This is a genomic window from Sphingomonas sp. P3_C5, assembly GCF_056402635.1.
Genome location: NZ_JBFUHA010000013.1, coordinates 1 through 110,789 on the forward strand (window position 1 = coordinate 1; position 110,789 = coordinate 110,789).

General features: G+C 64.6%; 110 protein-coding genes and 1 tRNA gene (1 of these 111 running past the window's edge). 50 read left to right on the top strand and 61 right to left on the bottom strand.

Annotation, left to right across the window (positions count from 1 at the left end; translation table 11 throughout):
- Together AC1DVS_RS23455 and phaP are read right to left on the bottom strand one after the other, a co-directional pair.
- Positions 1-181, bottom strand: a 181-nt coding sequence (locus tag AC1DVS_RS23455) for a transposase (RefSeq protein ID WP_478026876.1), incomplete at its 3' end; no start/stop codon positions are given.
- Between the two features lie 111 nt (positions 182-292).
- Positions 293-643 (bottom strand): TIGR01841 family phasin, encoded by a 351-nt coding sequence (gene phaP / locus AC1DVS_RS23460; protein WP_478026878.1) that lies wholly within the window; start codon positions 641-643, stop codon positions 293-295.
- Positions 644-778: 135 nt separating this feature from the next.
- Between phaP and AC1DVS_RS23465 the strand changes: the two genes are divergently transcribed.
- Both AC1DVS_RS23465 and AC1DVS_RS23470 read left to right on the top strand, forming a co-directional pair.
- The gene (locus AC1DVS_RS23465; protein ID WP_478026879.1) at positions 779-1,747 is read left to right on the top strand and encodes a hypothetical protein; all 969 of its coding nucleotides are present in this window, start codon (positions 779-781) and stop codon (positions 1,745-1,747) included.
- A 61-nt stretch (positions 1,748-1,808) separates the two neighbouring features.
- Positions 1,809-2,300, top strand: coding sequence for a bactofilin family protein (locus AC1DVS_RS23470; RefSeq protein ID WP_478026881.1), 492 nt, complete (start codon positions 1,809-1,811; stop codon positions 2,298-2,300).
- Positions 2,301-2,375: 75 nt separating this feature from the next.
- On the opposite strand, the gene AC1DVS_RS23475 is transcribed toward AC1DVS_RS23470, so the two are convergent.
- The gene (locus AC1DVS_RS23475; RefSeq protein ID WP_478026883.1) at positions 2,376-2,843 is read right to left on the bottom strand and encodes an MAPEG family protein; all 468 of its coding nucleotides are present in this window, start codon (positions 2,841-2,843) and stop codon (positions 2,376-2,378) included.
- Positions 2,844-2,898: 55 nt separating this feature from the next.
- Between AC1DVS_RS23475 and AC1DVS_RS23480 the strand changes: the two genes are divergently transcribed.
- On the top strand, positions 2,899-3,372 hold the full coding sequence (locus AC1DVS_RS23480) for a GFA family protein (protein WP_478026885.1): 474 nt from the start codon (positions 2,899-2,901) through the stop codon (positions 3,370-3,372).
- Positions 3,373-3,375: 3 nt separating this feature from the next.
- On the opposite strand, the gene AC1DVS_RS23485 is transcribed toward AC1DVS_RS23480, so the two are convergent.
- A complete protein-coding gene (locus tag AC1DVS_RS23485; RefSeq protein WP_478026887.1) occupies positions 3,376-3,984 on the bottom strand; it encodes a hypothetical protein in 609 nt (202 codons plus the stop codon).
- 28 nt (positions 3,985-4,012) lie between these two features.
- On the opposite strand from AC1DVS_RS23485, the gene AC1DVS_RS23490 reads away from it, so the two are divergent.
- Positions 4,013-4,597: a TetR/AcrR family transcriptional regulator gene (locus AC1DVS_RS23490; RefSeq protein WP_478026889.1), complete on the top strand. Its 585-nt coding sequence runs from the start codon at positions 4,013-4,015 to the stop codon at positions 4,595-4,597.
- 4 nt (positions 4,598-4,601) lie between these two features.
- Here the strand turns inward: AC1DVS_RS23490 and AC1DVS_RS23495 are convergent, their stop codons facing one another.
- Positions 4,602-4,781, bottom strand: coding sequence for a hypothetical protein (locus AC1DVS_RS23495; protein ID WP_478026891.1), 180 nt, complete (start codon positions 4,779-4,781; stop codon positions 4,602-4,604).
- 144 nt (positions 4,782-4,925) lie between these two features.
- On the opposite strand from AC1DVS_RS23495, the gene AC1DVS_RS23500 reads away from it, so the two are divergent.
- Complete coding sequence (locus tag AC1DVS_RS23500) at positions 4,926-5,291, top strand: hypothetical protein (RefSeq protein ID WP_478026893.1); 366 nt, start codon at positions 4,926-4,928, stop codon at positions 5,289-5,291.
- Positions 5,292-5,434: 143 nt separating this feature from the next.
- Here the strand turns inward: AC1DVS_RS23500 and lpdA are convergent, their stop codons facing one another.
- The 3 genes from lpdA to AC1DVS_RS23515 form a co-directional block, all read right to left on the bottom strand.
- Positions 5,435-6,829 carry a dihydrolipoyl dehydrogenase gene (gene lpdA / locus AC1DVS_RS23505; protein ID WP_478026895.1) on the bottom strand — a complete coding sequence of 465 codons (1,395 nt, stop codon included), beginning with the start codon at positions 6,827-6,829 and terminating at the stop codon, positions 5,435-5,437.
- A 154-nt stretch (positions 6,830-6,983) separates the two neighbouring features.
- Positions 6,984-7,208: a hypothetical protein gene (locus AC1DVS_RS23510; RefSeq protein ID WP_478026897.1), complete on the bottom strand. Its 225-nt coding sequence runs from the start codon at positions 7,206-7,208 to the stop codon at positions 6,984-6,986.
- A gap of 7 nt (positions 7,209-7,215) precedes the next feature.
- Positions 7,216-8,511, bottom strand: a complete 1,296-nt coding sequence (locus tag AC1DVS_RS23515) for a pyruvate dehydrogenase complex dihydrolipoamide acetyltransferase (protein WP_478026898.1) — start codon at positions 8,509-8,511, stop codon at positions 7,216-7,218.
- 181 nt (positions 8,512-8,692) lie between these two features.
- Between AC1DVS_RS23515 and AC1DVS_RS23520 the strand changes: the two genes are divergently transcribed.
- The gene (locus AC1DVS_RS23520; RefSeq protein WP_478026900.1) at positions 8,693-9,148 is read left to right on the top strand and encodes a universal stress protein; all 456 of its coding nucleotides are present in this window, start codon (positions 8,693-8,695) and stop codon (positions 9,146-9,148) included.
- 151 nt (positions 9,149-9,299) lie between these two features.
- Entirely contained in the window at positions 9,300-10,586 is a 1,287-nt protein-coding gene (locus tag AC1DVS_RS23525; protein WP_478026902.1) for a M20/M25/M40 family metallo-hydrolase, read from the top strand.
- 105 nt (positions 10,587-10,691) lie between these two features.
- Here the strand turns inward: AC1DVS_RS23525 and AC1DVS_RS23530 are convergent, their stop codons facing one another.
- Complete coding sequence (locus AC1DVS_RS23530; protein WP_478026904.1) at positions 10,692-11,690, bottom strand: RcnB family protein; 999 nt, start codon at positions 11,688-11,690, stop codon at positions 10,692-10,694.
- Between the two features lie 100 nt (positions 11,691-11,790).
- The gene (locus AC1DVS_RS23535) at positions 11,791-12,297 is read right to left on the bottom strand and encodes a GAF domain-containing protein (protein ID WP_478026906.1); all 507 of its coding nucleotides are present in this window, start codon (positions 12,295-12,297) and stop codon (positions 11,791-11,793) included.
- Positions 12,298-12,471: 174 nt separating this feature from the next.
- Between AC1DVS_RS23535 and arfB the strand changes: the two genes are divergently transcribed.
- Complete coding sequence (gene arfB, locus AC1DVS_RS23540) at positions 12,472-12,894, top strand: alternative ribosome rescue aminoacyl-tRNA hydrolase ArfB (RefSeq protein WP_478026908.1); 423 nt, start codon at positions 12,472-12,474, stop codon at positions 12,892-12,894.
- Positions 12,895-12,980: 86 nt separating this feature from the next.
- The gene (locus tag AC1DVS_RS23545; protein ID WP_478026910.1) at positions 12,981-13,196 is read left to right on the top strand and encodes a hypothetical protein; all 216 of its coding nucleotides are present in this window, start codon (positions 12,981-12,983) and stop codon (positions 13,194-13,196) included.
- Positions 13,197-13,694: 498 nt separating this feature from the next.
- Here AC1DVS_RS23545 and AC1DVS_RS23550 read toward each other — a convergent pair whose 3' ends face one another.
- Positions 13,695-14,345, bottom strand: a complete 651-nt coding sequence (locus AC1DVS_RS23550) for an RluA family pseudouridine synthase (protein WP_478026912.1) — start codon at positions 14,343-14,345, stop codon at positions 13,695-13,697.
- 47 nt (positions 14,346-14,392) lie between these two features.
- On the opposite strand from AC1DVS_RS23550, the gene AC1DVS_RS23555 reads away from it, so the two are divergent.
- A complete protein-coding gene (locus AC1DVS_RS23555) occupies positions 14,393-15,196 on the top strand; it encodes a M15 family metallopeptidase (RefSeq protein WP_478026913.1) in 804 nt (267 codons plus the stop codon).
- Between the two features lie 6 nt (positions 15,197-15,202).
- Here the strand turns inward: AC1DVS_RS23555 and wrbA are convergent, their stop codons facing one another.
- Both wrbA and AC1DVS_RS23565 read right to left on the bottom strand, forming a co-directional pair.
- Positions 15,203-15,805 carry an NAD(P)H:quinone oxidoreductase gene (wrbA, locus tag AC1DVS_RS23560; RefSeq protein ID WP_478026915.1) on the bottom strand — a complete coding sequence of 201 codons (603 nt, stop codon included), beginning with the start codon at positions 15,803-15,805 and terminating at the stop codon, positions 15,203-15,205.
- Positions 15,806-15,868: 63 nt separating this feature from the next.
- Positions 15,869-16,567 carry a pirin family protein gene (locus AC1DVS_RS23565; RefSeq protein ID WP_478026916.1) on the bottom strand — a complete coding sequence of 233 codons (699 nt, stop codon included), beginning with the start codon at positions 16,565-16,567 and terminating at the stop codon, positions 15,869-15,871.
- A 131-nt stretch (positions 16,568-16,698) separates the two neighbouring features.
- Between AC1DVS_RS23565 and AC1DVS_RS23570 the strand changes: the two genes are divergently transcribed.
- Positions 16,699-17,637 (top strand): LysR family transcriptional regulator, encoded by a 939-nt coding sequence (locus tag AC1DVS_RS23570; protein WP_478026918.1) that lies wholly within the window; start codon positions 16,699-16,701, stop codon positions 17,635-17,637.
- Positions 17,638-17,803: 166 nt separating this feature from the next.
- Complete coding sequence (gene ctrA / locus AC1DVS_RS23575; protein WP_478026920.1) at positions 17,804-18,511, top strand: response regulator transcription factor CtrA; 708 nt, start codon at positions 17,804-17,806, stop codon at positions 18,509-18,511.
- Between the two features lie 78 nt (positions 18,512-18,589).
- Here ctrA and AC1DVS_RS23580 read toward each other — a convergent pair whose 3' ends face one another.
- Together AC1DVS_RS23580 and AC1DVS_RS23585 are read right to left on the bottom strand one after the other, a co-directional pair.
- A complete protein-coding gene (locus AC1DVS_RS23580; RefSeq protein WP_478026922.1) occupies positions 18,590-20,218 on the bottom strand; it encodes an amidohydrolase in 1,629 nt (542 codons plus the stop codon).
- A 116-nt stretch (positions 20,219-20,334) separates the two neighbouring features.
- Positions 20,335-21,201, bottom strand: a complete 867-nt coding sequence (locus AC1DVS_RS23585) for an NAD(P)-dependent oxidoreductase (protein ID WP_478026924.1) — start codon at positions 21,199-21,201, stop codon at positions 20,335-20,337.
- 56 nt (positions 21,202-21,257) lie between these two features.
- Here AC1DVS_RS23585 and AC1DVS_RS23590 point away from each other — a divergent pair, with 56 nt between their 5' ends.
- Both AC1DVS_RS23590 and AC1DVS_RS23595 read left to right on the top strand, forming a co-directional pair.
- Positions 21,258-22,496, top strand: coding sequence for a threonine ammonia-lyase (locus AC1DVS_RS23590; RefSeq protein ID WP_478026926.1), 1,239 nt, complete (start codon positions 21,258-21,260; stop codon positions 22,494-22,496).
- Between the two features lie 237 nt (positions 22,497-22,733).
- Positions 22,734-23,528: an arginyltransferase gene (locus tag AC1DVS_RS23595; protein ID WP_478026928.1), complete on the top strand. Its 795-nt coding sequence runs from the start codon at positions 22,734-22,736 to the stop codon at positions 23,526-23,528.
- A gap of 8 nt (positions 23,529-23,536) precedes the next feature.
- Here the strand turns inward: AC1DVS_RS23595 and AC1DVS_RS23600 are convergent, their stop codons facing one another.
- The 5 genes from AC1DVS_RS23600 to AC1DVS_RS23620 form a co-directional block, all read right to left on the bottom strand.
- Complete coding sequence (locus AC1DVS_RS23600) at positions 23,537-24,349, bottom strand: transglutaminase family protein (protein WP_478026930.1); 813 nt, start codon at positions 24,347-24,349, stop codon at positions 23,537-23,539.
- Positions 24,349-25,284, bottom strand: coding sequence for an alpha-E domain-containing protein (locus AC1DVS_RS23605; protein WP_478026932.1), 936 nt, complete (start codon positions 25,282-25,284; stop codon positions 24,349-24,351). The genes AC1DVS_RS23600 and AC1DVS_RS23605 overlap by 1 nt, the downstream gene beginning before the upstream one ends.
- Positions 25,285-25,540: 256 nt before the next feature.
- Positions 25,541-27,025: a circularly permuted type 2 ATP-grasp protein gene (locus AC1DVS_RS23610; RefSeq protein WP_478026934.1), complete on the bottom strand. Its 1,485-nt coding sequence runs from the start codon at positions 27,023-27,025 to the stop codon at positions 25,541-25,543.
- Positions 27,026-27,098: 73 nt separating this feature from the next.
- Positions 27,099-27,983 (bottom strand): subclass B3 metallo-beta-lactamase, encoded by an 885-nt coding sequence (gene bla / locus AC1DVS_RS23615; RefSeq protein ID WP_478026936.1) that lies wholly within the window; start codon positions 27,981-27,983, stop codon positions 27,099-27,101.
- A complete protein-coding gene (locus tag AC1DVS_RS23620) occupies positions 27,980-30,025 on the bottom strand; it encodes a protein-disulfide reductase DsbD family protein (RefSeq protein WP_478026938.1) in 2,046 nt (681 codons plus the stop codon). Before AC1DVS_RS23620 ends, bla begins: the two co-directional genes overlap by 4 nt.
- A gap of 78 nt (positions 30,026-30,103) precedes the next feature.
- Between AC1DVS_RS23620 and AC1DVS_RS23625 the strand changes: the two genes are divergently transcribed.
- Complete coding sequence (locus AC1DVS_RS23625) at positions 30,104-31,738, top strand: alkaline phosphatase family protein (RefSeq protein WP_478026940.1); 1,635 nt, start codon at positions 30,104-30,106, stop codon at positions 31,736-31,738.
- A gap of 402 nt (positions 31,739-32,140) precedes the next feature.
- On the opposite strand, the gene AC1DVS_RS23630 is transcribed toward AC1DVS_RS23625, so the two are convergent.
- Positions 32,141-33,463 (bottom strand): serpin family protein, encoded by a 1,323-nt coding sequence (locus AC1DVS_RS23630; RefSeq protein WP_478026942.1) that lies wholly within the window; start codon positions 33,461-33,463, stop codon positions 32,141-32,143.
- Positions 33,464-33,660: 197 nt separating this feature from the next.
- Here AC1DVS_RS23630 and AC1DVS_RS23635 point away from each other — a divergent pair, with 197 nt between their 5' ends.
- The 4 genes from AC1DVS_RS23635 (at position 33,661) to AC1DVS_RS23650 (ending at position 37,441) form a co-directional block, all read left to right on the top strand.
- Positions 33,661-34,203: a hypothetical protein gene (locus AC1DVS_RS23635; RefSeq protein WP_478026944.1), complete on the top strand. Its 543-nt coding sequence runs from the start codon at positions 33,661-33,663 to the stop codon at positions 34,201-34,203.
- Positions 34,204-34,302: 99 nt separating this feature from the next.
- Positions 34,303-35,310 carry a phytanoyl-CoA dioxygenase family protein gene (locus AC1DVS_RS23640; RefSeq protein ID WP_478026945.1) on the top strand — a complete coding sequence of 336 codons (1,008 nt, stop codon included), beginning with the start codon at positions 34,303-34,305 and terminating at the stop codon, positions 35,308-35,310.
- A 281-nt stretch (positions 35,311-35,591) separates the two neighbouring features.
- Positions 35,592-36,524, top strand: coding sequence for a tetratricopeptide repeat protein (locus tag AC1DVS_RS23645; RefSeq protein ID WP_478026946.1), 933 nt, complete (start codon positions 35,592-35,594; stop codon positions 36,522-36,524).
- On the top strand, positions 36,491-37,441 hold the full coding sequence (locus AC1DVS_RS23650; RefSeq protein WP_478026947.1) for a hypothetical protein: 951 nt from the start codon (positions 36,491-36,493) through the stop codon (positions 37,439-37,441). The genes AC1DVS_RS23645 and AC1DVS_RS23650 overlap by 34 nt, the downstream gene beginning before the upstream one ends.
- 209 nt (positions 37,442-37,650) lie before the next feature.
- Here the strand turns inward: AC1DVS_RS23650 and AC1DVS_RS23655 are convergent, their stop codons facing one another.
- From AC1DVS_RS23655 to AC1DVS_RS23685, 7 genes are all read right to left on the bottom strand, one after another.
- Entirely contained in the window at positions 37,651-38,586 is a 936-nt protein-coding gene (locus AC1DVS_RS23655) for a right-handed parallel beta-helix repeat-containing protein (RefSeq protein WP_478026948.1), read from the bottom strand.
- Positions 38,587-38,652: 66 nt separating this feature from the next.
- Entirely contained in the window at positions 38,653-39,042 is a 390-nt protein-coding gene (locus AC1DVS_RS23660; protein WP_478026949.1) for a nuclear transport factor 2 family protein, read from the bottom strand.
- A gap of 428 nt (positions 39,043-39,470) precedes the next feature.
- Entirely contained in the window at positions 39,471-39,905 is a 435-nt protein-coding gene (locus AC1DVS_RS23665; protein WP_478026950.1) for a hypothetical protein, read from the bottom strand.
- A gap of 47 nt (positions 39,906-39,952) precedes the next feature.
- A complete protein-coding gene (gene metH / locus AC1DVS_RS23670; RefSeq protein WP_478026951.1) occupies positions 39,953-42,559 on the bottom strand; it encodes a methionine synthase in 2,607 nt (868 codons plus the stop codon).
- Between the two features lie 130 nt (positions 42,560-42,689).
- Positions 42,690-43,736: a homocysteine S-methyltransferase family protein gene (locus AC1DVS_RS23675; protein ID WP_478026952.1), complete on the bottom strand. Its 1,047-nt coding sequence runs from the start codon at positions 43,734-43,736 to the stop codon at positions 42,690-42,692.
- A 116-nt stretch (positions 43,737-43,852) separates the two neighbouring features.
- On the bottom strand, positions 43,853-44,794 hold the full coding sequence (metF, locus tag AC1DVS_RS23680) for a methylenetetrahydrofolate reductase (RefSeq protein WP_478026953.1): 942 nt from the start codon (positions 44,792-44,794) through the stop codon (positions 43,853-43,855).
- Positions 44,791-45,750: an ArsR/SmtB family transcription factor gene (locus AC1DVS_RS23685; RefSeq protein ID WP_478026954.1), complete on the bottom strand. Its 960-nt coding sequence runs from the start codon at positions 45,748-45,750 to the stop codon at positions 44,791-44,793. The genes metF and AC1DVS_RS23685 overlap by 4 nt, the downstream gene beginning before the upstream one ends.
- Before the next feature lie 136 nt (positions 45,751-45,886).
- Here AC1DVS_RS23685 and AC1DVS_RS23690 point away from each other — a divergent pair, with 136 nt between their 5' ends.
- From AC1DVS_RS23690 to AC1DVS_RS23710, 5 genes are read left to right on the top strand one after another with little or no spacing between them, the layout of a single operon-like run.
- Entirely contained in the window at positions 45,887-46,153 is a 267-nt protein-coding gene (locus AC1DVS_RS23690; RefSeq protein WP_478026955.1) for a hypothetical protein, read from the top strand.
- A 23-nt stretch (positions 46,154-46,176) separates the two neighbouring features.
- Positions 46,177-46,365 (top strand): hypothetical protein, encoded by a 189-nt coding sequence (locus tag AC1DVS_RS23695; RefSeq protein WP_478026956.1) that lies wholly within the window; start codon positions 46,177-46,179, stop codon positions 46,363-46,365.
- A complete protein-coding gene (locus AC1DVS_RS23700) occupies positions 46,362-47,315 on the top strand; it encodes an aldo/keto reductase (protein WP_478026957.1) in 954 nt (317 codons plus the stop codon). Before AC1DVS_RS23695 ends, AC1DVS_RS23700 begins: the two co-directional genes overlap by 4 nt.
- Before the next feature lie 5 nt (positions 47,316-47,320).
- Complete coding sequence (locus AC1DVS_RS23705; protein ID WP_478026958.1) at positions 47,321-50,209, top strand: M16 family metallopeptidase; 2,889 nt, start codon at positions 47,321-47,323, stop codon at positions 50,207-50,209.
- A complete protein-coding gene (locus AC1DVS_RS23710) occupies positions 50,206-50,715 on the top strand; it encodes a GNAT family N-acetyltransferase (RefSeq protein WP_478026959.1) in 510 nt (169 codons plus the stop codon). The genes AC1DVS_RS23705 and AC1DVS_RS23710 overlap by 4 nt, the downstream gene beginning before the upstream one ends.
- 36 nt (positions 50,716-50,751) lie before the next feature.
- On the opposite strand, the gene AC1DVS_RS23715 is transcribed toward AC1DVS_RS23710, so the two are convergent.
- Entirely contained in the window at positions 50,752-52,038 is a 1,287-nt protein-coding gene (locus AC1DVS_RS23715; RefSeq protein WP_478026960.1) for a serpin family protein, read from the bottom strand.
- 2 nt (positions 52,039-52,040) lie between these two features.
- Entirely contained in the window at positions 52,041-52,658 is a 618-nt protein-coding gene (locus AC1DVS_RS23720; RefSeq protein WP_478026961.1) for a TetR/AcrR family transcriptional regulator, read from the bottom strand.
- A 116-nt stretch (positions 52,659-52,774) separates the two neighbouring features.
- Here AC1DVS_RS23720 and AC1DVS_RS23725 point away from each other — a divergent pair, with 116 nt between their 5' ends.
- From AC1DVS_RS23725 to AC1DVS_RS23740, 4 genes are read left to right on the top strand one after another with little or no spacing between them, the layout of a single operon-like run.
- Positions 52,775-53,917, top strand: coding sequence for a thiolase family protein (locus AC1DVS_RS23725; protein WP_478026962.1), 1,143 nt, complete (start codon positions 52,775-52,777; stop codon positions 53,915-53,917).
- Entirely contained in the window at positions 53,914-54,603 is a 690-nt protein-coding gene (locus tag AC1DVS_RS23730) for an iron-containing redox enzyme family protein (RefSeq protein WP_478026963.1), read from the top strand. The genes AC1DVS_RS23725 and AC1DVS_RS23730 overlap by 4 nt, the downstream gene beginning before the upstream one ends.
- Positions 54,596-55,471: a DUF6999 family protein gene (locus AC1DVS_RS23735; RefSeq protein ID WP_478026964.1), complete on the top strand. Its 876-nt coding sequence runs from the start codon at positions 54,596-54,598 to the stop codon at positions 55,469-55,471. Before AC1DVS_RS23730 ends, AC1DVS_RS23735 begins: the two co-directional genes overlap by 8 nt.
- A gap of 38 nt (positions 55,472-55,509) precedes the next feature.
- Positions 55,510-58,905: an acyl-[ACP]--phospholipid O-acyltransferase gene (locus AC1DVS_RS23740; protein WP_478026965.1), complete on the top strand. Its 3,396-nt coding sequence runs from the start codon at positions 55,510-55,512 to the stop codon at positions 58,903-58,905.
- A gap of 19 nt (positions 58,906-58,924) precedes the next feature.
- Here AC1DVS_RS23740 and AC1DVS_RS23745 read toward each other — a convergent pair whose 3' ends face one another.
- Positions 58,925-60,868: a S8 family serine peptidase gene (locus AC1DVS_RS23745; RefSeq protein ID WP_478026966.1), complete on the bottom strand. Its 1,944-nt coding sequence runs from the start codon at positions 60,866-60,868 to the stop codon at positions 58,925-58,927.
- Positions 60,869-61,038: 170 nt separating this feature from the next.
- On the opposite strand from AC1DVS_RS23745, the gene AC1DVS_RS23750 reads away from it, so the two are divergent.
- Positions 61,039-61,164: a hypothetical protein gene (locus AC1DVS_RS23750; protein WP_478026967.1), complete on the top strand. Its 126-nt coding sequence runs from the start codon at positions 61,039-61,041 to the stop codon at positions 61,162-61,164.
- A gap of 111 nt (positions 61,165-61,275) precedes the next feature.
- Here AC1DVS_RS23750 and AC1DVS_RS23755 read toward each other — a convergent pair whose 3' ends face one another.
- Together AC1DVS_RS23755 and AC1DVS_RS23760 are read right to left on the bottom strand one after the other, a co-directional pair.
- A complete protein-coding gene (locus tag AC1DVS_RS23755) occupies positions 61,276-61,836 on the bottom strand; it encodes a cytochrome P460 family protein (RefSeq protein ID WP_478026968.1) in 561 nt (186 codons plus the stop codon).
- Between the two features lie 180 nt (positions 61,837-62,016).
- The gene (locus tag AC1DVS_RS23760; protein WP_478026969.1) at positions 62,017-62,421 is read right to left on the bottom strand and encodes a GFA family protein; all 405 of its coding nucleotides are present in this window, start codon (positions 62,419-62,421) and stop codon (positions 62,017-62,019) included.
- Positions 62,422-62,999: 578 nt separating this feature from the next.
- Between AC1DVS_RS23760 and AC1DVS_RS23765 the strand changes: the two genes are divergently transcribed.
- Positions 63,000-63,155, top strand: a complete 156-nt coding sequence (locus AC1DVS_RS23765) for a hypothetical protein (RefSeq protein WP_478026970.1) — start codon at positions 63,000-63,002, stop codon at positions 63,153-63,155.
- 113 nt (positions 63,156-63,268) lie between these two features.
- On the opposite strand, the gene AC1DVS_RS23770 is transcribed toward AC1DVS_RS23765, so the two are convergent.
- Positions 63,269-63,643, bottom strand: a complete 375-nt coding sequence (locus AC1DVS_RS23770) for a winged helix-turn-helix transcriptional regulator (protein WP_478026971.1) — start codon at positions 63,641-63,643, stop codon at positions 63,269-63,271.
- A gap of 45 nt (positions 63,644-63,688) precedes the next feature.
- On the opposite strand from AC1DVS_RS23770, the gene AC1DVS_RS23775 reads away from it, so the two are divergent.
- Positions 63,689-65,104: a CDGSH iron-sulfur domain-containing protein gene (locus AC1DVS_RS23775; RefSeq protein ID WP_478026972.1), complete on the top strand. Its 1,416-nt coding sequence runs from the start codon at positions 63,689-63,691 to the stop codon at positions 65,102-65,104.
- A gap of 2 nt (positions 65,105-65,106) precedes the next feature.
- On the opposite strand, the gene AC1DVS_RS23780 is transcribed toward AC1DVS_RS23775, so the two are convergent.
- Positions 65,107-65,511, bottom strand: coding sequence for a polyketide cyclase (locus tag AC1DVS_RS23780; protein ID WP_478026973.1), 405 nt, complete (start codon positions 65,509-65,511; stop codon positions 65,107-65,109).
- A 289-nt stretch (positions 65,512-65,800) separates the two neighbouring features.
- Here AC1DVS_RS23780 and AC1DVS_RS23785 point away from each other — a divergent pair, with 289 nt between their 5' ends.
- A complete protein-coding gene (locus AC1DVS_RS23785) occupies positions 65,801-66,784 on the top strand; it encodes a hypothetical protein (RefSeq protein ID WP_478026974.1) in 984 nt (327 codons plus the stop codon).
- A gap of 61 nt (positions 66,785-66,845) precedes the next feature.
- On the opposite strand, the gene AC1DVS_RS23790 is transcribed toward AC1DVS_RS23785, so the two are convergent.
- Positions 66,846-68,441 (bottom strand): isocitrate lyase, encoded by a 1,596-nt coding sequence (locus tag AC1DVS_RS23790; protein ID WP_478026975.1) that lies wholly within the window; start codon positions 68,439-68,441, stop codon positions 66,846-66,848.
- A 195-nt stretch (positions 68,442-68,636) separates the two neighbouring features.
- The gene (locus tag AC1DVS_RS23795) at positions 68,637-69,401 is read right to left on the bottom strand and encodes a LytTR family DNA-binding domain-containing protein (RefSeq protein ID WP_478026976.1); all 765 of its coding nucleotides are present in this window, start codon (positions 69,399-69,401) and stop codon (positions 68,637-68,639) included.
- Between the two features lie 109 nt (positions 69,402-69,510).
- On the opposite strand from AC1DVS_RS23795, the gene AC1DVS_RS23800 reads away from it, so the two are divergent.
- Entirely contained in the window at positions 69,511-69,960 is a 450-nt protein-coding gene (locus tag AC1DVS_RS23800) for an ABA4-like family protein (RefSeq protein WP_478026977.1), read from the top strand.
- Between the two features lie 92 nt (positions 69,961-70,052).
- Complete coding sequence (locus AC1DVS_RS23805) at positions 70,053-70,787, top strand: hypothetical protein (RefSeq protein ID WP_478026978.1); 735 nt, start codon at positions 70,053-70,055, stop codon at positions 70,785-70,787.
- Between the two features lie 16 nt (positions 70,788-70,803).
- Here AC1DVS_RS23805 and AC1DVS_RS23810 read toward each other — a convergent pair whose 3' ends face one another.
- Positions 70,804-71,691: a phytanoyl-CoA dioxygenase family protein gene (locus tag AC1DVS_RS23810; protein WP_478026979.1), complete on the bottom strand. Its 888-nt coding sequence runs from the start codon at positions 71,689-71,691 to the stop codon at positions 70,804-70,806.
- A 77-nt stretch (positions 71,692-71,768) separates the two neighbouring features.
- Between AC1DVS_RS23810 and AC1DVS_RS23815 the strand changes: the two genes are divergently transcribed.
- A complete protein-coding gene (locus AC1DVS_RS23815; protein ID WP_478026980.1) occupies positions 71,769-72,251 on the top strand; it encodes an Lrp/AsnC family transcriptional regulator in 483 nt (160 codons plus the stop codon).
- Between the two features lie 312 nt (positions 72,252-72,563).
- Here AC1DVS_RS23815 and AC1DVS_RS23820 read toward each other — a convergent pair whose 3' ends face one another.
- Positions 72,564-73,949, bottom strand: coding sequence for a helix-turn-helix domain-containing protein (locus tag AC1DVS_RS23820; RefSeq protein WP_478026981.1), 1,386 nt, complete (start codon positions 73,947-73,949; stop codon positions 72,564-72,566).
- Between the two features lie 297 nt (positions 73,950-74,246).
- On the opposite strand from AC1DVS_RS23820, the gene AC1DVS_RS23825 reads away from it, so the two are divergent.
- Positions 74,247-75,194, top strand: coding sequence for a cation diffusion facilitator family transporter (locus AC1DVS_RS23825; protein WP_478026982.1), 948 nt, complete (start codon positions 74,247-74,249; stop codon positions 75,192-75,194).
- Here the strand turns inward: AC1DVS_RS23825 and AC1DVS_RS23830 are convergent.
- The 3 genes from AC1DVS_RS23830 to AC1DVS_RS23840 all read right to left on the bottom strand — a co-directional run bounded on the left by AC1DVS_RS23830 (position 75,187) and on the right by AC1DVS_RS23840 (position 77,932).
- Positions 75,187-75,903: a DUF4893 domain-containing protein gene (locus AC1DVS_RS23830; protein ID WP_478026983.1), complete on the bottom strand. Its 717-nt coding sequence runs from the start codon at positions 75,901-75,903 to the stop codon at positions 75,187-75,189. The genes AC1DVS_RS23825 and AC1DVS_RS23830 overlap by 8 nt on opposite strands.
- A 61-nt stretch (positions 75,904-75,964) precedes the next feature.
- A complete protein-coding gene (locus AC1DVS_RS23835; RefSeq protein ID WP_478026984.1) occupies positions 75,965-76,750 on the bottom strand; it encodes a 3-hydroxybutyrate dehydrogenase in 786 nt (261 codons plus the stop codon).
- Between the two features lie 27 nt (positions 76,751-76,777).
- Entirely contained in the window at positions 76,778-77,932 is a 1,155-nt protein-coding gene (locus tag AC1DVS_RS23840; protein ID WP_478026985.1) for a patatin-like phospholipase family protein, read from the bottom strand.
- A gap of 167 nt (positions 77,933-78,099) precedes the next feature.
- Between AC1DVS_RS23840 and ypfJ the strand changes: the two genes are divergently transcribed.
- Positions 78,100-79,023 carry a KPN_02809 family neutral zinc metallopeptidase gene (gene ypfJ / locus AC1DVS_RS23845; protein WP_478026986.1) on the top strand — a complete coding sequence of 308 codons (924 nt, stop codon included), beginning with the start codon at positions 78,100-78,102 and terminating at the stop codon, positions 79,021-79,023.
- Between the two features lie 63 nt (positions 79,024-79,086).
- Here ypfJ and AC1DVS_RS23850 read toward each other — a convergent pair whose 3' ends face one another.
- From AC1DVS_RS23850 to AC1DVS_RS23865, 4 genes are all read right to left on the bottom strand, one after another.
- Complete coding sequence (locus AC1DVS_RS23850) at positions 79,087-79,392, bottom strand: type II toxin-antitoxin system RelE/ParE family toxin (protein ID WP_478026987.1); 306 nt, start codon at positions 79,390-79,392, stop codon at positions 79,087-79,089.
- A complete protein-coding gene (locus AC1DVS_RS23855) occupies positions 79,392-79,643 on the bottom strand; it encodes a type II toxin-antitoxin system ParD family antitoxin (protein WP_478026988.1) in 252 nt (83 codons plus the stop codon). The genes AC1DVS_RS23850 and AC1DVS_RS23855 overlap by 1 nt, the downstream gene beginning before the upstream one ends.
- A gap of 102 nt (positions 79,644-79,745) precedes the next feature.
- The gene (locus AC1DVS_RS23860; protein ID WP_478026989.1) at positions 79,746-80,735 is read right to left on the bottom strand and encodes an NADP-dependent oxidoreductase; all 990 of its coding nucleotides are present in this window, start codon (positions 80,733-80,735) and stop codon (positions 79,746-79,748) included.
- Positions 80,736-80,916: 181 nt separating this feature from the next.
- Positions 80,917-82,005 (bottom strand): DUF2171 domain-containing protein, encoded by a 1,089-nt coding sequence (locus AC1DVS_RS23865; RefSeq protein ID WP_478026990.1) that lies wholly within the window; start codon positions 82,003-82,005, stop codon positions 80,917-80,919.
- Positions 82,006-82,254: 249 nt separating this feature from the next.
- Between AC1DVS_RS23865 and AC1DVS_RS23870 the strand changes: the two genes are divergently transcribed.
- The 3 genes from AC1DVS_RS23870 (at position 82,255) to AC1DVS_RS23880 (ending at position 83,883) form a co-directional block, all read left to right on the top strand.
- Positions 82,255-82,330 (top strand) — tRNA-Ala (locus AC1DVS_RS23870).
- Between the two features lie 69 nt (positions 82,331-82,399).
- The gene (locus tag AC1DVS_RS23875) at positions 82,400-83,161 is read left to right on the top strand and encodes an NUDIX hydrolase (protein ID WP_478026991.1); all 762 of its coding nucleotides are present in this window, start codon (positions 82,400-82,402) and stop codon (positions 83,159-83,161) included.
- Positions 83,161-83,883, top strand: coding sequence for an extensin-like domain-containing protein (locus tag AC1DVS_RS23880; RefSeq protein ID WP_478026992.1), 723 nt, complete (start codon positions 83,161-83,163; stop codon positions 83,881-83,883). The genes AC1DVS_RS23875 and AC1DVS_RS23880 overlap by 1 nt, the downstream gene beginning before the upstream one ends.
- 193 nt (positions 83,884-84,076) lie before the next feature.
- On the opposite strand, the gene AC1DVS_RS23885 is transcribed toward AC1DVS_RS23880, so the two are convergent.
- The 4 genes from AC1DVS_RS23885 to AC1DVS_RS23900 form a co-directional block, all read right to left on the bottom strand.
- On the bottom strand, positions 84,077-84,628 hold the full coding sequence (locus tag AC1DVS_RS23885) for a hypothetical protein (protein ID WP_478026993.1): 552 nt from the start codon (positions 84,626-84,628) through the stop codon (positions 84,077-84,079).
- A 323-nt stretch (positions 84,629-84,951) separates the two neighbouring features.
- Complete coding sequence (locus AC1DVS_RS23890; RefSeq protein ID WP_478026994.1) at positions 84,952-85,257, bottom strand: hypothetical protein; 306 nt, start codon at positions 85,255-85,257, stop codon at positions 84,952-84,954.
- Between the two features lie 108 nt (positions 85,258-85,365).
- Positions 85,366-86,148: a transglutaminase-like domain-containing protein gene (locus AC1DVS_RS23895; protein WP_478026995.1), complete on the bottom strand. Its 783-nt coding sequence runs from the start codon at positions 86,146-86,148 to the stop codon at positions 85,366-85,368.
- Between the two features lie 96 nt (positions 86,149-86,244).
- Positions 86,245-86,988, bottom strand: a complete 744-nt coding sequence (locus AC1DVS_RS23900; RefSeq protein WP_478026996.1) for a Bax inhibitor-1/YccA family protein — start codon at positions 86,986-86,988, stop codon at positions 86,245-86,247.
- Positions 86,989-87,176: 188 nt separating this feature from the next.
- On the opposite strand from AC1DVS_RS23900, the gene thpR reads away from it, so the two are divergent.
- Together thpR and AC1DVS_RS23910 are read left to right on the top strand one after the other, a co-directional pair.
- Positions 87,177-87,719, top strand: coding sequence for an RNA 2',3'-cyclic phosphodiesterase (gene thpR, locus AC1DVS_RS23905; RefSeq protein WP_478026997.1), 543 nt, complete (start codon positions 87,177-87,179; stop codon positions 87,717-87,719).
- An 84-nt stretch (positions 87,720-87,803) separates the two neighbouring features.
- Positions 87,804-89,375, top strand: coding sequence for a spinster family MFS transporter (locus AC1DVS_RS23910; RefSeq protein ID WP_478026998.1), 1,572 nt, complete (start codon positions 87,804-87,806; stop codon positions 89,373-89,375).
- A 193-nt stretch (positions 89,376-89,568) separates the two neighbouring features.
- Here the strand turns inward: AC1DVS_RS23910 and AC1DVS_RS23915 are convergent, their stop codons facing one another.
- From AC1DVS_RS23915 to AC1DVS_RS23940, 6 genes are all read right to left on the bottom strand, one after another.
- Positions 89,569-90,102, bottom strand: coding sequence for a superoxide dismutase family protein (locus AC1DVS_RS23915; protein ID WP_478026999.1), 534 nt, complete (start codon positions 90,100-90,102; stop codon positions 89,569-89,571).
- 19 nt (positions 90,103-90,121) lie between these two features.
- Positions 90,122-90,775: a peptidylprolyl isomerase gene (locus tag AC1DVS_RS23920; protein ID WP_478027000.1), complete on the bottom strand. Its 654-nt coding sequence runs from the start codon at positions 90,773-90,775 to the stop codon at positions 90,122-90,124.
- A gap of 99 nt (positions 90,776-90,874) precedes the next feature.
- Positions 90,875-92,272: a DUF1501 domain-containing protein gene (locus tag AC1DVS_RS23925; RefSeq protein WP_478027001.1), complete on the bottom strand. Its 1,398-nt coding sequence runs from the start codon at positions 92,270-92,272 to the stop codon at positions 90,875-90,877.
- Positions 92,269-93,846 carry a DUF1800 domain-containing protein gene (locus tag AC1DVS_RS23930; RefSeq protein WP_478027002.1) on the bottom strand — a complete coding sequence of 526 codons (1,578 nt, stop codon included), beginning with the start codon at positions 93,844-93,846 and terminating at the stop codon, positions 92,269-92,271. The genes AC1DVS_RS23925 and AC1DVS_RS23930 overlap by 4 nt, the downstream gene beginning before the upstream one ends.
- Positions 93,847-94,250: 404 nt before the next feature.
- A complete protein-coding gene (locus AC1DVS_RS23935; RefSeq protein WP_478027003.1) occupies positions 94,251-94,637 on the bottom strand; it encodes a type II toxin-antitoxin system VapC family toxin in 387 nt (128 codons plus the stop codon).
- Positions 94,634-94,879 carry a type II toxin-antitoxin system Phd/YefM family antitoxin gene (locus AC1DVS_RS23940; RefSeq protein ID WP_478027004.1) on the bottom strand — a complete coding sequence of 82 codons (246 nt, stop codon included), beginning with the start codon at positions 94,877-94,879 and terminating at the stop codon, positions 94,634-94,636. The genes AC1DVS_RS23935 and AC1DVS_RS23940 overlap by 4 nt, the downstream gene beginning before the upstream one ends.
- Before the next feature lie 151 nt (positions 94,880-95,030).
- On the opposite strand from AC1DVS_RS23940, the gene AC1DVS_RS23945 reads away from it, so the two are divergent.
- The 3 genes from AC1DVS_RS23945 to AC1DVS_RS23955 all read left to right on the top strand — a co-directional run bounded on the left by AC1DVS_RS23945 (position 95,031) and on the right by AC1DVS_RS23955 (position 98,682).
- On the top strand, positions 95,031-95,504 hold the full coding sequence (locus tag AC1DVS_RS23945) for a helix-turn-helix domain-containing protein (protein WP_478027005.1): 474 nt from the start codon (positions 95,031-95,033) through the stop codon (positions 95,502-95,504).
- A gap of 149 nt (positions 95,505-95,653) precedes the next feature.
- Positions 95,654-98,326, top strand: a complete 2,673-nt coding sequence (gene acnA, locus AC1DVS_RS23950) for an aconitate hydratase AcnA (RefSeq protein ID WP_478027006.1) — start codon at positions 95,654-95,656, stop codon at positions 98,324-98,326.
- Complete coding sequence (locus AC1DVS_RS23955; RefSeq protein WP_478027007.1) at positions 98,323-98,682, top strand: hypothetical protein; 360 nt, start codon at positions 98,323-98,325, stop codon at positions 98,680-98,682. The genes acnA and AC1DVS_RS23955 overlap by 4 nt, the downstream gene beginning before the upstream one ends.
- A 219-nt stretch (positions 98,683-98,901) precedes the next feature.
- Here AC1DVS_RS23955 and AC1DVS_RS23960 read toward each other — a convergent pair whose 3' ends face one another.
- Positions 98,902-100,359 carry an amino acid permease gene (locus AC1DVS_RS23960; RefSeq protein ID WP_478027008.1) on the bottom strand — a complete coding sequence of 486 codons (1,458 nt, stop codon included), beginning with the start codon at positions 100,357-100,359 and terminating at the stop codon, positions 98,902-98,904.
- Positions 100,360-100,472: 113 nt separating this feature from the next.
- Here AC1DVS_RS23960 and AC1DVS_RS23965 point away from each other — a divergent pair, with 113 nt between their 5' ends.
- Complete coding sequence (locus tag AC1DVS_RS23965; protein WP_478027009.1) at positions 100,473-101,621, top strand: isovaleryl-CoA dehydrogenase; 1,149 nt, start codon at positions 100,473-100,475, stop codon at positions 101,619-101,621.
- Positions 101,622-101,675: 54 nt separating this feature from the next.
- On the opposite strand, the gene AC1DVS_RS23970 is transcribed toward AC1DVS_RS23965, so the two are convergent.
- From AC1DVS_RS23970 to AC1DVS_RS23980, 3 genes are read right to left on the bottom strand one after another with little or no spacing between them, the layout of a single operon-like run.
- Positions 101,676-102,788 (bottom strand): HlyD family secretion protein, encoded by a 1,113-nt coding sequence (locus AC1DVS_RS23970; RefSeq protein WP_478027010.1) that lies wholly within the window; start codon positions 102,786-102,788, stop codon positions 101,676-101,678.
- Positions 102,785-103,231, bottom strand: coding sequence for a PaaI family thioesterase (locus AC1DVS_RS23975; RefSeq protein ID WP_478027011.1), 447 nt, complete (start codon positions 103,229-103,231; stop codon positions 102,785-102,787). The genes AC1DVS_RS23970 and AC1DVS_RS23975 overlap by 4 nt, the downstream gene beginning before the upstream one ends.
- Positions 103,228-103,851, bottom strand: coding sequence for a TetR/AcrR family transcriptional regulator (locus AC1DVS_RS23980; RefSeq protein ID WP_478027012.1), 624 nt, complete (start codon positions 103,849-103,851; stop codon positions 103,228-103,230). Before AC1DVS_RS23980 ends, AC1DVS_RS23975 begins: the two co-directional genes overlap by 4 nt.
- Positions 103,852-103,884: 33 nt before the next feature.
- On the opposite strand from AC1DVS_RS23980, the gene AC1DVS_RS23985 reads away from it, so the two are divergent.
- The 4 genes from AC1DVS_RS23985 (at position 103,885) to AC1DVS_RS24000 (ending at position 109,932) form a co-directional block, all read left to right on the top strand.
- Positions 103,885-105,474, top strand: coding sequence for a DHA2 family efflux MFS transporter permease subunit (locus tag AC1DVS_RS23985; protein ID WP_478027013.1), 1,590 nt, complete (start codon positions 103,885-103,887; stop codon positions 105,472-105,474).
- 62 nt (positions 105,475-105,536) lie between these two features.
- Positions 105,537-105,977: a hypothetical protein gene (locus AC1DVS_RS23990; RefSeq protein ID WP_478027014.1), complete on the top strand. Its 441-nt coding sequence runs from the start codon at positions 105,537-105,539 to the stop codon at positions 105,975-105,977.
- Positions 105,978-106,097: 120 nt separating this feature from the next.
- A complete protein-coding gene (locus AC1DVS_RS23995) occupies positions 106,098-108,260 on the top strand; it encodes a TonB-dependent receptor (RefSeq protein ID WP_478027015.1) in 2,163 nt (720 codons plus the stop codon).
- A 343-nt stretch (positions 108,261-108,603) separates the two neighbouring features.
- Complete coding sequence (locus AC1DVS_RS24000) at positions 108,604-109,932, top strand: pectate lyase (RefSeq protein WP_478027016.1); 1,329 nt, start codon at positions 108,604-108,606, stop codon at positions 109,930-109,932.
- 8 nt (positions 109,933-109,940) lie between these two features.
- Here the strand turns inward: AC1DVS_RS24000 and pobA are convergent, their stop codons facing one another.
- Positions 109,941-110,789 carry the 3' portion of a 4-hydroxybenzoate 3-monooxygenase gene (pobA, locus tag AC1DVS_RS24005; RefSeq protein ID WP_478027039.1) on the bottom strand. The gene runs 321 nt beyond the window's last position, so the window shows 849 of its 1,170 coding nt (coding positions 322-1,170); its start codon lies beyond the right edge, outside the window; the stop codon is at positions 109,941-109,943.

The following is a 110,789-nucleotide window of genomic DNA, read 5'->3' on the forward strand; positions in this document are numbered from 1 at the left end:
GACCATAGAGACCATAGACATGCTCGGGGCAGTCGCCCCAGCGCCCACCACTTTGCAGCGCATGAACGATGCCAGAAAGCACCCGGCGGTCATCTACCCGCGGCATCCCGCGCGTGCCGGTTGGCAACAAGGGCGCAATCCGCGCCCACTGCGCATCCGAAAACCAGAAGAAATCCGCCATCGCCAACGCCTCCTCACAGAACGCATTGAATCACAATCACACCCAATCGGGAATCCCATTAATGGGTCCGGACCCTAGTCCGGCATGACGAGTAAACTTGGTCGACTGGCCTCAGTCCTTGTCGCCCTTGAGCGGGGCGACTGCCTCTCGGCCGAATTGCATGATCAGCTCGCCGATCTCGCGGGCATTGGCCATGCTGCGGCTGCCCTGCTCGCGCAGAAACTCGCCCTGGATCTTCATCACCTCCGACAGGTCCTTCGCAGCGGCGGCCGCGCGCATTGCCGCGAAGGCTTCGCGGGCGTTGATCTCGGCCTGTTCGATCATCTTGATCCCGACATCCGAACTGCCCTTGGCGAGTTTCGCGCCCGAAGCACGTATCGCTTCGCCGGCCTTTTTCACTGGATCGACGATGTCGTCGAACGTGTCTTTCACCTTGTCAGTCGTGGTCTTTTCCTTCGCCATCATCCGGTTCCTCTGCTGCGGCCGGCTTGCGCGCCGGCTTGTTGTGGTTCGATACACAACACAGCCGCGTTGTGCGTGCAACCGCGATCCGCTGTTCTTAACGCACCCTCAATCCGTGTCGGGTATCAGGGCAGAATGATGCTGCCGCGGCCACCGGCTTTCCCCCTGCCCCCTATCGCAGCCACGCTCGCCGTGGCGGCCCTCGCCTGGTGGATGATGGCGGGCGGGGTGAGCCTTGCAGGGCTGCTTCCGCTGGTGGGCACCGCCGCGCTCGCGCTCGCCATGAGGCATCTGCTGATCCAGCTTCACGCGTCCCAGCCCAATCATGCCGCTGCGCTCGTCTTCCTGCTGCCATGCGTGCTGCTCGGGCCCTATGACGCGATCTGGGCCGCCGCCTGTGTGATGGCGCTCACCGCCGCACTCGCCCGGCACCATGCCGCGATGTTCGTCTGGTTCGGCCTTGCTGTCGGCCTTGACCTGCAGGCGGCGTTCGTTGCCCCCTTCTTCCTGGCGCTCGCGATCAACCGGCGCCTGCCACTGCGACTATGGCCGATCGCGCCCGCCGTCGCCGCCGAGACGATGCTGGTCGGCTGGCATCCTTCGGACCTCGCGACCCTCTACCGAATGGGCATCGAACAGCCCCTGTCGTTCAACGCGCCGAACCTCTGGACGATCGCCCAGGCATTGCCGCTCGGACTGCCTTTGCTCGGCCTCGCCCTCGCCGCCGCGATCGGCGCGAGTGCCGCCTATGTCGCCAATTTTTCCGCCGCCCGGCTGAGCGACCGCACCTTGATGAACGCTACGCTACTGGCCTCGCTCGTCAGCGCCGGCTTGCTGCCGGGCATGCACGCCAACGCCTTTTTCCTCGCTGACATCCTCGCACTCGCGCTGGCCCTGGTGTGGCGTGACCGGGCAAGCTGGACGCTCGCGATCCTGGTTCAGGCGGGATCGGTCCTCGCCTGGCTCGGCGCGCTCAGCGGCGTGCCCGCGCTTGCGATGATGGGCGGCCTTGCGATGCTGCTCGCGACCTTGCGGCTTGCGCGCTCGCTGCTGAAGCCGGCGGCGAACGACAATCCCGTTCTGACAGGCGCGATCTTTCACTGAGGTGAGGGAAACCGTAACTTGTGCTAGTTAATGACCGAGTCGCGAACTGGGAGTGGGATTGATGGCGGTGTTTGGTGGTAGCAATAATCGTGGTGGACGCGATGGCGGCAGCAGCCTGCCCCCGGCGCCGCAGCCTCAGTCTCAGAACGGCAAGCGCGGAATGTTCTCCGTGCTCGGCGCCGATGTCGTCATCACCGGCAATATCGCCGCCACGGCTGATCTCCATATCGATGGCCGGGTGGACGGCGATGTCCATTGCGGCAGCCTGGTTCAGGGGACGGAGAGCCGTATCAACGGCGCGGTCAAGGCCGAGACGGCACGCCTCGCTGGCTCGATCGAGGGTTCGGTTTCAGTCCGGCAGCTGACGATCGAGCGCGCCGCGCGGATCACTGGCGATGTCGAATATGAGACGATCGCAATCGAGAATGGCGCGTCGATCGACGGCCGCCTGAAGCATGTCGCGGTCGATGCTGGCAGCCGCAGCTTCGAGCGGCCTGTACCGACCTCGGCGCCCGAGATCACCTTGGTGAGCTCGAGCGAGGCCGCCGCCTGATCGAACGCGTCTGATGCTTCCCCCGAGGAGGCAAATGAGCAAACCAAAGGGCGGCGCAGCAGCGCCGCCCTTTGCTTATGGGGCTGCTGCGATATTGCCCATCGCATCCTGATAGCGCGTTGAAGCGCTGGCCATATCGACGGCGAAACCGATCCACATCGCCGACAGGACCGCGCAGGACAGGACGTAGACCAGGAAGCGCAGCGGCACGCGCCGGATGACGATCTGCACCACGCTATGCCCCGCCCGGAGCAGCACATAGGCCCAGGCGAGCGCGACCTGGATATGGTTCGCCTGGTGCGTGATCAGCAGCAACGGCACCAGCGCGAAGAACAGCACCGGCATCTCGAACAGGTTGATCAGATTCGCGGCGGGCATCTCCACGGGCGCGAAATAGCGCCGGCCACTGTCCATCGACGCGAAATCCTCGGGCGTGGGTGGCGTGCGTTTCATCAGGATGAAGCGCTGCACATACATCACGAACCAGATGACATAGATCAGCACGACCAGTGCGAAGGTCGGCCACAGGATCCCAAACGGCATGAAACCTCTCCCCTTTTCGTGCGATCATGACGAATCAACGACGGAGAAGGAAGCGATGACTGACTTGACCCTCCCGCTCGACGGCAGCTGCCGATGCGGCAAGCTACGCATCCGCGTGACCAGGCCCGCCCTGCTCACCGGCGCCTGCCATTGCACCGGCTGCCAGAAAATGAGCGCGAGCGCTTTTTCCCTGACGATCACCGTGCCGGCCGATGGTTTCGAGCTGGTCGAGGGCGAGCCGGTGATCGGCGGGCTCCATGGTGACCAGTCACGCCATTATCATTGCGACTGGTGCAAGAGCTGGGTCTTCACCAGGGTCGAGCCTGATATTGGCTTCGTCAATGTCCGCGCGACGATGCTCGACGACCATGCCGGCTTTGAACCCTTCGTTGAATTCTGGACCAGCGAGAAGCTACCCTGGGCGACCACCCCGGCGAAACACAGCTTCGCGACCCAGCCCGACTCGATGGAGGCTTTCACGCCGCTGGTCGCTGAGTTCGCCGCGCTGCAGGGCTCAACCCAGACCTGAACGCTAAGCCGTGGCGACCCGCATCCCTGCCCTTTTCCGCGCCCAGGCGAGGACGCGCAGAATCGCGGCGAGAGCGATCAACGCCAGCGTCGGCACGGCCAGTGCCGGGTTGGTCGGAAGCCGGCCGAGGTAAGAGGACGTGAATATCCCGGCGATGACATAACCACCGGTCGCATGAAGCAGCCGCCAGCGGCGCGGGCCGAGCCTGCGGGCCGAGGCATCGTTCGATGTGACCGCCATCGCCAGCACGAACAGATAGCCGATCGAGCCGCCGATGACCGTTTTCGGACTTGTGGCATGATCGAAGACGAGGACCGCGATGAGCAGCGCCCCGAGATGGACAAAGTGCGAGGCAGCGAAGCCCAGCCCGACCGAACGCCGGCGACGAAGCAGAGCGGTGCGCCAGCCACCGGGCCAGAGCCGCGCCAATGCCGAGGCTGCCCAGGCAATGACGAACCACAGGAACGAGACCCGCGCGGTCAGCCGGGCTGCCGTGGCTGCACCGTCATAGGTCCATCCGCCATGCGTCAGAAAGGCGGCCGTCGCGATCGCCATTGCAAGCCCGGTCGCAGCGGCGATCGCGAGCGGTGGAGAGAAAGCGGGCCTTGTCATACCGTCAGTATGACAACATACCAGCGGTATGGAGTCAACCGGCAATCGTCAGAAACTGGTCGCGGCCGCACGCGCGCTGTTTGCGGAGCGGGGTTTCGCCGCTGTGTCAGTGGATGAAATCGCGGCCCGGGCGGCGCTCACCAAGGGCGCGGTCTATTATCAGTTCAAGGACAAGCGCGACCTGTTCCGCGCAGCATGCGGCGCAGTGATCGACGAGATCGCCGGGCGTGTGCTGACGGGCACGATGGGGCATGTCGACCATCATGTCGACGAACTGCTGACCGGCAGCGAAGTGCTGTTCGACGCCTATGGGGGGCGCGAGGCGCGGCAATTGCTGCTGATCGATGGCCCGGCGGTGCTCGACATGACCGAGTGGATCGCAATGCAGACCAGGCTCCGTGTCGAGCTTGGCGAGCACGCGCTCTATCATCTTGCCGATGCCGGGCTCGTCGATTCAGAGCAGGTGCCGGCGCTGGCGCATCTGTTGTCCGGTGCGTTTCGCCAGGGTGTGTTGCAGATCGCAGCCTCGGATGATCCGGTCGCCACCGGTGCCGCCGTCCGTGCCGCCTATCGCCGGCTGGCGCTTGGTCTGTTGACCCGGGTGGCGGACTAGAGGCTCAGGACTCGCCGGCCTCAACCTTCGCCACGATGTCGGTCATGCTGCCGACGACGAGCAGCGAGTCGCCGCCGATCAGGCCGACCTTGGTCTGCCCATTCTCGTCAGCGCGAAGATAGGCGATGTTCGCCGCCACCACCCAATAGTCGCCGCCGCGAGACTTCAGCTCAACAAATTTCATGACGATTCTCCTGAAGCCCAAAGCTGTACCCGGCAGAGGTTAACGGCGCGGCCGATTTGGCGCGGTTGGAGCAAATTCGCTCTTTCTCTACGCCCTCGCGCGCATAGTGCCCCGATCGCGCGGAAAACTGGGCTGGAGGGAATGATGCTCATCAAAGTCACGGCTGTCGTGTGGATGGCGCTGATGGCCATTTCCTGCCTGCTCGGGCTCGCGTCTCTTTTGTTCGGGTCGCGTGACCGGATCTGGAAAGGGCTTGGGCTTTGGGGCCTGGGGCTCGGCGCTGGTATTGCCGCGGTTCTCCTGTCCTTCCAGATCCTGGAGCTTCAGGGCCGGGAGAGAGCGGCACTCATTGCAGCTGGAGAACATGTGCCCGTGAACGATATGCCGGGCTTTGGACAGGCATTGCTGGCCGCTTTCGGGCTGATGTATTTTGCAGCGCTGCTGGCAATCATCGGCCTCATCTTCACGGTCAGCGTCGTGCGGCACCGGCTCGGGAAGCGCGCGAAGTAATCGAAGGTCGCGCCCGCTCACGCCCCGTAGGCTTCAGCCTGTTCGAATGCGCTGACCAGGTCGTGCCCTTGTAAAAAGGGCCGACCTGGTCAGGCGCAATTATAACGAGCAATGCCCGCCAGCCCGCCCGGAAAACGTGCGTTCTAGATGTGCAACGCCCGGCCATAAGCGCCGAGTACGCTCTCGTGCATCATCTCCGAGAGAGTCGGGTGCGCGAACACGGTTTCCATCAGCTCGGCCTCGGTCGTCTCGAGCTGACGCGCGATGACATAGCCCTGGATCAGCTCGGTCACCTCGGCGCCGACCATATGCGCACCGAGCAGCTCGCCGGTCTTGGCGTCGAACACCGTCTTCACAAAGCCTTCGGCCTCGCCGAGCGCGATTGCCTTGCCGTTGCCGATGAAGGGGAATTTGCCGACCTTCACCTCGTAACCCGCTTCCTTCGCCTTGGCCTCGGTTAGCCCGACCGACGCGACCTGGGGCCGCGAATAGGTGCAGCCCGGGATATTGGCCTTGTCCATCTGATGCGGGTGGCCGCCGGCCATCGCCTCAACCGCGATCACGCCCTCATGGCTTGCCTTGTGCGCGAGCCAGGGGGCACCGGTGACATCGCCGATCGCCCAGATGCCTTCGACATTGGTCTTGCAATAGCCGTCGGTCTTGATGTGGCCGCGGTCGGTCTCGACGCCGAGCTTCTCCAGCCCGATATCCTCGGTGTTCGGCACGATGCCGATCGCGACGATGGCGTGGCTGAACTCCTCGGACGTTACGGTGCCGTCTTTCCCCTTGATCTTGGCGGTCACACCATTGGCGCCCGGGGTCAGGCCCTCGATGCCGGCACCGGTCAGGATTCGGATCTTCTGTTTGATCAGCGCCTTTTCCATGAAGGCCGAGACTTCCTCATCCTCGACCGGGAGGACTCGGGGCAGCATTTCGACGATCGTCACCTCGGCGCCCATGTCCGAATAGAAGCTAGCGAACTCCACACCGATCGCGCCCGAGCCGATCACGAGCAGCTTGGTCGGCATTTCCTCGGGCACCATCGCGTGGCGATAGGTCCAGATGCGCTTGCCGTCGGCCTTGGCGAAGGGCAGGTCGCGGGCGCGGGCACCGGTCGCGACGATGATGTTCTTGGCCTCGAGCTCGGAGACCTTGTCGCCCTGCTTGACGGTCAGCTTGCCTTTCGCGGTGATCGTGCCGACGCCCTCGTACACCGTCACCTTGTTCTTCTTCATCAGGCCCTTCACGCCCATGTTGAGCTGGCCCGCGACCTTGCGCGAGCGCTCGACGATCTTGGTCAGATCGAAGCCCGGCTTCTCCACGGTCAGCCCGTAATCGGCGGCGTGGCTCATATAATGATAGATTTCCGAGGTGCGCAGCAGCGCCTTGGTCGGGATGCAGCCCCAGTTGAGGCAGATGCCGCCGAGCCGCTCGCGCTCGATGATCGCGGTCTTGAGGCCAAGCTGCGCCGCGCGGATCGCAGCGACATAACCGCCGGGGCCGGAGCCGAGGATGATGAGATCGAAACTGTCAGCCAAGATGAGAATCCTTCTTCTCCCTCTCCCTGTGCGGGGGAGGGGCGGGGGAAAGGGGCAGCGACGCGGTCGGCCCGACGCCGAGTGCGGTGTTATCGAACGCGACGAAGCTGCGATCGGTCATGCGGACATTCGCCCGCCGGATATCGAGCGGCCTTCAGTCATTGGCGCGTGACGGGCGCGGGTCCGCCTGCAGATCGGCGCGCGAGGCGAGGCGTAGCGGGCGTATCGCCATATATGCGACGATCAGCATCGCGACATAGGCAACCGTCCAGATCTCATTCCTGACATTCGGCACGGCCCAGGCGGCGAGCCAGGCAATCAGTGCCGCCCCGACCAGACCCGAGGCGAGATGGAGGAGTTCGACCAACAGATGCTTCACCGCGCCCTCACGCCACCATGCCGAGCGGGTTTTCGACCAGCGCCTTGAACGCCTGCATCAGCTGCGCGCCGTCAGCACCGTCGATCGCGCGGTGATCGAAGCTGCCGGTCGCTGACATGATCGTCGCGACGCCGAGCGCATCGTCAATCACCCAGGGGCGCTTCTCACCGGCACCGATCGCCATGATCATGCCTTGGGGCGGATTGATCACCGCCTCGAACTGCTTGATGCCGAACATGCCCATATTGGAGAGGCTTGCGGTGCCGCCCTGATATTCCTCGGGCTTCAGCTTGTTGTCGCGCGCGCGCGTCGCGAGATCCTTCATCTGCTCGGAGATCGCGGCGAGGCCCTTGGTATCGGCCTCGGCGATGATCGGCGTGATCAGGCCCGAAGGCGTGCTGACCGCGACCGAGATGTCGGCGCGGCTGAAGCTGATCAGCTGATCGGGCGTGAACATGACGTTGCACTTGGGCACCTGGATCAGGCTGACGCCGAGCGCCTTGATCAGCAGATCATTGACCGAGAGCTTCACGCCGCGCGGCGCCAGCGCTGCGTTGAAATCGGTGCGGAGCTTGAGCAGCTTGTCGAGCCGGATATCGACGGTGAGATAGATGTGCGGGACCGTCTGCTTCGATTCGGTGAGGCGGCGCGCGATCGTCTTGCGAATATTGCTGAGCTTTTCGGCGGTGTGCGGAATATCGGGAATTGCGACCGGCTTGGCCGCAGCCGCTGCGGCAGGTGCCGCGGCGGGCGACGTGGCGGCAGGAGCGGCGCTTGCCGGCGTCGCGGCAGGGGCGGCGCCCGGTTTGGCGCCTTCGACGTCGGCCTTGACGATCCGCCCGTTCGGGCCGGAACCCTCGAGCACTGACAGCTCAAGGCCCTTTTCGGCTGCGATCCGGCGAGCGAGCGGGCTTGCCTTGACGCGTTCGCCTGAAGCGGGGGCCGCCGGTGCTGCAACGGGCTTGGCGGCTGCGGGGGCCTCCTGCTTCGGCGCCTCGGCCTTTGGTTCTGCCTTGGGCGCTTCTGCGGCCTTGGGCGCGGATGGTGCCCCAGCACTTTCACCCTCCTCTAGCAGCACTGCGATAGTCGTGCCGACCTTCACGCCGTCGGTTCCCTCGGCGACGAGGATCTTGCCGATCACGCCTTCATCGACGGCTTCGAATTCCATCGTCGCCTTGTCGGTTTCGATTTCGGCCATCAGATCACCCGACTTGACGGTATCGCCTTCCTTCACGAGCCATTTGGCCAGCGTGCCCTCCTCCATCGTCGGCGACAGCGCAGGCATCTTGATCTCGATCGACATGAAGCGTCCTAACCCGAATCCGTAACGGCGAGTTTCCTTCGCGCCCGACGCACGTTCGGTCAAGACCGCGCTTGCGCGCGAAGGCGGTCAAGACCGCCCTTGCGCACGGAGGTGGTCAAGACCGCGCACTTGCGAAACAACGCGGCGCGCGCCAACTAGCGTAAAGGGGAGGCCAAAGGCCATGCGCATCTATCTGGTCGTGATCGACGAAAGCCCGGAGAGCGAAATCGCACTCCGCTTCGCGGCGCGGCGTGCGGTCAAGACGGGCGGAGGCGTTGAAATCCTCGCGCTGATGCCGCCGGCCGAGTTCGTCGCCTTTGGCGGCGTCCAGGCGACGATCGAGGAAGAGGCGCGCATCCATGCCGAGGCTCTCGTTGCCGGCGCGGCAGGCACCCTGCTCGAGGAATCTGGGCTGAGGCCATCGATCACCGTCCGCCAGGGCGACGGGCCGAAGATCATCCGCGAAGTCATCGCGGACAATCCGTCCATCGCGGCGCTCGTCCTCGCCGCCGCCGCGAGTGGCGTGCCGGGCCCGCTGGTCAGCTATTTCGCGGGAGCCGATGCCGGCGTGCTGCCGATTCCCCTGATGATCATCCCGGGTTCGCTCGATCGCGAAGCGATCGACCGTTTGAGTTAGCCTAACCACCACCGTCATGCCGGACTTGCTCCGGCATCCACCTTTCCGCCAGAGTTTCACGCGTTGTCTACGCGGGACTGTGCACCCCGGAACAAGTTCGGGGTGACGGCGAGGGGTTGAAGTGGGCGGCGCTCACCTGCACCATCCGGCAATGCGTATCCTCCCCCTCGCCGCCCTGCTCATCGCCACCCCTGCCGCCGCCAAGGACGCGCCCGACCCAGCTCGACTGAAAGCCACGGTCGAGAAGCTCGTCAGCTTCGGCACACGGCACAGCCTCTCCTCGCCCGACGATCCGAATCGCGGCATCGGCGCAGCACGGAGTTGGGTGGCGGGCGAGTTGACGCGGATTTCGGATGCGTGCGGCGGCTGCATCACCAGCGCGAATATCGCGCGCACCTTCATCGGGAAGCGCGCGCCGGACGGCGTCGAGATCGTCGATGTGCTTGGCTTTCAGGAGGGCACCGAGCCACGCCGTGTGATCATCATCGGCGCACATATCGACAGCCGCGTTACCGACGTGATGAACGCGACCAGCGACGCCCCCGGCGCGAATGACGACGGATCGGGCGTGGCGCTGGTGCTCGAGGCGGCGCGGGTCCTGTCGAAGGAGAAGTTCCGCGCCACCATCGTCTATGCTGTCTTCTCGGGCGAGGAGCAGGGACTGTATGGCGGCACCCTGCTCGCCGAGACAGCGAAGCAGAAGAACTGGACTGTCTCGGCGATGCTCAACAACGACATTGTCGGCAATACGATCGGCCAGAACGGCGTGCGCGTCGCCGATCATGTCCGCGTGTTTTCGGAAGGGATCCGCGCCTCAGAAGACCTGAAAGCGGTGCAGGCGCGCGGGCAGAATGGCGGCGAGGATGACGGCCCCTCGCGCGCGCTCGCCAAGGCAGTCGACGGGATCGCGCGGACGATCCCCGGGGGGCTCGACGTAATGGTCGAGCGGCGGCCGGACCGGCTCGGTCGCGGTGGGGATCACAAGCCGTTTCTCGATCTCGGCTATCCGGCGATACGCTTCACCGTGGCCACCGAGAACTGGAACGCGCAGCACCAGGATATCCGCACCGAGAATGGGATCGCCTATGGCGACACGGTCGACAAGATGGACTTTGCCTATCTGGCCAAGGTGAGCGCGATCAATATCGCGACGATCCGCCGCCTCGCCGCAGCGCCGGCGGCGCCAGACAGCGTCACCATCGCCGGCGCGCTGGGCTATGACACGACGGTGAAATGGCATGCGGTCGAGGGTGCCACCGGCTACCGCATCCACTGGCGGCGCAACGATGCGCAGGACTGGCAGAAATCGATCGATCTGCCCGCGACAGCGCAGACGAATGTGCTGAAGAACGTACCGGTCGACGACAATTTCATCGGCGTCTCGGCACTTGGGCCGGACGGCGCGGAGAGCATCGTCACCTTCGCCGCACCTGAATGAGTATCCCGGGCTGAGACTCAGAGGAGGGCAGGTCCCCCCGGGCCCGCCCTCACTCTTCCCGTTCGCGACACGGGCTCATCCTCCCCCGCCGGGGAGGTATTCAGATCAGCGGCAGCAACCGCACGAGCAGGCGCGCGGCTTCGGATGCCATTTCCGCTTCACCGCGCGGTAGGTGCGGCGAACGGGCGCATAGGTGGTCTCGATATATTCAGTGGTGGTGGTCGTGACGACCGGCGCCGACTGGATCGTGACCGTGGTTGTCGTCACCGGCGGATACCAATAGCCGCCACTGATATAGCCGCCCGAGCTCGCATAACCGGAGCTCGAATAGTTGGTGCTGTAGCCGCCCTGCATCACTGGCGGAGGAGGCGGCGGCGGCGCATAAGCGGGCGGTGCCGGATAAGGTGCGGGCTGGTTCGACCACCCGCCCGGCCCCGGCTGCGGATAAGGAGCGCCATAGCCCCCGCCGCCACCCTGCGCCTCGGCATAGCCATAGCCGGCGCTGGCAGAACCACCGCCGCCATAGCCATAGCCATAGTCATCGGCGCTGTCATAATTGTCCCAGTCGATGCCGCTGACGGAATCATAGACGCGGCCATTCTGGTCCATCAGCACCGCATCGTCGTAATAGCGCGACCAGCTATAACCCTGTGGCGGCGTGGAGAGGCCGTAAGTGCCATAGTCGTTGATGAAGAAGCTGGGCGAAATCCAGTAATGCGGCATGATCCAGCCGCGGCTCGGGCGCCGATAGGCATGCCATCCGCCCGGCGCGTTGGCGCCACCCTGCCAATGGCCGCCAACGCTGCCGCCCCAGCGCGAATGACTTGGGCCGGTTGGCCGGGGGCCGGAATTATAGCCACCGCCGGTCCGCTGCTGATGGGACTGAACGCCATTCGGCAACTGGCCCTGCCCTCCGCTCCAGCCGCCGCCCATCCGCGGCTGACCGGGATCGATACGGTTGGGATAATTGGGGGCGGTCGGCGCGGGCGGCATGACGTGCCCATTCTGCCAGACCTGTCCATTGGACAATCTGTGCTGCGCTCCCGTCGGAGTCGCGGCGATCGCGGTAACCATTACAAAGCCAGCGATCGCTAGGGTCCGCATGGTAAACTCCTCCTGCAAGGGCCCGGATCGGCCCGATGATTAAGAGTTCAGTTACCAAATTCCCCCGCTTTTCGCGAGTCTTGGTGTGTCCCGAAACGGATCAGCCGGCGATGCGGGGCGCCAGCAGGCGCACCAGCGCCTCGCATCCAGCGGCATCGTCCGCATCGAACCGGGCCGGGCTCGGGCTGTCGAGATCGAGCACGCCGATCAGGGCGTCATCATGGATGATCGGAACCACCAGCTCGGAGCGGCTCGCGGCATCACAGGCGATATGGCCGGGAAAGGCATGGACGTCCTCGACCAGCTGGGTCTCGCGGGTCGCCGCCGCTGCGCCGCAGACCCCTGCGCCGATTGCTATGCGAATGCAGGCGGGCTTTCCCTGGAACGGGCCAAGCACAAGCTCACCCTCGACCAGCCGGTAAAAGCCCGACCAGTTGAGATCGGGAAGATATTGCCAGATCAGTGCCGCTGCGTTCGCCATATTGGCGATCGTGTCGGGCTCGTCCGCAGTCAGCGCATCGAGCGCTGCGTGGAGGTCATGATAGAGCTCGGCCTTGGAGCTGGCCGATACCGCGAATTCGTACACTGTCTTCTCCGCTACCGTCACCCCGGACTTGTTCCGGGGTCCATCGTGCCGCAAGCAATCACGCCTGCAGCATGTGCGGAACGATGGATGCCGGAACAAGTCCGGCATGACGGATAAATTGGGTCCGAGTCAAAAGACCCCAGTCACACCCAAGCCAACACGTTGCACTTCGCATCCCACGCCGTAGGAAGAGGCATGCCGCGCCTGCCCGTCACCCGCTCCATCGCCATCGACAGCGAGGAAATCGAGGAGAGCTTCACCCGCTCTTCAGGCCCTGGCGGGCAATCCGTCAATACGACCGATTCAGCGGTGTTGCTCCGCTTCGATGTGCGCAATTCGCCCAATCTGCCGGAGGCGGTCAAGGCGCGGCTCGAAATGCTCGCCGGCAGCCGGCTGACGCGCGAAGGCGTGCTGGTGCTGAAGAGCGAGGGCGCACGGTCGCAGCTGCTCAACCGGCAGGAGATCCGCGAGCGGCTGTTCGAGCTGATCCGTGAGGCAACGATCGTGCCGAAGAAAAGGCGACCGACCAAGCCTTCCAAGGCCGCCAAGGCGCGGCGGATGGAGGGCAAGGCCAAGCGCTCGACGGTCAAGAGCCTGAGAGGTAAGCCGGTCGATTGAGCCACAGACTCATAAATGGAACGGCTGAAAGTGGTGCGAAGCAGTCATTAGCCTTTTCCTCGTAGTATCGGAAAATGAGCAACGGTATGGCCATCGTCGGAGCGTTCGCGGGCGCCATAATGGCGCTCTATGGGCTGTGGCGTATTCTCAAAGCGGCGCGGCGAGGTGAAACCGTTCTTCGTGGCCATAAGGTTTACCGCAATGTAAACTCAACAGATTTTTGGATGACGACTCTTGGTGACGTTGCCTTTCTTGGGGTCGGCGTAGCACTCACCATCGATCGTCTCGGCAGGCTGCTGTAAATTCACTGCGGCATCAATCGCTGGCCGGCAACCACACGACATCGAGGTCCAATTGTGGGGCGCTAGCCGCCCTCCCGTTTGGGTTTACGACTTGGGGCCTTGGCCGCGAATCGAAAGCGTCGCGCCTCCCTATTCGCTTCGATTCAAACGCATCGCCTGATCGGTCATGACACGGGCATGGGGCGGTTCAGTTGCCCGAAAGCTCTTTGATATTGTCAGTCTCACGATGCTCTCCGCTGCGATACGGCGGCGGTCCGCGCGCGCAATTTCCCTGTTATTCCCTGTTAATTCCCTGTTCCGGGCCGAGCGGATCACCGAGGAATCTTGTAAACTATTGTAAAATATTACAAATCTAGAGAATTCGACTTGGCGCGGCGTCGAAAAAAAGAAAAAATTCCCTGTTCCTGGCGATTAACAGGGAAATTTGCGGCGCCGCGGACGTGCGACCAGGCTTGGGGTTAGCGGCGGGCCGGTGAGCCTTCTGCTACCGCGATCAGCTCACGCCTCGCCGAAGCCCGCCTTCAGGAAGCGCTCGGGCAAGGGTGCCTCAGCAATGATCGGTTCTTTGCCGTCGCGCGGCACTTTCAGCGAAGCGGCGTGGAGCAGGGTTTCCTTACCGCCCTTGCCATAGATCGGGTCGCCGACCACCGGCGCACCGAGGGCTTCGGCGGCGTGGACGCGGATCTGGTGGGTGCGGCCGGTTTCCGGCCTGAATTCGACAAAGGCGCGGCCGTCCTTCACCGCCAGCACGCGCCAGGCGGTGCGTGAGGGCTTGCCCTTGGGGTCGCCGTGCATCCGCCAGCCTTGCTCGGCGCTGCTGATCTTGGCCAGCGCAAGATCGATCAGGCCGCTTTCGCCCTCGGGTACGCCGTCCAGCACGGCGAGGTAGCGCTTCTCGACAATCCCGGCCTCGAACGCCTGCTGGAAGCGGGCATGCGCCTTGGGATTGCGCGAGAGGAGCAGGCAGCCCGAGGTATCGCGATCGAGCCGGTGCACTGCCTGGGGCCAGCGCTTGAAGCCGAAGGTGAGGCCCTCGAGATGGTTTTCGAGGCTGAGCGAGCCGTCGCGCGGGCGATCGACCGGAAGGCCGGCTGGCTTGTCGATGACGATTGCCTCGCCATCGAAGAACAGGACTTTATTTGCGAGCATTTCCCGCCCTTGCCACTCCGCGGCCGCGCATGCCAGAGCTAGGGCCGGTGAAGAGCAACACAAAGCGCACGATCGGGATCGTTATGGCGGGGCTCTGCCTCGTGTCGACGAGCGCTGGCGCCGCGCATCGGCGTTCACACTTCGCAAGAGCGGTTCACGCGGCTCCGCCCGCACCGGTCGGCATTCCCGATGCCGATGGCCGCCTGTTCGGGCATCTGCCTTATGACGAAGCGCCGCCCGCCGATCTCGAAACCGTGATGCGAGGCTTCGGGCTCAACGCGCCGTGCCTGATGCAGCATGATGCAGCAGCCGATCTCGTCCATCTGCTCAACGGCGCGAATGCAACGCCGGGTATCGCTGGAAAGCTCAGGGCGGTTTCCTGCTATCGGACCGCAGCCCATCAGCGCGCGGTGTTCTGCCATGCAGGCCGGGCCGGCAACGCCTGCCGCGATGCGGCGCTGCGTGCCCATTCAGTCGGGCCACCGGGTTTCAGCGAACATTCGACTGGCTACGCGATCGATTTTACCGTCCGGCCCGCACGGACCTGCAGGGATGTCGATCCCTGTATCGCCCAGACAGAGGCGGGGAAATGGCTTTTGGCCCATGCGCCGGATTATGGCTTCGAGCTGTCCTTCCCCGAAGCCAATGCGCAGGGCGTGACCTGGGAGCCATGGCATTGGCGCTGGGTCGGCACGTCGATCGAAAAGCCGGGGGCGGCACGGGCGCGACTGGTGTTCGCGCGGGCCCGGGCTCAGTTTCCCGCGAGCCCGGTGATTGACGGGCAACCGTCCCGGGCAGCCCAGGCGACGGTGTTTCCACCCTCGATCCTGCTGCTGCCCGGGCGTTATTGACCCGCCTCAGGCGGCGAGCTTGCCTGCAACTTCGGCGATGCGGCGGCCCTGATAGCGAGCACCGTCAAGCTCAAGGCCGCTCGGCTGGCGGCTGCCATCGCCATCGGCGATCGTCGTCGCGCCATAAGGCGAGTTGCCGTGCACTTCCTTGACGCCCATCTGGCCGGCAAAGCCGTAATCGAGGCCGACGATGGTCAGGCCGAAATGCAGCAGATTGGTGATGATCGAGAAGAGCGTCGTCTCCTGGCCACCATGCTGGCTCGCGGTCGAGGTGAAGGCGCCGCCGACCTTGCCGTTCAGCGCACCGCTGAACCACAGGCCGCCCGCCTGATCGAGGAAGCTCGCCATCTGGCTCGGCATGCGGCCGAAGCGGGTCGGCGCGCCGATGATGATCGCGTCGTAATTGGCGAGCTCGGCCACGCCTCCAATCGTCGGATGGGCGGTGTCGATCTTGAAGCCCGCCGCGATGGCGACCTCGGCCGGCGCGGTTTCAGGCACGCGGCGGATATCGACCTCGGCGCCAGCCGACCGCGCGCCTTCGGCGACTGCATCGGCCATTTGCTCGAGATGGCCATAGGAGGAGTAATAAAGGACGAGGACTTTTGGCATGGGATGTTCCTTCTAAAATCCCCCTCCCGCAAGCGGGAGGGGGGAAGAGCCGAGGGCTAGTCGTTATTCCGAATCGACCAGCACCAGCTCGGCGTCTTCGATCGCCTTGATGGTGACCGTCTGGCCGCCGTCGATCGCGGCACCGTCACGGGCGTTGAACGACTTGCCGTCGATCTCGATCGCACCCGTCGCCGGCACGAGATAGGCATGACGCCCCTCGCCCACCTCATGGGTGATCGATTCGCCCGCTTTCACCGTCGCGCCCAGCACCCGAGCGTCGGCGCGGATCGGGAGAGCCTCGGTATCTTCGGCGAACCCGCTGGCGAGCACAGCGAACTTGCCGGTGCGGTCACTCTTCGGAAAGGGCTTGGCGCCCCATGATGGCGAACCCCCAGTGCGCTTCGGCTCGATCCAGATCTGGAAGAGCGTCGTCGTCTCGGGCTCGAGATTATATTCGGCATGGCGAACGCCAGTGCCTGCGCTCATCACCTGGACGTCGCCCGCTCCGGTGCGGCCTTCATTGCCCATCGAATCCTTATGGGTGATCGCCCCTTTGCGGACATAGGTGATGATCTCCATGTCGCGGTGAGGATGCGCCGGAAAGCCGGAGTTCGGGCCGATCTCGTCATCGTTCCAGACGCGGATCGCACCCCAGCCCATGCGGCTCGGATCATAATAATTGGCGAAGCTGAAATGGTGGCGTGCATTGAGCCAGCCATGATCGACATGGCCCAGGCTTTCGAACGATCTTTTCTCGATCATCATGTGTCTCCCCAATGGGTAGAAGATTGCGTTGGAGCCAAGATAGGGACTGGGATCACGACGTAAATGGAAACACTGGAAACCGATCGTTTCCACTGCTAATTCCTCCCCGGAACGGGGAGGAACGAAGAATGCGGCTGCCGGATCTCGAAGCCTGGGCGATCTTCGCCTCTGTCGTTGAGCATCGCTCGTTCAGCGGGGCGGCCGATGCGATCGGCGTGTCCAAGGCGACCGTCTCCAAGGCAGTGACCCGGCTCGAGGCGCATCTCGGCCAGTCGCTGTTCCACCGCACCTCGCGCCGCCTGACCCTGACCGAGAGCGGCAAGAGGCTGTCCGAACATGCCGCGCGCATCCTCGCCGAGGCCCAGTCAGCCGAAGAAGCCGCGCATGATGCAGCAACCGCGCCCACCGGGCTGATCCGGGTCACCGCGCCGATGACGCTCGGCCTCGTCAGCGTGACGCCCGCTCTGGCCGAATTCCTGGCCGCTCATCCGGGGATCGAGATCGACCTCCATCTCTCCGACGCCAAGGTCGATATCGTCGCCGAGGGCATCGATGTGGCGCTGCGCATCGCCGACTTGCCCGACAGTTCGCTGCGCGCGCGCCGGCTCGGGCCGATCGCGACGTATATCGTCGCGGCGCCCGGCTATCTCGAGAAGCACGGCCGGCCGACCCACCCTGCCCAGCTCGGCGAACATGCCTGTCTCGGTTACACCAATGTCACCGGCCCGTGGCGCTTCCTTGGGCCGGGCGGTGCCGAGGTCGCCGTCCGCCCCGCCGGACCGCTCCGCTCGAACAGCGGCGACGCGCTGTTGCCGGCATTGCGGGCCGGGCTCGGTATTGGCGTATTGCCCGATTTCATCGTCGGCGGCGATCTCGCCAGCGGTGCGCTCGAGGCGATCCTGACTGACTGGCATCTCCCCCCGATTGCGCTCCACCTGCTCACCCCGCCGGGCAATCTGCGGCCGGCACGGGTCGAGGCGCTGATCGCATTTTTGACTGAGCGATTCCGGAGCCTGTGCGCAGCCGGAGAAGCCCGGAACCGAGCGCCAGCACCCTCGTTAACCTGATCCTACGTAAAATCCCTGATCAGGAAATTCCCCGCGACTCGCGGAGTCAGGCCGGTTAGTGAAGAATTAACCTTTTGCGTTCATCCCTGATCAGGTTAATAACTTGTGCAGGGTGCATCGAGCCGCAGGGGGCCTCGAAGACCGCAAGTTGACAGGGGACTGCCAGATGCGCGTGTTGCTGATCGAGGACGAGCCGACGACCGCCAAGGCGATCGAGCTCATGCTCACCACCGAGGGTTTCAACGTCTACACGACGGACCTGGGCGAGGAAGGCCTCGATCTGGGCAAGCTTTATGATTACGATATCATCCTGCTCGACCTGAACTTGCCTGACATGCATGGTTACGATGTGCTGAAGAAACTGCGCGTCGCCCGGGTGCAGACTCCGGTGCTGATTCTCTCAGGCATTAACGAAATGGACTCCAAGGTGCGCAGCTTCGGCTTTGGTGCCGATGATTATGTCACCAAGCCCTTTCACCGCGAAGAACTCACCGCGCGCATCCACGCCGTGGTCCGTCGTTCAAAGGGCCATAGCCAATCGGTCATCCGCACCGGCAAGCTCGCCGTCAATCTCGATGCCAAGACAGTCGAAGTCGATGGCAGCCGCGTCCATCTGACCGGCAAGGAATATGCGATGCTGGAGCTGCTCTCGCTCCGCAAAGGCACCACGCTCACCAAGGAAATGTTCCTCAACCACCTTTATGGCGGCATGGACGAGCCCGAGCTCAAGATCATCGACGTGTTTATCTGCAAGCTCCGCAAGAAGCTCAGCCTGGCTTGCGAGGGCGAGAATTATATCGAGACCGTCTGGGGCCGCGGCTATGTGCTGCGCGAGCCCGATGAAGTCCTGATGCACATCTCCGAGGTTGCCTGACAGACCGGAACGCTCCCAGTTACGTCCGGGGGTAGGGCCGCGGCACCGGGGGGTGCCGCGGCCCTTCGTTTGTATGGGCTATTTCGCCGACCAGACTTTGCGCCCGCCGACCCAGGTCTGCTCCACTTTCGTCGCGCGCAGGTCGCTGGGGCTGGCGAGCAGCGGGTCACGGTCGATGATGATGAAGTCAGCGCGTTGGCCCGGGGCGAGGCGGCCGAAGCGATCCTCGGCGAAACCCGCATAGGCGGCGCCAGCGGTGAACGCCCACCAGGCCTGTTCGCGCGTCACCTTCTCTTCCGGGCGCCAGCCGCCAAACGGTTCGCCGTTCGAGTCCTGGCGCGTGAAGGCAGCGGCCCAGCCGGCAAAGGGATCCGGGCTTTCGACCGGATAATCCGAACCGAAGGCAAGCGGCACATGGTTCTTCAGCATCGTCGCCCAGGCGTAGGCACCCGCCAGCCGCTCAGGGCCGAGCCTCGCCTCGGCCATGGTCCGGTCCGACGTGGCGTGCGTCGGCTGCATCGAGGCGATCGTGCCGTGCTGCGCGAATTTCGGGAGGTCGACCGGATCGATGACCTGGGCATGCTCAACCCGCCAGCGCCGATCGCCCTTATAGGTCTGCGACATCTCATCGATCGCATCGAGCACCTGGGCATTGGCCTTGTCGCCAATGGCGTGGACCGCGACCTGATAGCCGTCCATCGCGGCCCGGCTCATCTGGTTGCGAATGACATCATCCGCCATGAAGCCGGCACCTGATTGGCCGGGCGCATCGCTATACGGCGCCTTCAGCCAGGCGCCACGCGACCCCAGCGCGCCATCGGCATAGAGCTTCACACCGCCCATTCGCAGCCGATCGTCGTAAAGCCAGGGGGTCGGGCCGGCGCCACCGACACGGATCGCGGTTTCGACACCGAAGCCATAGCTCATGATCCGGATGCGCAACGCGCCGATATCGCCGGCGCGACGATAGCTCAGCCACTCGTCGAGGCTCGTCCCCATGTCCGACGTCGCGGTGATGCCGTAGCCGAGCAGGATCGATTGCGCCTTCTGGAACGCCATGTCGCGATCCTTGGGCAAGGGCTGTGGCACTGCCTTGTCGACCAGCGCCTGGGCCGCATCGACGAACACGCCGGCTGGGGCGAGGCCGATCTTCTCGATCCGGCCGCCGGGCGGCGAGACGCTTTTCGCAGTGACACCGGCGGCTTTCATCGCCGCACTGTTCGCCCAGGCGGCATGGCCATCGACACGTGCGAGCCAGACCGGGCGATCGCTGACCACGGCATCAAGATCGGCGGCGGTCGGGAAGCGGCCAAGGCCCCAGGCTTCCTGGTTCCAGCCGCCGCCAAGGATCCATTTCTTGTCGGGGTTCTCAGCGACATAGGCAGCGATCTTCGCCTTGGCCTCATCGAGCGATTTCGTGCCGGACAGATCGAGCTCGAGCGCGCGGAAGCCGAGCTCCATCACATGACCATGCGCGTCGATAAAGCCGGGGAGCAGCACCTGCCCCTTCATATTGGCGAGCCAATCGAGCTTGTCGGGCCGCCGGTCGCTCGGCTGCAGGAGGCGGACGACCTTACCTTCCGGCGAGATCAGCATGGCGTTGAAGTGGATGACATTGCCGGTCGCATCGAGGGTCATGCCGTTGACGTTATCGACCAGCGCATCGGCGAAAGCGGGGGAGGTGAGGAGGAGGGAAGCGACCGCCAAAATCAAGCCCCTCCCCTTCAGGGGWGGGGTTGGGGTGGGGGCCACAAGCGAGCGTCCGCGTGACTCCCCCACCCCCTGCCCCTCCCCTGAAGGGGAGGGGTGATTTTTGAAGCGCATCACTTCGGCAATCTCCTGATCAGCGAACTCGTATCACCTCGGCCGCCGCCCATCTTCTGAACGTCCGCATAGAATTGATCGACCAGAGCCGTCAGCGGCAGCACAGCGCCGTTGCGCTTGGCTTCGTCCAGCGTGAGGCCGAGATCCTTGCGCATCCAATCCACCGCGAAGCCGAAATCGAATTGGTCCTCGCTCATCGTCTTCCAGCGATTGACCATCTGCCAGCTCGACGCGGCGCCACCGGACACCGCCTCGAACACCTTGTCGGTATCGAGCCCCGCGATCTGGGCAAAGCGCAGCGCCTCGGCAACGCCCTGCACCACACCGGCTATCGCGATCTGGTTGACCATCTTGGTGGTCTGCCCCGCCCCGGCCTCGCCGATGTGAACGATGCGAAGTGCATAGGCCTGCATCAGCGGTTCGGCCTTCGCCATCGCCTCGGCCGTGCCGCCGCACATGATCGAGAGCTTGCCATTCTCGGCGCCAGCCTGACCGCCCGAAACCGGCGCGTCGACCACGAACAGGCCTTTCGCCCCGCCCTCGTCGGCAAGCCGCCGGGCGATCTTGGCAGAGACCGTGGTGTGATCGACGAACAGCGCGCCAGATGCCATCGCACCGAACGCACCATCCGGGCCGAGCGTCACCTCGGCGAGATCGTCGTCATTGCCGACACAGGTGAAGACCGCGTCCTTGCCCATCGCTGCCTCGGCTGGTGTAGCGGCAACTGAACCGCCATATTTGGCAGCCCAGGCTTCGGCCTTGTCTCGCGTGCGGTTGTAAACAGTGACCTGGTGCCCGGCGGCAACGAGATGCCCCGCCATCGGTGCGCCCATCACTCCGGTTCCGATGAATGCTATGGTGCTCATAGCGCCCGCGATAAGGCGTGTTTCTTCGAGGCGCCAGATAGTCTAGGCCGCGCGGCATGGCCACCGATCCCCTCCCCCTCGCCGAAGAGCTCCCCGTCACCCTGGCTGATGTCCAGGCTGCGCATGCGCGGATTGCCGATGCGATCGTCCGCACCCCGACCTTCATCAGCCACACCCTTTCGCAACTCACCGGCGCGACCGTTTACCTGAAGTTCGAGAACCTTCAGTTCACCGCCGCCTATAAGGAGCGCGGCGCCCTCAACACGTTGCTTCAGCTCAACCCGCAGACCAAGGGCGTGATCGCGGCCTCGGCCGGCAATCATGCGCAAGGCCTCGCCTATCACGCGCACCGGCTCGGCATCCCCGCCACGATCGTGATGCCGACCAACACGCCGACGGTGAAGATCACCCAGACCGAAGGGCATGGCGCGACGGTCATCCTGTTCGGCGACACCTTCGACGCCGCCTATGCCCATGCCCGCGAGATGGAGGCCGAGCACGGCTTTACCTTCGTCCATCCGTTCGACGATGTGCGGGTCATCGCCGGCCAGGGGACGGTCGCGATCGAAATGCTCGAGGACGTGCCGGCGATCGACACGTTCGTCACGCCGATCGGCGGCGGCGGGTTGATCTCAGGCATGGCGACGGTGGCCCGTGCCGCCGACCACAAGATCGAGGTGATCGGGGTCGAAGCTGAACTTTTCCCGTCAATGTTCAACCGCATCAACGGCACCGACATGCCTTGCGCCGGCGATACGCTCGCTGAGGGTATCGCGGTAAAGGAACCAGGCGAGATCACCGCAGTGATGGTGAAGGCGCTGGTCGACGACATCGTCCTGGTCAGCGAGCGCAGCCTCGAACAGGCGGTGAGCCTGTTGCTGCAGATCGAGAAGACGGTGGTCGAGGGCGCGGGTGCCGCCGGCCTGGCCGCGCTGCTGTCCTATCCGGAGCGATTTGAGGGCAAGACGGTCGGCGTGGTGCTGTGCGGCGGCAATATCGACACGCGCCTGCTCGCCAATGTCCTGCTTCGCGATCTCGCGCGCTCGGGCCGGCTCGCGCGCCTGCGGATCCGGCTTCAGGACCAGCCCGGCGCCCTGTTCAACGTCGCGCGGATTTTCGATACCGAACGGGTCAATATCATCGAGGTCTATCACCAGCGGGTGTTCACCACGCTGCCGGCGAAGGGACTGATCACCGATATCGAGTGCGAGACGCGCGACAAGGCGCATCTCGAGCGCTTGATGACGGCGCTCCGTGCAGGCGGTTATGAGGTCTCTCCGGTCGAGCTTGCCTGACGAAGCGAATCGTAGCTGCGGCGAAGCGAGTCCCGCGACTCTATCCGCGATTCCCCCGATAGGATATGATTCCGCGATGGTTGGCGCACGTCCTGCGCATGCGCGTAAAGCGCAAGACTCGCTAAAAAGACTTCGTTAACCTTCATTCATGGTAAAGCGGCTTTTCATCACGACTCAGTCGATTCATAACAGGTTCGAGCCGGGGGCAATCGCCGGCAAAATTTGGGGACCAAGGCGGTGACCGCGCCATTTCGTTTTCCGCGCTTCTTCGTGACAAGCCCGTCGCCTTGTCCGTATCTGCCGGGGCGGCAGGAGCGGAAGGTCTTCACGGAATTGAATGGTCCGCATGCCGGCGAGCTCAATGACGCGTTGGGGCGGATCGGGTTTCGCCGCAGCCAGTCAGTCGCCTATCGGCCGAGCTGCGCGGGCTGCACCGCCTGTGTCTCGGTCCGCGTCGTCGCATCCGATTTCGTCCCCAATGCCACGCAGCGCAGACAGATCCGCCGCAACGCCGATCTCGAGGTGAATGCCTGCCGCGCCTGGGCGACCGACGAGCAATATCAGCTGCTGCGCCGCTATCTCGCCTCACGCCACCCCGGCGGCGGCATGGCCGAGATGGACGAGGGCGATTATGCCGACATGGTCGAGCATTCGCCGGTCAACAGCTTCATCGTCGAATATCGCGAACCCGCCAAGAACGGCGTACCGGGCAAGCTGGTCGGCGCGTGCCTGACCGATCAGCAGGCGGACGGGCTTTCGATGATCTACAGCTTCTTCGATGCCGATCACCCTCTTCGCCCGGGGCTCGGCAACCAGATCATCATGGACCATATCCTGCGCTCGCGCAGCGTTGGCCTGCCCTATGTCTATCTCGGCTATTGGGTGAAGGGCTCGGAGCGGATGGCATACAAGACGCGCTATCGGCCGATCGAAGTGCTTGGCCCGTCGGGCTGGTCGATCCTCACCGATGAGGACATGACCTACGCGCCGCCCGCGCAGAAGAACGTCATGCTGGCAGACGAGCTGGCCTAATTTCTCGGCTATTGCCCGTTGCCGCCCACATGCAGATCCACAGCAAGCTCTTCGTCGCCCTCGCCCAGCCGAGAGCCGGCGACAGGTGCCGCGCCGGCTGAATCAAGCGCGACCGCGACGCGGGCATAGGCTTCGTCCGCTGAAAGGCCTGTACAGGGATCGAACGCCACCCAGCCTAAACCCGCGACACAGGCCTCGGCCCAGCCATGGGGCGCAGGGCGTGTGTCGCCTTCGAAGCAGACCGGGCTGTAGCCTGACACATAGCGCGCCGGCACGTTCAGCCCGCGCGCAGCGGTGCAGAATATCTGCGCCAGGTCCCTCGGCGTAACGGCCTTGAGGGCGAAGGCTTCCGCGGCGGTCCGGCCCGATACGGGGCGGCTGTGATCCAGCGCGAATTTGCGATGCAGGGCGCCGTTCAACGCATGCAACCGTTCGACCGGATCGGCGAGCGAGGCCACCGCGTCGGCGGCGAACTCGGCCAGGGCATCGTCGCCCTCGGTCAGCGCGGTCGAGCGCAGGAAGAGTGCGGGCGGCAATGGCTCGTGCGCACCGTGGACGATGCCGTTCGATGCGTTGGTCAGCACCTCACCCGCGACCGAGATCTCGATATGGTCGATTGGCCCCTCGACATAGAGCATCGTGATGCGGTTGCCGAAGCCGTCGCGGCCGGGGCGCATCCGCGCATCGCAATCGACATGGAGCTGCCAGTCCGCAACCGCCTGGTCATGCGTGTCCTCAGGCGTGAGCCGGAGCATCTGGGTGAGGCGACCCTGCGGGGCCGAGAAGCGATAGATTGTGCGGTGCTCGATCGTCAGCCGCATCAGCTGAACTTGAACTGGCGGCCGATGGCCAGGTGGAGCAGATCATTCTCGGCGATGAAGGCCTGAAGATATTGGTGTAGCCCGCTCGCAATGACCTCGCCCGACCTGGTCTTGGCAAGCCGCGAGTGCCGCATGCGCCCCATCCGGTCGGCCTCGCCGTGAAGGCCGGTGCGCTTTGCGAGGAGGTTGAGGATGTCGACCGCCTCCTCGACCGAGGCAGCGAGGCTGCGCGGCATTTCGGCGCGCGATATCAGGAGGTCGATCACGTTCGCGGGACGCAACCCTTCCGAATAGAGCCAGCGATAGGCGGTGACGGCGGACACTGTCTGGAGAATCGTTGTCCATTGATCGCGGTCGACCACGCCACCGACCTGCTCACCCTCGGGCAGCAGCAAATGATATTTGACGTCGAGCAGGCGCGCCGTGTTGTCGGCGCGCTCGACTGCCTGACCGAGGCGGATGAACCAGGTCGTCTGGTTGCGCAGCATGCGGTGGATCGCGCCCTCGAAGCCTCGCGCCTCGGTCTTCACCGCATCCACGAGGCCTAACGTCGCGGTGGCGCCGCCGGGGCTCGTACGGCTGTGGAAGATCAGCCAGGCGCGGTTGATCGCGGTCCATGCCTCGCGGGTGAGCGCGGTGCGGACGGCGCGGGCATTGTTGCGGGCCATGTCGAGACAGCGGACGATCGAGCCGGGATGGCTGCCGTCCAGCGTCAGGAAGCGCGCGACATGGCTTTGGGTGAGCGTCTCGCCACTCTTGGCGAAGGCCTCATCGGTCTCGGTGACTGCAAGCGCGCTTGCCCAGGCCGCTTCGCCGGCCGGGCGAGGCGAGAGAACATCGAGCCGGACAGTCGCTTCGACGAGGCGGGCGATGAAATCGGCGCGCTCAATGTAGCGGCCGAGCCAGTAGAGCGAGGATGCCGTGCGGGAGAGCATTACTTTAATCCTCCCCGGAACGGGGAGGACCGCGCTTGCGCGGTGGAGGGGCTTGGAGCGCGGCAATCACGCCCTCTAGCGATACAACGCGAATTGCGACGCTGAGCAGGTGGCGCAATCACTGCGCTCCAAGCCCCTCCACCAGCTTCGCTGCGTTCGAGCTTTGGCTTGCCCCCGGCAAGCCAAGATCGTCTCCGGGGGAGACGATCTCGCTCGAACGCCCTCCTCGTTCCGGGGAGGATTTGCGCCCCGCGCGTCACGACTTTTGTCCCTGAGCCATGCCGCCCATCGCCTGCGCCTGCACATTGCCGCCGTCCATCAGGACGAAGCTGTCCTTGGTGCCTCCGCCCTGCGACGAGTTCACCACCAGCGAGCCTTCCTTGAGGGCCACGCGAGTCAGTCCGCCAGGCACCACCTGAACGCCCTTCGAGCCGGTCAGAACAAACGGGCGAAAATCGACATGGCGGGGCGAAAGGCCGTCGTCGCTCAGTGTCGGCACGGTTGAAAGCGCCAACGTCGGTTGCGCGATATAGCGATGCGGCTCGGCGATCAGCGCGGCACGGAAGGCCTCGATCTCAGCCTTGGTCGCGGTCGGGCCAACCAGCATGCCGTAACCGCCCGAGCCGTCGACCAGCTTCACGACCACGTCCTTGAGATTGTCGAGAACATATTGAAGCGCCTGCGGCTCGCGGCAGCGCCAGGTCTCGACATTCGGCAGCTTGGCCTCGCTCCCGGAATAGAAGCGCACGATCTCGGGCATATAGCTATAGATCGCCTTGTCGTCGGCGATGCCGTTGCCGGGTGCGTTGAGCAGGGCGACATTGCCAGCCGCATAGGCGGCGATCAGGCCCGGAACACCGAGCATCGAATCCGGACGGAAGACGAGCGGATCGAGATAGTCGTCATCAATCCGGCGATAAATGACATCGACCTTCACCCGGCCGGCGATGGTGCGCATCCAGACGATGTCGTCGTCGACCACCAGATCGGCGGCCTCGACCAGTTCGATTCCCATCGAATCTGCAAGGAAGCTGTGTTCGTAATAGGCCGAGTTGTAGTGGCCCGGCGTCAGCACGACGCAGACCGGGTTCTGGCCCGAACCACTGGGCGCGACCGACTTCATCGTCTCGAGCAGGCGATCGGGGTAGGAGTCGACCGCCGCCACGCGGAAGTCGCGGAACAGCTCCGGGCAGAGGCGCAGCATCGCCTCGCGGTTTTCGAGCATGTAGGAGACGCCCGAAGGCGTGCGGGCATTGTCTTCGAGGACGAAGAATTCGTCGGGGCCGGTGCGGACCAGATCGATCCCGCAGATATGAGCCCAGACGCCGTGCGGCGGCCTGATGCCCGCTATCTCGGGGCGAAATTGGGGGTTGCCGAAGATCAGGTCCTCGGGGAGGACGCCCGCCTTCAGGATCTTCCGCTCGCCATAGATGTCATCGAGGAAAGCATTGATCGCCTCGACGCGCTGGATCAGCCCTTCCGAAAGGCGCGACCATTCATCGGCGAGGAAGATGCGCGGGACGATGTCGAAGGGGATGATCCGCTCGGACGCATCGCTGTCGCCATAGACAGCGAAAGTGATGCCGAGCTGGCGGAAGGTCGCCTCGGCGGATTGCTGGCGGCGGCGGAGCTCGGCGTCCGGCGTATCCTCCAGCCATTGACCGAGCGCGGCGAGTTCGGGTCTCGGCGTGGTCGAGCCACCCTTCCCCATGATCTCGTCAAACGCGCGCCCTGTCCCCATCGTTACGGTAAAGCCCCCAATATGCCGCCTTGTTCCATGCTGCGATGTTTTGCTGCGCCGCACAAGAGCCCAATTATCKGGGCGGCGACGGTTTCTGCTCAGCGGCGAGCGCGGTGTCGAAATCCTGGCGTGCCTTGGCGATGATTGTGTGGAGCATGGTGGGGTCGATGAAGGCATTCGCGTCGCCGGCGACTTGCTTCGCGTAGCGGCCGTGCACATCGGCGATGTCGGGGTGGCTCGGCAGCACGATGTCGGCGTGCATGGCATCAAGCCGAGTGAAGCTGCGCCGATAGGCTGCGACGATCCCGGGATAGCCGCGATTGCCAATCAGCTTGTTGCCGGCGACGGTGACGCTGCAGGGGAAGACGATCTGCAAGGTCTTCCCGGCTTCGCGCACCGGCATCGACCAGCTCGTGCAGCCAATGGTGTGGCCAGGGGTGAGGACAGCTGTCACCGCGACATCGCCGACGCGAACGACTTCGCCGTCGCGGATTACGCGATCGACCTTCACGGCCGGGAAGTTGGCGCGGCCATAGCTGTTATCGCCCTGATGCCGGCCCGCTTCGAGCGCGGGGCGGTCGCCGGCTGACGCGACCAGCTTCGCGCCGGTGTCCCGCTTGAGCTGGGCAAGTGCTGCGGCATGATCGAAATGGGCGTGCATGTTAAGCAGATATTTGAGCTCGCCCTTCTTCACCCCGATCGTCGCGAGGTTCCGTTCGATCTGTCCGGCTTCGGAAGCCATCGGTCCCCCGATGAGGATCGCGCCCTGCTTCGAGACAATCGCGTACACAGCGAGCCCCTTGGTGCCGACATACCAGACCGGGCCGGCGATGTGGAACGGCGCGGTGGGCTGAGACCAATCCGGCGCCGGGACCAGCGTATAGGGCGCGGGCTTCGGCTTGCTTGCGCCGCACAGCAGCGCACCAAACAGCAGGATGAGGGCGTGGCGTGTTTTCATAGCGCAGCCAGCATGCTTGAGGTCAGCACCTGCGGCAAGACCTGCGGCTCGGCGGCGCCGGGCGCGTAATAGAGATAGAGCGGCACGCCGGCGCGGTTATGCGCCTCGATGAAACGACCGAGCGCGGGGTCGCCGTCAGTCCAGTCGCCAACCAGCACCGCGACCTTGTGCGCGGCGAAGGCGCTGCGCGTGGTGTCGGTCTCGATCGCGACTTTCTCGTTGACCTTGCAGGTGAGGCACCAGGCGGCGGTGAAATAGGCGAAGACCGGACGCCCCTGCGCCCTGAGCTCTGCCAGGCGCTTTTCACTGAAGGGCTCGGCGCCGCCGGGAACCTGCGCCGTGGCCGCGGCCGGAGGGGGCGCGACACTCGCCAGCCATATCCCCGCTGCGACGATCGCGACGAGCATCACGACTGCCGGCGTGCCGAAGCCCAGCCCGCGCGCCTGCCGCCGGCCCGCTGCCCAGAGCACGACCGCTGCACCAAGCGCGACACAGAGCGCCACCGCAATCCCGTCGAGATCGATCTGATGGCCAAGCACCCAGACGAGCGCGATCGCGGTGAGCCACATCGGAATCGAGAGCAAGCGGCGGAAATTCTCCATCCAGAGGCCGGGTTTCGGCAGACGCTTGCGCAGGGCGGGCACGAAGCCGAGCGCGAGGAAGGGCAATGCCAGGCCGATCCCCAATCCGGCGAACACCGCGAGCGCCGCAGGCCAGGGCAACAGCAGGGCGGCGCCAATCGCGGTGCCCATGAACGGTCCCGCACAGGGCGTCGCGATGAAGGCCGCCAGTGCGCCGGTGGCGAAGGCGCCGCCTGCACCGCCGGCCCGATTGACGAAGCCGGGCGTCGGGATTTCGAATAGACCACCAAGGTTGAGTGAAAGCGCGACCGTCAGCAGCAGCAGCGCAACAATCGAGCCCGGGCTCGTAAGCTGGAACGCCCAGCCGACCGCGCTACCGCCCGCGCGCAACACCAGGATCGCGCCACCAAGCGCGACACAGACTGCGACCACGCCGGCCGTATAGGCAAGCGCTTCGTGGCGGGCGGATCGTTCGTCGAGATGGCCGCGCGCGAGGCTCAGCGCCTTGAGGCTGAGGATCGGGAAGACGCAGGGCATGACATTCAGGATCAGCCCGCCGAGCATTGCGCCGGCGAAGGCGATGAGGGTCGCGAGCCACACCCCACCCGGCGCGCCGGCGCTCGATCCCGACGCGGCGGTGACGGTCCCGGCGGCGGCGGTCACGAGCAAACCTTGTCCGGGTGCGATTCGGAGTACGCCGCTGAGCGGAGCCTTCGGAGTGGGACCGGCTTTGGTCTCGATGACGATGCTGTCACCATCGCGCGCCACCTTTTGCGGCGCCGCGTAATCGACCACGCCAGCGGTGATCGGGAAGAAATAGGCATCAGCAACAGGCGCGCTTGCAGGATAGGGTACCGCGATCCGCATCTGCCCGCCGGTTGCCTGGAAGGCGGCTTTGGCATCGAGCGGCTTCGGGATCGCGCGGCGCCACGCGTCGAACTGCGCGCGCGTGTCGGAAGCAATCGCACCGTCGCCCACCACCAGATCGATCGCGAGATCGGCGCTCTCGGGCACGCAGACCGTCTGGGTGCAGACGAGATAGGCGGCGTGAAGCTTCACAGGCAGCTTCGTGCCCACAGCGAGCCCCGCTGGTACCTTCAAGGTGACGAGCGGCGCATAGGGCGCTTCGTAGACATAGTTCATCAGTCCGGTGATCAACAAAGTGCCGGGGATCGGGTAGGCCGCGTCGCCCACGCTCGCGCCCTTTGGGAGAGTCCAGTCCAGCTTGGCGGGGAAGCCCGCATCGCCGGGGTTCTGCCAATAACCGTGCCAGCCCGGCTGCGGCTTCGTATCGAGCGCGAGCGTGACCTGCTGGCCGGCGGCGGGATTTGGCGTCTCGGCGACCAGCCGCATCGCCAGATGCGGGCCTGCGCCGAGGGCGCCGGGCGTATCTGCCGAGGCACTTGGGATCGCGACCAGGGCCGCGAGCATTGTCACAATCAGGTAACCCAGTGCGCGCATCGGCGATCCTTGTCGGCAATCCCGCTCTCGCTCATAGCGGCGGCGGGAGTGCATTGCATCCATGCTTAAAGGAACGCCATGAAAAGCCCGGTTTCGTTTGTCGCGTCCTCGATTCTCGCGCTTGCCGCCGCGATCGCCGTCCCTGCCGCGGCCCAGACCGCCGCCAAGCCACCGAAGCTGATCGTCGTCATCTCGGTCGACCAGTTCTCCGCCGATCTGTTCCAGGAATATCGCAGCCATTTCACCGGCGGCTTCGCGCGGTTGCTGACCGGCACCGTCTTCCCCTCGGGCTATCAGAGCCATGCCGCGACCGAGACCTGCCCGGGCCATTCGACCATCCTGACCGGCTTCCGCCCCGAGCATACCGGCATCATCGCGAACAACTGGATCGACCAGAAGGCGCCGCGCACCGACAAGCAGGTCTATTGCGCGGAGGACGAGACCGTGCCGGGCAGCACTTCCACCAGCTACACCGTCTCCGACAAGCATCTGCTCGTCCCGACGCTTGGCGAGCGGATGAAGGCAGCGAACCCGGCGAACCGCGTCGTCTCGGTCGCGGGCAAGGATCGCGCTGCGGTGATGATGGGCGGCCACCGCGTCGACGAACTCTGGTGGTGGGACGGCAAGGCATTCGTCTCCTATGCCGGCCGCGCGACCCCGGCCGTCGTCGCGCGCACCAACGCAGCCGTCGCCGCGCGGATCGCCCAGCCCGAGGCAGCGATGGAGGAGCCCGACTGGTGCGCGAGCCATGACCACGCCGTTCCGCTTTCCGCCGACAAGAGCGTCGGCACCGGCCGTTTCGAGCGCGAGGCCGGCAGCATGGCGAAGTTCCGTGCCTCGCCCGCATTCGACGCAGCGATCCTCGCGCTCGGCGCAGGGATGATCCAGGACATGAAGCTCGGCCACGGTCCGGCGACCGACATCATCTCGATCGGCGCGTCGGCGACTGATTATGTCGGCCACACCTATGGCACCGAGGGCGCCGAGATGTGCATCCAGATCGCCAATCTCGACCGGTCGCTCGGCTCTTTCTTCGATGTGCTCGACGAGACCGGCGCCGATTACGAGGTGGTGCTGACCGCCGATCATGGCGGCAACGACGTGCCCGAGCGCGAACGGGCCAATGGCTTGCCCGAGGCGGCGCGGGCCGATGTCGCGCTGGCACCCGCCAATATGGGCCGCGAGATCGGGGCGAAGCTCGGCATCAAGGGACCCCTGCTGTTCGGCGATATCCCCAATGGCGATGTCTGGATATCGATCGCGCTCGACGCGAAACAACGCAAGGCGGTGCAGGCCGAGGCGATCGCGCGCTACAAGGCGATGCCGCAGGTCGCCGCCGTCTTCACCGCAGCGCAGATCGCCAAGAGCCGCGAGCCCAGGGGGCCGGTGGAGAACTGGACGCTGCTGGAGAAGGCACGGGCCTCGTACAATCCGGCGCATTCGGGCGACCTGCTCGTCTTCCTCAAGCCGCGCGTCACGCCGATCCCCGACCCGACCAAGGGGTATGTCGCGACGCATGGCAGCCCGTATAATTACGACCGGCGGGTTCCAATCCTGTTCTGGCGCAAGGGCATGGCGGCGGCCGAGCATCCCGGCGCGATCGAGACGGTCGATATCATGCCGACGCTGGCGGCGCAGATCGGCCTCCCGATCGCGGCGCCAAAAGTCGACGGCAAGTGCCTTGATCTCGCAACGGGCAAACCCTGCCGCTGATTGCGGAGGCGCGCCTCGGGTGTTGTCGATGAAATTCCCTGTTCCGGCTCCGATAACAGGGAATTTCTTTTTTATTTTGACGCTGGCCGTAATTATTTTGCTGACATTCAGATACTTGACCGAAATTTCCTCGCACGAGCGCCTCGGAACAGGGAAATAACAGGGAATTAACAGGGAAATGCGGGCGCGGCGGCGGGCGCGGCAGCCGATTTCAACAGACCAACGATGAGAAGGAGCGGTTTGGGCTTCTGGCGTCCCTTGCATCCTTATGACCGATCCGCGGATGCGGTTGAATCGCGCGGGCAACGCCGCCGTCGATTGACTGGGTGCCGGTGATGGGCGGATGTATCGGGCGACCGACCCGATAACGGTTTCGTCACCCGACTTTGCCCTGAAAGACCCTCAAGGAGCGGTGCTTTCCGGCGTAACATAGCGGCCCATAAACAGGATCATGCCGGTGCGGTTGTCGACCAGTGCGAAGAGGAAGGGATGATCGGCGCGGAAGATGAAGGGCGGGGGTGGTGGCGGGCCGGCACGCCGGCCGGTGACGATCATGTCCATCACGACCGCCGTCGCGGCCGCGGCTTCGGTACCCTCTTCTTCGACATCGATGGTGGTCTGATGAATCACATGAGCGATCTTGAGCCCGCTCGCATTCGGGTCCCCGCCGGGGTAAGGAAGGGTCGCGATGCCGGAGAAATCGGCCTCATCACCAAAGGCCGTGGGCGCGCCCATGCTGCCGAGATCGCCCTTCAAGTCTGAGCGCCAGTCCAGATGCAGCTTCGGCAGGGTCACTATCGTTTGCCGGGACCTGTCCTTCAGATCATCCAGCCAGCGTTTGAGGTCCGGCCAGGTGAGGCGTTGCTCGAATTTGCTCAGCCCGCCTGGAGAATTGGGCAGAAATATCACCATGTCCACTTCGCCGCCCTGATAAGGCAGGCGGATTCCCTTGACGCCGGCACGCTCCAAAACGTGGAATTTGGCTTCGGCATGCATGAGGCTGGTCTGCACCCGTTTGCCATCGGCTGTCGTGAAGGGCTCAACTTTCGTCGCGGACTTGGCAAAGGGGCGCCCCCATTTGCCCTTCCAGTAGATCGCGTTGACCAGCACGGCGGCGGTGAACGAGGTCACGTCGCCCGGGTGAAGCAGATCCCTGATCTTGTCGTGGGTAGCATCTTCAACCCAGCGATTGATGGTAAGCCGCGAGGCCTCGGCGTCCTTGCCGAAATCGGTGCGAGCAAAGCCTGCCTTGGCATAGCGGGCGATATCGGCTTCGAAATCGGGCTTCACGGGCATGCCGGTCCGCAGCCAGACGGAATTGGCTGACTGGAGCTGGTAGCCGGGTCCGGAAAAATTCATTGCCGCCAGCAATTGCGCATCGGCGCGCAGATATTCGGCGGGTGGCGCGTTGAAATGCAGCGTGCGATTCAGCTCATCCGCGGTTTGCCCAACCGCGCCGCGATACGCCAGGCCGACTGCGACCGAGACGCTGGCCGGCGAAAGCAGGAGATTCTGGCCAGGCTTGATCTCGCGCTTGTAGAGATCGAGCGAGAAGGCGTTGACCCCGTCAACGGCGTTGTGCCCGTCCTGATCCAGGCTGGCGCGAACAGTCGTCGGAGGGGCGGGCGTATTTGGCGGGGACGCCTCTTGCGCCTGCAGAGAGGTGGTCATCAGCAAGCCGAGACAGCCAAGCGGAATACCCAGATAGCGATGGATCACAGCCATTCCCCCTTGTGTTCGGTATTGGAAGTGGATGGTTGGAACGTCCGAATATTCGATGAACGCGTCGCACCTCGACGTTGCGGCGAGCCGGCCTGAATGCCACGCTGAGCGCGATGACTGATCCACTATCGCCTTCGATCGATACGCGCGTACGAGAAGCGCTTGAGACCGTTTATCGCGTGTTCGCGGCGCCGGCGCCTTTGACGATCGAAGGCTGTCCCTGCTGCCTGGCAACACGCGGCGTCGACGTCTTGCTGACGACACCGCTGCGCGCGCTGACTGGCCAGGCACTGTGGTCCTATGTGTCGGGCGTCTTCTACACTGTCGGCAGCGAACGCGATTTTCGATACCTGCTGCCGCGTATTCTGGACGTCGCAATCAACGATCCCGGGAGCTTGAACGATATCGAGATCGTGCTCGGCAAGCTGAAGCTGGCACATTGGCAGTCATGGTCGACGGACGAACGTACGGCGATCGCGTCCCTTGTGGACGCCTGGTTCGAGCGCGTGCTTGCGAATGATCTGATCGAGGTGGCCGAGGGTTGGACTGGCTGGGAGGCAGAGAGCCTGCTCTGCGGCGCGGCGCGGGCGGGACTTCCTCTCACGCGGTTGCTCGCGCGCTTGCAGGAGCCCGACGTCGCGATCGTTCTTGCAGATATGAAAGAACGCGCACCCGAGTTGTCAGGATTTTGGGAGGATGCGCCGGCGGGCTTTGCCGCGCTATCGGCAATTCTCGCACGATAGAGCCAGCCGCGCGCGGCCGTTTTGCTTCGTCAGGCCGAACTGCCCCAAGTCCGTCCGTTCCGGATTGACGCCGTCCTGGTGGTGCCGGATGTATCGGCCATGGCCGCCTCCCCCGCATCGCTGATCGACCCGACGCTTCCCGAAATCAGGGGGCTTGCCGATTACTGGGCGGTGCGGACCGGGCGGGCGCAGGCGTCTGACCTGTCGGAGATGCAGTCGCGGTTGCTGCTCGACATGCTCGGGCTCGGGCTCGAGCAGACCATCACTTATCTCGGACGGGAATGGCCGGACTATGCGGCGTTCGAGGCGTGGATCGTCGAGACCGCTGGGCTGCCCGATCCGCTGCTGCTCGCGCGCTATGATGCCTGGCTCGACGGGGCGCCGGTGCCCGAGGCGATGCAGCGGCGGATCGCGGCGATCGATGCGGCGCCGCCGGTGCTCGGTGCCGACGATCTCGCGATATGGGAGCGCGAGGGCTATGCCATCCTGCGCGAGGCGATCACCCGCGAGGAGGCGCGTGCGGCCGAGGCGCTGTTGTGGCGGCAGGTGAAGGGCACGCCCGACGACCCGGCCAGCTGGTTCAACAGCGCACGCAACAACGGCATCATGGTTCAGTATTTCCAGGATCCGGCGCTCGAGCCGGCGCGGCGATCGGCGCGGGTGCACAAGGCGTTCGCGCAGCTCTGGGGCACGGCCGATCTCTGGATGACGGTCGACCGGATGAGCTTCAATCCGCCGGAGCGGCCGGGGCGGCCATTCCAGGGGCCGCGGCTGCATTGGGATGTCAGCCTGGCATTGCCTATCCCGTTTGCGACGCAGGGCATTCTGTATCTGACCGATACCAGTGCGGATCAGGGTGCGCTTCAGCTGGTGCCGGGGTTTCAGCATCGCGTCGCGGCGTGGCTCGAGGGGCTGGGGGATGCCGATCCGCGTGAGGTCGATCTCAGCGGCGAGGCGCGGACGATCGCGGCAGGCGCCGGCGACCTGATCATCTGGCGGCAGGATCTGCCGCATGGCGCAAGCCCGAACCGCGCGGAACGGCCGCGGATGGCGCAGTATATCAATATGTATTCGGCTGATCTGGAGAGCCATCCGGTCTGGCGGTAGCTGGGGAGGGGCGCGGCGAGTTCGTCGCTGTTTCTCTTCCCTTCCCCAGCGAAGGCTGGGGCCCAGTTGGGGGACGAACGTGGTGAGCGTTGCGCGCGGTTATTTTGGCCTTCCCAACTGGCCCCCAGCCTTCGCTGGGGAAGTTAAGTGAAGTGAAGGGAAGATGGGGGTTCGCCTTGCGACGTCACGGCAACCGCCTCACTCTCGTTGCGGAAGCGGCACTATCGAGTTCGGGCGAATCGGAGTACGACCAGCGGGCCAGATAAGTTGGGGAGCGGAACATGAGCTTTGCACGCATCATCGCGACCGGCGTTGTGATCGGTTTTCTCGCGCTCCCGACCATTGCCGCGGGCGATGGCGGCGGCGGCGGGGGCGGCGGCGGGTCGATGCCCAGTGCGACGCAGCCGCAATATGATGCCGCGGCGGAGTATCGCAAAGGCGTGGAGGCGCTGAAGGCCGAGAAATTCGCCGACGCAAAGCGCGCCTTCGACCATGTCCTGTCAGTGGCGCCGCGCGACGCCAACGCAAACTATCTTGCCGGCCTCGCCCGGACCGGCCTCGGCGATTACAAGGGCGCCGCCCGGCCGCTCGAAAAGGCAGTCAAGATCGACCCTTCGCTGATCGGCGCGCAACAGCAGCTTGGCATTTCCTATGCCAAGACGGGCGACAAGGCCAAGGCACAGACCGTGCTCGACGGGCTGACGGCGCGCTCCACGGCCTGCGCGCAAACCTGCCCGCAAGCGACCGACCTCACCGCTGCGATCGCAGCGATCAACGCAGCGCTCGGCACCGGCCCGCAGGCCCGGGTCGATTCAGCGCCGGGGCCGCTCTTCGCAAGCGCCGCCAGCGGCGACGCCGCCTATCTCGCTGCCGTCGCGCTGATCAACGAGCATCGCTATGCCGAGGCGATCACCTCGCTCGAGCAATCGCGGCGCGCGTTCGGGCCGCACCCCGACATCCTGACCTATCTGGGCTTCGCCAACCGCAAGCTCCAGCGTTACGACATTGCAGAAGGCTATTATCGCGAGGCGCTCGCGCTCGCCCCGCATCATCGCGGCGCGACGGAGTATTTCGGCGAGTTGATGGTCGAGCGCGGCGACCTTGCCGGCGCGCGCCGGATGCTCGCCGCGCTCGACGCCCGCTGCAGTTTCGGATGCGCGGAAGCGGAGGAATTACGCGGATGGATCACGACCGGGCACGGCAAGGCTTCCTGATTCTTGCCGCAGCCGGGTTGGTCGCCGCAGCAGCGCCCGCCGATCCGCCATTGCGCGCGGAGCGCTGGCTCGCGCCGGCGGCGCAGCTGGCGGCGCTGACCCGCGAGCCGACGGAATGCCTTGCCAAGCCGGGAAGCGCCAACGCGGCGAGATCGATCGCGATCGGCCGCGCGGCGTTCCGCGCGCCGCTGTTGCTCGGCGGACAGGCGGCACGGGCGGGCCTGTCCTGCTCGAGCTGCCACCGCAACGGCCGGGGCAACCCCGATTTCCTGTTTCCCGGCATCTCGGGCGCGCCCGGCACTGCCGATGTGACTGCCTCTCTGCTGAGCTCGCATCGGGGCGACGGCATCTTCAACCCCAGGCCGATCCCCGATCTCGCCAGCCCGGTTATCGCCCGCAAGGTGTCGCGCGACCGTGGTGATCCGGCGCTCGCGACGTTCATTACAGGGCTGATCACGCAAGAATTCGACGGCCCAGAGCCGCCGCCGCGCGTGCTGGCGGGCGTCGTCGATTATGTCCGCGCGCTATCGCCCGAAGGGTGCGGCGGCGACGCGACCGTGCCGATCACCCTCGAGACCTATTTGGGGGATATCCGCCGAGCGCTTGACGCAGCCGAGAGTGCATGGCGCGTGCGCGATGCTGCGACGACGCGGCTGTTGATCGGCGTGGCGAGATCGAGCCTCGGGGCGATCGACGAGCGTTACGCGGTCCCCCGCCTCGCCCAATCCCGCGCGCGGCTGGAAGATGCGGACCTTTCGCTTGCCGCGATACAGCGTGCGATCGACACTGATCCGGCGCGTGTCGCTTTGCGCATGGCGGCGTGGCGCGGGACGATGCCGCAATGGACGAAGCCTCTCATCGCCGGCGAGCGTGAATCGCTGTTCGACCCTGGTGTTTTGCGCGCGCATCTGGGCTGAAGGGCAGGCCGTCACCCGGAGCCGCAGGATCTTCAAGCGATGCCGGCTAGTCGCCGTTTCTCTTCAGCACTTCCCCAGCGAAGGCTGGGGCCCAGTTGGGAAGGCCAAAATAACAGTGCTCAACGCTCATTACGATCGTCCCCCAACTGGGTCCCAGCCTTCGCTGGGGAAGGGAAGAGGAAGAGGGGGGTGAAGAGGGGGCGTGCGCGCTATCGGGTCTCGAACATCCGCACGCCGGCGCCGAGCTTGTTCGCGCCCACCGCCAGCCGTTCGTGACTATAGTCAGCGACGAACGCGGGGCTGCGGGTTTCCCCAGGGGCAAGCGTCGCAACGTTGCTCTCGACCCTCAGGCCAGCCGACTTGTACAGCTTCGCCTCGGCGCCAACCACGACGAAGCCGGTCCAGTTCTCCTTCTCGCGGCCCTGGACGAAGGTGTTGCGGGTGATCAGGCCGGTCGAGCCATTGGGCAGGTCGATCATGTAATTGGTCTTGCGGCCGCCGGTATCGTCGAAACTGTTGTCCGCGATCGTGACATTGGGGACGCGCAGCTTGACGTAATGGCCGCCGCGCCCCCGCTCGAAGCGGGAGTTGGTGACGGTGACCGAGCCTTCATTGGCGAGATAGATCCCGTGGGCGCAATCGGGGCTCTGGTCGCACTGGCCGAGGCCGGCGAAGGTCGAATGGTCGATCACGATCTTCTGGCCGTTGGGTTCGCCGCCGAGAATGCCTTCCTGGCTGTCGAGGAACATCGAATTGGTGACAGTGAGATTGCCCATCTCGGTGCGGATCCCAGCGCCGTTGCCGTCCGCGACGCGCAGGTTGCGGAAGACGAGGCCGTCGACCGTCGAGCCCTGGCCGCGCAGCACGAACGCCGCCTTGCCCTCGCAGGCGGTGCCGTCAAAGATCGCGGTGCCGGGCTGGACTGCCTTGAAGGTGATCACGCCGCCGGCCTGGATGGTGCACTGGTGATAGACGCCTGGTGCGATCAGGATCGTCGCCGTGCCCATCCGTACCGATTGCACAGCCTCGTCGATGGTCGCGAAGCCCTGGCCGGTCTGCTGGATCGTGAAGGGCGCGTGGCCGGTTTGGGCGGCTGCGGGGATGGTCAGCGCGAGCGCGATGATCGGGATGATGATGTGACGCATCGGGGTCCTGGCTCCTTTGCGGGAGGAATGGACCCGGAGCGGCCGTGGCGGAAGGTAAATTGAGAGTTAATAATCCGGCGCATTGGCCAGCATGAGGCCGACCTGGCCGGTATCGGCGAACTCGACCAGCTCGACGATCTTGCCATCGGGACCAAAGCGCCAGATGTCGAGCAATTCGCTCTCGATATACCGCCCGCCGCCCGCCGCTACGCTGATCCGGATGCGCGCCGCGACCCGATCGCCGTCGACCAGCGCATCGAGCCGCTCGACTTCGGCGAAATGGAACTGGTCGATCAGTCCGCCAATCGCGGTTTCGGCGTCTTCGGGCTCGGCCGACACGCCGACCATCCGAAAGGTCGCGCCGGGTGACAGAAACGACAGGACCTCGGGAAGATCGCCGCGCTGCCGCGCCGCATAGGCCGCGTCGATTGTCTGCAACATCGTTGCCCGATCCATGATCGTCTCCCCGCTTCGAAGGCGGGGCTATTGTAGCAGGTGGGGAGGCGAGCGGCCATCATCGGTCAAACCGGAATGGATGTTTTGGGTTTGGGATGTGGCGTGGTGGGGGCATGCGCATGTCGCGTTTGACGGCCTTCAATCCTTCTCCCCTTGTGGGAGAAGGAGGGAGGAGCGAAGCGACGGAAGGATGAGGGGGAGTGAGGTTCGGGTCCCCTAACCAAGAGAGTCCCCCTCACCTTTCCCAAGCTTCGCTTGGGCCCCTTCCCACTCCCGCAAGGAGAGAGGGAGAAGAAAGAAGTCAGTCCGGGTTCGGCCGCAGCCACCGCTCCGCTGTCGGCAGGTCAATCCCGCGGCGCTCGGCATATTCCTCTAGCTGGTCGCGGCCGGGCCAGCGACGAGTCCGAATTAGCCGCGGCGCGGACCGTTTAATTGGCGTTGTGCGCCTCTGCCTTGCGGGCGCGGCGTGCGGCGGCACGTGCCTTTCGAGCCTCATGTTTGGAAAGTACCCTGACCAGGATTGGCATTGTCATGGGGCGTCGCGTGGCAATCGCACCGGCCAGGATCATGTCATCCTCATAATTGACCTGGGCTTCTACCGTGGGCGCATCCTGTGCTGCCGCCGCCAATGGCATTGCCATGCTCGCGAGCATTGTGGCCGCCAAAACCGCGCGGGCCGGAAGCCGGTACGACACGCACGTCTCTCCCGAGCACGTCGCCAGGAATGCCATGCGACCGGCATCGTCCATATCGGTGAGGTCGAATACCTGCCGCTGGCACATGCGGCAGACATCTCCATCCATGATCTCATCGAGACGGTCCACATAGGGACAGGGGCGCTCGATTTTCGGGAATATCGGCATCGTCCGCTTCCTCTCGGCTCCCGACATAGCCGATCAGGCGGGCAAAGTCAGTCCAGGTTTGGCCGCAGCCAGCGCTCTGCCGTCGGCAGATCAATCCCGCGGCGCTCGGCATATTCCTCGAGCTGGTCGCGGCCGATGCGGGCGACGCCGAAATATTCGGCCTGGGGGTGGCCGAAATAGAAGCCGGAGACAGCAGCTGTCGGCAGCATCGCGAAGCTTTCGGTCAGCGAGATACCGGTCGCGTGATGGGCATCGAGCAGCTTGAACAAAGTCGGCTTGAGGCTGTGGTCGGGGCACGCCGGATAGCCAGGCGCGGGGCGGATGCCGCGATATTGTTCCTTGATCAGCGCTTCGTTGGTGAGCTGTTCTTCGGGCGCATAGCCCCAGAGCGTGGTGCGGACATGGCGGTGCATCGCTTCGGCCATTGCCTCGGCGAGGCGGTCGGCAAGGGCCTTCAACAGGATGTCCGAATAATCGTCGATCGCTGCCTTGAAGCGGGCGAGGTGCGGCTCGATGCCGTGGATGCTGACCGCGAAGCCGCCGATCCAGTCGCCGTCATGGCTGATGAAATCGGCGAGGCACATGTTCGCCCTGCCCTCGCGCTTGGCGATCTGCTGGCGGAGGAAGGGGAGCTTCACATGGCTCTCATCGTCGAGATGGAGGATCACGTCGTCGCCTTCGCGGCGGCAGGGCCAGAGGCCGACCACGGCGCGTGCGACCAGCCATTTCTCGGCGATGATCTTGTCGAGCATCGCCTGGGCGTCGGCGAACAGGCTGCGGGCGCTTTCACCGACGATCTTGTCTTCGAGGATCGCGGGATAATTGCCGGCCAGCTCCCAGGCGCGGAAGAAAGGCGTCCAATCGATGATCTCGCGGAGCTCGTTCAGATCCCATTCGCGGAAGATATGGACGCCGGGCTGTTTCGGCGTCGGCGGCTTGAGGTTCATGTCCGCCTCGAACGCATTGTCGCGGGCGGTGGCGATCGGGACGAGCTCGCTCTGGGTCCGGCCTGCGCGGGCGACGCGGACTGCCTCATATTCCTCAGCCGTTTTGAGGACGAAGGCGTCCTTCTGGGTGTCGCTGACGAGCGTCGAGGCGACGCCGACCGCGCGGCTCGCGTCGAGGACATGGACGACCGGGCCGTCATAGGCCGGCGCGATGCGGAGCGCGGTGTGGACTTTCGAGGTGGTCGCGCCGCCGATCAGCAGCGGCATTGTCATGCCGGCGCGCTTCATCTCCTCGGCGACCGTCACCATTTCGTCGAGCGACGGGGTGATCAGGCCGGACAGGCCGATCATGTCCGCATCATTTTCGTTGGCGGCGGCGAGGATCGCCGACCAGGGGACCATGACGCCCATATCGACCACGTCGAAGCCGTTGCACTGGAGCACGACGCCGACGATGTTCTTGCCGATATCATGCACGTCGCCCTTCACGGTCGCCATGATGATCTTGCCCTTGCCGCGCGCCCCGGGCTCCTTCTGCGCCTCGATGAAGGGCAGCAGATGCGCGACTGCCTTCTTCATGACGCGGGCCGATTTCACCACCTGGGGGAGGAACATCTTGCCTGAGCCGAACAGATCCCCGACGACGTTCATGCCGTCCATCAGCGGGCCTTCAATCACTTCGATCGGGCGAGCATAGAGCAGGCGGGCTTCCTCGGTATCGGCGACGACATCGGCGTCGATGCCCTTGACCAAGGCGTGCTCCAGCCGCTTCGCGACCGGCCAGCCGCGCCATTCGGCCGCCTGTTTCTCGGCGACTTCGTCAGTGCCTTTATAGCGTTCGGCGAGCGCGATCAGGCGCTCGGTCGCGCCGTCGTCCTTGTTGAGGACGACGTCTTCGCAGGCTTCGCGCAATTCCGGGTCGATCGTGTCGTAGACGTCGAGCTGGCCGGCATTGACAATCGCCATGTCGAGCCCGGCGGGGATCGCATGATAGAGGAACACCGAGTGCATGGCGCGGCGCACCGGCTCGTTGCCGCGGAACGAGAAGCTGAGGTTCGAAAGGCCGCCCGAGATGTGGCAATGCGGGAGCTTCGCCTTGATCTCCTTGCACGCCTCGATGAAATCCATCGCGTAGTTGTTGTGCTCTTCGATGCCCGTCGCGACCGCGAAGATGTTGGGATCGAAGATGATGTCCTCGGGCGGGAAGCCGATGCCCATCAGGAGCTTGTAGGCACGCTCGCAGATCTCGACCTTGCGGGCCTTGGTGTCGGCCTGGCCGACCTCGTCGAACGCCATGACGACGACGGCGGCACCGTACTGCATGACCTTCTTGGCCTGGGCGAGGAACTGGGCTTCGCCTTCCTTCATGCTGATCGAATTGACGATCGGCTTGCCGGACACGCATTTCAGGCCGGCTTCGATGACCGACCATTTCGAGCTGTCGATCATGAAGGGGATGCGCGCGATATCGGGTTCGGCGGCGATCAGCTTCAGGAAGGTGGTCATCGCCTTTTCGGCGTCGAGCAGGCCTTCGTCCATGTTGACGTCGAGCACCTGGGCGCCGGATTCGACCTGCTGCAGCGCGACCTCGACCGCGGCGGCATAGTCGTCGGCCATGATCAGCTTCTTGAAGCGGGCCGAGCCAGTGACGTTGGTGCGTTCGCCGATATTGACGAACTGAGCGGTGGAGGGAGGAGCTGAGGCCATTGTTCTTTTCTTCCCCCCTCCCGCTTGCGGGAGGGGTCGGGGGTGGGCGCCCGGCTAATCGCGGGCGGTATCGTGGGGGTAAGCGCGAGCCCACCCCTGCCCCCTCCCGCAAGCGGGAGGGAGAAAGAAGTTACGCTGCCATTGTCATGGGTTCGAGGCCGGCAAGGCGCGTCTTTACCGGCGGCTCGGCGGGCTTGCGCGGGGGGAGGTCGGCCACCGCTTTCGCGATCGCCGCGATATGCGCCGGCGTCGAGCCGCAGCAGCCGCCGAGGATGTTGACCTGGCCGTTCGCCGCCCATTCGCGGACCAGCCCCGCGGTCGTCACCGGCTGCTCGTCATATTCGCCGAGCTCGTTGGGGAGACCGGCATTCGGATAGACCATGATCAGCGTGTCGGCGATGTCGCTGAGCGTCCGCACATGCGGGCGGAGCTGCTCGGCGCCGAACGAGCAGTTGAGCCCGATCGTGATCGGCTTGGCATGGCGCACCGCGTGCCAGAAGGCCTCGACGGTGTGGCCCGACAGGTTGCGGCCGGAGAGATCGGTCAGCGTCATCGACAGCATGATCGGCACGTCGCGGCCGAGATCGTCGGCTGCTTCGAGTACCGCCATGACGCCAGCCTTGGCGTTCAGGGTATCGAACACAGTCTCGATCAGGATGAAATCCACCCCGCCTTCGAGCAGCGCGTCGGTCTGCTCGCGATAGACCGATTTCAGATAGTCGAAATCGATCTCGCGATAGCCCGGATCGTTGACGTCGGGCGACAGCGACAGGGTCTTGTTGGTCGGGCCGATCGCGCCGGCGACGAAGCGGGGGCGGCCGTCCTTTGCGGCATATTCGTCGGCGAGGCGGCGGGCGATCTGGGCCGAGGCGATGTTGATCTCCTTGACCAGGCCTTCGGCTGCGTAATCGGCCTGGCTGATGACGTTCGCGCTGAAGGTGTTGGTCGAGACGATGTCCGACCCGGCGTCGAGATATTCGCGGGTGATCGTCTCCGGCACCTCGGGCTTGGTCAGCGCGAGGATGTCGTTATTGCCCTTCTGATCCTTGGCGAGGCCGAGATCGCCGGCATAGTCCGCCTCATTCAGCTTCCAGTTCTGGATCTCGGTGCCGAACGCGCCGTCAGTGATCAGGATGCGCTTGGCGGCTTCGGCCAGCAGTCTTTCGCGTGCAGTCATCTTCTCTTCCTTCGTCACCCCGGACTTGTTCCGGGGTCCACCGTGCCGCTTTCCCACCGGCCGCAGATTTCGCGGAACGGTGGATGCCGGAACAAGTCCGACATGACGGCGAGTTACTAAGCCGCCGCCTCGTGCGCCTGGGTCTGGGCGCGGATGCCAAGCAGATGGCAGATCGCAAAGCTCAGCTCGGCGCGGTTGAGCGTGTAGAAATGGAAGCCGCGCACCCCGCCCGCATAAAGCCGGCGGCACATTTCGGCTGCGACCGTCGCCGCGACGAGCTGGCGCGCGGCAGGGTGATCGTCGAGGCCGTCGAACAGCCGGTCCATCCAGTCGGGGATCTCGGCGCCGCACATGCCGGCGAATTTGCGGGTCTGCGCGACATTCGAGACGGGCAGGATGCCGGGCACGATCTCCGCGCTGATCCCGGCCGCGGCGACCCGGTCGCGGAAGCGGAAATAGGCTTCGGGCGAGAAGAAGAACTGGGTGATCGCGCGGTTGGCGCCGGCATCCATCTTGCGCTTGAGATTGTCGATATCGGCCTGGACACTGGCCGAATCCGGATGGCATTCGGGATAGGCGGCGACCGAGATCTCGAACGGGTGGAGCTTCTTCAGGCCGGCCACCAGCGCCGCTGCATTCGCATAGCCATCGGGATGCGAGACGAACTTCGCACCCGCGACGGGAGGATCGCCGCGCAAGGCGACGATGTGGCGAATGCCCGCCGCCCAATATTCCTCGGCGACTTCGTTGATCTGGGCCTGGCTCGCCTCGACACAGGTGAGGTGCGCGGCGGCGGCCATGCTCGTTTCACGCTCGATCCGCTCGACGGTCGCGTGGGTGCGCTCGCGGGTCGAGCCGCCGGCGCCGTAGGTGACCGAGACGAAGCGGGGGGCGAGCGGCTCGAGCGTCTTCACCGCATCCCACAAAGTCTCTTCCATCTTGTCCGACTTGGGCGGGAAGAATTCGAACGATACCGCCGCATCGCCGGCGACATCGGCGAACAGGGGCGCGTCGAGCGCGCGGCGCGCCTCTTCGAGTTGCGAAATCGAGATCGTCATGCCGCCTTCACCTTCTGTATCGGCTGGCCGGCCTTGCGCGCGAGCCAGAGTTTTACCGTCAATTCACCGCCCTTGAGCGTTTCGGTCCGCGCTGGCATCAGACCGGCCGCATCGAACCAGGCAGCGATCTGCTCGTCCGAAAAGCCGAGCCTGGTGTGCGCGTCGCGGGTGCGCAGTTCCTCGCGGTCATGCGGGGCGAAATCGGCGATCAGCAGCCGCCCGCCGGGCGACAGCACGCGCGCCGCCTCGGCGATGGCGGCGCCKGGCTGCTGCGCAAAATGCAGGACATGGTGGAGGATCGCGACGTCGGCCGCGCCGTCGCCGAGCGGCAGGGCGTAGAGATCGGCCTGGCGCAGCTCGGCATTGGCGAGGCCGCGTTCGGACAGTTTCGCGCGGGCGAGCCGCAGCATCTCGGAGCTGCGATCGATGCCGAGCGCGTATTCGGCGCGCGCCGCGAACAGTTCGAGCATGCGGCCGGTGCCGGTGCCGATATCAATCAGCTGGCCGATCGGCGCCTCGCCGAGGATCTGGGAGATGGCCGCCTCGACTTCGCTCTCGGCGATATGGAGCGAGCGGATCGCATCCCATTGGCCGGCATTGGCCTCGAACCAGCCGGCCGCCGAGGCGGCGCGGTCAGCGCGGACGGCCGCGAGCCGGGCGGCGTCGGCGACGGCCCAATGATCGGATTCGAGCTTGCCCCAGCTGTCGAGCGAGGAGAGTATCGGCTCGACCCGCGCGGGCTTGCCGAGTGCCACGAACACCCAGCTGCCTTCCTTGCGACGTTCGGCGAGGCCGGCGTCGCAGAGGATCTTCACATGGCGGCTGACGCGCGGCTGGCTCTGGCCGAGAACCTGGGCGAGCTCGCCGACCGACAGCTCCATCGAGCGCAACAGCGCGAGGATTCGCAGCCGGGTCGCGTCGGCAAGGGCACGGAAGATGTCGAGGGCGATCGTCATTGCGCATATAGATATAAAGATATCTTTATATCAGGTCAACGCAGCTCTTGCGCTCCCTTCGCCTTGCACGCTGCGCGGCGCATGGGCTAGCGTCGCGCCCAAGAGCTGAACGCCCCAATCTCCCAGGAGAAGCCTCATGAAGAAACTCGTCGCCCTTGCCCTGATTCTCGGCCTGGCCGCGTGCAGCCAGAAAGCGCAGAACGAGGCGGCCCAGGCTGCCGACACGATGGCGGCCGATGCCAATGCGACGATGGGCGAGGCAGTCAAGGATACCGATGCGGCCGCCGACAAGGCGCTCGGCGCGGGCGAGGCTGCGGTCAACAGCGCTGCCGCTGCGACCGATGCCGCGCGCGGCAAGGCCGGCGAAGCGTTGAAGGACGCCGGCAACGAGATCGAGGATTGATCCGGGCGGCGAAGGGACTTTCAATGAAACGTCTTGCGACGCTCCTTCCGGCGCTGTTCCTTGTCGGCTGCCAGGGCGCCGACTCCACCCCTGGGGCGGCCACTCCGGCGGAGGCGGAACAGCTGAATGACGCGGCGGCGATGCTCGACGCCAACAGCGTCGACATCAACGCCGTCACCGCGAACACGACCGACCAGGACCAGCCGCAATGACCAATTTACGTCGCCTCGGCGCGACCAATCTCCACATCGCGCCGCTGGTGCTTGGCGGCAATGTCTTTGGCTGGAACCTCGACCGGGCGGCGAGCTTTGCCGTGCTCGATGCCTTCGTTGCCGGCGGGGGCACGATGATCGACACAGCTGATGTTTATTCGGCCTGGGCGCCCGGCAACAAGGGCGGCGAATCCGAGACGGTGATCGGCGAATGGCTCAAGGCATCCGGCAAGCGCGACCAGGTCCAGATCGCAACCAAGGTCGGCATGCTGCAGGGGCCGAATGGCGAGAAGCTCGCCCCCGCCCACATAGCCGCCTCTGCCGAGGCTTCGCTGAAGCGGCTGGGCATCGAGCGTATCGACCTGTATTTCGCGCATCAGGACGACGAGACCGTGCCACAGGAGGATGTGCTGGCCGCTTTCGGCAAGCTTATCGATGCGGGGAAGGTCCGTGCGCTCGGTGCCTCGAAGTTTCATGCGGCCCGCCTCAAATCCGCGAATGACGCGGCGAAGGCGCATGGCCTGCCGCACTATCATGTGCTCCAGCCCGAATATAATCTGATCAGCCGGCACAATTTCGAAGGCCAGCTCCAGGATTATTGCGTCGAGCACAATATCGGCGTTGTGCCCTTTTACGGGCTCGCCAATGGCTTCCTCACCGGCAAATATCGCAGCCCCGCCGACTCCGGCAAAAGCGCCGTCCGTGGCCCAAGAATGGCGGCCTATTTCGAGGGCAAAGGCCCGGCCGTGCTGGCGGCGCTGGACAAGGTCGCGGCCGAGACCGGGGCGTCGGCGGCGCAGATATCGCTGGCCTGGCTCGCGGCACAGGCGGGCGTCACCGCGCCGATCGCCAGCGCGACCAGCGTCGCGCAGGTGGAGGAGCTGCTGGGGTCGATGGACCTGACGCTGACGCCGGACCAACTCGAGGCGCTGGACGTGGCGGGGGCCTGACCGACATGCGGAGCCGGGGCTCGCAAACGCCGGGCCTCGGTCCTGCGACATGGAAGACCATGCTGGCCGGGCTGCTGCTCGTCACCGGCGCGGCGGCCCTTGGCCAGACGGCGCCGCCGGTGGCGACAGCGGACAGCACGCCCGTCGCCACCTCCTGGCAGCATGCCGGCAGCGACATTCCCGCCGATCCGGCCTGGCGCACCGGCACGCTCACGAATGGAGTGCGCTATGCCGTGCGGCGCAACCCCAAGCCGGCCGGCGCTGCCTCGATCCGGATCCGCATGGATGTCGGCGCGCTGATGGAAAGCGATGCGCAGCAGGGCTGGGCGCATTTCCTCGAGCATATGGTGTTCCGCGGCACCAGGACTCTGGCCGATGGCGAGGGGGTGCGGATCTGGCAGCGGATGGGCGCAAGCTTCGGGACTGATTCCAACGCCCATACGTCGCAGACCGCGACGACCTATGAGCTCGACCTGCCCAAGGCGAATGGCGCCGCGATCGATAGCGCGACCAGCATCCTTGCCGATATGATGCAGAATGCGACGATCGATCCGAAGTCGGTCGAGATCGAGCGCAAGGTGGTGCTGGCCGAACGGGCGCTCCGGCTGACGCCGCTCAGCGAGAAGTTCCGCGTGGCGAGCGAGGCGGTCGTGCTTCCCGGGCTGCTCGCGGGGCGGCGCAATATCGCCGGCAATCCCGAGACCCTCGCCGCGGCGAGCGCGGAGGGGCTGCGCAGTTTCTATCACCGCTGGTATCGGCCCGAGCGCGCGGTGGTGGTGATCGTCGGCGATGCCGATCCGGCCGAGCTCGAGGCGGCCGTCAAAAAGGCGTTTGGCGGCTGGCAGGCAAGCGGTCCGCGCCCGTCCGAGCCCGATTACGGGGCGCTCCAGATGCCCGCGCTGCCGGTCGCGGTGGTGAGCGACCCGCAGGCGCCGAGTGCGCTCCAGCTCATCTGGCTTCGCGCACATGACGAGCGCCCCTGGACTCTGGCCCGCGTCCAGACTGCTTTTGTCGAGGAGGCAGCGATCGGCATTCTCGAGCGGCGGCTCGCGACCGAGGCGCAAGGCGGCGGCGCGATCCTGTCTGCCGGGGTACGTCAGGGAAGCAGCCAGCATTCAGTCGATCAGACCATGATTTTCGGAATGCCCAAGGCCGGCGACTGGCATGCGGCCCTCGACCGGGTGTTCGCCGTCCTGAACAGTGCGCTTGCCGAGCCGCCGTCGCAGGGCGAGGTGGACCAGCAGCTTTCGCGGATGCGGGAAAGCTATGCCGGATCAGCAACCAGCCGCGAGACCGAGGGCTCGGCGGCGCTTGCCGAGACCTTCATCGACGATGTCGATAGCGGCGATGTCAGCGCGAGCCGAATCTTCTACCGCAACGCCTTCAACGCGATGCGGCCGACGATCAAGCCGGCACTGATCGCGGCAACCCTGCACCGGCTGTTCGCCGCCGATCCGCGCCTGATCCTCGCGAGCAAGGATGCGGTGGCCGGCGACACCGCCGCCGTCGCGACCGCGCTTGCCGGTGCACGCAAGGTCGCGGCTTCCGCGCGGACCGAGGTCAGGAGCGTCTCGATCAGTGAACTGGCGCTGCCCGGGCCGGCCGGCAAAGCGGTGGTGACCATGGCCCTCCCCGCTTTCGGTGCCGAGCGCGTGCGCTTTGCCAATGGCGTCGAGCTGGTGCTGAAGAAAACGGCGATCGAGAAGCGGGCGATAAGGGTCCAGGTTCTGATCGGGCACGGCGTGCTCAACCAGGGCCAGGACGAACCCGTGCTTTCCTGGACCAGCGGCGCGCTGCTGGAGAGCGGCCTTGGGCCCTTCACCGCCGACGAGCTGACCAAATTGTCGGCCGGGCGCCAGACCGGTTTCGCGGTCCGCCCCACCTATAAGGGCCTGGTCCTCGCCACGCGCACCGACCCGAATGACCTGCCCGATACGCTGCGCCTGATGACAGGGCTGCTGACTCAGCCGCATTTCGCGGCGACATCGCTGCAGCGCCTCAAAAGCTCGTTCGATGCGAGCTATCAGACGATTTTCGGGCAGCCGGGCTCAGTGCTCGGCGCCTTTGCCGAACGCTATGACTATCGCGGCGACAAGAGATTCCAGGGCATCCCCGATCCCAAGCAGGTGAGCGGACTGACGCTCGACGCGTTTAAGGCCTATTGGTCGGCGAAGCTTGCGGCAGGTCCGATCAGGATCATCGCGGTCGGCGATTTCAATCGTGATGCGCTGATAGCCGCGGTTGGGGCGAGCTTCGGGGCATTGCCGCCACGGCCTGACCATCCGCCAACGCCTGCGCAGCTCGACATACGCCCCTCGGCACCCGAGGCTGCGCCGATCATCCTCAACCATCGTGGCGGTGCGGGACAGGCGATCGTGCTCCGAGTGTGGCCGACGACCGGCGTCTATGGCGACATCGCCGAGAGCCGGGCGTTGCGGCTGGCCGCCTCGATCATCGAGACCCGCTTGGTCGAGGATTTCCGCGAAAAGACCGGCGGCACCTATTCGCCCTTCGTTGCCAGCGGCCAGTCCGAAGACCTCGCGCATTACGGGACCTTCAGGGCGGGCGTTCAGCTCGACGTCGCGCGCATCCCCGACTTCGAGGCGGCGCTCGACAGCGCGATCGCCGATCTGTCGGTACGCGGCGTCGATGCCGATGCACTCAATCGCGCCAAGACACCGATGATCAGCGGATTTGCGCGCGCCAAGGGCAGCAGCAACGACTTCTGGCTCGGCTATCTCTCGGGCAATCTCGACGACCCGCGCGTCACCAGCTCGTTCCTCGGCATCGAGGCCGGCTATGCCGCCATCACCCCGGCCCAGGTGCAGGCCGCAGTCGTCAAGTATCTGCGGCCGGGCGGCAGCTATGAGCTCCGCGTGCTGCCCGAGAAATGACAGCGGCCGTCGAGGTCGTGGTCGCGCTACCCGAGGACAGGGTGGCGCTCGCCAATATGATGCAGCTCTACGCCCATGATTTCTCGGAGCTCTGGTCAGGAGAAGCGCGCGGAGAGCTTGGCGAGGATGGCCTTTTCGCCGCTTATCCGCTCGATGCCTGGTGGCGTGAGCCGGACCATGTCCCGCTGCTGGTGAAGGCAGACGGGTTTCTTGCGGGCTTTGCGTTGCTGAACAAGGCGTCGCACACCGGCGCCTTGCTCGATCGCAACATGGCCGAGTTCTTCATCGTCCGGAAACACCGCCGCAGCGGCGTCGGTACCGCCGCGGTGCGCATGATCTTCAGCCGCTACCCCGGCCGGTGGGAAACCGCCGTGGCGCGCGCCAACCATGGAGCGCTCGCCTTCTGGCGCACCGCAATCCAGCCGCTCGCCGAGGAGGTCGAGCTGGTCGATGTCGAGAGTCCGCTATGGAACGGGCCCGTGCTGCGGTTCCGCGTTATCGGCTGAAGGCGCTCAGGCGGCGCATCTGGAAGCCCTTCCGGGCTACGCTGCCGATCCTTCCCCCGGAGCAATATGGCTGCCGATGAACAGGATGAGCCCAGTGCGCTCATCGCGCAGCAGGAACAGAAAGGGCTTGTCCGCCCGGAACTCGAAAGGCGGTGGCGGGGGTGCGGTGGGAATGCAGCCGACTACCGCGGCCATCGCCGTGGCGGCTGCCGCTTCGCAGCCATGTTCGTCCACCGTCAACACGGTCCGGTGCACGACGCTGGTGAATTTCAGGCTGGGCATTTCGGGATCGTCGGGAGCCGGCAGCACCGCCATTCCGGAGAAATCAGCTGCGTCTTCGAACGGCAGCGACAAGCCCATCGCCCGAAGCTGCGGGACGAGATTGGCACCCCAGTCGATATGCATTCGCGGCAAGGCAAGACGTGTGTTGCGATGCTCGGCTGAGTCGAGATCCTTCAACCAGGCGGCAAGCCGATCATGATCGAGGCCGGCCTCGAACTCCGGCAAGGCAGCGGCATCGTCCGGTAACAGGATCACCATCGACACATTATGATCGTGATCATCGACGTGGAAGGGCAGTGCGATAGCCTTCACGCCGTCCCGCTCCAGCACCGGGAACCAGGAGCGCTGATGCATGAGCCGAACCGTCGCAACGCCGCCGTCAAGCAACGTGAACGGCGCACTCTCCGTATCCTCGGGCTCGAACGGCGAGTCCCATTGCGCCTTCCAGTAGAGCGTGTTGACCAGGATTGCCCGTGTTTCGGCAGTGACGTTGGCTGACGATAGCAACGGATCGATCAGCCCGTTGGTCTCAGCGGCAACGGCCGCATTGATCTTCGCCAGCGCCGCCGCGGGATCACAGCGATAATCGACGCGCCGGATCCCGAGCGCCTGCTCAGCCGCCGCGTCAGCAGCATAGTCGGGCTGAAGGACCATGCCTTGCTGCAGCCACAGACTGTTGACCAGACGGAGGTCGGCGGATGTGGGAACGATGAAGTCAATCCTCTCCTCGGGGTCGAGCCATGACAGGTCGGGCTCCTCGGCGGGCGGTATCCTCAGCGCGTCGACCAGCGCGGCACTGGCGACATGGTGCTGGATCGGGTCCTGCGCGAAATGGAAGACAGTCGCGATCTCCGTCGCGGTCGGGCCGACCGCGCCGCGATAGGCCAGGCCAAATGCCAGCGCGACGCTGAGCGGCGACAGGCACCGATTGCCCGGTTCCGCATCGGCACGCCGATAGAGATCGAGCGAGAAGCGGTTGATACCGGCGACCAGGTCCGGCGCAGGACCCTCAGATTGGTCCGTGTGTCCGGATCTCGTCATGATCATCCTCTTGGTTCAGCCCCCGCCCCTGCCAGCGCTTCACGCACCCGGGCAAGCGCCGCCTGTTCAGGCTGTTCTTCGCCGAGGAGCGCGAAAGTGCCGTTCAGCGCGAACTCGCAATGCCCGTGCACCACCGCGACAAGCGAGCGGGCGAGCGCCGATGCCCGATCCCGCGTCTCGGGTGGCAGAACCCTGGCGATTTCCTCCTCGACGATGCCGGTCAGGCCGGCGCGCTTGCGGCGATAGTCGTCCGGCATCTCCATGCCGGCAGGCAAGCGGTGATCATAGATCGCCATCCACAGATTCGGGTTGCGCGCGGCGAAATCGAAATAGCCGGCGACCAGCGCCGCGATCCGATCCTCCCCCGCCCCCCTTTCCGACTGCGCCAGCTTGTCGCGCAGCCAGGCCGCCCAGAGTGTGAAGGTGCGGCTGTTGATCGCCAGCAGCAGCGAATCGAGGTTGTCGAACACATTGTAGATCGTGCCGATCGAATAGCCGATCCGCTTCGCCACCTCGCGTGCCGAGAATCGGGCATAACCCAGCTCCGCCATCAGCTGGTGCCCTTCAGCGAGGATCAATTCCTCAAGCTGCTCACGAGAATGATCAGATCTCCGTCCCATGGGCACCAAATAGGGATAAAATTGAACACCGTCTAATATTTTTATTGAACAGTGCTCAATTTTATGTCATCCAACGCTCAGCCGGCGACTCGCCGGTGTTAAATGGAGTTGTTTCGATGCAACCCGTGTACGTGACCGCGGCTGCCCAGTTCCTGCCGGGACCGTCTGTCGGCAATGACGCGATGGCCGACCATATCGGCCGGCTTTCGCCCGAGGCTGAGCGATTCGGGCGGCTGACCTTGCGGCAAAACCGAATCCGCACGCGCCATTATGCGATCCGGCCCGACGGCAGCAGCGACTGGACCGTCGCGAAGCTCGCAGCCGAAGCAGTGCGCGGCGTGATCGCGGATGCCGAGGTCGATCGGGAGCGGATCGGCTTCCTCGCGACCGCCACCACGCAAAATGATATGATGGTGCCAGGCCTTGCCTCGGGCGTGCATGCCGAGAGCGGGTTGCCGCCGATCGAGCTCGCCAGCCTGCAGAGCGTCTGCGCCAGTTCGATGATGGCGCTGAAGGCAGCCGCGCTTCAGGTCGCGGCGGGCGAGCATCGCGCGGCGATCGCGGTCGGCGCCGAATTCTCCAGCCGCTATTTCCGGCCCGATCATTATCACGGCACCGATACGGTGCAGCCCGACGGCACCCTGCCCGGCGATGCCGAGTTCCTGCGCTGGACGCTCAGTGACGGCGCCGCCGCGCTGATGATCGAGGATCGGCCGGCCGCGCACGGCCTGTCGCTCCGGATCGACTGGATCTCGCTGCGCTCCTTTGCCGACCGCTTCGCGCCCTGCATGACCGGCGGCGCGGGGCGCGGTGCCGACGGGTCGCTGACGCCCTGGAGCCTCTATCCGGGCGGCGCGGCGGCAGCGGCGCAGGCGGGCGCGTTCCAGCTGCGCCAGGATGTCGACGCGCTCTATCGGATGCTCCCGGTGTGGATGGGCGAGTTCATGCGCCTGGTCGATGACGGGCGGATCGATCCGCAGGCGGTCGACTGGTTCCTCTGCCATTTCTCGGCGCACTCCTTACGCGAGGAGATGGTGAAGCTCGCTACCAAGGCCGGCTGCATGGTCCCCGAGGAGCGCTGGTTCACCAACCTCTATGACAAGGGGAATGTCGGCGCCGCGGCGCTGTTCCTGATGATCGACGATCTGATGCGATCGGGCCGGCTCGCGCCGGGCCAGCGCATCCTCTGCGCCGTGCCCGAAAGCGGGCAGTGCATCATGGCCTATGCCGGCCTTACCGTTGTGGGAGACACGCAATGACTGCAATCACGATCGAGCGAAATACGCTGACCGAGACAACCCAGCGGGGCCTCGCCCGGGCCTGGATCGAGTTCGAGAGCGCCCTCGTTCAGGTGCCGCTGATCTCGCGGATGCTCGGCCACCGCCTGCGGATCGAGGATTATCAACGGCTGCTGGTCAATCTGCGCCAGCAGGTGGTCGAGGGCAGCCGTTGGATCAGCCGCGCCGCCTCGAACCTTGGCCCCGAACGGGAGGAGCTGCGCTCGCTCTTCGTGCGGCATGCCGTGGCCGAGCACCGCGATTACCGGCTGCTCGAAGAGAATTATGTCGCCACCGGCGGCGCGATCGGAGACATCCGCTCGGCCCCCAAGAATATCGGATCGGAGGCGCTCTCCGCCTTCATGTACCAGGCCGCGTCGCGCGAGGACCCGATCGCGCTGCTCGGCGCGATGTTCATCATCGAGGGGCTGGGCGAGCGGCTGGCCGGGCCCTGGTCGGCGGCGATCAGCGAGCAATTGGGGCTTGGCGACGAAGCGGTAAGTTTCCTTGCCTATCACGGCGCCAATGACGGCGATCATCTGGACATGTTCGACCATGCGCTTGCGCTGGCCGTCACTGACGCGCGCACCGGCGACGAGATCGTCCGCCATGCGCGGATCGTGGCGCGGCTCTATCGCCTCCAGCTCGAGGAGATCGATAATGTCTGAGCGGTTTGGGTTTAAGCCGCATGATCCCCGTGATCCGGATCCGGGCATGGCAATGATGCTCGATCGCACCCTGCCGATCGATCCCGCCGCCAAGGCTGCGTTGATCCGCGACCAGGCGTGCCGCAGCCGGCAATTCCTGTTGCCGGTGGTGCGACCACTCGCCCGGGCGATGATCGTGGTCGCGCAGCTGGTGCATATCGTCAGCCCGCGCTGGCCGCATGCGCCGCGCTTTCTGCACCGGTCGATCGCGTTCGGGATGAAGCACTTCCTGACGCCTGATGCGAACCGGCTGATCCTGCGGCATTTCCATCTCGGTGCGCAGGTGTTGCGCTTCATCTCGGACAATGCGACGCCCGGCTTTCACCCCGATCTCGAGCCGATGCGGCCGATGCGGGTCGAGGATGTGGCCGACAATCTGTTCCTGAAGCACGACCTCAACATCTACAATTTCCTGATCCTGCTGAACCGGGAAATGGAGCGGCGCGGCGCAACTTTGAGCAAGGTCGATCACATCGATTTCTCGGCGATCCAGGAAGAGATCGCGCTCGATCCGCTCCCCTCCGGGCGGCTCAACGTGATCGACCTGCAGACCGCGATCGAAATCTATACGCCCGCTTATGCCCTGTTGCTGACGGATCGCGCTTTCTGGCGCGCCTCCAACTCATTGCAGCTCGATGAAACGATCGGGCTTTACGCGGCGCGGCTTACCGGCGAGGATCGGCATCTGGCGATGATCAACAACCGGCATCCGCTGGTGCCCTTTTCAACGTTGAAGGCCGGGTTCCGCTTGATGCTGCACGGCCTTTCGACTGAAGTACTGCATGGTTTCCTGCGCGAGATGAAATCGCGCCAGTCCGTCGCCGCCTGAATTTTAGCAGCCTGAATCTTACCTGGGAGCAATTTGAAATGTCGGCACCCGATTTCTCGCTGCTGACGAAACGGCGCTACGGTCCGCTCTTCGTCGTCCAGTTCCTTGGCGCCTTTAATGACAATGTGCTGAAATTCGCGATGCTGCTGCTCGCCAATTTCACCATCTACAAAACCGACCCGACAAGCGCGGCGCAGCTCGCCACGCTCGCGACGGGGCTGTTCATCCTGCCCTATTTCCTGTTCTCGGCGATGGCCGGGCAGATCGCCGACGCCTGGGACAAGGCAAAGCTGGTGCGCGCGGTCAAGGCCGCCGAGATCGTCATCATGGGCATCGGACTGGTGGGCTTCTGGGCGCAGTCGATCCCGCTGCTGCTCACTGCCTTGTTCATGATGGGGATGCATTCCACCATCTTCGGTCCAGTCAAATATTCGATCCTGCCGCAGCATCTGCACGCCAATGAGATCATGGGCGGTACGGGGCTGATCGAGGCGGGAACCTTCCTCGCGGTCCTGGGCGGACAGTTGCTTGCCGGCGTGGTGCTGCCGTGGGAGGCAGGGCTGACCGCCTGCGCGCTCGCGGCGGTGGGATTTGCTGCAAGCTGGGCGGTCCCGCCAGCGCCGCCGACGGCGCCCGGTCTGCGCATCGACCGAAATCCGTTCCGCAGCACCTGGACGGTGCTGCGGATCGCCCATGCCGGCGAGGGCGTATGGCTCTCGATTCTCGGCATCAGCTGGTTCTTCGCGGTCGGCGCGGTGCTGCTGTCGAATTTCGCCCCGCTGGTCTCGGGCGCGCTCGGCGGCGCGCAGGACGTGGTCGTGCTGTTCCTGATCGTCTTCTCGGTCTCGATCGCGATGGGTTCGATGCTCGTAAACCGGCTTCTCAAGGGCGAGGTCTCGGCGCGCTACGTGCCGATCTCGGCGCTGGTGATGTCGGCGGGCATGATGGCGCTGTGGCTGACCACCGGGAGCTTCGTCGCGCACGCGACCGGCGTCCACTGGACCGAATTTCTCGGCAACCCGGCGACCTGGCCGACGCTTGCAGCCCTGGTGGTCATTTCCTTTTCCGGGGGCATGTTCATCGTCCCGCTCTACGCCATCCTGCAGACCAGGAGCTCCCCGGACCAGCGATCGCGCATCATCGCCGCCAACAACATCGTCAATGCGGCGGTGTCGGTGCTCGTGGTTGTCGTCGTTCTGATCCTGCAGGCGCGCGACGTCGGCGTACCGGGCGTGATCGGCACGATGGGTTTCTCGACACTGTCGATCGCCCTGATCAGCTGCTGGCTGCTCCCCGAGACCGTGATCAAGTCGGTGATCCGCGGCGTGCTCACCTTCCTTTACCGGATCGAGCTCAACGGCGCGGAGAATATGCCGCAGCCCGGCGAGCGCGCGGTGGTGGTGGTGAACCATGTCTCCTGGCTCGACGGCCTGCTGCTCGCTGTGTTCCTGCCGGGCAAGCCGGTGTTCGCAGTGCACAGCAAGGTGGTGAAGCTGTGGTGGATCCAGCCTGCCCTCAAGCTGTTCCGCGCCTTTCCGGTCGATCCGACCAACCCGATGGCGGCCAAGGCGATGGTCAAGGCAGTCAAGGCGGGCAACACGCTCGTGATCTTCCCCGAAGGACGGATCACCGTCACCGGCGCGCTGATGAAGGTGTTCGACGGGCCCGGCATGGTCGCCGACAAGGCGGACGCGCCGATCGTGCCGGTGCGGATCGACGGGGCGCAGTTCACGCCCTTCTCCTACCTGAAGGGCAAGGTACGGCTGCGCTGGTTCCCGAAGATCAGCCTGACCATATTGCCGCCGCGCCGTTTCGCGATCGAGGGCGAGATGAGCGGCCGGGCACGCCGCGCGATCGCCGGGCGCCAGCTCTATGACGTGATGAGCGACATGATCTTCGCGACCTCGGACATCGACCGGACCTTGTTCCAGGCGCTGCTCGACGCGAAGGATGTGCATGGCGGCCGCGTCGGTGTGGTCGAGGATGTGAAGCGCGATCCGCTGACCTACAAGAAGCTCGTCACCGGCAGCATGGCGCTCGGCCCGGTGTTCGAGGGCGTGACCAGGCCCGGCGAGGCGGTCGGCGTGATGCTGCCCAATGTGTCGAGCGTGGTCGCGACTTTCTTCGCTCTGCAGTCGATCGGCCGGGTGCCGGCGATGCTCAACTATACCGCGGGGCCGGCGAGCCTGAAGGCGGCGTGCGTGGCGGCCGAGATCCACACGATCATCACCGCGCGCGCCTTCATCACMCAGGCCAAGCTGCAGCCGGCAATCGACGCGCTCGAGGCAGCGGGGCGCAACATACTGTGGCTGGAGGACGTCGGGGCATCGATCACTCTGGGCGCAAAGCTGCGGGCACTCGTCACCGCGCGTTTCGCCGGCCGGCTGCACCGCGCCCGCGGCATCACGCCGGACAGCGCGGCGGTGATCCTGTTCACCAGTGGATCGGAAGGCCTGCCAAAAGGCGTGGTACTCACTCACCGCAACCTGCTCGCCAATTGCCTGCAGCTGGCGGCGCGGATCGACTTCAACGAGAGCGATCTGGTGCTGAATGCGCTGCCGGTGTTCCACAGCTTCGGCCTGACCGGCGGCACCCTGCTGCCGATTCTCTCCGGCATTCGCACCCTGCTCTATCCGAGCCCGCTGCATTACCGGATCGTGCCCGCGCTCGCCTATGATTCGAACGCGACGATCCTGTTCGGCACCGATACGTTCCTCGCCGGCTACGCGCGGATGGCGCACAGCTATGACTTCTATTCGGTCCGCTACATCTTTGCCGGCGCCGAGCGAGTGCGCGACGAGACGCGGCGGGTCTATACCGAGAAGTTCGGGCTGCGCATTCTCGAAGGCTATGGCGCGACCGAGGCCGGGCCAGTGATCGCGGTCAACACGCCGATGTATTTCCGCGCCGGGAGCGTCGGTCGGCTGTTGCCGGGTGTCGAGGCGAAGCTCGAGGCCGTACCGGGCATCGAGGAGGGCGGCAGGCTCTCGATCCGCGGGCCCAATATCATGGCCGGCTATATGACCACTGACGTGCCGGGCGCGCTCAAGCCGCCAGCTGAGGGCTGGCACGACACGGGCGATATCGTGACCATCGACGAGGGGGGTTTCGTCACAATCCGCGGCCGCGCCAAGCGCTTCGCCAAGATTGGCGGCGAGATGATCTCGCTACCGGCTGTCGAGGGCTATGCTGCCGCGCTTTGGCCGGGGTCGGAGCATGCGGTCGTCACCCGGCCGGATGCGAAGAAGGGCGAGCAGCTGGTGCTGTTCACCACCCGCGCCGATGCGAAAACCGCAGCGCTTCAGGCCTGGGGCAAGGCGAACGGCGTGGCCGAAATCGCGATGCCGCGCGAGATCAGGATCGTCGAAGCGCTGCCGGTGCTGGGCACCGGCAAGCTCGACTATGTGACGATGACGACGCTGGCGGCCGGGTGATCGATGGCGAGCCCGTGTTTCAGGGGGTCGACGAAGCAACGGCACAGGCATCCGCTACGGCACGACGGGCCATCACAATGCCAAATCCAGCCGTGATGTTGGGCTGGTCACCCTCAAGCGGAATCGCTGTTGTCTCGAGCGCATGGCGGATTTGGGTGGGCGTCGGACGTGGCGTACATGACATCAACAGCGCCGCGATCGCCGCGACGTGTGGCGCGGCAGCTGACGTGCCACGAAAGGGGTTCAGTCCCGAATCGCTTGGCAATGTCGTGGTCACATTATCCGCACCGGTGAGATCCGGCTTGCTTCGGAGTTGGCCACCGGTCGAAGAGAGATTGCCCGGCGTAATTTCCCGGCCCAACTTATCATAGAAGATTCGCCGGGGTCCGTCTGAACTGAATACCTCAATGCTGTTCCTGGAGTCTTGGCGAAATGCGGCTGCAGGGGAAGGGACGCTCATCGCGCCGATGGAGAATGCATTCGCGGCGCCGGCCGCGTTGTGGCCCCTAACATTGCCCGCGGTGCTGTGGCGCAATCGGGACCGTCCTGTGTCGAGATGGAGGAAGCGCGGTGCCGCTGCCGCCTCCTTGACGATGACGATGCTTTGCCCGCTCCGCACTGAGCCGATCGCCTGATAGGGTGGTTGGCCACCAGTCCGGCTGGTGGTCGAGGATCCGACGACCTCTCCCCTGGAGTTCACGACGAAAAGATCGTAGCCGTTCGTCGAGCCGACTAGCGGATCGGACCAGAATAAATCGACACGCCCGCCGAAAGACGCGTCATCAACAGTATTCAGTGTGATGCCGCCGCCGAAATCGAGCAGCCGGGCGTTGGCCCCGGCCGCTCCAAAAGCCGGGCCGGCCGGACCGCCGTCCTTGAAATCGCCCTCCCATGTGCCCGAAGTATTGTGAAGCTGATTCCCGGAATTTCGTGCCGAAGAAAAATACAGAACGCCCGCATCGGAAACCTCGTTTACCGCCCTGCTGATCGCATCGTCCTGGAATGGCGCCTCGTTGAAATAGGTCAGATCGTCTACGATGATATCGCAGCCTTCCCGCTGAAGTTTGATGATATTCTCCGCCATGTGAGCGTTGCCGCCCAGCCCGGTTGCGAAATATAATTCGGCGTCCGGCGCTATCGCATGAATGATCTCGAGCATGGCGAGGCCCTCACCTTCGCCCGCGCCGTCTTCGTCAGTCACCACGTGGATTTTCTGGCCACCAAGAAATCGGATCGTTCCCTTGGATTCAGCGCTATGATCATCATTGTCGATGCTGTCGGAGAGCACACCGATCCGTACGCCGCGCCCGGTCAGGCCAAGCTGAGCGGCCAAATCGGCAGTGTGGGCAATCACTCCTTCGCCAGCAATATCGATCACATTGGCTTGTGCCTTGGCAGCGGGCGCAATGGAACGAATTTCCGGGCGGCCGGCAAGTGTCGTCAGCGCCTCCAGTGGTATCGACGCGCGGATTGACTGGAAACGCTCGGAAGAATTGATCACGTGGCCATTCAGACCATTAATTGCTTCCAGCAGATCCGGCGTGACCGGGGCGTCAATGTCAACGACGACTCCTTCTGGAGCCGCCGTGAGTGTGTCCGCCTGCAATTTCGGCGCAGTGCTTACAATCGAGCCCGATGCCCTTTGTTTCAACGTGTCAAGCAATTGCGATGAGAGCTTTTTCTCGGTCTCGCTACGGCCTGCCTTGGAATCTTCGACATCGCGGATTTGTGGGATCGTGATCGTGTGTACCTGTGTCGAACTCTGCGCCAATACATTCGACGACACCGACAAGGCCAGGATGGGGATCGCCCTGCGGATCGCGAGCAGCAGGCCGGGGGAGGCGCCCCGGACTATTTTCTCGAAGGGCCTGTCGCGGCGTTGTTCCAGCTGCCTCTGGCGCAGATGATTCTTGAAGAGTGCGGGCGACGATGCAATCCGCACACCGATCCTTTTTCCGGCCATCGAAAATCTCCATCCGTGTAGAAGGGGAGGATGGAGCGGACGGTGCTGCTTTGCGCGTGACGGTCGTCACGCAAACGATTCATTTCGGAGGCTCAGGCACGATTCGAGGTCATGGACGAACCTGAAGAGGGGCGAACGGCTGGTGCTGTTCACGGGCCGCACTCCACGCGTTGGGCAAGGCAAACGGCCTCACCGAAATCGCGATCCCGCGCGAGATCAGGATCGTCGAGGCACTGCCGGTGCTGGGCACCGGCAAGCTCGATTATGTGACGATGACGGCGTTGGCGGTGGAGTGATCGACTAGCCTAGTGGCATATGGATCAAATCCACGGCAGCTCGCGGACGGCGACTATCCGCGACACGGTCATTCCAGCCTCAAGGGCAGCAGTGGCCGGTGCCGCGAGCGGCTATTTCCCGGCATCGAAGGTCCCCGCCTTGATCGCAATCGGCCGCGCCGTCGGATAGAATTGGACGAAGGTCGTCTCGACCGCGGCGTGCTGCTGGTGGCAGGCGTAGCAGCTTGCCGTCGGCGGCAGGACCCGGGCGGGCCTGTCACCATTGACCTCGAAAAAGCCCCAGCCGCCCGGGAAGCGCTTCGCGTCGCGAACATGAAGTTCGAGATACACGCGCTGCTCGGTCTGGAACTGTCCCGTCTGGTTGATCGAGCCCCTGGTCGCGCCACGACGCCCTTCCTTCACGAATACCGTGCCCTGTGGCCAGTGGCCGGTCGCCTTGAAGGCGCGCCAGGATGCCGGGGCGACAAAGACATTGTCGAAAATGTCGTGCCCGGCGATCGCCTCGTCGCCATAGTTCATATTCAGGCCCGAGGTCAGGAAGACCCAGTCGCGATAGTCGGTCGGCACCACGAGCTCGCCGGCGCCATTATAGCGTGGCGCGTCGCTGGCGTTGGTGGCGGCGATCAGTAGCAAAGGCGACAGCGGCTTGAGCGCTCGCATGAGGCGGGACATGGCAACTTCTCCGGCGCAAGCGGCGGGGCGCCGTCTGCACATTGAAGGTGTCATCGCTGCCGTTCCGTGATAATTCATTCATTATACACTTCACTCTTGCGGATATCGGGACAATTATCGATCGGACGGCAGGCTGAACCGAGGGGGTCCGCGGGGTCGATCGTGACAGCGATCCCCGGCTCACAGATAGGCGGTCACCGCCGGCTCCTCCCACCAGAGATTGTCGCGGCCGTTCGCGTATTTGACTGGGGCGTTCGCCATCTCCTCGGGGGTCGCGTCGTCGAGGCAGTTGATCGAGATGCTGACATAGTCGCCGCCGATCTCCGCGACATGGCCGTCTTCGAACGGAGAGCAGCCGCAATTACGGCAGAAGCGGTGGTGCCCGGAGAGCGTGCCGAACTGATAGTCCGACAGCATCTCCTTGCCCGACAACAGGCGAAAGGCGTCCGGCTTTATGTTGATGCCCCATTTGCGGCGTTTGGTGCAGATCGAGCAATTGCACTTGCCGGTCCCCGCTTCGAGATCGAGATCGACTTCGAAGGCGACCGCGCCGCAATGACAGCTGCCGTGATAGGTCCTGAGCATGATGGGTCTCCCTTGCGTTGCTGACCTCGATATACTGCCACCCTGCTGACAGCATTGTGTCAGCAGGGTTCGGATAGAGCCGATCTATTCGCCGCGGCGGTGGAACTGGGTGACGCAGAGCCATTTCTTGCAGGTGGCACTGCAACTCCTTTCGTTTCCGCCGCTCAGCGCGAAGTTGTCCCGATCCTCACGTCGATCGGAGCGAAAGGACTATTATGACGTCTGCCGCTGCGGTTGAATCAGATCGTCATCTTCCCTCAGCGCAGTGATGCCGTTGTTGGACGTGTGACATAATTCAGGGGCGGATCCGGGCGTCGCGTTGGAGTTTCACGAGGGGGAATGCGCGAATTGGGGCCCGGCGTGTTGGAGAGTTTTGTCATGCCTCTCGGGGGTATTGCGGGCAGTTGTACAGAACATTGTACATATCGGAAATCGCAATCGTTGCGTCCGCCACCCCTTCTTGGAAACACCGCGATTTTGCGACGAACCGAGGAACACGCACGATGAGCCGTGAGTTGTTCCTGCGCTGGGCTCCCTTTGTACGGAATCTGCAAACCGCCCGGCCAGTGGAGGTTGAAATGAACGGGACCATCTATTTCAGGGCCGATCATGAGCTTGTCGGGCGCGTCATCGCCGAAAAGCTGCGTCGCAAGAATGACCGGCAGGGCTTCGACGACGGTTTCCGGATCGTCGCTCCGCGCCATGATGCCATGGCCAAGAGCGCTGCGGTATAGGCGATCGAGAATAGGGATGGCTGATACGGCCTGAGGGCTGTTCCATCCCGAAGTATATGGACGGCCCGGCCGAATTCAGTCCGGCGGCCGGAACAATCGCCTGTTGCGCCCAGTCATGATTCCAGTTTGATCTTCGCCCCAACCTCCGGAGCGATGACGGCACCCCAATCGAACAAAGCCTGAAGTGCCGGCGCGAGCAAAAGGGCGCGCTCCGTCAACTCGTAGCGGGTATCGGCGCCGTGGATCACCAGGCCCCGCGCCTCGAGGTCGCGCAGGCGCTCGGTCAAAACCTTGTCGCTTAAATTCGGAATGGCGCGGCGCAGTTCGCCGTAGCGCATCGGCCCTTGCTTCAGCCTCGCCACGATCACGGTCTTCCATTTGCCGCCGACCATATCGAGGGCGAACTCGACCGGGCATCCATAGATCTTGCTCACAGCCCGCTCCCGCTGACTTACCGGTTGGTTCGTTGCGCCGATCCAACCCCGCATCTAGCTTGGCTCAATCGCACTGGCGCGGCAAATGACGGGGATGAAATGACAAAAGAGGATTCCGCCGGGGCACTGCTCCGTGTGACGGCAGATGGCGCTTACGAATTGAGCGGAGGCGTAGCGCTGGTTGATCATCTCGGCGTCGCGATCGCACATGACGCCGTCACGCGGCTGTGCCGCTGCGGCCAGGCCCAGACCAAGCCGTTTTGCGACGACGTCTGCAAGACTAACGGATTCAGTGGCGCGAAGGACGAGCGCCGCGTTCCCGACCGCCTCGACATCTATCCCGGCACGACTGTGACGACTTATGACAATCGCGGATTATGCGCCCATTCCGGCTTCTGCACCGATCGCGTGCCGGGCGTTTTCCATGTCGGCGAGGAGCCTTTCGTCACCCCGAGCGGCGCCCGCGCCGACGACATATTGCGTGCCGCGCGGGCCTGCCCGTCAGGCGCGATCGGCATCGGGATAGGTGCCGGCGAGGATCGTGCCTGGGGCGATCCGGAACGGCCCGCGCAGGTCGAGGTTTCCCTAAACGGCCCCTATCGGATTACAGGATCGGTGCTGCTGGTCGATGATGCCGGCAATCCGGTTGAACGACCGGCGGGCGCCAGCCATGAGCATTACAGCCTGTGCCGCTGCGGCTCTTCGCTCAACAAGCCATTTTGTTCGGGCATGCACTGGTCCGTGTCGTTCACCGACCCGGTTCCCGACCCGGAGCGCGAGCCGACCCTGTTCGAATGGGCCGGCGGCTACCCGGCGCTCCTCGCGATGACCCAGCTGTTTTACGGACGGCATGTGCCGCACGATCCGCTGATCGGCCCCCTGTTCGCGAGCATGTCGCCCGACCATCCCGAACGCGTCGCGGCATGGCTGAGTGAAGTGTTTGGTGGGCCGAAATTCTATGGCGAACGCTATGGCGGTTACGAACGGATGATCTCGCATCATGTCGGCAAGCGGATCAGGCCGGAGCAGCGCGCGCGCTGGGTCGCGCTGATGGCGCAATCGGCGGATGAGGCGGGCATGCCGCAGGACGCCGAGTTCCGCGCGGCCTTTACCGCCTATCTCGAATGGGGATCGCGGATCGCGCTGGAGAATTCGCAGGCCGACGCGCATCCGCCGCCCGGCATGCCGATCCCGCGCTGGTGGTGGGTGTGCGAGGCGACGCCGGGTGCGCGCGTTTCCGCGCTCGCACCGGCCCCTGAGAAAATCGCCGCACCCGAGCCGCTCGCTGCTGGCGAGGTGCCGAGCTTTTCAAAGCATGTCAAAGCGCTGTTTCGGCCGATGGACCGCAACTCGATGAAGTTCGCCTTCGATCTCTGGTCGGCGGACGATGTAGCGCAGCATGGCGCGACGATCCTCGCCAGGCTGAAGGCGGGAACCATGCCGTGCGACGGCGCCTGGGAGAGCGACAGGATCGCCCTGTTCGAGCAATGGCTGGAGGCTGGCGCGAAACCCTGAGTCTACGCCGCCCCGCGCTCGATCAGCGCCTTGAGCCGGCCAAGGTCCTTGTTGATCCAGCGCGCGTCAGCCGCGAACCTCTCATCATCCATGTCGGGCTGGCGGAACAGGGTCAGCATCACCTCGGCGCCTTCGCCATTGGCGATCACGCGGAGCGGCACATGGATTTCAGCGCCGTCGCCGGCATCGACCACATGGTCCATCACACCATAGTCATTATGCGGAGTGAAGCGGATGCGGATCGGGCCTTCCGAGCCGGTGGCGACCCACATATCGCCTTCCTGCCGGAACTCGGAATCGGCCAGCCCCGATGCCCAGCGCGCGAAGAATTCCGGGCGCCATATCTGCTCGTACAGCGCGCGCCAGTCGCGCTTGATCGAGACGCTGAACGTGCGGGAAGGCAGCATGGCGGTTTCCTGACGGTGGCAGGTGACGGCGTTAGCGCCGCGGGGCGGTGTTGTCAGGTCATCTCGGCGCGCCGGCCTGCGGCTCACCACGGCCATTTGACTTGCCTGTAGGGAAGACGATGATCTCAGCGAAGAAATCGCTACGGAATGGCAAGGCAGGGGGCGGGGCATGGGGAGCGGATCGATCAGTTTTGGGTTGGCCCTCCTGTTCCTGGCCTGCGCCGGCTGTAGCCGAGGGGACGGAGGTGCGGCCGGCAATGATGCGACTCAAGCCACGACGCGCCCACCGGTGCGGACGACACCGATCACCCCATCGCAGGAAGTACTGACTTTCTCTTCGTCCGGAGAGGCGTGGCGGAAATGGATCGCCATTTCTCTGCCAGGCGGAAGCGATGACGGCGGCGAAGATTATGACGACAGCGAGAATAGCCACACGCCGGCGATCAACCGACTACGCGGCGACAGCTTCTCGAAATATTATTATATCGAGCGCGGCGACGCCGACGACATCAGAAACGAGGAAGGCCGGCTTCTCGCTCATATCGCGCGATATTCCGACAATATGGGGGCGAGGAAAACCGCGGCGCGCACCGCCATCTATTTTTATTACCAGCCAAACGGGCGCCTGCCGAGTTATCATCTCGTTGTTATCGAGAGTGGCGCGGCGCGCGTCTATCGCTGCGCGATCGACCAGGCGAGGCTCGAGGCCGCCGCCGGCAGGCATTTCGCCACCAGGGCGGCGCTCCTTAAAGAACAGCATAAATTTGCCAACCAAATGGTGAATCAGCTGGAGCAGAACGAGCCGGCACTGACGCGCGATCACTGCGCCGAGATCGATAATGGGGTGCGCGCCTCGGGCGAGGCCCTTGTCCAGCCAGTGCTGCGCCTTCCGTTTCCGCACATTGGCGATGTCACCGAGCTTGATGATCGAGGACTCAGGGGCGGCTGGCTCGCGAGCGGCGGCGGCGCTTACTATGGGTGGGGAAGGAAAAGCTGCTGCGCGTTCCAGTATCTCGGGGACGGCCGCGACGCCTTTATCATCGCGGATGGGCCCGCCCCCCGGCACGGTGAGGCCGTCAAGTGGCGCGTATCAGCCATCATCTATGTCGAGCCCGCTGACCTTCAGTCGTTCGATTGCACGATCAAAGGCGTCACGGCGATTGTCGCTGTCGCCGACGCCAAGTGGCGGAACGGCCGAGCCTATCTGACCGATGGGAAGAACGAGCCGATCGTGCGTTGGGGCGACAAGGCTCCGGTCGGATGTACGCCATAGGCGAGGATCCAGGCACGGCGCCTCTCCCGACCATGACCCGATCGGAAGAGGCACCGCGTCTTCACGCCGCGAACTGGTTCATCGTATTATGCGCGCCGCCCGCCTTGAGCGCGGCCTCGCCGGCGAAATATTCCTTGTGATCGTCGCCGATGTCCGAGCCCGACATGTTCTGGTGCTTCACACAGGCGATACCCTGACGGATCTCCTGGCGCTGGACGCCCTTCACATAGCCGAGCATGCCGGCCTCGCCGAAATACTCCTTGGCTAGATTGTCGGTCGACAAGGCCGCGGTGTGATAGGTCGGCAGCGTGATCAGGTGATGGAAGATGCCGGCCCGCTTCGCGCTGTCCGCCTGGAAGGTACGGATGCGCTCATCGGCCTCGTCAGCCAGCGCGGTGCCGTCATAATCGACGCTCATCAGGCGGGCGCGATCATAGGCTGACAGGTCCCTACCCTCGGCTGCCCAGGCATCGAACACCTGCTGGCGGAAATTGAGCGTCCAGTTGAACGAGGGTGAGTTGTTGTAGACCAGCTTCGCATTCGGCACGACCTCGCGGATGCGGTCGACCATGGAGGCGATCTGCTCGATATGCGGCTTCTCGGTCTCGATCCAGAGCAGGTCGGCGCCGTGCTGGAGCGAGGTGATGCAATCGAGCACGCAGCGATCCTCGCCGGTTCCGGCGCGGAACTGGTAGAGGTTCGACGGCAGGCGCTTCGGCCGCATCAGCTTGCCGTCGCGGTTGATGATGACATCACCGCTGCGCGCAGTCCCGGGCGTGATCTCCTCGCAATCGAGAAAGGCGTTATACTGGTCACCGAGATCGCCCGGCGTGTGGCTGATCGCGATCTGCTTGGTGAGGCCGGCGCCGAGCGAATCGGTGCGGGTGACGATGATGCCGTCCTCGACGCCCAGCTCGAGAAAGGCGTACCGGCAGGCGCGGACCTTTGCCAGGAAGTCCTCATGCGGCACGGTGACCTTGCCGTCCTGATGGCCGCACTGCTTTTCGTCCGAGACCTGGTTCTCGATCTGGAGCGCGCAGGCGCCCGCCTCGATCATTTTCCGCGCGAGCAGATAGGTCGCCTCGGCATTGCCGAAGCCGGCGTCGATATCGGCAATGATCGGGACGACATGAGTCTGGTAATTCTCGACCGCGTGGAGCAACCGCTGCTCCTCGATCTGGTTGCCGGCCTCGCGCGCGGCGTCGATTTCGCGGAACATCATGCCGAGCTCACGGGCATCGGCCTGGCGCAGGAAGGTGTAGAGCTCCTCGATCAGCGCCGGGACGCTGGTCTTCTCGTGCATCGACTGATCGGGCAGCGGGCCGAATTCGGAGCGCAGCGCGGCGATCATCCAGCCCGAGAGATAGAGATAGCGGCGCTCGGTCGAGCCGAAATGCTTCTTGATCGCGATCATCTTCTGCTGGCCGATGAACCCGTGCCAGCAGCCGAGGGACTGAGTGTAATTGGCCGGGTCTGCGTCATAAGCGGCCATGTCTCGGCGCATGATCGCGGCGGTGTAGCGCGCGATATCGAGGCCGGTCTGGAACCGGTTCTGGAGCCGCATGCGCGCGACCGACTCTGCGTCGATCCCGTCCCAGGCGCCTTTTTTGCCCTGGATGAGCTGGCGGGTGGTGGCGATATGGTCCTGATAGGTCACCGAAGGGTCCTCGCTATGCGTGTTGCGTTGCGAGTTCTGTAACGAGATTTACAGAGCGACGCCCATACCGAAAGGCGCGATGGCGGGTTTAGCTGTCAATATCTGCCAGTCACGATTGTAAATCTGTAAATTAATTACATTCGGCGACACCTGTTGATTCCTTCTTGAACCCACGAGCAAATACACCGTGGCCGTTCAGAACCAGCCGGCGCGCCGCAGGACCTGCACGTGGCTGCGGCTCACCGGGGCCACCAATCCGCCCTTGAGGCGGACATCGCCGCCACCGCGTTTCCAAACTACTCCCTCGATCGCTTCAGCGGCGACCCACCAGGATCGGTGCACCCGGTAGCCATGCGCCTGCGCGAGTTCGGCCAGTGCGTCGGCGAAGCGCATCGTCACCAGTTCCGTCCCTGAGTCAGTGTGGATTCGAAGATAATGGTCGTGCGCTTCCACAGCGACCAGCCTGGCGGCGCGGCGCCGCGCGCTCAGCCGTCGCCGGAAAGCCGCTTCCGCTTCTGGCAGCGGCGCCTCGATTATGGTGCGCGTCTCGATGACCGGCGGCAGACGACGCCACACCAGCATTCGAATGGCCATCGCGCCGAGCGAGATCACCAGAACCTTCCCGAGCAGGTCAAGAAACGCATCCCAGCCCATTCGTTGATGGATGAACACCTGCCCTGTCGCCAGCACGAGGAGCGTGACGAATGGCGTCATGGCCACCGAGGTAGCAAGCAACCGAGTACCGATTGTGCCGACCCGCTGCTGCAGCAGATGATCGATCAGCACGCCGATCAGGCCCCCACCGATCATGCAGATCAGCCAATAGGTAAATCGCATCATCGGGGCGACCGCATCTGTGCCGAACGGGCCGATCGCTCCCATGAAGAGGCCGATCGCGATCAGCAGCAGGAGCTCGGATCGGCCGCGATGCCAACTTTTCCCGCTCTTCGGCTCGTCCATGCCATCCACCCGGTCCCGTTCGCGCAGCGATAGCACCGTTCGCGCAAACGCCACTAGCGCTCACCGGCGGACCGGGCATTGGGGGCCAGTCCAGTCCGGAGGTTCTCCAATGCTCGATCCCGATTTTGCTTTCTCCACCGCGGGCTCGCTTGCAATGCTCGCATGGTGCGCGCTCGTGGTCGCGCTGTTCGTCGCCTCGCTGCGACACTGGGTCTGGCGCCTCACTGGCCTGATCGTGCCCGGCTTGCTCGCGATCGCCTATGCCGTGCTGCTGTATCAGGCGTGGGGAACGGCCCCCGGTGGCGGGTTCGGGTCGATCCTCGCCGTGCGCGCCTTGTTCGCCAGTGATGCAGCTTTGGCGGCAGGCTGGCTGCACTATCTTGCATTCGATCTTTTCGTCGGCACGGCCATCTCCCGGAGGGGTATCGAGCGCGGTATCCACCCGCTGCTTCTCCTGCCGTGTCTGCCGCTGACTTTCATGTTTGGCCCCGTCGGCCTGCTGCTTTTTATGGCGATCGATGCGGCGCACACTCGCATCACCAAGGGCGGCAGATCGTGAGCGCGGTCGCGATACCGCTTAGACCTGCGCGCGCCAGGATTGTGGCGGAGATGATGTCTCGGCAGCCGTCCCTCGCTGCGTATGGAGGGCTGATGCTCGGCCTGACCGCCGGCCTGGCTGCAATAGGGCTCGTCGATGCGCGTATGATCGACGGTGTGAGCATATGGGCCAAGCCCATCAAGTTCGCTTTCTCGATCGCTGTCTTCGCGCTCACCACTGGCTGGTTCTTCGGATATGTCCGTCGCGAGCGTCGTCGATCGATCGCGATGCGCGGATTGGTTATCGTCCTCATCGCCGCCGGCAGCTTTGAACTCGCCTATATCGTCTGGCAGGCCGCGCACGGTCTCGCGTCGCACTTCAATCGCTCGTCACCATATTATGAGATCATGTACGCGCTGATGGGCGTGGGCGCGCTGCTCCTAACGGCAACCACCCTCCCGCTTGCATGGGAGATCGCTCGCCGCCCGGCGCCGGGGTTGCAGGTCAGCTACGTTGCATCCGTGGTGATCGGCCTTCTTCTGTGCTTCGTGCTGGGTGCAGGCGTCGGCGGCTATATGGCGCAGGGTACGGGACACTCGGTCGGCGCGGACGCTGGCCACATGATGATCTTCGGCTGGAACCGCAGCGGCGGCGACCTGCGTATCGCCCATTTCCTGGGCATCCACGCCCAGCAGGCCATACCGATCCTCGGGCTCGCGCTATCGCCGGCGTCGCCAAGGTGGCGCGCGGCCGGGCTCGTCCTCGGTTCATTGCTCTACATTGGCATCACTCTCGCCGTTCTGGCGCAGGCGATTGAAGGGCATCCGTTGATGATCCCCGGGACGTAGCGCCCGGCGTTGCACGTTACCGCCGAACGCCCGTGCGGCAATATTCCTCGAGCCAGCTGGTTCGCTGCCGACCCGCCGACCAAAGGAGCGGAAAGAAGCTGTCGTCGAGCTCCGTACTGCCCGTGCGCTGGTAACGGCGATACACATATCCGCCCTGCCTTCCGCTGAAGCGAGCGCATTCCGGCAGAAGATGGACACCGATCGAACGGCGCATCCTGTCGCCCGTGACGTTAGGCCCGGAGCCATGCCAGATCTCTCCGGCGTGGATTACGCAGGATCCTGCGGGAACCTCAATGAAGGTCGGATCTATCGCAGCGACCCCTGCTGCCCTGGCAGCCGCACGCATTTGACCGCGATAGTCCTCCGTCGCATGAAAATCCTCCGGCATCTCGCTTAACGGCCATTGGTGCGACGCCGGAATATACTCGATCGTCCCGGCATCCCGGTGCGTATCGTCCAGCGTGAACCAGCAGGTCACCGTGGCCGGGGGATCGAGGAAGCTCATGAACGACGAATCCTGGTGAAGCGCCACCGGCTTTGCGCCGGGTGGCTTCCACCAGATCGTATCCTGTCCCAACCTCGCGCCAGACCAGCCGGCCAGAAGAGCTGCAGCTCGGCCAAGGTCCTCGGACAGCGCCAGCCCGGCTATGGTGAGATCGGACTTCCAGGCATTGCTGATATGGCGTGTCACATCAGGGAGACTGATGCCTTCCCGCCAATACCATTCGTCCGGATACACGCCGGTATCGAACCGACCGGCGAACAGCTTGGGAAAGCTCGCACGCAGTGTGTCTACTTTCTTCGTCGGGAGCAGATTCTCAATGATCAGGAAGCCCCGTTCCCGGAACAGCGCGACCGCGCCCGCATCCAGTCGGTCCGCCAGGTTCAATTTCAACGAGGCCATAGCGGACTCCTGCAATCCAACAAGAATTCTGTTATATCGTCGGTATAAGCGATATCGAAACGAAGGATTTCCGGATAATGGGCAAGATTCCCGACCTGGACAGAATTGATTTCGCTATATTGCGGCTTTTGCAGAACGATGCGCGGCTTGCGGTGAAGGAGGTGGCGGCGGCAGTCGAACTCGCCCCTTCATCGGTCCATGAACGTATCAAGCGGTTGCGGGACGCCGACATCCTCCGGGGCGCGCACGCTGAGGTTGATCCTGTAGCGCTGGGCGTCGGGCTCGAAGGGCTTTTCATGATCGGTCTCGCCAAGCACAGGCGCAGCACGGTCGATGAGTTGTTCGCCGATATCGCCGAGATCCCCGAAGTCCGTTCGGCCTTCCTCGTAACTGGCCGCTACGACTTGCTCGTCCACGTCCTTGTACGAGACACGGATCATCTCAAGAACCTCGCATTCGACCACTTCACCAGTCGAAACGTGGTCTCCCACATCGAGACCGCTATCATCTTCGAGGGACGACACCGTCACGAGGTGCCGATCTACCTCGAGGGAGCCTAGTCTGGGCCCGCGCCGGAACGGTCTCGCGCCGATCCGGGCAGATTAGCCCCGCTCTGAACCCGTTCTCTTTATTTTTGTCTGGGGATGAGGAGGACAGGTCGACGCCGTCGGGACTATACGGCCGGACCCGGTTGTCTAGAATGCGCGTCTGGTCTTCTGGAGCGTAAGCGATCGTCGGCTTGATGTCGTTGATGCCCGCGTTGCATACCACGCTCAGCCTGAACCGCGCCGCCCTGACGGAGACCATGGCGCGCCTCGTGGCGCTCGCCCCCTGCCCGGCGATCCCGGCCTCCGCCGTATGACGATCAATCGTCAATCGCCGCCGAAGGTGAACGGCGAAACGCCGCGCTCGCGCTCGTTGATCAGCAGCGCTCTTCCCATCGGCGGCGCGGAGCGCTGCGGGCAGGCTTCGCGTTGACAGGCCCGACAGCCGAGCCCGATCGGCGTCGCCTCGCCCTTCAGATCGAGGCCCCGCGCCACAGCCAGTCCGCCGCCCAGCTCGGCCGCAACGCCGAGGCCGACCGCGAACTCAGCCGTCACCGCACCGTAGCGCCGACCCTGCGGCGTCACCGTGCGCGCCAGGGTCAGCCAGCGCGCGCCGTCTTCGAGCTCGACAAGCTGGATGGCAAGCGCTCCCGGCCGATCAAAGGCATGATGCAGACGCCATAACGGGCAGCGCCCGTCCGCATCGGCCAAAGCGGCCCCGCTCGCGCCCGAGAAACGTTTCGAGGCCTGGCCAGCGCGATCGATCCGCACCAGGAAGAAAGGCAGGCCGCGCGCACCGACGCGTTGCAAGGTCGTCAGGCGGTGCGCGACCTGCTCGAACCCGGCACCAAAGCGGCGCTGGAGCAGTTCCAGATCATAGCCCGTCGCCTCGCACGCGCGCAGGAAGCGGGCATAGGGCATCATCAGCGCAGCCGCGAAATAGCTGCCGAGGTGGCGGCGGAACAGGCGCTCGGCAGCGCGATCGGCAAAGCCCGCGCCCTTGGCCAGCGCATCGATTTCGGCGCGCGCCTCGATCTGGGCGAGCTGGAAGCCGGCGGCGAAAGTGCGCGAGGCGGGGTCGAGCGTTTCGCTCAGCTGCAATTGACGGGCATGGAGATCGAGCCGCCGCAGCAGATCGGGCATCACGTCAACCGGCAGGATGCGGATGGTGAGCTGGTGCTTGACCCGCAGCCGCTCGGCGATTGCGCCGTACAGATCGCCCGCGCCGAGCCGTAGTTCGTCGGCCAAAGTCTCGGCGATCGTGTCGAGATCAGCGAAATAGCCGCGCCACCGCTCAACTTCGCGCCGCACTTCAACCATGGGGTCACTTGCCGCCGTCGGACCCGCTGCGCCGGACCCGATCCGGTCATAGGCGCGCGCGAACGCCTCGGCCCCGCCCGGAGCCCCGGCCAGCCATTCCTCGAGCTCGTTGCGGTCGATCTCGAGATCAGCGAACATCGGATCGCCGAGGCGGCGTCGCATCGCGGCGTCGCCTCCGCCAGGCTCGCCGGCGGCGAGAGCGCGGGGATCGAAATCGAAGGATTCGGCGAGCTTCACCAGTAGCGATGCGGACAACGGCCGCTGGTTGCGCTCAACCAGATTGAGATAGCTTGGCGAGATCGCCAGCACTTCGGACATGGCTGCCTGGGTCAGCCCCGCCTGCCGTCGCAACCGGCGCACCGCATGCCCTGCGAACAATTTGCGATCCGCCATCTGGGTCCCCTTTTCCGTCAGACGAACAAGTCAGCCGACGCCGATCTTGTCAACTCTTTACAGGATCACAGATGATCAGGGGCAAGACGCTACAACGCGACTTCGCCACGGTTCGCGCAGTGCTAACCGTGCCGATCGTTCCCCGCTAAAGCCGCCTGCATTGGAAGTCGCCAAAGCGACGCCTGGAAAGTTTCCTGGGGAGGAAAAGGTGCCCGCCGGGGATAGTCCCGGCGGGCATTTCTATTATGGCGCACCCCGACGGCTCCGCATATGGCGGAAGCCTGAGGGAGCCACGGCATGTCAGCAACGAAACAGAACGGCTCCAATTTCGTCATCTTCGCAGCGCTTGCCGCCAATCTCGGCATTGCGGTCGCGAAGTTCATTGCCGCTGCGATCTCCGGCTCCTCATCGATGCTGACCGAGGGCGTCCACTCGGTGGTCGACAGCCTCAATCAGATATTGCTGCTCTACGGCCAGCATCGCGGCCGTCGTCCGCCGGATGAGGCGCACCCGTTCGGCTATGGCCGCGAACTGTATTTCTGGAGCTTCGTCGTCGCGATCCTGATCTTCGGGGTTGGCGCGGGTGTCTCGATCTATGAAGGCGTGGTCCACATCTACGAGCCCGAGCCGCTGAGCGACCCGATCCTCAACTATGTCGTGCTCGGCATCGCCTTCGCCATGGAAGGCACGTCCTGGTTCTTCGCAATGCGCGAATTCGCTGCCGCCAACCGCGATGGCGGCTGGTGGCAAGCCGTGCGGAAATCGAAGGACCCGGCCGGCTTCATCGTGTTGTTCGAGGACAGCGCAGCGCTCGCCGGGCTCATCATCGCCGCTTTCGGGGTGTGGGCCAGCCAGGCGTGGCAGGACCCGCGCATCGACGGCGTCGCGTCGATCGTGATTGGCGTGCTGCTCGCACTGGTCGCTGCCTTGCTCGCGCGGGAGTCGAAGGGCCTGCTGATCGGCGAAGGTGCCGATCCGGCGATCGTCGCAAAGGTGCGCGAGATCGTCGATGCGCGGCCCGAGATCACCTCGGTCAACCATGTCCGCACCATCCACACTGCGCCCGAAAGCATCTTCGTCGCGATCAGCGCCGATTTCCGCGATGCGCTCACGATGGGCGAGGCTGAGTTGTTGATCGAGAAGATCGAGACTGAGCTGAAGGCCGCGCTGCCGATGCTGTCCTCAATCTATATCCGCCCTGAACGCCGCGAGGATGCAGCGATTTTGCAAACAACCGTTACTTGACCGGCGCGTCTGACGGCACGAGCTCGACCACGTCGAGGATCGATTCGAACTTCGGCCAGGGCAGCACCAGCCGCCACCGCTTCTCCCCGATCCGCTCGACATAGCCGGCAAGATCGCGGGCGTCGTCGCGGCCATAATCGAGCGGCTTGGTCTCGTCGCCGAACATCATCGTGCCGAGGAAGATCTGGCGCGCCGCGCTGTCAGGAAAGAACAGCCCGATCGGCCGTTGCGAGCCGCCGATCTTGTACAGGCTCGAGACTTCGCCCTCGTCGTTGATCCGACATTCATAGGGCGGATAGGCGGTGAAATCGCGCATCGCAGTGCCGTTGGCGCCGAGCTTGAACACCCGGCAGCGATATCGGCCGGGCGGAGGCGCGGCCCGATCGAGCGCGCGATCGGGTTCGAACAACGGCCCTTGCGCGGTCAGTTGGGCGGCGTGGCCGGCAGCCTGCACAGCCGCAAGCGCTGTCGTCCACGCATTGCGCCAGGTCCGCAGCCGCTCGCGATCATGCTCGGTTGCGACCCGGTGCCAGTCAGCGTTGTCCACCTTCACCGGCAGCCGCAACTCCGGCAGCGGCGTGGGCGCTTCGAGCACGAGCGGTGCCGCGGCCGGCGGCGCCGCGATTTCGGCATGCTTGTGCGCCTTGCCGCCACAGCCGGCCAGCAGCGCGCACCCACAAAGCCCAATGACCTTGGAATAGTTTTTCAAGCGACCGGTTCTTTCTTTTCCAGCGCCAGCTAACCACGCCGCGCCGGGCTTGCCAAGCGCGTCAGGCGGCGGTCCAGCCTCCATCCATCGAGAGGTTGGCGCCGGTGATGGCGGCGGCCTCGTCCCGGCACAGGAAAAGCGCGAGAGCGGCGACCTGTTCGGAGGTCACGAACTCCTTGGTGGGCTGCGCCGCGAGCAGCACGTCGTTCAGCACCTGCTCGCGCGTCATTCCCCGGGCCTTCATGGTATCGGGGATCTGGCCTTCGACCAGAGGTGTCCAGACATAGCCCGGCGAGATGCAGTTCACCGTGATATGATCCGCGGCAGTCTCGAGCGCGATCGTCTTGGTGAGGCCGGCGATGCCGTGCTTGGCCATGACATAGGCGCTCTTGTTCGGGCTCGCGACCAGCGAGTGTGCCGAGGCGGTCGAGATGATCCGGCCCCATTTCGTCGCCTTCATATAAGGCACCGCCGCCTGCATCATGTACCAGGCCGAGGTGAGATTGATCTTGATGATCGCCTCGAACTTGTCGGCCGGGAAATCCTCGATAGGCGCGACATGCTGGATGCCGGCATTGTTGATGATGATGTCGGGGCCGCCAAGCTCGTCATGGCAGCGCTTGACCATCGCGGCGATCGCGGCCGGGTCAGTCATGTCGGCGGCATCGTACAAAGCCCGGGCGCCGCTGGTCGCCTCGAGCGCGGCGCGCTCCTTCTCGATCGCGGCCGCATCGCCAAAGCCGTTGATGACGACGCTGGCGCCTTCAGCGGCGAGGACCTTGGCATAGGCAAGGCCAATGCCCGAGGTGGAACCAGTGATGATCGCGCTCTTGCCCTTGAGGAACATCGGGGGTCTCCATGTCAGGTTGAAGAATCAGGGGATCGATCGCACCGTCAGGTCGAACGCTGCGCTTTTCCCGGTCTCGATATTCGCCGCGACCAGCCGCGCGTTCGCCATCGTCTCGGCGACCGCTTCCTGGCCGGCGCGCCAATGCTCGCGCATCGTTCTCGCGGAAAATTCGAAGTCGCGCGATCCGCCCTCCCAGGCATTGGCGCGGTAGATCAGGTGGACGAGACTGACCGGCTCCTCGCGAGAGCGCTCGGCGAGCGCCAGCACGTCGGGGTCGTTGCGCAAGCTTTCGGGCAGCTTGGCGAGCACCTTGCGCGCAAGCTCGCGGTCGTGCCGCAACCGCATGACCTGATCGGATACCTGGCGCGACCGGCTGGAAAAGCGGATCTCCTTCTCGCGCGCGGCGACATCCATGATCGTCCGCGGCAGCTCGGCGGCGGCCGGGAACAGGTCGATCTGAAAGGCGAGCAGTTCGCCTTGCTGATGATCGAGCACATGAGTCAGCGGGGTGTTCGAGACGAGGCCGCCATCCCACCAATATTTTCCGTCGATCTCGATCGGCGGCAGGCCGGGCGGCAGCGCGCCCGAGGCCATGATGTGCCGCGCGTCGATCCGCGTCTCGGTGGTGTCGAAATAGGTGAAGTTGCCGCTCTCGATATCGACTGCGCCGACTGACAGCCGCACCGGACCGTTGTTCAGCAAATCCCAGTCGATCAGCGCGTCGAGCGTCTCCTTCAGCGGCGCTGAATCATAGAAGCTGAGCGCAGCCGGCGTACCCGGCGTCGCGAACATCGGCGAAACGGCGCGGGGCGAGAAAAAGCCGGGCACGCCGGTTGCCATCACGAAATTCGCCGACCATTCGTGCAGCCATTCGCGGACCTGGTCATTGGGGAAGATCGGGAAACTCGGCAGCGATCCACTCACCATGTCCCAGAATGCGCCGAGCATCTCGACTCGCTTGTGCGGCGGATTGCCAGCGACGATTGCTGCGTTGACAGCGCCGATCGAAATGCCGGCGACCCAGTCGATCTCGATTCCACTCGATGCCAGGCCCTCGATCACCCCTGCCTGATAACTGCCCAGCGCACCGCCGCCTTGCAAGACGAGCGCGACAATATCGGGGAGCGGCAGTGCCTCTGCGCGGCGGCGGCGTTTCGGCATCGGATCGGTATCGGCCATCGTTTCGGCCCATGCGCCGGGCGGGCGGCCGGATCAACGGCCGTTTGATGAATTCCCCGTCACGCTCGGGATTCACCACCCGCCGCCACCGATTTGCAACGTCCTTGCAACAACGAGGCCGCCCGCGCATTCATGCCGTACCAGCAACGAACCTTCGGGAAACACCCATGCGGCTCGACGATTTCGATCCCAACATCAATGTCGAGGATCAGCGCGGCAGGGGCGGCAGCGGTTTTGGAGGTTTCGGCGGTGGCGGTGGCGGCGGCGGACTGTTGTTCGGCCTGCTCCCGCTTGTCTTCAGCCGCTTCGGCTGCGGTGGCGTGGCGGTGGTGCTCATCCTGTTCGCTGTGTTTGGCGGCGGGCTGAACATGCTGGGCGGCGGCAGCCAGCTTTCCGCACCGACCGAGCAGGCCGGCCCGCGTCAGGCGGGCGGCACCGATGCCACGTCGAGCTGCAATATCGACGCCTCGAGCAAATCGGCGTGCAATGCCTTCAGCTCGGCCGACAAGACCTGGGCGGCGATCTTCCAGAAGAGCGGCGAGCGTTTCGTCCAGCCCAAGCTGGTTTTCTTCGGCGGCGAGGGCCAGTCGGGCTGCGGCGCCGCGCAGAGCGCGATGGGCCCCTTCTACTGTCCGCAGGACCAGGGCATCTATCTCGACACCGAATTCTTCGGCGAGCTCGCCAGCCGCTTCGGCGCCAAGGGCGATTTCGCGCAGGACTATGTGATCGCGCATGAATTCGGCCATCATATCCAGAATCTGCTCGGCACCTCGGACCGGGTCCAGCGGCAGATGGCGCGTGCAAGCAAGACCGAAGGCAATAAGCTCTCGGTGCGGCTCGAACTCCAGGCCGATTGTTATGCCGGTGTCTGGGCCGCGCAGAATCGCAACCGGATGGACCCGGGCGATCTCGAAGAAGGCATGACGGCTGCCCACGCGATCGGCGACGACACGCTGCAGCAGGAAGCGCAGGGCCGTGTGGTGCCCGACAGCTTCACCCACGGGACATCGGCTGAACGGGCAGCATGGCTCAAGCGCGGCATCGACAGCGGCGACCCGGCCCAATGCGACACGTTTTCGGGGGCGATCTGAGCCTTACGGGAGCCTGATCTTTCATCATCGGCCCGTGCAAGCACTGGCCGGGTGCGCCAATGCCTATGCATCGGTGTAATAGGTATCGACATCGCGGTGGCTTCCCAGCACATTGACGATCTCGACCAGGCCGTCGCCATAGCGGAAAAAGATGACATAGTTCCCGAATGGCGTGCTGCGTATGTCCGGCCGCAGCTCCGGGCGAGCAGTGCCCAGGATACCGGGAAGCGAGGCAAGCTGCGCGTACTTGCGGCGCAGGCGCTCAATGAATTCCACCGCGACCAGGCGGTTTCCGCTCTGTTCAGCGAGATACACGCCGATCTCTGCCAAATTCGTCTTCGCCGCGTCGGAATATCGTAACCGGCGCATCACTGGGTCTGCTTGGTATTTTCCCAGGCATCGAGCGCGGCATTCACATACGCGCCCACATCCTTATCGCTATGCGCACCACCGCGTTCGATCGACGCATTGAGCGTGTCGCGTAGCGCTTGCAGCTTGGCCTCGCGTTCTTCCACCAGGCGCAGCCCTTCACGCACCACCTCGCTGGCTGACCCGTAACGTCCGGTTTTCAGAATGGCGTCGACGAAGCCTTCCCACCGCTCTCCAATGGATACATTCATAGCTATCTTCCAGGAAGGAATGAACGAAGATGCTTCTGCGACAATAACATCAATTGCGCAATTATTGTTATTGACTCGAAGGAGGCGAACGACACCCCTACGTCAGATTTTCACCAGCATCTTGCCTTTGTTCCCGCCCGAGAAGAGCCCGAGAAACGCCTCGGGCATCGCGTCGAGGCCCTCGAACACAGTCTCCTCGCTCTGCAATTTGCCGGCCTGGAGCAGCGCGCCCATCTCGCGGTAGAAGTCCGCCGCCTGCGCCATATAGTCGCTGACCAGAAAGCCCTGGATGCGGATCCGCGCCGAGATGACGCGCAACAGATAGCGCAGCTCGGTCGGCTGGCCTGAATTATAGGCGTCGATCATCCCGCAGATCGCAAAGCGCGCATGCACGTTCGCCACCGCCAGTGCCGCGTCAAAATGCTCGCCCCCGACATTGTCGAAATAGACGTCGATCCCCTGCGGCGCCGCGTCATGCAGCTTCTTCGCCAACGACCCGTCCTTCTTGTAGTCGATCATCACATCGGCCCCGAGCGACCGGCACCAGTCGCATTTGCCGCTGCCGCCGGCTGAGCCGATCACAATCATACCCCGCGCCTTGGCGATCTGGATAACGGTCGATCCCACCGCACCCGCAGCGGCGGAGACGAATACCGTTTCACCCTCCTTCGCCTCGGCGACCGTCAGCAACCCGAAATAGGCCGTCATCCCTGGCATGCCGAGCTGGCCGAGAAAGGCCTGGGGCGGCACGCCAAGCGCGGGCAGCTTCTGCACGAACGCGGCCGGCACCACCGCCTCGTCGCGCCAACCAAACATGTGCTGGACCATATCGCCGACCGCGAGGCCAGGTGCCCGGCTCTCGATCACCTCGCCGATCGCACCGCCCTGCATCGCCTCGCCGAGCTGGAACGGCGGCGCATAGCTTTTCACGTCGTTCATCCGCCCGCGCATATAGGGGTCGACCGACAGCCATTGGTTGGCGATCCGCACCTCACCCTCGGCGAGCGGCGTGTCCGGCAGGTCGATCATCTCGAAATCGCCGGTCAACGGCATGCCATCCGGACGTGATTTCAAGCTCCAGGCGCGGGCCATAAGGCATCCTCCTCTTCGTGTTTTCGAAGATCAGGTACGCCGGAAGCGTTGCGATTGGCAACGCAAAAATCCCTCCCCGGCGAGCGGGGAGGGATTGCGACGGCGGGAGAACATCAAAAGGGAGAAATGGCGCTCATCCCGCCGCCAGCCCCTCTCCGAAGAGAGAGGATCTCGTGAACGCTCAATAGGTGCCCGAGAAACTCCTGTTGAGGATGTGCGGGCCGCTCGAATCGTCCCCGCTCGCATCCTGGCTATCGGCGCGGTGGCTGCCATCCTCGTTGAAGAAGGCGCCATTGCGTTCCTCGTCGCGCCAATGCGTCTTGGCCTCCTCGGCGGTCTTGCGGATCTTCACCTTGTCGTCGACCGACTCGATCCAGCGCGACGGAATCGAATGATGGCGCCCGCCGGCGTCGCTGTCGCCCTTGGTCAGCAGGATGCGGTCGCCGCGGACCTTGTCGACGGTGCCGACATGCTCGCCGTCTGATCCGACCACTTCCATATGCTCGGTCACCCTGGAGAGTGACCCGCGCTGAGTCTGGCGTTCGTTGCGCCAGCTGGAGAATTCATTCTCGAACTTCGACCGATTCTCGCGGCGATATTCGTCATAATCGCGGTCGAGCGCGTCGATCTGCGAACGCCGCCAGCTGTGATAATCGTCATCATGTCGGGAGCCTACGCTGAAGCGATCGTCATAGCGCGCGTCCATCTCGCGGCGGCGCTCCGCCTCTTCGTCGCCGAACCAGGAGCGGACCTCGTCGCCGGCGCGCGAGAAGAAGTCGCGATCCTGATAGTCATAGCCGCGCGGCTGCCCGCCATAGCCGCCTTCGCGATCGCGCTGCCGATATCCGCGTCCATCGTCGCGAGCGTCCTCGCGCCCACCGTAACGGTCGTCGGTTTCCGTGAAGCGCTGCCCGCCGGACCCATAGCTTCCCTGGAAGCCATTATCGCGGACATAGCGGCKGCGGCCCGAGCCACGGTTCAGATTAAACTGCTCGCGCTCGGCATAACCGGCATTTCCATATTCGCGCGGCCCATAATCACGCGAGCCCTCATAGTCACGCGAGCCGCCATAGTCTCGAGACCCATAATCGCGCCCGTAACTGCGCTCACGGTCGCGGTTCTGGCCCAGCATACCGGCTGCCTGATATTGGCGCGCGCTCGAATAGCTGTAGGCACGGCCCGATCCATAATCCTGGTCGTAATCGATCCGATCGCGGTCGCTATAATAGTCGCCGAGCCGGGAATCCCGGGGATAGCGTTCATAGCCCATGATTGCCTTCTCCTGACATTTTGTCGTGCTGCGACAGGCGGCGCGGTTGCGCGCCCGCTCGTCCGACAATAAAGGTCGAAAGCCGTGTTTGTTCCGATAGTTACGGAGACGTAGCGATATCTCGCCCTGTGCCCGGCGCGCTTGGCCGCAGACGAAGTTTCAGCGCTGGCAGGGAGCCGGTTGCATCGCCCGAAAAGGCTCGCTAGAGGCTTCGCTCTTCGGCCTGAACACCATTGGCCGAGGTGGAGCGGGGCTGTAGCTCAGATGGGAGAGCGCTGCAATCGCACTGCAGAGGTCAGGGGTTCGATTCCCCTCAGCTCCACCAGACCTGCCGGATCATCGCTTCCTCCCATGCGGGAATGACAAGCCAGAGGCCTGACCCTACACCGGCTCAATGACTGACGCCGCGCCTTCGGACCCGATCCCCGCCGCCACGCTCGTCCTGTTCCGCGAGACCAGCGGCGCGCCGGAGCTGCTGTTCGTCGAACGCGCCAAGGCGATGGTGTTCGCCGGCGGCGCGCTGGTTTTTCCCGGCGGGCGGATCGACCCCGGCGATCATGCGCTTGCGCTGACCTACCCAGGCGATCCCGACGATATCGCGGCGCGCATCGCCGCGATCCGCGAAACGATCGAGGAAGTCGGCCTGCCGATCGGCCTCACGCCGATACCGAATACGGACACGCTCACCACCCTGCGCGCCGCGCTCCACGCCGGCACGTCGCTCGGCGCGGCGCTGCACGATGCAGGCCTCGCGCTCGACCCCGGCCCCCTCGTCCCCTTCGCCCGCTGGCTGCCCGCGCATGCGCATATGCGGATCTTCGATACGCGCTTCTATCTCGCCCGCCTGCCCGCGCACGCGCCCGATCCCGTCGTCGACGATACCGAAAATGTCCGCGTCTTCTGGTCGACCGCGCAGGGCGTGCTCGACGACGCCGATGCGGGCCGGGTGCACATCATCTTCCCGACGCGGCGCAACCTCGAACGCCTCGCCCGTTTCGCCGATTTCGACGAAGCCGTGACCGACACCGCGCGCCACCCGATCCGCACCGTCACGCCCTGGATCGAGGAACGCGGCGGGGCCACCCATCTCTGCATCCCCGACGATCTCGGCTATCCCGTCACGTCGGAGCCGATCACGAGCGCGATGCGCGGCTGATGCGCGCACTGCGTCGGGCGATCGGCGGGGCGACGATCGCTGCGATCCTTCTTGCGCTGGGCCTGATGGCGTTCGCGATGCTGCGCGGCCGGCCGCAGGACCTGCCCTGGACTCAGCTCGATCTGGGCGAACCGATCGGCGTCTTCACTGGCCGCAAGCTCGCCGGCCTCACCCAGGATTTCCCGAAATGCCGGGCGCTGCTCGACAAGGCGGGCGTGCGCTACGTCATATTGCCCGAGGTCCATGCCGGCGCCTGCGGCTATTCTGACGGCATCCGTTTCGCGCCCGGCGGATCGCGCCGCGCCTCCTATGCGCCAGCGGATGTCGGCATGGCCTGCCCCGTCGCTGCCGGGCTGTCAGTGTGGGAATGGAACATCGTCCAGCCCGCCGCACGCCGGCTGCTGGGCAGCCCGGTCGTCGCGATCGAGCATTATGGCAGCTATAATTGCCGCCGCATCGCCGGAGAAAAAATCTGGAGCGAACACGCCACCGCCGACGCGATCGATATCGCGGGCTTCCGCCTCGCCAATGGCAAGCGCATCACGATCGCCGACGACTGGAAGGGCAATGGGCCCGCGGCGACTTTCCTGCACGAGACGCGAAACGGCGCCTGCAAACTGTTCGCGACCACCCTGTCACCCGACTACAATGCAGCACACTGGAACCACCTCCACCTCGACCAGGCGGCGCGTGGCGAGTTCGGCTGGCGGGCTTGCAGATAGCGGGGAAGTGTCTCTCTTTCTCCCTCTCCCCCTGAGGGTGAGGGAAGGGGCCCATCGCGTAATGATGGGAAGGGTGAGGGGGACTCTTCTCTAGGGTCACGCTTTGCCGACCCTCACTCCCCTCATCCTTCCGTCGCTGCACTCCTCCCTCCTTCTCCCAAAAGGGAGAAGGATCAGGGAAGGCTCGATCACCTCAATTCGGCAGCGCGGTCGCCTCGACCTTCTCAACCCATTTCGGGAAAAACGCCGGCTGGCGGTTCGACCAGCCCGAGGCGGTCGCAGCCGCTTCGCTGATCGACTGCAGCAATTTGCGGCGCAGATCCGGGTGGAGATGCGGCAACGCCGCCGCCGCGCAGAAAGCCGCCGGGAGCCAGGGCCGGATCTCGGCACCGATCAGCCGCTCATAAAGGAAGCGATAAGCGGAGAAGGTGGTGAGCCGCCCCTGCCCCAGATCGAAGGCGGAAACCGTCGTCAGCGGCGCCAGGAACGGTTCGATCGCGTCGAGCCCGCTGTCATCGGGGATCATCCCGCGAATATCGGGGAGGCGGGCGTAGAGCCGTGCCTGGGCCCGGATGCTCGCTGCCTCCACCACGTCGCGCGACCAGCGGCTCATCGCGTCGTCGCGATCGAGACCGATGTCGAGCGAGCGGCGAACATAGCGCTGCGTCGCTGAGCTGAACCCTGCGAATTCCTTCATTTCAGCCAAGGTCATCGCGCCATTGGCCGGCTTCATCCGTGCACCCATAACCGTTACCCCACCCCGCATTCGTGGAACCGGCTACGATGATGCGCTCAGATGGTTAACAGCACCCTTAACACCGCGTCGTCCGGCATTCAGCATGGCATCACAGTTCGTGCTGCGTTGCAACACGCGTTGCGACGAACTGAGTCCACTTGCGCATTTGAATAGAAAATGAGGTAGTTGCGCAACTATCCTTTCGGATGAGCCTCGTCACAATCTCGCGGTGAGCGAGGCGCCCCGCCAGCATCGGTTTCGGAGCGGCGCGCGTGCTGGCAGCCACGACCAACGGGCTTATCCCGCCCGATTTCAGCCGACGGCGCGGTCGCTCAGCCTTGTTTCTCGTCCTTCAGCCGCGCTTCTTCCTCGGCATCATAGCCTGAGGATTCCGGCGGCTCATGATTGTGCACCGGCTGAGTCGAAGAAGGCGGGTCTGACGCGTCCATCGATTCGTCGAGCGCCGCGTCGAGTCGCGCTTCCTTGCTCTCCGGGTTGCGCTCCAGCCGCTCGGCAATCGACGCGTCCTGGCCGGCTTCCTGGCGCGGATGGTGAATTGCCTGATTCTCTTCCGGGTCGCCTGGCGCCACCGAGAGACTGTCGGCCGCTTTCTGGTCGATCATCTGGGTATCGGTCATCGCCACTCTCCTTGGCTGTTACGATGATCAAACGACCGACTCACCTCGCATGTTCCTGTCGCCCCGTCCGATGGAGCACTTAATCTGTCGGGCGGCCGCGCCGACGCCTCAGCCGTCGAGCCGCCGCACAGAAACCCGCTGTTCGTTCATCACCGCGCGCCCGAACACGGTCATGAAGGCGATGTCGGTCGCGTCGCGTCCCACAGCGACTCTCGCCAGTTCCGCCGGCAAGGCCATGCGCGTGGCGTCGATCAGCCGCCACGCACCCTCGAGCCATAATTCGGCGACTGCGTGAAAATCGGGCGGATCGACGCCCGGCGCATAAGCCGAGACGCAGCGCGCCGGAATGCCCCCCGCCCGCGCCAGTGCCACCAGCAGATGCGCGTAATCGCGGCACACGCCCCGGCGCTCGGCAAAGGTCATCAGCGCGGTGGTGACGCCGCTGCTCGCGCCCGCCTCATAGGAAAGATGCCTGTGCACCCAGTCGCGCAGCGCCTCCGCCAGCGCTCCGCCCTCGAGCCCCGCAAACTCCTGTTCGAGAAAGCCCTCGAACCGGTCGGATTCACAATAGCGGCTTGGGAGCAGATACTGCACCGTCTCGGCGGGGAGCATGCGGACCGGCGTTGCCGCCAGAGCGCCGAGCTCGACGGCCGCGCGATCGATCGCGACCACTGCCTGATATTCGACACGGAACGACCCTTCGCCCCGCGCCCAGGTACGCTGGCCGATGCCCTGCTCGCCCGCCACAGCGCGCAGCGGTTCGGGGCAATAGACGTGCAGAGTCTGACGTTCGAGCCGCTGGTCGGCCATCGCCGCGGCCTCGACGAGCAGCAGCACATCGCAGGCCTCAGCGATCCAATAGTCGAGCGTGACGTCGATCGCGAGGCGCATGATGAGTCCTGTCGGGGGGCGATACCAGTCCCGGAAATGAAAAAGGCCCGGCAGGTTTCCCCGCCGGGCCTCTCTTCGAAGTGATCAGACTGCGTTCTAGTTCCGGTTGCCGAACAGGCGCAGGATGAACAGGAACATGTTGATGAAGTCGAGATACAGATTCAGCGCCGACATGATCACCACATGCTGCTCGGCACCAGTGCCGGCGACCTGGGCATAAAGGCTCTTGGTCTGCTGCGTGTCATAAGCGGTGAGTCCAGCGAAGATCAGGACGCCGACAAAGCTGATCACCAGGGCGAGCGGGCCCGACTGGAAGAACAGGTTGAGCACCATGGCCACGATCAGGCCAACCAGGCCCATGATCAGGAAGGTGCCGAACGCCGACAGATCCCGCTTGGTGGTGTAGCCATAAAGGCTGAGGCCCGCGAACGACGCGGCCGTCGCGAAAAAGGCCTGGGCGATCGAAGTGCCGGTATAGACGAGGAAGATCGTCGACAGCGACAGGCCCATCGCCACCGCGAAGCCCCAGAACATCGCCTGCAGCGCTCCCGACGACATTCGCGCACCGCCGAAGCTCATGCCGAACACGAAGGCGAGCGGCGACAGCTTGATCAGCCAGACCAGCGGACCGCCGGCCATGAAGATGTGCGCGGCGGGAGAGTTCACGCCGCCCCACGAGAAGGCCATCGCGACCAGACCGGTCAGCAGGATGGCCGAGAACATGTAATTATATACCGACAGCATATAGCTGCGGAGACCCGCGTCGAATGCTTCGGAGCGGGTGCCCGATGCAGTCGCGAACCGCGTCGCGCCTGAGCGTGGGTCGGACCAGTTAGCCATTGCGAAAAAGCTCCTTTGACCCGGCATCATGCCGGATAATCGGAATATCGGCGTTCGCGCGGGGCTTTTCAAGCGAATCCGGCATGAGGTGTCGTAAAGGGTCAATACACCTTTTCTTCCCTTCCCTTTTCACTCGGCAAGAACGCTGCGGGGATGACAGGAAAAATCACCGCGATAGAGTCGGCGCGATGCACCGTCTGTTCGTCGCCCTGCGTCCGCCGCCGCCCATCCGCGCCGCCCTCGCCGCAACCATGGACGGTGTGCCGCACGCCCGCTGGCAGGATGATGAGCAGATCCATCTGACCGTCCGCTATATCGGCCCGGTCGATCGCCGCGTGGCGGAGGATGTCGTCCTCGCGCTCGGCCACGTCCATGCGGCGCCGATCGAGATCGCGCTGTCCGGGGTCGGCGGCTTCGAGCACAAGAGTCGCACCGATGCACTCTGGGCCGGCGTGACGCCGCACGACGCGCTCACCGCGCTCCACCGCAAGGTCGATCATGCGCTGGTTCGCCTCGGCCTCGAGCCGGAGGGCCGCGCCTATCTCCCGCATCTCACTTTGGCCCGGCTCAGCCGCAATGCCGGTATCGGCCCGGAGATCGAGCTTTGGCGGGCCGCCCATGCCGGCCTCTCAAGTCCGACCTTCCGCATCGAGCACATGACATTGTTCGAAAGTCATCTCGGCGGCGAAGGCGCGCGGTACGAGGTGGTCGAACGCTGGCCGCTCGCCTGACGCGAAAAGCGCTTTCGTATTCCCGGTATGCTCTGCTAGCCTCGGCCCAGACCGATAACCGGCAAACGAAACAGGGGAGCGATCATGGCCACCACAGCCGCCGACATGCCGGCTCGTGCCCAAGCCCGTGCAGCGCCTTATGCCTGGTACGTGCTCGGCATATTGTTCCTCGTCTACATCCTCAATTTCGTCGATCGCCAGATCATCTCGATCCTCGCCGAGGATCTGAAGCGCGATCTCGGGCTGAAGGATGAGGAGATCGGCTTCCTCTACGGCACTGCGTTCGGCGTTTTCTATGCGCTGTTCGGCATCCCGCTCGGCCGCCTCGCCGACAACTGGCACCGCGTCAGGCTGATGTCGGTCGGGCTTGCGCTCTGGTCGGGGATGACCGCCCTGTCGGGCCTGGCCCGGACCGGCGGCATGCTGGTCGGCGCACGGATCGGGGTGGGCATTGGCGAGGCGACCGCAAGCCCGTCCGCCTATTCGCTGATCTCCGACTATTTCCCCCAAAAGCTGCGCGCGACCGCGCTCGCCATCTATTCGTCCGGCCTTTATGTCGGCGGCGGCCTCTCGCTCTTCATCGCAGGCACCATCGTCCACCGCTGGAACCAGACCTGGCCCCAGGGTGGGCCATTCGGCCTGCATGGCTGGCAGGCCGCGTTCCTCGCGGTCGGGCTGCCGGGGATCGTCATTGCCCTGTGGATCGCGACTCTCCGTGAGCCGGCACGCGGCGCCTCCGAAGGGCTGGCCCCACCCGCCCCGCATCCTGCACCCTTTCGCGCCTTTCTGGAGGATCTCGTCACGATCGTGCCGCCGCTCACGCTGATCGGCGCTGCACGTGGCGGGGTGAAAGCGCTGGCCGTCAATCTGCTCGCACTCGCCCTCGTCGTCGCGGTGGTATTCGGCCTGATCCATCTCGGCGAACCCTGGCCGCAATGGTCGGCGATCGGGCTCGGCGTCTATGCCGTCTTCTCCTGGGCAAACGCGCTCAAGCGCCGCGACCCGCCGGCATGGCGGCTGATCGTCGGCAACCCGGCCCTGCTGTGCGTTGTCGTCGCTTACGGCCTCAACGCGTTCGTCAGTTACGCGGTCAGCCTTTGGGCCGCGCCGTTCGCGATGCGCATCCTGCATGTGCCGATCGCGAGTGCTGGCGGCTGGATCGGCGGCACGCTCGCACTTGGCGGATTCCTCGGCGTCAATCTGGGCGGCGTGCTCGCGGACCGGTTGCGGCGAAACAATCCCGCCGGGCGGATCATCATGATCTTGTTCGGCGCAACCGTGCCGATTCCGTTCGTCGTGATCGCCTTTCTCAGCCTCAACGTGACCGTCTTTGTCAGCTCGCTGCTGGTCGCGTCGGTTACGGCGAGCATGTCGCTTGGAGCAGCCGGCGCGACGATCCAGGATCTCGTCCTCCCTCGGATGCGCGGCACCGCGACCGGCGCCTTCTTCATCGGCACAACCCTGCTCGGCCTCGCCATGGGGCCCTATCTCGCCGGCCGCATCTCGACGCTGACCGGCAGCCTGTCGACCGGCGTCCTGTCGCTGCTACTGGCGGCGCCGATCACCATCGCCGCAGGGGTCGCGGCATACCGGCTAGTGCCGAAAGCCGAAGCCAATCGCGAGCTATGGGCGCGGGAAGCGGGCGAGGCGATCTGAGCGTCTCAAGGTTGAATTCGAAAGCTTGATCAGCCCCTCCCCTTAAGGGGAGGGGTTTAGGGGTGGGGGCGCGCGTCTGCGCGCTCAAAAGGACTCTATCGCCAAGATCGAAGTGTCGAGCGAGGCATCGAGCCTCGCCCGACCCTGCCCCACCCCTAACCCCTCCCCTGAAGGGGAGGGGCTTGAGATCACTCTACCCCGCCGCAAAAACCCCGCAGGCAATTCGCGGCCCGCTATTCCCCGAGGGATCAGTCGTCAGATCGTCCTGATTGGCATGCACCACCAACGCCGACCCATCCGGATCGAGCAACCCGGCCATCGTCGCACCCGGAATAGTGACCCCAACCGTCCCCCGCCCGTCGGTGCCGATAATCAGGTTGGGCAGGTCACCCTCATGCGGCCCCTGCGGGTTCATCGCCCCGTGCTTCATGCCGGTCGGGTTCCAGTGCCCGCCCGCGCTGGCGAAATCCGGGCCAGTGCACTGGCCAATTGTATGGACATGCGCGCCGTGCGTGCCGTGCGGCAGCGTCTTCGCGTCGATCGTGAAGCGCAGGCCGCCGGCGACCTCGGTCGCGGTCGCGCGCCCGACTTCCGCCCCGTCGGCATTGTGCAGCACCGCCACCGCTCGCGCGCCATTCGCTAAGGGCGCACCGACCGCCATGTCATCATGGCAGGCCCCCAGCCCAAGGCCGAGGGCCGCCGCAATTCCAACACCCAGGATCCGCATGTCATTCTCCAATCTGGTGTTACAGACCCAATCCGGGCAGCCATGGCTTGATGCGGCCCGTCGGTTTGGCGACGCCGTCGAGCCGCTGCGCGCTGACGATCTTGACGGGACGGACGAGGATCTGCCCGCGCATCGCGCCAGTGCCGCCACCCGATGGCAAGGCGAGGATACGGCGCACCACATCCATTCCCGAGATGACATGGCCAAAGGCGGCATAACCGGGATATTTTCCCTTGGCGTCGAGGCTCGGCTCCGCGGCCGTGCTGATCGTGAAGTTGCAGGTCGCCGAATTGGGATTGTCGCCATGCGCCATCGAGATCGTCCCCTCGACATGGCGAATTCCGGTCTTGCTCGTCGGCTCGAGCGGTACGGGCGGCAGGAAGCGCCGCACATCAGTGCCCACTCCGCCCTGGATGAAACCCAGTTTCGGCGCGCCCTTGGTGCGCGAGGCGCGATAGAAATTGGTGCCGTCGAGCCGGCCGTCATCGACATAGGCAAGGAAGTTCGCCGTGGTCAGCGGAGCGTGACGCGCATCGAGCGCGATCACGATCGCGCCTTCCGAGGTGACGAGGCGGACCCGGACGAGGCCCGCCTGGGGCGCCATCTTGGCGGCTGCCGGCGCAGCGGAGGCAAACGCCATGAGCGCGAGGAAGGAGAGGAGAAAGGGGCGCATCGGCTTGGGCTCCGGCAGGAACGATGATGTCGGGCTAAAGGCTGGCAGCCGCACGCGCAAGCGCCCGCCGGCTGAGGCAGACGTGAAGCGCCGCTCCTCTCAGACGAACCCCATATTGCGGGTCGAGAAATTGCCGATATTGGGTAGCACCGTCGCCATCTCGCGGTCGGGCACGCCGAACCAGCGGGCGAGCGTCGCTGCATATTGATCGACCGAAGTGCTCGGCAGCAGCCGGCCCTGGCCAACCTGATCATCCGTATCGACCGAGACGTGCGGGGCGGTGCCGTAGAATTTGCCGCCCTTCACCGCGCCGCCCATGATGAAGTGATGGCTGCCCCAGCCGTGATCCGATCCGTCGCCATTGTTGACGAGGGTGCGCCCAAAGTCCGAGGCGGTGAAGGCGGTCACGTCGCGCTGCACGCCCAGCTCGACCGTGGCGACGTAGAAAGCCGCGATTGCCTCGTCGAGCTTCTTGATCAGATCGACATGCTTCTCGGACAAGCCAGAGTGATGGTCGAACCCGTCCAGAGTGACGAAGAACACCTGGCGCTTCGATCCCAGTTCTTTCCGCGCGCCGATCAGCCGGGCGACGATCTTGAGCTGGTCGGCGAGCGGGTTGGCGCCTGAAAGCTGATCGAACGACGTCTTGATGTCGACCTTGGCGAGTGCGGTGTTGACCACGCCCTCCATCTTGATCGATCGCCGCGCGAGGATCGCCAGCTCATTCTCGAGCTTGTGCTCGCTCGGCCGGGTGATCAACTGGTGGAGCGCCTCGCTGATCGCGGGCGAGCCATAGGGCAGTCCCTGGATCGCCTTGACCGCGATCGCGCCCGACGGGCTGATCTGGTATTGCAGCGCGTTCTCGCCCGAAACAAACACCGCATTGCCGGCCGCCGAAATGCAGGTGAGCAGGGCATGGCCGTTCCCGGCCATCGCCAGATCGCCCATCCGTCCGCCCCAGCCGATGGTCGAGCCCTCGCTCCCCAGCGCTTGCCACACCGATTGCTGATCGTTGTGCGAGAAGAGCTTGGGCGGCAGCGGATAGAGCGCCCGGTTCGAGCTGTTATACTGCTGGAGTGTCAGCGGCGTGATCAGCGGCCCGACGTTCAGTTGTGCGGCGAGCTTGCCGCTCTCGAACAGCAGCTTGAGCCGCGGCGCATAGGGCGGGAAGGAATATTGGAGGTCGTCGGTCAGGGTCTGCGGCGCCAGCGTCTTCAAGGGGCTCAGATATTTTCTCAGGATGCCCACCTGGCCGCGGATGGCCGAATAGCGGCTATAGTTGATCGGATCGCACGGGATCAGCGTGTTGCCGTGATCGTTGCCGCCGTAGAGGAAGATGCACACCAGCGCGCGATAGTCGTTCGCGCCGTGCGCCGCCGCTTCCGCTGCCCCCGCGAGATTGATCGCGAGCGGGGCCGCGGCGCCCATGAAGCCGAGCTGCGAGGCGCGGCGAAGCATCGTCCGGCGGCTAACGGGCTCGGTGATGATGTTGGTCATTTCTGCACCAGATATTCGGGGGCGCTCATCACGAGCAGGCAGGCGGCGGCGATCATGTCGAGCTTGTCCGAATCGGACGAGGCGGCGGTCACGGTCTTGCTCGCCAATGCCGCGGCGATCAGCGCGCAGGTGCCGTCCGAGAGCTGGTTGCCGCTGAGGTGCAAATTGAGCCAGGAGACCATAGCGGGCGGATCGTGCGCGATTGCGCGTAGCGAGACATAGGTCGGCTTGACGTCCTTATAACCCCAACGAAGCAACCATTGCAGGAAGTTGATATACCCCGCGAGGCTGGTCTCGGTCTCGATCTGGAATTCGGGCGCCACCAGGCCTGCCTTGGCGATCTCGGTGTGCGGCGGCCCGTAGCCGGGGCGGTAGAAGTTGAACACCGACGGCGATTTGAGCGGCATCTGGCCCAACCCCTCGTCGGCGCGCTCGGTACTGTAGATCTCATAGGCGCCATTGTCCGAATGCACGCCGCAGCTGCGCGCCCAGCCGAGCAGGCGAAGCACCGGCTCGCGCAGCTTGCCCCCAAGCGGATTGGCGGGCGGATCAAGCGCCTCGGGATCGGTCAGCACCGCGCGCCACACGGCCTTCAGATCGCCACGCACGCCCTTGCCATTGTCGTTGAACGCAGCGGCGACTCGCCCGACATAGGCCGGGCTCGGATTGCTCGCCACCATCCGCTGGATCATCTGGCGCGCGAAGAAGGGGCCGACATTGGGGTGCGCGAAGAGATGGTCGAGCGCCAGCTTGAGCGCATCCGGGCCCGGCGTGTCGGCGGGGATCGTCAGGCCGAGGAACCTCACCTCGAGCTGCGAATGCTTCCTGGGATCGAGCTTCATCGGATCGACGCAAAATTCGTGGCTGACCACCGGATAGTTCTGCCACGCGACGCTCTGGTGTTTCACCCGGTCCATATTGTGATCGTAACCAGTGAAGACTCGCGCCAGGTTCATGACGTCGTCCTGGCCATAGGTCTCGATCGGCTTGCCGTCCGCGCCCTTCTTGTCGGTCCCGTCCGGGTTGAGCTCGTAGAGGCCGATGGTGAAGAGCTGCATCACTTCGCGCGCGTAATTCTCGTCGGGCTGGCGGCCGGTCTTGAGGTCTTCCTTCAGATTGCCTTTGGTGTTGAGGTACATGCCCATCGCGGGGTTGAGCGTAACCCGCTCGAGCAAGTCGCGGAAATTGCCGAACGCACCCTCCAGCAGCACGTCCCACCAGCCGGCGAGCATATAGGGTGGCCAGAAACCGTCGATCGGATTGAGCGAGACGACGGTGAACTGGGAGAGCGCGAAGGCGCAGCGCTGGCGCATCTGATCGGGCTGGCCGATCAGCTGGTTCCAGATCATGTAATTGCCCGGGGTCGGATCGAAATATTTCGCATCCTTGGTGACCGCATTGTGGCCGTGCGCGTCGAGCCAGTCGATTCCCGACTGACCGCGCGGGGTCGCGAATTGCGCCTCGAGCCAGGCGTCATAGCCCTGCGCACGCACCGCGGCGATCTCTGCCTCCGACGTGCCAAATTGCGCACGCAGCAGGAAGCGTGCGGCTTCGGTCTCCGATATCGGTTCCATTATGTCATCGACCCTCTCCCTCGGAGAGTAGGCCCCACGCGCGGCGACGGGTCAAGCGACCGCTCGCGACGGTGTCTGACGCGGAACGATCGCCCCTGCCGAAGTGACGAGGTGGACCCGGACCAGGCCCGCTCAATTCACTCGATCCCCAAAAGTCGATCGGTTACGAGGATCTGCACTGTCGAGGAATAAGCGGTGCAACAAGGATGGAACCAATGGCCCCTCGAACGGCAGCGACAAGCCCAGCACAAAACAAGCACCCGCAGGTCCACCTGACTGCGCGCGAGAGTCGTGCCTTTGCGAAAGCAATGCTGAATCCGCGCGAACCCGCATCGCGCCTTAAGGCGGCGGCGCTTCGCCACATCGAATTGAGTCGCAGAAATGACTGAAGTGACGCGAGAGCGTCAAACCAGCCGCACCGGCCCCGCATATTGTCCCACCACCGCATCCTCGGTGATCAGCGTGATCCCTTCGATCATCGCCTGCGCCACCAACAGCCTGTCGAACGGGTCCTTGTGGATCGGCGGCAGACCAGCGACCGCGACAGCATGGGCGCTAGTCAGCGGCAATTCCAGATAGCCATCGTCAATCAGCGTGCGACGCACAATATGTGGATCGATCTCGAAGTCGGGGCGCCGCAACGCGTTTTTTATGGCGACCTCGGCCATGCTGATCGCGCTGAACAGGAGGATATTCTCCTCCTCCTCAATCAGCGCACGGGCCGCAGCCGACAAGCGCGGTGAATCTTCCAGAGCCCATAACAATAAATGCGTGTCGAGCAGGAGCTTCATTCGTCGCCATAGAACATGCGCTCGATCTCCTCCTGGCCCATCGTATCGAAGTCGTCCGGCACGTTGATCTTGCCCTTCAGCGATCCGATCCGGCGCTTCGCCGCCGGCTCCGGCGCATCGATCGCCGTCACCTTCACCATCGGCTTGCCCGCCTTGGCGATCACGAACGGCTCACCGTTCACCGCCATCTCGATAAGCTTGGACAGCCGCGTCTTCGCATCATGGATATTTACTGTCAGCATCACATTCTCCGGACTAGACTAAGTAAACTTAGTTCACTTGCCGCTCTCCTGCAAGCGGCCCGGAGAGGCCTCCCATACAGTCTACCGAAATTATCCAACATTGCGCGCGGTTTGATTCAACTCCAGGCCCAGCCCACCTATCAACCGCTTCATGACCGCAGGACGACCCACACTCTACAAGCCCGAATATGCCGAGCAGGCGCGCAAGCTCTGCCGGCTCGGCGTGACCGATAGCCAGGTCGCCGATTTCTTCGAGATCGGCACCACGACCTTCTATCGCTGGCGTCAGGACCATCCCGACTTTGCCGACGCCGTCACCGAGGGAAAGCAGATCTGCGACAACCAGGTCGAGCAGGCGCTCCACCGGCGCGCGGTCGGCTTCGAATATGAGGCAGTCAGGGTATTCATGCCCGCCGGCGCCAAGGCAGCGGTACTGGTGCCCTATCCTGTTCAGGTAATCCCTGACGTTCGCGCTGCGCAACACTGGCTCCGCTTTCGCCGGCCAAAGGAATGGAGCGAACGGCGCGAAGAGCCCGAGAATGGCAGTTTCGCCGAAGCCTTCGCCAAAGCCCAGGCTCGCGTGGAAGCCGGCAGGGAACGTGAGCGCCTCGAAGGCCGTGGCTGAAGCGCTGAAACCGCACCCTTCCCCAACCCCACACCCCTTGCTAAGGCCCCCCGCGACTCACGCATTCGCCTTATCGGTGCGCCCGCGCGGCTTCTCAGCCGCCTCCCCGCCGCGCCGCACGGGCCACATCAGGAAGGACCCGCTCCGCCATGACCGCAATCGGCCAGGACACGCTCTCCACCCGCGCCACCTTGAAGGTCGGCGCGAAGTCCTATGACTATTATTCGCTCGCCGCCGCGGCCGAGAAATATGGCGACATCTCGCGACTCCCCTTCTCGATGAAGGTGCTGCTCGAGAACATGCTCCGCTTCGAGGACGGCAAGACCGTCACCACCGAGGACGTCAAGGCGATCATCGACTGGCAGCAGGAGAAGCGTTCGGACCGCGAGATCCAGTATCGCCCCGCGCGCGTGCTGATGCAGGATTTTACCGGCGTCCCCTGCGTGGTCGATCTCGCCGCGATGCGCGACGCGATCACCAAGCTCGGCGGCGATGCTGCCAAGATCAACCCGCTGGTGCCGGTCCATCTCGTCATCGATCACTCGGTGATGGTCGACGAGTTCGGCACCCCCAAGGCCTTCACCGACAACGTCGATCTCGAATATCAGCGCAACTTCGAGCGCTACGAGTTCCTGAAATGGGGCTCGAAGGCGCTCGACAATTTCCAGGTCGTCCCTCCCGGCACCGGCATCTGCCACCAGGTGAACCTCGAATATATCGGCCACGGCGTGTGGGACTCGGTCGCGCCCGACGGCAAGGCGATCGCCTATCCCGATACGCTGGTCGGCACTGACAGCCACACCACGATGATCAATGGCCTGGGCGTGCTCGGCTGGGGCGTCGGCGGGATCGAGGCTGAGGCAGCGATGCTCGGCCAGCCGGTCTCGATGCTGATCCCCGAAGTCGTCGGCTTCAAGCTGACCGGCGCGATGAGCGAGGGCATCACCGCCACCGATCTCGTGCTGACCGTCACCCAGATGCTCCGCGCCAAGGGCGTTGTCGGCCGCTTCGTTGAGTTCTACGGCCCAGGCCTCGACACCATGACGCTCGCCGACCGCGCGACCATCGCCAATATGGCACCCGAATATGGCGCGACCTGCGGCTTCTTCCCGATCGATGCCAAGACGATCGATTACATGAAGCTCACTGGCCGCCCCGATGAGATGGTCGCGTTGGTCGAGGCTTACTGCAAGGCGCAGGGCCTGTGGCATGACGTGAACAGCCCCGATCCGGTGTTCACCGATACGCTCGAGCTCGACATGGGCACCGTCACCGCGAGCCTCGCCGGCCCGAAGCGCCCGCAGGACCGCGTCTCGCTCAACAAGGTCGATGAGGTCTTCAACGGCGACCTCTTCAAGGTCTACAAGAAGGAGCAGCCGGCCCGCGCGGCCGTCGAAGGCCGCCCCGACGATATCGGCGACGGCGACGTGGTCATTGCCGCGATCACCAGCTGTACCAACACCTCGAACCCCTCGGTGCTGGTCGCCGCCGGCCTCGTCGCCCGCAAGGCGCGAGCCAAGGGGCTGACTGCCAAGCCCTGGGTCAAGACATCGCTCGCCCCCGGCTCGCAGGTCGTCACCGACTATCTCAACAAGGCCGGACTGACCGAGGATCTCAACGCCCTCGGCTTCAATCTGGTCGGCTATGGCTGCACCACCTGCATCGGCAATTCAGGCCCGCTCGCGCCCGAGCTTTCCGCCGCGATCAACGAGAATGACATCGTCGCCGCCTCGGTGCTCTCGGGCAACCGCAACTTCGAAGGCCGCGTCTCGCCTGACGTGCGCGCCAACTTCCTCGCCTCGCCGCCGCTCGTCGTCGCTTATGCGATCAAGGGCACGGTGACTGAGGATATGGTCGAGACCCCGCTCGGCAAGGGTTCGGACGGCGAGGACGTGTTCCTCAAGGACATCTGGCCATCCAATGCCGAGATCGCCGAAGTCATGGCCGCGAACATCGACGATTCCATGTTCCGCGCCCGCTACGGCAATGTCTATGCCGGCGACGAGAAATGGCGCGGCATCGAGGTCGAGGGTTCGGACACCTATACCTGGCGCGCCGGCTCCACCTATGTCGCCAACCCGCCCTATTTCGAGGGCATGACCATGACCCCGGCACCGGTGATGGACATCATCGAAGCCAGGCCGCTCGCGATCCTCGGCGATTCGATCACCACCGATCACATCTCTCCCGCCGGCAGCATCAAGGCGGACAGCCCGGCGGGCAAGTTCCTGATGGAGCATCAGGTCAGCCGGCTCGACTTCAACAGCTATGGCGCGCGCCGCGGCAACCATGACGTGATGATGCGCGGCACCTTCGCCAATATCCGCATCAAGAACGAGATGGTCCCCGGCGTCGAAGGCGGAATGTCGAAGTATGAAGGCGAGATCATGCCGATCTACGACGCCGCGATGCGCTTCAAGGCCGACGGCACGCCGCTCGTGGTCATCGCCGGCAAGGAATATGGCACCGGCTCGTCGCGCGACTGGGCGGCCAAGGGCACCAACCTGCTCGGCGTGCGCGCGGTCATCACCGAGAGCTTCGAGCGCATCCACCGCTCGAACCTGGTCGGCATGGGCGTGCTCCCGCTGCAGTTCGCAGACGGCGTCACCCGCGAGACGCTCGGCCTCGATGGCTCGGAAAGCTTCACCATCCAGCACGTGGCCGACATCCGCCCGCGCCAGGATGTCGAGGTGATCCTCACCCGCGCCGACGGCAAGACCGAGAAGTTCCTGACCCGCTGCCGGATCGATACCGTCAACGAGCTGGAATATTTCCTCCACGGCGGCATTCTTCAATACGTGCTGCGGAACCTGGCGGCTTGAGCGCCGCGGCGGCGTTCCTCGCTCTCGCGATGCTCGCCGCCGCTCCAGCCCCGGCGGATTGGCGGTCTTTTAGTACCAGCGGCGACAAGGCAGTGCTGGTCGACATGGCCAATATCCGGAACGAAGGCCCGCTCCGTATCCTCCGGCTGAAGCTGGTCGACCCGGAGGCCCCCGGCGATGCCTTCACCGAGGCAGCGCTCGGCTGCGCCGCGAAATCCTTCGAAATTCGCCGCATCGATCTCGTCAAGGACGGCAAAACGGTCAGGACCGAGACGTTCGAGCCGGGGCAGAGGCCGACCCACCCGCTCGACGACGCACCAGGCATGGCACTGCTGCAACTGGTCTGCCCGCAATAAAGCCGGGCTAGCCCGATCGGCTAGCAAGGCCGGTGCCTGATTCAACCACTCCCGCATTCATGGGAGAACCATGGTGTGACTGGACTCAGCCTTTCCGCGTCAATCTACCGTCACCCCGGACTGGTTCCGGGGTCCATGGCTCCTCTTGGCCCAGGCCCGGGTTACTCACGCGCAGCGCTCGCGGCCACATGGATGCCGGAACAAGTCCGGCATGACGGCTCAGGGATTGGGGCGCCCTTCGACCGCCCGCGCCCGCGCCCGCGCGTAGAGGAAATACACCAGCAACCCGAACCCGTTCCACAACAGGAACGAGATCTGCGTAACGCGCTGCAGGCTCATGAACAGATAGCAGCACCCCAGGATAGCCGCCGGCGCCACCACCCAGGCGAATGGGGTACGGAACGGCCGCGTCGCACCCGGACTGCGCCGCCGCAGCACCAGCACGCAGGCCGCCACCGCGACGAACGCGCACAAGGTCCCCGCATTGGCCAGCGAGGCGATCACATCGAGCGGCAACAGCCCGGCAAGGATCGCGACGAACACCGCCGTCACCGCAGTGATCCGCGCCGGCGTCCCCCGCGTCGAGATCTTCGCCAGAGACTCCGGCAGGAAGCCGTCGCGCGCCATCACCAGGAAGATGCGGCTCTGGCCATAGAGGAACGCCAGCAGCACCGTCGGCAGTGCAATCGCCGCCGCGGCGGCAACCACCGTCGCCACCCCGCCGCTGCCGAGCGAGCGCAGGATCAAAGCCAGCGGTTCGGCGCTCTTCGAGAAGACAGTGTAGTGCACGGCCCCCACCGCCGCCGCCGCGACGATAATGTAGATCACCGTGCAGGCGACCATCGATCCGACGATCCCGATGGCAAGATCGCGCTCCGGATTTTTCGCTTCCTCAGCCGCGGTCGAGATCGCGTCGAAGCCGTAAAAGGCGAAGAAGATGATCGCCGCCGCGCCCATCACGCCATATTTCACGCCGTGATCGTCAGCCAGGCTGCCATAGCCGCTCGGTGCGAAGGGATGGAGATTGGCCGGATCAAAATGCGGCAGTGCGACCGCGACGAACAGCGTCAGCGTCGCGATCTTCAACACCACCAGCGCCGTGTTCAGCCGCGCGCTCTCCCGGGTGCCCAGCATCAACAGCCCGGCGACGATCGCGATGATCACGATGGCCGGCACATTGATGCCGGGATTGGCAAGATGAAGGTCGTGGTTCGCCATGCTGCCGACGAGCGACGGCCCATGCGTCAGCGCGTCGGGCAGGTCCGCCCCAAGCCCCTTCAGGAACCCCGCCGCATAGCCCGACCAGCCAACCGCGACGGTCGACACCACCAGCGAATATTCGAGGATCAGGCTCCACCCCACCACCCAGGCGAAGATCTCGCCAAGCGTCGCATAGCTATAGGTATAGGCGCTGCCCGAGGCCGGGATCATCGTCGCCATCTCGGCATAGCAAAGCGCCGCGCAAGCGCAGATCGCCCCGGCAACGGCGAAGCTCAGCAACACCGCCGGCCCGGCCCGGTCCGCGCCGACGCCGATCAGCGTCAGGATACCGGTACCGACGATCGCACCCACGCCCATCGCCACCAGATGTGGCCAGGACAAGGTCCGCGCCATCCGATGATGCTCGGGCTGATCCTCGGCGCGAACGATCGTCTTCAATCTGAACAGGCTGCGCATTCTCGTCCCCGGATTTTTATTCAACCTAGGCCGCTTCGGAGCGCGGGCGCAATGCTGGCGCGAGCGATTGCACGGCGCTACAGCCCGGCCAACAGGTTTCAGGAGAAACGATCATGGACATGACCCTCGATTTCGCGCTGGGCGAGAATGCGGACATGATCCGCGAGACGACACAGCGCTTTGCCACCGACAAGATCGCGCCGCTCGCTGCGAAGATCGATGCCGAGGACTGGTTCCCGCGCGAGCTCTGGCCCGCCATGGGTGAGCTCGGCCTGCACGGCATTACTGTCGAGGAGGAATTTGGCGGCCTTGGTCTCGGCTATCTCGAGCACGTCATCGCCTGCGAAGAAGTGAGCCGCGCCTCTGCCTCGGTCGGCCTCAGCTACGGCGCGCATTCGAACCTCTGCGTCAACCAGATCCGCCGTTGGGCGAACGCAGAGCAGAAAGCGAAATATCTCCCCAAGCTGATCTCAGGCGAGCATGTCGGCAGCCTCGCCATGTCCGAGGCCGGCGCCGGCTCCGACGTCGTCTCGATGAAGCTGCGCGCCGACAAGGTGCAAGGGGGCCATGTCCTGAACGGCACGAAATTCTGGATCACCAATGCTACCTATGCCGACACGCTGGTCGTCTATGCCAGGACCGGGGAGGGCAGCGGCGGCCTCACCACCTTCCTGATCGAGAAGGACATGCCGGGCTTCTCGATCGGCCAGAAGATCGACAAGATGGGCATGCGCGGCTCGCCCACCGCCGAGCTGGTCTTCAACGACTGCGAAGTACCGGAGGAAAATGTGATCGGCCCGGTCAATGGTGGGGTCGGCGTGCTGATGTCGGGGCTCGATTATGAGCGCACCGTGCTCGCCGGCATCCAGCTCGGTATCATGCAGGCCTGTCTCGACGTGGTCATTCCCTATATCCGCGAGCGCAAGCAGTTCGGCAAGCCGATCGGCACCTTCCAGCTGATGCAGGCCAAGGTCGCCGACATGTATGTCGCGCTCAACTCGGCCCGCGCCTATGTCTATGCCGTGGCCAAAGCCTGCGACGCCGGCAAGACGACCCGCTTCGACGCGGCCGGCGCGATCCTGCTGGCGAGCGAGAATGCGGTGAAGGTCTCGCTCGAGGCGATCCAGGCGCTCGGCGGCGCTGGCTATACCAAGGACTGGCCGGTCGAACGCTTCATGCGCGACGCCAAGCTGCTCGACATCGGTGCCGGCACCAATGAGATCCGCCGCATGCTGATCGGCCGGGAATTGATTGGGACGTAATAATCAGGAGCGGACAGGCGCCGCGACGATGGCCGCGATCCTCGACTTTCTCGGCTAGCGTAGCGCCACCTTCGCCGTCACCGACAGCCCCGGCCGCAGCCGCGCAACCGCCGGCTGGTTCGGGTCGAGCCGGATTCGAACCGGCACACGCTGGACGATCTTGGTGAAATTGCCTGATCCCGGTTCGAACGGCAGCAAGGTAAACTCGGAACCCGAACCCGGCGCGAAGCTCTCGACACGGCCACTCAGTGCATCGCCACCAAGCGCATCGACCTCGATCTTCGCCGGCTGACCGGCGAGCATCGAACGAGTCTGCGTCTCCTTGAAGTTGGCGACGACATAGAGGCCGCGCGACGGCACCAGCGTCAACAGGTGCGCACCAGGCTGAACATAGTCGCCGGTCTGCACCTGCCGATCGCCGACCACGCCATCGATCGGTGCCCGGATGACGGTATGGCCCTGGTCCTGCCGCGCGAGATCGAGCGCTGCCCGCGCCCGCGCTACCGCGGCCTCCGCCTGCGCGACCTGCGCGACCAGTACCGGCCGCCGCGCCTGGGTCACGACCGCCTGCTGACTGGTCACGTCGCGATCGGCACGAGACCGGTCGCGGGCGGAAGCGGCGCCGATCGCGGTGGCGCGAACCCGCTCGGCGTCGCGCCGGGTCGCGAAGCCCTGTGCCATCAGCGCCGCGAATCGCGTGTTATCGGCGGAAGCCCGCACATATTCCGCATCCGCCGACTGGATCACCGTCTGCGCCGCATGCACTTGCGCGGCCGCCAGTTGCTGGTCAGCATCGAGCGCCGCCAGCGCAGCCCTGGCGGTTGCGACGCCCGCCTCGGCATCCTCGAGTGCCGCCTGTGCGCCGGCAACCTTGGCATCGAATTCCTGCGCATCGATGCGCACGAGCGGATCGCCGGCGTGCACAGGCTGATTGTCTCTCACCAGGATTGCCGAGACGAGCCCGCCGACCTTGGGCGCCACCGAACTGCTGTCCGCTTTCAGATAGGCGTTATCGGTCGACTCGCTGGTCCGCGGCGAGAAGAGCCACGCGACCCCCGCCAGCGCGATCAGGATAGCCCCCGCGCCAGCAATCAGCGGATTGCGGCTGATCCGGAAGCGCGGCCGCGCCGCCTCGACAGGACGATCGATGGTAGCGGCGATGTTCACGACGCCATCACCAGCAGGGTTGAGGTCGCGGTGGCGAGCAACCTGCCCGAGGCGTCAGTCAGTTTCGCCTCTGCGAACGCAACGCGGCGACCCATGCTGACGACCACGCCCTCGGCACGCACGACGCCCGTATCCACGGTCATGCCGCGCAGATAGGAAACCTTCAGCTCGAGCGTCGTATAGGCCTGCCCCGGCGCCAGCTTCGAGTGCACGGCGACACCGCAGGCGGAATCGAGCAGCGTCGCAGCATAGCCGCCATGCACGCTGCCGATGGGATTATAGACGCGGTGATCGGGATTGCCCTCGAACACGGCTCTTCCCTCCTCGACTTCGATCAGTGCGAAATCCAGTGTCCGGCCGATTGACGGCTGATTGCCGTGCGCGATCATCGCGCGAAGCTGGTCGATGCCACTGATCGCGACGCGGTCGAGCATATCGGTCATTTTACATCCTCAAGGGAAAAGCGCTCGATCACTGAGGCGCGCGCACCGGCCAGGATCGCGTCTGATTGCGCCGGATCGGAAACCGCGCGCGCCAGCGCGACCGCGCCGACCATCTCGTTCAACATCGATGCACCCGCCCGCTCTGGATCGGCAACGCCGTGACGGCCGAGCGCGCCAGCAAGCCGCGCGGTCAGCCCGGCCACCCCCTGGCCGAAACGCACCCGCGCTTCGGGGTCGAGCCGCGCGAGATCGCCAGAAAGCGAGGGCAGCGGGCAGCCATGCTCGCGCGTGTCGCGGTGCGCAGGCGACAGGTAGAAGTCGACATAGGAAAGCAATGCCACGCGCGGATCGCCATCGGTGGCCGCCAGATCGAACCGATTGCGCGCGCTTTCGAACATCGTCTCGATCGCGGCGGCAATCAGCGCCTCCTTTGATTCAAAGTGCGCGTAGAAACCGCCATGGGTGAGTCCGGCCCGCGCCATGATGCCTGCAACCGCGACGCCGCCGGGACCTTTCGCCCGGATTTCGCGCGCCGCTTCCTTCAGCACGCGCCGCCGCGTCTCGCTCTTGTGATCGCTGTCGTACCGCATGACCTTGTCGATCTCCTTTATATGATGCATATAATATAAAGACCGCCGGAGGCAAGTGTTTCCATGTCCAATAGTGTTTCGCCTCCCGCGCCGATCGATCCGATGGCGCTGCCCGACAAACGCAAGTTCCTGATTTTCGGGGTGATGGCGTTCGGCCAGTTCATGGCGCTGATCGACATTCAGATCGTCGCCGCCTCGCTCAACGAGGTACAGGCCGGGCTCTCCGCCGGGCCCGACGAGATCAGCTGGGTCCAGACCGCCTATCTGATGGCCGAGCTGGTGATGATCCCCTTCGCCGCCTTCCTCGCCCAGGCGCTGTCGACGCGCTGGCTGTTCGCCCTTTCAGCCGGGCTGTTCACCCTGGCCAGCGCCTTGTGCGGCCTGGCCTGGAGCATCGAATCGATGATTGCGTTCCGCGCGCTGCAGGGGTTCGTCGGCGGTGCAATGATCCCCACCGTGTTCGCGACCGGCTTCGGGATGTTCTCCGGCAAGCAGCGGGCACTGATCCCGGCGATCCTGGGCATGGTCTCGGTGCTCGCGCCGACGCTTGGCCCGACGGTCGGCGGGTGGATCACGGATGCCGCGGGCTGGCGCTGGATCTTTTACGTCAATGTCGTGCCCGGCGGACTCGTCACCCTGCTCGCCTTCATGCTGATCCGCGTCGATCGCCCTGACATCAAGATGCTACGGCGGATCGACTGGGTTCATCTAGCCTCGATGGCGGTGTTCCTGGCGGGGCTGGAATATGTGCTCGAGGAAGGCCCGAAGAACGACTGGTTCGGTGACAGGACGATCACCGCCGCAGCCTGGATTTCGTTCGTCGCTTTCCTGCTGTTCCTGGAACGCTCCTTCCGCTCCGACGGGCCGATCGTGAAGCTCACGCCTTTTCGCAAACCCACTTTCATCTTTGCCTGTGTGTTCAATCTTGTGATTGGCTTCGGCATCTATGCCGGCACCTATCTCGTGCCGCTCTATCTCGGCCGGGTGCGCGGCTATAACGCCTCGGAGATCGGCACGACCGTTTTCATCGCCGGTGTCGTCCAGTTCCTCGGCGTTCCGATCGCCGCCGGCCTGTCGCAACGTGTCGACCAGCGGATCATCATCACGTTCGGGCTGAGCCTGTTCGCGGCCGGCCTCTGGCTCTTCTCCTATATGACGCCCGATTGGGGCTTTGCCGCCCTGTTCTGGCCGCAGGCGGTGCGGAGCTTCGCGATCATGCTGTGCATCGTCCCCAGCGTCGGCCTTGCCCTTACCGGCTTCGCGGGCCCTGAGCTGCGCTATGCGTCAGGGCTGTTCAACCTGATGCGCAATCTCGGCGGGGCGATCGGCATCGCGCTGGTCAACACCTGGCTCGGCGACCTGACCCGGCTCCATGCGCTGCGGCTGAACGAGACGCTCGGCGCCGCACCCCGGATCGCGACTGACACCCTCGCCGGCCTCGCCCATATGATGCAGCGGGTCACCCCTGATCCGACGCGCGCGCTCCAGATGGCCGAGGCGGTGATGGGCCGCGTCCTCGCCCGCGAGGCGCTGACGCTTGCGTTCGACGATGTGTTTCGGATCATGGCCTGGCTGTTCATTGCGGCACTGGTGATGGTGCCGTTTTGCCGCCCGCCGAAACAGGTTTCGGCCGAGCCGATCGAAGCGCATTAACCCATGTGAGCTCGGCGCCATCTCTCCTTGCCGTGAGCAAACCACGCCCGTACGAGCACATCATGCGCAGCCTGCTCCATACCAGCCAATATCGCGGTTTCGCGGTCGTGCTGCTGGTCTGCGCACTCGCGATGCGGATGCTGATTCCCTCGGGCTTCATGATCGCACCCGGTCCGCACGGCGCAACACTGGTTCTCTGCCCAGGCCAGGGCGCGATGCCGATTGCACTGCCGCATGACCTCGCGACGATGGCCATGCCGGGCCACGATATGGCCAAGCCCGCGGACAAGCATCCGGGGGACAAGCATCAGGAGAAGGGCGACAGCCCACCTTGCGCTTTCTCGCCAGTGGGCGCGACCGCCAACCTTGTGTCGGTCGCTCACCCCGCGCCGCCGACGGCGGTTAAGGCAACCGCCCCCGCGCTGTTCCGGATCTTCGTCCAACCAGGGCTCGGCCTCGCCGCCCCGCCGCCGCCAAAGACCGGACCGCCGACACGCATCTGACGATCATGCGTGCCTGCGGGCACGGTCAATCCTGTCGGACGAACGGAATTACCGATGATACCCCGAAATATTCGCATGCCATCGCGGCGTGCGTTCGCGCTTATATGCGCGGCGCCCTGCATGTTGGCGCCCGCTCTCGCGCATGCCGAAGACGATCAGTCGAAAGACATCCTAGTCACCGCGCAGAAAGCGCCGATCGAGAACACGCCTGCCACCAGGGAGACGATCACCGCCGACACCATTGCCACGACGGTGAACGCAGTGAATGTCGAGGACACGATCAAATATCTGCCGAGCCTGATCGTCCGCAAACGCCATATCGGTGACACCCAGGCGCCGCTCGCCACCCGCACCTCAGGGCTCGGCTCGAGCGCGCGCAGCCTGATCTATGCGGATGGCGCTTTGCTCTCGTCGCTGATCGGCAACAACAACAGCCTCGCCTCGCCGCGCTGGAGCCTGGTCAGCCCACAGGAGATTGCCCAGATCGACATCCTCTACGGCCCCTATTCGGCTGCCTATGCCGGGAACTCGATCGGCGCCGTCGTCAACATCACGACCCGGCTGCCGGACAAGCTTGAAGCTACGGCGGCGATAGGCACCAACGTCCAGACATTCGACCAATATGGAACGCGTAAGACGCTTCCGACATGGCAGATCGGCGGGACCATTGGCGACCGGTTTGGGCCGCTCGCAGTGTTCGCGAGCGCCGAACAGGTCACCAGCAACGGCCAGCCGCTGCAATATGTCACTGCAGCCAGCCAGCCGGCCGGCACGAGCGGCGGCTATGCCGACGTCAATCGCACGAACGTGCCGATCAGAGTGCTCGGGGCGAGTGGGCTCGAGCATCAGCGCCAGGACCATTTCAAGGTCAAACTGGCGCTCGACCTTACGCCCGATATCCGCTTCACCTATGTCGCCGGGCTGTTCCTCAACGACACCGATTCCGCCGCCGAAAGCTATATCTCGAGCGCGAGCGGCGCGGTCTACACCAGCGCCTTCTCCAGCGGCGTCTATCACTATGACGAGCGCCACTGGTCGCACAGCCTGTCCGCAACCGGCACCAGCGGTCGGTTCGACTGGCAGGTGATCGGCACGCTCTATGACTTCGATCATGACGTGCAGCGTATCCCGACTGGCACCCTCCCGGCTGCACAGGCGGGCGGCCCCGGCAACATCACCCGGCTCGACGGCACCGGCTGGAAGACGCTCGATGCCAAAGGCGCCTGGCGAACAGACGCCGATGCCACGCATATGATAAGCTTCGGCGCGCATGCCGACTGGTTCGAACTCAACAGCAACCGCTATACGACGGCCGACTGGATCAGCGGCAGCGAGGGGGCGCTCAATCTCCAGTCGAAGGGCAAGACCCGCACCGTAGCGCTCTGGGCCCAGGATGCCTGGAAGCTGCTGCCGGCGGTCACGCTGACGATCGGCGGGCGTTACGAATGGTGGAAGGCCTATGATGGCGTGAACCTTGTCCTGCCACTTTCGACCAGGCAGCAGCCGCAACTGAAAGCTGCCAATTTCTCCCCCAAGGCATCGCTCGCCTGGGACCCTGACAAGCACTGGACGCTACGCCTCTCGTTTGGCGAGGCCTATCGCTTCCCGACTGCCGGCGAGCTCTATCAGATCGTGACGAGCCCGGTGGCGAACTTGCCCAATCCAAATCTCAGACCGGAGCGCGCGCTGTCCGAGGAGCTCTCAGTCGAGCGCAAGGACGAGCACGGTTCGGTGCGCCTTTCGGTGTTCAATGAGTCGATCAAAGATGCGCTGATCTCACAGACGGGGCCGCTAGCGGTCGTGCCGGCACAGGTTGGCACCTTCGTCCAGAATGTCGACCGCACCCGCGCGCGCGGCGTCGAGTTCGCGTTTCAGCATACCGATCTGGTGCCGCGCGTCGATCTGTCGGGGAGCGTCACCTATGCTGACGCGACGACCCGTGCCGATACCGTGCTCCCCAGCGCCGTCGGCAAGCTGCTGCCTTCCGTCCCGCGTTGGAAAGCGGCCGCGGTCGCGACCTGGCGCCCGACCGACCAGATCTCGCTGACCGTGGCTGGCCGCTATGCCAGCCGAATGTATGGTGCGCTCGATAACAGTGACGTGATCGGCAATACCTACCAAGGCTTCTATAAATATCTGGTGATCGATCTTCGCGCCCAGTTCCGCGTGACGGAGCATTGGTCGCTTGGCCTTGGCGTCGATAACGTGAACAACGACAGATACTTCCTCTTCCACCCTTTTCCGCAGCGCTCGTTCACAGCGGATCTCACCATGAAGCTCTGATGGTGTGGGGCCGGAGATTCGATAGCGTATGTCCGGCCCGTATCCGCGACGGACTTTGCCCTCAAACATTTCGCTAGGCCGGCCCCGAAGAGGCAGGTGGTCAGATCACCGCTTGCTTCACAATTGGCGCATTGATACCGGTGTCATGAAGAGCTCAGCGTCAGCTGCGCGAAAAACCGAGGGAGAGATTCTGTGGCGCTGAGCCGGTGAGCGGCCTGGACAGGGTCATCGATCTGAACATCGTCCGCGACATAGGGCGCCTGACTCTGCCCGTGGGTAATGACCCGCCCGTCACTACGCTCGGCTGATCGCGGTTCTCATGCATCTCCACCAGGGAATCCCAATGCTCTGTATCTCGTTCCTTGCGCTTGCTGTCGTCGCTCCCTCGCCTGCGGCCGCCGCGCCTCAACCCCAGCTTGCCTTCCCGGGCGCGGAAGGGGCAGGGCGCCTCGCCACCGGTGGCCGTGGCGGCAAAGTGATTACGGTCACCAATCTCGACGATGCCGGCCCCGGCAGCCTGCGCGCCGCGATCGAGACCAGCGGCCCGCGCACAATCGTGTTCGGCGTTTCCGGAACGATCAAGCTCGCTACCCCCCTGCGAATCCGTGAGGGCCAGGTGACGATCGCCGGTCAGTCGGCGCCCGGCGGCGGCATCACGCTGCGCGACCACACGCTCGAGATCGCGGCCGACGATGTCGTCATCCGCTATATCCGCTCTCGACTCGGTGACGAATCGAAGACGGAAGGTGATGCGATCTGGATAGTGAAGGGCAGCCGGATCATCCTCGACCATGTCTCGGCAAGCTGGTCGGTCGACGAGACGCTTTCGGCTTCGGCCAATTACACCAAGCCGGATCAGGGCTTTTTCGATCTGACGGTGCAATGGTCGATCATCGCCAATTCGCTCACCCACTCGCTCCACGCGAAGGGCGAACATGGCTATGGCAGCCTGATCCGAGGCGGGCGGGGATCGCGGATCAGCTTCCACCATAATCTCTGGGCCAATCACGAAGCGCGGATGCCGCGGCCAGGCAATTACACCGGTCCCGATCTCGACCCTCAGGGCGCGTTTTTCGATTTCCGCTCCAACGTTTTCTACAATTGGGGCGGCAGCCACTCCGGCTACAATGCCGACACCGCCACGCTCGCCCGGTATAATTTCGTCGACAACAGCTATGTCGCCGGGCCGCAATCGGACAAGCCGATCGCGTTCAACGAATCGAACAGACTGGCCAAGGCCTATTTCGCCGACAACAGCATGAACGGCACGATCCCGGCCGATCCATGGAGCCTCGTCACCGGCGTGCAGCCGGACGGCTATCGTCTGAATGCCCCGATCGACGTCGCGCCGGTGAAGTCCGAGTCGGCTGCCGCCGCGTACCCGCGCGTGCTCGCCGAGGCGGGTGCCTCCAAAGCGCGCGACAGCGTAGATCTCGCGATCATCGCCGGCGTGCGGGATCGGACCGGGCATCAGATCGACAGCCAGCGCGAGGTGGGCGGCTGGCCGGTGCTGGCGACGGCGCCTGCGCCGCACGACAGCGATGGGGACGGCATGCCTGATGCGTGGGAGCGGAGTCACGGGCTCGACCCTAAGAAGAACGACAGCGCTGGCGACCGCGACCGTGATGGCTTCACCAATATCGAGGAATATCTGAACAGCCTGGTGCAGTAAGCCGGCTATTACAGCGGTAGCCCGACATAGTTTTCGGCGATCGCGGTCTGCATCGCTTCGGACTGGGCGAGATAGTCGAGTTCGGCGATCTGCATGCGGCGCTCGAACGCGCCGTCGCCGGGGAAGCGGTGCATCAGCTTGGTCAGATACCAGCTGAAACGCTCGGCCTTCCAGATGCGGGCGAGCGCGCGGGCCTGATAGCCATCGAGACCGGCGTCGCCGCCATCCGCGTAATGCGCGATCATCGCCTCGGCGAGATAGATCACGTCGGACGCGGCGAGGTTGAGCCCCTTGGCCCCGGTCGGCGGCACGATGTGCGCTGAATCGCCGGCGAGGAAGAGGCGGCCGTGATGGATCGTCTCGAACACGAAGGACCTGAGCGGCGCGATCGAGATCTCGAGCGCCGCCCCGCGGGTGACGCCGTGGCGCGAGATCGGATCGAACCGTTGCGCGAGCTCATCCCAGAGCCGGTCCTCAGGCCATTCCTCAAGGCGATCCGTGAGCGGCACCTGGATATAATAGCGGCTGCGGGTCTGCGACCGCATCGAGGCGAGCGCGAAGCCCCGCCCGGTGTTCGCGTAGATCAGCTCGTCATGGCAGGGCGGGACATCGGCGAGGATGCCGAGCCAGCCGAACGGGTATTCATGCTCGAACGAGCTGGCGGCCGAGGCCGGGATCGTTTTGCGCGAGGGCCCGTGAAAACCGTCGCAGCCGGCGATGAAATCGGCCTCGATCCGGTGTTCGACGCCATTCTTGAGATAAGTGACGCTGGGATGATCGCTGTCGATATCGTGCAGCGCGACATCGCCCGCCTCGAAGACAATCTCCAGGTCACGATCGGATGCCGCGTCCATCAG

Excerpts from the sequence above, each read along its gene's own strand:
- AC1DVS_RS23725 (WP_478026962.1), top strand. The coding sequence starts at position 52,775 with ATGCAACCCGTGTACGTGACCGCGGCTGCCCAGTTCCTGCCGGGACCG.
- AC1DVS_RS24000 (WP_478027016.1), top strand. The coding sequence starts at position 108,604 with ATGCTCTGTATCTCGTTCCTTGCGCTTGCTGTCGTCGCTCCCTCGCCT.
- AC1DVS_RS23795 (WP_478026976.1), bottom strand. The coding sequence starts at position 69,401 with ATGGACGAGCCGAAGAGCGGGAAAAGTTGGCATCGCGGCCGATCCGAG.
- AC1DVS_RS23610 (WP_478026934.1), bottom strand. The coding sequence starts at position 27,025 with ATGGGGACAGGGCGCGCGTTTGACGAGATCATGGGGAAGGGTGGCTCG.
- AC1DVS_RS23850 (WP_478026987.1), bottom strand. The coding sequence starts at position 79,392 with ATGCGCCGGTTACGATATTCCGACGCGGCGAAGACGAATTTGGCAGAG.
- AC1DVS_RS23840 (WP_478026985.1), bottom strand. The coding sequence starts at position 77,932 with ATGGCCGATACCGATCCGATGCCGAAACGCCGCCGCCGCGCAGAGGCA.
- AC1DVS_RS23915 (WP_478026999.1), bottom strand. The coding sequence starts at position 90,102 with ATGCGGATCCTGGGTGTTGGAATTGCGGCGGCCCTCGGCCTTGGGCTG.
- AC1DVS_RS23625 (WP_478026940.1), top strand. The coding sequence starts at position 30,104 with ATGAAAAGCCCGGTTTCGTTTGTCGCGTCCTCGATTCTCGCGCTTGCC.
- AC1DVS_RS23620 (WP_478026938.1), bottom strand. The coding sequence starts at position 30,025 with ATGCGCGCACTGGGTTACCTGATTGTGACAATGCTCGCGGCCCTGGTC.
- AC1DVS_RS23655 (WP_478026948.1), bottom strand. The coding sequence starts at position 38,586 with ATGCGTCACATCATCATCCCGATCATCGCGCTCGCGCTGACCATCCCC.
- AC1DVS_RS23515 (WP_478026898.1), bottom strand. The coding sequence starts at position 8,511 with ATGTCGATCGAGATCAAGATGCCTGCGCTGTCGCCGACGATGGAGGAG.
- AC1DVS_RS23550 (WP_478026912.1), bottom strand. The coding sequence starts at position 14,345 with ATGCTCGCAAATAAAGTCCTGTTCTTCGATGGCGAGGCAATCGTCATC.
- AC1DVS_RS23935 (WP_478027003.1), bottom strand. The coding sequence starts at position 94,637 with ATGAAGCTCCTGCTCGACACGCATTTATTGTTATGGGCTCTGGAAGAT.
- AC1DVS_RS23990 (WP_478027014.1), top strand. The coding sequence starts at position 105,537 with ATGCGCAGCCTGCTCCATACCAGCCAATATCGCGGTTTCGCGGTCGTG.
- AC1DVS_RS23945 (WP_478027005.1), top strand. The coding sequence starts at position 95,031 with ATGACCGCAGGACGACCCACACTCTACAAGCCCGAATATGCCGAGCAG.
- AC1DVS_RS23805 (WP_478026978.1), top strand. The coding sequence starts at position 70,053 with ATGCTCGGCCTGACCGCCGGCCTGGCTGCAATAGGGCTCGTCGATGCG.
- AC1DVS_RS23895 (WP_478026995.1), bottom strand. The coding sequence starts at position 86,148 with ATGCGCCTCGCGATCGACGTCACGCTCGACTATTGGATCGCTGAGGCC.
- AC1DVS_RS23855 (WP_478026988.1), bottom strand. The coding sequence starts at position 79,643 with ATGAATGTATCCATTGGAGAGCGGTGGGAAGGCTTCGTCGACGCCATT.
- AC1DVS_RS23755 (WP_478026968.1), bottom strand. The coding sequence starts at position 61,836 with ATGTCCCGCCTCATGCGAGCGCTCAAGCCGCTGTCGCCTTTGCTACTG.
- AC1DVS_RS23835 (WP_478026984.1), bottom strand. The coding sequence starts at position 76,750 with ATGTTCCTCAAGGGCAAGAGCGCGATCATCACTGGTTCCACCTCGGGC.
- AC1DVS_RS23890 (WP_478026994.1), bottom strand. The coding sequence starts at position 85,257 with ATGACCGATACCCAGATGATCGACCAGAAAGCGGCCGACAGTCTCTCG.
- AC1DVS_RS23530 (WP_478026904.1), bottom strand. The coding sequence starts at position 11,690 with ATGCGGACCCTAGCGATCGCTGGCTTTGTAATGGTTACCGCGATCGCC.
- AC1DVS_RS23980 (WP_478027012.1), bottom strand. The coding sequence starts at position 103,851 with ATGCATCATATAAAGGAGATCGACAAGGTCATGCGGTACGACAGCGAT.
- AC1DVS_RS23475 (WP_478026883.1), bottom strand. The coding sequence starts at position 2,843 with ATGCCGTTTGGGATCCTGTGGCCGACCTTCGCACTGGTCGTGCTGATC.
- acnA (WP_478027006.1), top strand. The coding sequence starts at position 95,654 with ATGACCGCAATCGGCCAGGACACGCTCTCCACCCGCGCCACCTTGAAG.
- AC1DVS_RS23770 (WP_478026971.1), bottom strand. The coding sequence starts at position 63,643 with ATGCGGGGTTGGATCGGCGCAACGAACCAACCGGTAAGTCAGCGGGAG.
- arfB (WP_478026908.1), top strand. The coding sequence starts at position 12,472 with ATGCCGCGCCTGCCCGTCACCCGCTCCATCGCCATCGACAGCGAGGAA.
- AC1DVS_RS23735 (WP_478026964.1), top strand. The coding sequence starts at position 54,596 with ATGTCTGAGCGGTTTGGGTTTAAGCCGCATGATCCCCGTGATCCGGAT.
- AC1DVS_RS23900 (WP_478026996.1), bottom strand. The coding sequence starts at position 86,988 with ATGGCTAACTGGTCCGACCCACGCTCAGGCGCGACGCGGTTCGCGACT.
- AC1DVS_RS23490 (WP_478026889.1), top strand. The coding sequence starts at position 4,013 with ATGGAGTCAACCGGCAATCGTCAGAAACTGGTCGCGGCCGCACGCGCG.
- AC1DVS_RS23720 (WP_478026961.1), bottom strand. The coding sequence starts at position 52,658 with ATGGGACGGAGATCTGATCATTCTCGTGAGCAGCTTGAGGAATTGATC.
- AC1DVS_RS23495 (WP_478026891.1), bottom strand. The coding sequence starts at position 4,781 with ATGAAATTTGTTGAGCTGAAGTCTCGCGGCGGCGACTATTGGGTGGTG.
- AC1DVS_RS23695 (WP_478026956.1), top strand. The coding sequence starts at position 46,177 with ATGAAACGTCTTGCGACGCTCCTTCCGGCGCTGTTCCTTGTCGGCTGC.
- AC1DVS_RS23985 (WP_478027013.1), top strand. The coding sequence starts at position 103,885 with ATGTCCAATAGTGTTTCGCCTCCCGCGCCGATCGATCCGATGGCGCTG.
- AC1DVS_RS23800 (WP_478026977.1), top strand. The coding sequence starts at position 69,511 with ATGCTCGATCCCGATTTTGCTTTCTCCACCGCGGGCTCGCTTGCAATG.
- AC1DVS_RS23920 (WP_478027000.1), bottom strand. The coding sequence starts at position 90,775 with ATGCGCCCCTTTCTCCTCTCCTTCCTCGCGCTCATGGCGTTTGCCTCC.
- wrbA (WP_478026915.1), bottom strand. The coding sequence starts at position 15,805 with ATGCCAAAAGTCCTCGTCCTTTATTACTCCTCCTATGGCCATCTCGAG.
- AC1DVS_RS23925 (WP_478027001.1), bottom strand. The coding sequence starts at position 92,272 with ATGACCAACATCATCACCGAGCCCGTTAGCCGCCGGACGATGCTTCGC.
- AC1DVS_RS23975 (WP_478027011.1), bottom strand. The coding sequence starts at position 103,231 with ATGACCGATATGCTCGACCGCGTCGCGATCAGTGGCATCGACCAGCTT.
- AC1DVS_RS23675 (WP_478026952.1), bottom strand. The coding sequence starts at position 43,736 with ATGACTGCACGCGAAAGACTGCTGGCCGAAGCCGCCAAGCGCATCCTG.
- AC1DVS_RS23485 (WP_478026887.1), bottom strand. The coding sequence starts at position 3,984 with ATGACAAGGCCCGCTTTCTCTCCACCGCTCGCGATCGCCGCTGCGACC.
- AC1DVS_RS23585 (WP_478026924.1), bottom strand. The coding sequence starts at position 21,201 with ATGAGCACCATAGCATTCATCGGAACCGGAGTGATGGGCGCACCGATG.
- AC1DVS_RS23765 (WP_478026970.1), top strand. The coding sequence starts at position 63,000 with ATGAACGGGACCATCTATTTCAGGGCCGATCATGAGCTTGTCGGGCGC.
- AC1DVS_RS23590 (WP_478026926.1), top strand. The coding sequence starts at position 21,258 with ATGGCCACCGATCCCCTCCCCCTCGCCGAAGAGCTCCCCGTCACCCTG.
- AC1DVS_RS23860 (WP_478026989.1), bottom strand. The coding sequence starts at position 80,735 with ATGGCCCGCGCCTGGAGCTTGAAATCACGTCCGGATGGCATGCCGTTG.
- AC1DVS_RS23645 (WP_478026946.1), top strand. The coding sequence starts at position 35,592 with ATGAGCTTTGCACGCATCATCGCGACCGGCGTTGTGATCGGTTTTCTC.
- AC1DVS_RS23730 (WP_478026963.1), top strand. The coding sequence starts at position 53,914 with ATGACTGCAATCACGATCGAGCGAAATACGCTGACCGAGACAACCCAG.
- AC1DVS_RS23600 (WP_478026930.1), bottom strand. The coding sequence starts at position 24,349 with ATGCGGCTGACGATCGAGCACCGCACAATCTATCGCTTCTCGGCCCCG.
- AC1DVS_RS23875 (WP_478026991.1), top strand. The coding sequence starts at position 82,400 with ATGACTGACGCCGCGCCTTCGGACCCGATCCCCGCCGCCACGCTCGTC.
- AC1DVS_RS23760 (WP_478026969.1), bottom strand. The coding sequence starts at position 62,421 with ATGCTCAGGACCTATCACGGCAGCTGTCATTGCGGCGCGGTCGCCTTC.
- AC1DVS_RS23885 (WP_478026993.1), bottom strand. The coding sequence starts at position 84,628 with ATGGGTGCACGGATGAAGCCGGCCAATGGCGCGATGACCTTGGCTGAA.
- AC1DVS_RS23775 (WP_478026972.1), top strand. The coding sequence starts at position 63,689 with ATGACAAAAGAGGATTCCGCCGGGGCACTGCTCCGTGTGACGGCAGAT.
- AC1DVS_RS23500 (WP_478026893.1), top strand. The coding sequence starts at position 4,926 with ATGCTCATCAAAGTCACGGCTGTCGTGTGGATGGCGCTGATGGCCATT.
- ctrA (WP_478026920.1), top strand. The coding sequence starts at position 17,804 with ATGCGCGTGTTGCTGATCGAGGACGAGCCGACGACCGCCAAGGCGATC.
- AC1DVS_RS23470 (WP_478026881.1), top strand. The coding sequence starts at position 1,809 with ATGGCGGTGTTTGGTGGTAGCAATAATCGTGGTGGACGCGATGGCGGC.
- AC1DVS_RS23825 (WP_478026982.1), top strand. The coding sequence starts at position 74,247 with ATGTCAGCAACGAAACAGAACGGCTCCAATTTCGTCATCTTCGCAGCG.
- thpR (WP_478026997.1), top strand. The coding sequence starts at position 87,177 with ATGCACCGTCTGTTCGTCGCCCTGCGTCCGCCGCCGCCCATCCGCGCC.
- AC1DVS_RS23940 (WP_478027004.1), bottom strand. The coding sequence starts at position 94,879 with ATGCTGACAGTAAATATCCATGATGCGAAGACGCGGCTGTCCAAGCTT.
- metF (WP_478026953.1), bottom strand. The coding sequence starts at position 44,794 with ATGACGATCTCGATTTCGCAACTCGAAGAGGCGCGCCGCGCGCTCGAC.
- ypfJ (WP_478026986.1), top strand. The coding sequence starts at position 78,100 with ATGCGGCTCGACGATTTCGATCCCAACATCAATGTCGAGGATCAGCGC.
- AC1DVS_RS23930 (WP_478027002.1), bottom strand. The coding sequence starts at position 93,846 with ATGGAACCGATATCGGAGACCGAAGCCGCACGCTTCCTGCTGCGTGCG.
- AC1DVS_RS23745 (WP_478026966.1), bottom strand. The coding sequence starts at position 60,868 with ATGGCCGGAAAAAGGATCGGTGTGCGGATTGCATCGTCGCCCGCACTC.
- AC1DVS_RS23880 (WP_478026992.1), top strand. The coding sequence starts at position 83,161 with ATGCGCGCACTGCGTCGGGCGATCGGCGGGGCGACGATCGCTGCGATC.
- AC1DVS_RS23815 (WP_478026980.1), top strand. The coding sequence starts at position 71,769 with ATGGGCAAGATTCCCGACCTGGACAGAATTGATTTCGCTATATTGCGG.
- AC1DVS_RS23465 (WP_478026879.1), top strand. The coding sequence starts at position 779 with ATGATGCTGCCGCGGCCACCGGCTTTCCCCCTGCCCCCTATCGCAGCC.
- AC1DVS_RS23960 (WP_478027008.1), bottom strand. The coding sequence starts at position 100,359 with ATGCGCAGCCTGTTCAGATTGAAGACGATCGTTCGCGCCGAGGATCAG.
- AC1DVS_RS23570 (WP_478026918.1), top strand. The coding sequence starts at position 16,699 with ATGCGGCTGCCGGATCTCGAAGCCTGGGCGATCTTCGCCTCTGTCGTT.
- AC1DVS_RS23520 (WP_478026900.1), top strand. The coding sequence starts at position 8,693 with ATGCGCATCTATCTGGTCGTGATCGACGAAAGCCCGGAGAGCGAAATC.
- AC1DVS_RS23650 (WP_478026947.1), top strand. The coding sequence starts at position 36,491 with ATGGATCACGACCGGGCACGGCAAGGCTTCCTGATTCTTGCCGCAGCC.
- AC1DVS_RS23715 (WP_478026960.1), bottom strand. The coding sequence starts at position 52,038 with ATGACGAGATCCGGACACACGGACCAATCTGAGGGTCCTGCGCCGGAC.
- metH (WP_478026951.1), bottom strand. The coding sequence starts at position 42,559 with ATGGCCTCAGCTCCTCCCTCCACCGCTCAGTTCGTCAATATCGGCGAA.
- AC1DVS_RS23640 (WP_478026945.1), top strand. The coding sequence starts at position 34,303 with ATGGCCGCCTCCCCCGCATCGCTGATCGACCCGACGCTTCCCGAAATC.
- AC1DVS_RS23660 (WP_478026949.1), bottom strand. The coding sequence starts at position 39,042 with ATGGATCGGGCAACGATGTTGCAGACAATCGACGCGGCCTATGCGGCG.
- AC1DVS_RS23630 (WP_478026942.1), bottom strand. The coding sequence starts at position 33,463 with ATGGCTGTGATCCATCGCTATCTGGGTATTCCGCTTGGCTGTCTCGGC.
- AC1DVS_RS23525 (WP_478026902.1), top strand. The coding sequence starts at position 9,300 with ATGCGTATCCTCCCCCTCGCCGCCCTGCTCATCGCCACCCCTGCCGCC.
- AC1DVS_RS23820 (WP_478026981.1), bottom strand. The coding sequence starts at position 73,949 with ATGGCGGATCGCAAATTGTTCGCAGGGCATGCGGTGCGCCGGTTGCGA.
- AC1DVS_RS23995 (WP_478027015.1), top strand. The coding sequence starts at position 106,098 with ATGTTGGCGCCCGCTCTCGCGCATGCCGAAGACGATCAGTCGAAAGAC.
- AC1DVS_RS23480 (WP_478026885.1), top strand. The coding sequence starts at position 2,899 with ATGACTGACTTGACCCTCCCGCTCGACGGCAGCTGCCGATGCGGCAAG.
- AC1DVS_RS23780 (WP_478026973.1), bottom strand. The coding sequence starts at position 65,511 with ATGCTGCCTTCCCGCACGTTCAGCGTCTCGATCAAGCGCGACTGGCGC.
- AC1DVS_RS23810 (WP_478026979.1), bottom strand. The coding sequence starts at position 71,691 with ATGGCCTCGTTGAAATTGAACCTGGCGGACCGACTGGATGCGGGCGCG.
- AC1DVS_RS23605 (WP_478026932.1), bottom strand. The coding sequence starts at position 25,284 with ATGCTCTCCCGCACGGCATCCTCGCTCTACTGGCTCGGCCGCTACATT.
- AC1DVS_RS23710 (WP_478026959.1), top strand. The coding sequence starts at position 50,206 with ATGACAGCGGCCGTCGAGGTCGTGGTCGCGCTACCCGAGGACAGGGTG.
- AC1DVS_RS23565 (WP_478026916.1), bottom strand. The coding sequence starts at position 16,567 with ATGATCGAGAAAAGATCGTTCGAAAGCCTGGGCCATGTCGATCATGGC.
- AC1DVS_RS23965 (WP_478027009.1), top strand. The coding sequence starts at position 100,473 with ATGGACATGACCCTCGATTTCGCGCTGGGCGAGAATGCGGACATGATC.
- AC1DVS_RS23665 (WP_478026950.1), bottom strand. The coding sequence starts at position 39,905 with ATGCCGATATTCCCGAAAATCGAGCGCCCCTGTCCCTATGTGGACCGT.
- AC1DVS_RS23910 (WP_478026998.1), top strand. The coding sequence starts at position 87,804 with ATGGCCACCACAGCCGCCGACATGCCGGCTCGTGCCCAAGCCCGTGCA.
- AC1DVS_RS23690 (WP_478026955.1), top strand. The coding sequence starts at position 45,887 with ATGAAGAAACTCGTCGCCCTTGCCCTGATTCTCGGCCTGGCCGCGTGC.
- AC1DVS_RS23705 (WP_478026958.1), top strand. The coding sequence starts at position 47,321 with ATGCGGAGCCGGGGCTCGCAAACGCCGGGCCTCGGTCCTGCGACATGG.
- AC1DVS_RS23700 (WP_478026957.1), top strand. The coding sequence starts at position 46,362 with ATGACCAATTTACGTCGCCTCGGCGCGACCAATCTCCACATCGCGCCG.
- AC1DVS_RS23545 (WP_478026910.1), top strand. The coding sequence starts at position 12,981 with ATGGCCATCGTCGGAGCGTTCGCGGGCGCCATAATGGCGCTCTATGGG.
- phaP (WP_478026878.1), bottom strand. The coding sequence starts at position 643 with ATGGCGAAGGAAAAGACCACGACTGACAAGGTGAAAGACACGTTCGAC.